Here is a 91,268-nt window from a genome sequence, read left to right on the forward strand (position 1 = left end):
TCTATTAAGAGATTGTTTTAATTCTATTTCAACATTTCCTTTTAACACCTTGTTGCGGTATTTAGTTCCCCAAATTATATGGTAATTAAGATTATATACAGATGTTCTACCATACGTTAATCTATTATTGCCTTTCATAACAGCAATTATAGCACAATTAAACCACACTATGTGTACCAAAATCAAAAATAATAGTCAATTCATCACGTCCTTAAAAGAACGTGTTTCCTTGACTTAACACAAAAAAGTGAGCATTAAATGCTTAACGCGCAATTTTTTTCCGCCGCAAATACATTAAATATAAACCATATCCAATCAAGCCAAAAGCAACTGGTCCAATTAGTTCTAAAAATAAATCCAAATAATCTTGACTGGCAACAGCTGAATAGGCAGTTGAAACGATCCCTAAAAGCAAAAGTGTGTCAACCACAATCACAGCTAATGTTATTTTAATTTTGCCATGGAAAAATTCAAAAGGCTTTTTAATCGTAGTATTTGCTTTGAAAAAGGCAAAAGCTGTCACCAAAAATAAGTACGGCAGCGTTGATGAAAGATTATCCATTAGCGTTAAAATATCATAAAAAGCCTTAGCTGAACGATTCCCTAACGAAGTCATTGCAATCAAGCCGCAAACAATCAAAGCTTGCCACCACATAGCATTGGCCGGCATTCCAAAACGATTAAGTTTAGGTAGCGACTTGGGCCATAATTCCTTAGGCGTTCCCAAAATAAAAGATTTGATTGGCATATAGACAATCACAAAAAATGAGCCTAAATAGCTTAACAACATCGTTAATGAACCAAAACGGGCAAACATCAAGCTCAATGTTTTAGCTGAAGCATATGATAAACCAAATTCTTGTCCCAAACTGTAACCAAGATTACTCATTAGAACATAAGTCGTATTGCCCAAATTGACTCCTGAACGCTGAAATACTTCATGCCAATTAGCTGAAGCTCCCCACAAAAAGATGATCAAAGCATAAGCGATACTGATCAAAGCTGCTCCTAATCCCAAAGCAATTGGAAAATTCTTTTTAGCATCTTTCATTTTATCTGAAACGCCGCCTAAAGCTTCAATCCCCGCGTAGGCATAAACCGCAAAAATCAAAAATGAAATCATCTGACTAGTTGATTGATAGCTGGTCCGCGGTGACTTAAGAAAAGTTTTGGGAAACTTCACCGGTTCAGCCAGCTGAAATCCGTTTTTGATTAGCAAAAGAAAGCTTGCCAGAACAAAGAAAATTGTCAACACTGCCGCGGCAATCCCGCCCACTGCTGCTAAATGAGCAACTTTGCCTAATCCACGAGTTGCAATAGCAGTTACGACAACAAAAAAGGCCATGCTGATCAAACCAATCGTTGCCGTTGAATTTAAACTACCGAGCTGCCATTTCCCGGTCTGATCTGAACCGCTAATTGTCGTTGACAGCATGATCCAGATTTTTGAAACCGTTGAAACAATCAAGATTATCCACGAAGCAATCCAAGTAAAACCGCCGATAAATGCCCATTTCAAACCAACTGATTCAACTAGCCAAGAAAAAACGCCCCCAGGTTGATTATGCAAAGCCGCACCAAATTCTGAAAACATGAGTGTTGATGGAACAAAGAATAAAAGAGCTGCCAAAATATACCAGATAATCCCGGCATAACCCATTGTGTAATATGCAATTGAAGTATTATCAAAAGCAAAAGTCGATGTAAAAATCATCAACATGACGCTGAATAAAGTCAGCTGCTGTTTGTCACTAGTCATAGCCTGCTCCTCACAATCATTAAAAATTTATTAGAGTTTACTTTCTAAGATTATCATTTTTGTTTAACATGTCAATTCGATAAAAAAATTCGACTATTTTTATCAGCTTGCAACTTGAATTTGTTGCTAAACTGTGAACTTCTTGAAATTATTTAGAAATTGTCGAACTAAGCATTGCCGTTGACTAACTTCTCTGCTTTAATCTTAACTAAGAACAATTTGTTAGCATTTTTTGAGGGAGGAAATTCAATGCTTGCTTATCAGTTTTTAAACCAGGTGCCGCAAAAGAAGAAGCGGCAAACTGGATTGACAATGGTCCTTGATAAAGGATTAGGTTTGAATCAGACAACTGATTTGATTCAAACTGCTGGCCAATATATCGACTTTGTCAAATTCGGTTGGGGAACGTCAGCAACAATCGAACGTGATTTAATCAAAGAAAAAATCCAAAAGTATATCACTGCTGGTATTAGGCCTTATCCAGGCGGAACATTACTGGAAGTGGCTTTGCTGAACAATAAATTAGCGGAGTTCTTGGCTGAAACTAAGAATTTGGGTTTTAAAGCCATTGAAGTCAGCGATGGTTCAACTGAGATTCCAACAAAAACACGCCAAGCCGTCATCCAACAAGCTAAAGCAAACGACTTTTTTGTGATTTCTGAAGTCGGCAAAAAGAATCCCCAGTTGGATCATCAATTGAGCATTCAAACCCGCTTGACTGAGATCAAAGCCGATCTAGCTGCTGGATCAGATCTGGTAATCATTGAAGCACGTGAAGCCGGTAAAAATATTGGAATCTATGACGCCGATGGCAATGTCATTGAAGAAGAACTTGACCAATTGGCTACTGCTGGAATCAACAATCTAATTTTTGAAGCACCATTAAAAAAACAACAAGTCGATTTAATTCTCAAATTTGGTCCGCAAGTCAATTTGGGCAATATCGCAACTGCTGATGCAATTTCACTAGAGACTTTGCGAACTGGTTTGCGTGGCGATACTGTTGGAAAGATTAAGCAATGAAAAAATTTCTGATCATTCGACATGGCAAAACAACTTGGAATCAACAAAAAAGATTACAAGGTTCCGGCAGTAACAGTCCTTTGTTGTTGACTAGTGAAATCAAAGAAGATTATCAAGCTTTAGGCTACTACTTAAAGTTATTTAAGGTTTCAGCTATCTACTCCAGTCCGATCGAACGAGCTAAAAAAACTGCCGAATTAGCAACCAAGACTTATGTGGGCGCCGTCACTGCTCCAATTAAACTGTTACCGGAATTAGTCGAGCTTTCTTTTGGCAGCTGGGAAGGAAAAGCTAAAGATGAGCTGATCACCAAATACCCAGCAGCTTTTAAGAAGCTTTCTTTACGAAAAAATGATGCATTTCTAGAAAAAATTGGCGTTGAAAACTTTGACCATGCTCGACAGCGCTTTTGCCGCGGGCTACAAAAAATTAATCACTTGACCGAGGATGGTCAAACCGTTCTAATCGTTTCACATGGTGCAATCAGTCAGTTAGGTATCAAACAGCTGACTGGTAATGAGCAGCTTGGGGGACTGGCTAATTTATCAGTGTCAGTCATTTGTTTTAAAAACCAGCATTACTGGATTGAAAAATATAATGAGACCGGCTTTTTAAAACATCCCGTGATTCAGCAGCAAAATACTTCAATTTCATAAACTAATACCCTCCAAATTAGAAAGAATTTCCAGTTTGGAGGGTATTTAAATTTTAGCTTGCCGTAATTTTATAATCTGCGTCCTGATTTCAAAATATTATTGGAATCCCAACTTTGATTTTCTTTCACCATTCAGTGGTAGCTTCACTTTACGATACGACCCATTTGTTCTTTAATTCACCGATCACTTGTTCTGATAAAATCGTGCCACTCAATAAAATGGCAGACTAAAAGTTTTGTCGAGCGCTGGTTAAAAGTAAACTTTTCCATTTTTGCTGGCAACTATCAATTTAAACTGTTAATTTTAAAATGTTAGTATTTCAGTTTCAAAGCTTTGAGGATGCAAGTCGATAACTCTCACACCTCTGGGTAATTGGCCATATGTATTATAGCCAGTTATATTGCCATATATTAATTTTACCCCTCGATAATCAGCCACAAAATTATTATCATGATCGTGTCCAGCAAAAATTCCTTTGACATTCTTTTTTCTTTGTAAGCTGTAAAACAAGCCAGAATTAGTTACCGGTGAACAAACTTCTTCATTCTTTGAGCCTTGAAGAATATTTTGAGCTGCTAATTTATACTCTGGAAACGGAATGTGTAAAAACCCTAGATCAACATTCTCTGAGGTTCTTTTATATGGTAAATGATTAAACCATTCAACTTGTTCCGGCTCAATAGTAGCATACTGTTCAAATTTAGGCCACTTTGAATAAGCACCGCTGTCCCAGAAATATAAAACGTTCGTTAAAGACTCATTGCAAAAAATCTCCAAAGTATAACATTCCCGATCTTCAAAAATAAACGAATTATGCTTGTCGGCCGGATTTTTCAATTCATTTTCTAAGCTTCTGACATAACTGCGATTAAAGTTTCCTTCAGAATCATGGTTGCCATATGTAATTGCAACCGGAATATCAGATTGATTAAACAACGAATATAATTCTTTAAGCGATTCTTCTGAATGATCAACATCCTTACTCCATATCAAATCACCCGTGACAATTAACAAATCAAAACGCTGATTATCTAATATATTTTTAATTTCATTTAACGTTTTTAAACTGGCTTCATTTAAAGGGAATCCTCCAAGATGAATGTCTGTTAATTGACAAATTCTAAAATCTTGCTGTTCTGACATATTGAGGCGCATAATTACCCTCCTTCTTACAAAAAATATTGACTTTCTAAGTACGTATTATATCCTTGATCGACTGCAGCAACTTTATGAGCATCAGATCCAAATACTAAAGGAATATTTAATTGTTGTGCCTTCTGAAGCCATTTAAAAGTCGGTGTTGGCTCAGTTTGAGTTGGTCTAAAAAGCCCTGCCATATTACAATCAAGAAATTCACTTTTTTGAGATATTTCTTTTATAATATTTTTTAATAAATTTTCAACTTCAATATCTTCCCACAAGGTCTGAGCAGGAAAGGTATTCCTCCATTTACGATACAACATAATATGCCCATAACGTAAAGGCTTATATTCAGTTTCCCATTCAACAGCTTTTTTGACGGTCTTCAAGTATGCTTTAGCAACTCCGAGCGGGGACCCATATTCTTTTAAAATACCACTTTTAAAATCTAACGGACTTTCATCGACTGCCCTTAACCCAAATCTAGTTGGTAAAAAATGAACCGAAAGAATAGCATCGTCTATTTGTTGTCCATAAAGTTTTAATTGCTCAGCTGTCCAATCCTCAAACGATTCAATAAAATCAAACTCAAATCCAATAAGTATCTGGATACGATCTGCATATTTTATTTTTATTTCTTTCATTTTTTTTAAATAATTTGGAAGATCCTTCAGAGACATTGCAGCAGTATAAATGGCATGTTGGGCACCAGTCACACGATCATAGAATTTAGGTGGCATTGGAAAATGCTCTGTAATAGAATACGTTTTAAATCCATTATCAATTGCCTTTTCAATATATTCTTCTTCAGCTTCTCCAGACCCATGTGGACAAAATTCACTGTGGTTATGCCCACTCCAGTTCCTTCGATCAATCAAATTCAGGTCTTCAGTTCCTAGCAATTTACTCTCCTACCTTTTGAATATCCTCTTTATTCAAGTAAAGGACTTTTTCCTCACCAATTCTAAAAGAAGCTCCCTTATTTAAAAATTCAACTTTTAATTTTATGCCTTTATTTGCAACAATGTCGTATAATATCCGGTCACCTAAAATTGATTTGCCTTGAATTGTCCCTTTAATTGTAATAAAATCATTGGCCGGTTTTTGCAAAAGAAAAACTTCTGGCCGGATTATATAATAAACATTTGACTCATCAAAATCATCATTGGATTTATCAAAATCACTGATTCCCAAATCATTAATTTGTAGACTACTTAATAAATTGTGATTACCAATAAACTGTGCGATAAAAACATTGTGCGGGTTTTTATAAATATCAACCGGTGTCCCTTGTTGTTGTACTTTTCCACTATTCATAACAATAATGTCATCAGAAATAGCCATTGCCTCTGTTTGATCATGAGTTACAAATATCATAGTAATTCCTAATTTTTGCTGATAAAGTCGAATTTGATTTCTTAATTCTACTCTAATTTTTGCATCAAGAGCACTTAATGGCTCGTCAAGTAGTAACAATTTGGGTTTTAAAACCATTGCTCTAGCAATCGCAACTCTTTGCTTTTGTCCCCCAGAAAGATTATCAGGATATTCATCTTTTTTTTCTGATAAACTAACTGTCCTTAAAATTTCATCAACTTTTTCTTGAATAACATTTTTGCTTTCTTTTTGAACACGCAACCCATAGGCAATATTATCAAAAACTGTTAGATTCGGAAATAAAGCATATGATTGAAAAACCATGCCTATGTTTCTTTGATTTGCAGGAAGCGACTGAATTTCTTTATCATCTAATAAGATTTCACCGGAAACATCTCGATTTAATCCGGCTATGGCACGTAGAACTGTTGTCTTTCCACTTCCGCTGGGTCCTAGTAATGTCGTCAAGGTATTTTCCCGTATTTTAAAACTCATATTATCAATAATATCTTTACCAGATAACTTGATGCCTAAACCTTTCACTTGTAAAAAAACTGAACCCATTGCTTAGTTGCTCTCCTTCCTAGACTGCCTATTTTTAGTGCTTTCATGGTAAACTATATTGATCATAACTAGCGAAATTAATGCCAAGAAAACAAAATAAATTGTTGTCAAAACACTACTTGCCTGCCCATTACTTTGCATTAAGCGATACATATAAATTTTTAGGGTTTCAAAATCTCCACCCAATAATAAATTGGTAATTACATATTCTCCGAAAGCACTTGTAAAAGTTAACAACATCGAAATCAAAATTCCTGATTTAATGTTTGGCACAATTACTTTAATAAATGCATTTAGAGGTTTATCGCCTAAAATTAATGCTTGTTCAAACATCCCCCGGAAGTCTCTGGCAATAAATGCATTATCCAAAGTTTGATATGTCAAGGGCAGTGTCAAGAGCGAAATGGCTAAAATAAGAATTAGCAATTTAGAAATCGGAACATTAGAATATAACTGTATCAAACCAGTAACCAAAATTATTCCTGGAATTGTAAAAGGTAAAATTGTAATAAATCTTAGTTTTACCTTGATTTTGGTATCATACACATTCGCATAAAAAACAATTGGCAAAAAACATGCCATTGCTATTATAGTAGTCAATATACCCAAGAAAATTGAACGAATTAAGGCAGAAAGAAAATCAGTATTTGAAATAAGTTGTCCATACCACTTCAGAGTAAACCCTTCGGGTAAAATTGTTTTTACCCAAGAAGTTGAAAAGGAATAGAGAACCGTTGCTATAATTGGTAAAATTAAATATACCAATATCACTCCCATAATCAAGCGAGATAAAACTCTCTCTTTTTTAGTAACCGTAGTATCAACCCCTTTTGTCAGTTCTGGTAAATTTATTTCCCATCCAAACAAGTAACGTCATAAAAATTGCAAATAAAGTGGCGAAGGTACAAGCCAAAGGAACATTCGCAATTATTTCACCGTTAATTAACGAACCAATTAATGTTGGGATCGAAACAACATTATCACCAACCAAAGCATATGCTGTTTCGTATGTTCCCATAGCATTTGCAAATAATAGGGTAAATACTTCAACAATATTTGGTAAGATAGTTGGAAAAATCACATTGCTTAAAAAGAATATCTTTTTCGCGCCAAGTGTTTGAGAAGCCTCTTGCCATTCAGGATTTATTTCATTGAGAACAGGGAAAAGAAACATTATACCCAAAGGAATTTCAAAAAATGTATAGGCAAAAATCATTCCAGTTAATGAGTAAATGTTTAAATGGTTCTCTATACTCAAAGCCTTGGTAATTGCATGTAATACTCCAGCATTACCAAATAAAATGATCAAAGAAAATGCTAAAGGTACTCCTGCAAAACTTGAGGACATGTTAAAAATAGAGATCAAAACATTCTTGGTTGTATTTTTTAGTTTTGTTAGTGACCAAGCTCCTACGATTGAGATAACTAATGAGGCAAGACTTGTCACAAAAGATATCCATAAACTATTAAAAATAGCTTCTCGATAATAATGACTACTAAAAGCTTGTTCATAATTTTCTACAGTGAAAGCTCCATTGGTTGATTGGAAACTTGAGATTATCATCATAATAATCGGTAAAACAAGCACTAGTAATACTAGTATTATAAATGGTAAAAATATTTTCAATTTACTAGACATTAATTATTTTGCTCCCAAAACATCATTTTTCCATTCTTGTCCTAGCTTAAGAGTTGCTTTATTCCATGTGTTATTATTTTTTACATGGAATATTTTTTTGTAATCACTAGATGGCAGTAATTTATTTTTAACTGATTTTGGTAATTTAACATTTGTTCTTATTGGCCGAGCATACCCTTTTGCAAGATTAATCTGTCCCTTATCAGAAAGGATGTACGACCTAGCCAATTTGGCAGCATATGGATGTGCAGCATTTTTATTGATAACTTCTGCATACCCACTACGAATTGTACCGTCAGTTGGAACAGTAATCTTATAACGTTTTGAATTAATTTGATCAGCATAATTTAGAGCATTGAAGTCCCACATAACGGCAACTTGAATTTCACCTTTTTGTAAATTTTGAATTGTAGTATCAACTGTTGAAAGACGATTCTCTTTTTGTAACTTTGCAAAGAAATTCAAACCAGGAGTCAAATTTTTTTCGCTGCCTCCTTTTGCATACGCTGCTGCCAAAACAGCATACTGGGCTTGCGCCTCTGTAGACGGATCACCAACTGCAACTTTATATTTGCCGGAAGCTAACTGACTCCAAGATTTTGGAGCATCTGAAGCTTTAACATTTTTAGTATCTGTAATGAAAACAATTGATCCCGTATACCCAGCAGCATAGTATCCTTTTTTATCTTTTGCCCATTTTGGTATATCTTTCCAATACTTTGTTTTGTATGCTGTCAAGAGCTTCTGCTTTACCGCTGTAGGTGCAATATTTAAACCAATATCACCAATATCAGGGGCACTTGATGATTTACCTGCTGATTTAAATTTTTGAAGTTCTTGAGCACTAGACATATCCGTATCAGTATGGTTAAGTCCATACTTTGTTTTTAAGTCTTTCCAGGTCTCAATCCAATTTGCCCATGTATTCGGCATTCCAACCGAAACAACCTTTCCTTCTTTTTTTGCCTGTTTAACAATTGTATTCCAATTATTTGATGATGAACTGCTCGAACTACTTGAGCATCCACCTAAAGATAAAGCGATTACTGCAACCGCAGCAAAAACTAACAAAAAACTTGTCTTACGAATTTTCATCAAGCTCTTCCTCCTCCTCTTAATAAATCTAATATTAAACTAATAATTTATTGTCCTTGTAAGTTTTAAGTAATGGTTTCGTAAAACTTTTTTATGAATTTTGAGTAAAAAAAAAGAATTTCAAAATCTGAAACTCTTTACTTTAAACTCAATAATCTAACTGATATTCATTTTTAATTATCAAACGTTATCAAAAATACAGCTTAATTTTTAACTCTTATAGTCTAAAAGAAAAATAGCCAACTTTCACAAATTGCTATTTACTTTGAAAAGTTTCTAATAAAGTTGCAAAAATTATTGCTAATTAAATTTCAGAACCTTTTTAATCATCTATGTTTTAACTTTAGCCTAATTTCATGTCTTGATATTGTCCCTTATTGATCGTTTCAATATTTTAATTCTCAAGTCTGATTTAAAATACGATCAGGAATCTGCCTGAGCATTCTCTATAGCTGATAACAACCAACTTAACCCCCAAAAAGCTAAACAAAAGCTCCAAGAAAATATCGTTATAAATAAAATCGGTAAAAACCATTTTCCAATTGTGTAACTGACGACTAATTTATTTTCACCGATTTTTTGACTTAAAATTGGCGTTCCAATTTTTGTTAAACGATACTGTTGGTGCTTTTTTGCTAATGTTTTACCATTAAAGACTAACTTAGTCCCTGCATATTTAACAACTGGAACATTAATGAAGCTTTTTTTATTAGCATACCAAGTTATAACCAGTTTATTATGAATTATAGTTTTCACAAATCTTTTGCTAGGATAAATAATATATTGAGCATATTTTCGATAAGTTTTTTTAACATTTTTTTGATATTCAGGTAAATAATCCGGCGTTTTTTTCTGAACTAATTTTAAAAGAGCATTCAAATTAGTTGAATAAAACGAATCATGAATTGCTTGATCATTTTTGGAATTAAAAACTAAGGTATTAAGTTTTTTAATTGGATGCTGACAATCATTCCAATGTTTATACTCATTAGTTAATAACCCTGTTGTTTGAAAAAAAGCCGCCAAAGTAATTATTAAAACCAGCTTACAAACTTGTCGATATTTTGGTGTTGGTGCTTGAGAAAGAAAACTACCAACTAATACACAAGTAAAAATTGTCACCATGACGAAAAAGCGAAACGGAAATTGAAAAATTTCTAACATTTGGATTTTATACTTGGTGACTAAATACCAAGGAAAGACACTTGAAGAAATTATCAAAAATGTCCAAAACTCAATAATACAAATTTTAATAAATGGATTAGCTGAGTGCCATTTTTTAATCGTTACAAATAATAAAACAATAATAGCTACTAACAGCGAAACAGAGAAAAACAGCCAATAGCTGCCAATTTCAGTAATGGAGTATGCATACATACGGTGATTAGTAAAAGGCAGGATCAAGTTGTTGGAATGAAATATAGCTAGTAAAGCAGTCCAGACATTCAAAGTCAATAAAAAAAATAAAAAAATTGCCGCAGCAACTTTAATCAGGTCCTTTTTAAGTGTTGTTGATGTCAATAAACCATAGGTAAAAAATGGCAGATAAGCTATAACTAAAATTACGGCACTTAAAACATGAACTTGCAACAAGATGGCGACACTAATTGCAAGTTTAATAACACTAAGTTCGTGATTAGCTGCATATCTAAAAGCAGGAATTAAAGCAAAAGGCGAGATAGCTGCACCCCAACTGGTCAAGTTTTGACGAATTGTCCAATCTAAAATGGCAAACGTTGTTAAATAAAGACAAGATATCAAAACCGCCAAGCGGATTCTAACATGTGACACTCGTAATAAAGCGTACATTGAAAAACTGGCAATCAAATTTAAAACAAGACGTGAAATTATTTGATAGTTATACCATGTCTTTGAAAAAAGCACTAACAATCCTTGGAAATAAGCAAAAAAGGGACCATATAAGGCATTGACAATCCGACCAGATTGTTGAAAACCATAAGTCGAAATAAAATAATTAAAATTACCAGTTTTAATTTGCATTGCTGTATCATAAAAGCGATTATAGTGAAAAAGAAAATCCGGTCCTAAAATTACACCACCACTAAAATATTGAGGAAGTACTAACAGGATAGGAAAAGTAATTAAACAGCCAATTATTAATAATTGTCGTTGAAAGTGTCTCATAACTGATCCTCTTTTATTATTATTAAATAACGTAACCTTGTGATATTTTAAATAGCTAGCTTAGAGTTAGCAAGTATTATTTCAGAAATTTAAATGTATCTTTATACTATTTCCCATATGTTTGCAATTAGTTGATGTAAGCTAATAAAAAGTTGTTAATAAATTAAAAAAGCGAAAGCCCCATAAAAAAACTTAATTATTCACAAGTAACCATCCCATAATTCTTATTTCAAATTACTTGATGACCGATACACAAATAGGAAATTTAGAATTCAACCAGCAATCATTATCTATCGTTAATTTAAGTGCAAACAAATTCCCCTAACTCGCTAAAAATGTTTAAGTTAGAGGAATCTTTTTTACTTATAATTTAATCATGCTTTTCAACAAATCTAGCATTTAACAAATATGATGCTCCAAAGACAAGCAAGCCAACAATTAACGCCGAAACGGTAACATCACTGAGCCAGTGAGCACCAATCCGAACACGACTAATAGCAGTTAGGATACCCATTGCTAGTCCAAAGATCGTCATCTTTTTTTGCAAGCTAATATTTTGACGATCAACAAAAAATGTTAAGTACAAAAATAACCATCCCGACATAGTATGACCCGACGGAAAAGAATTATGACCATTATTGCCATTGGGTAGAAACCATTCAGTAAATTTGCCATGTTGATCACCAATTACTCCAACTTCATACGGACGAAACCGTCCCCACAATGTCTTCAAATCGTCAACTGTTGTCGTAGCAATCATAACTACTAAAATGCCAACTAAAGAAACTTTAAAAAGATAATCAATTTGTTCATTATCTTTTTTCATGATCCATTCATAGCTTAAATAAGAAAATATAATCATTAAAGTAATAGCTAAAGTCCAACGTAATGTTTCGGGATAGTTAGCAGTTGCTCCAGAATTGCTAGCTTGCCCCATTGGAGCACCTTTTTTAATGTTTTCAATCATTGAAAAAGTGTAATATAGCATATTTTGTAACGTACTTAACACCTGGTTAAAAGCAAAAGCTAACAAACCTCCAGAAACCAACCACTTTATTTTAGTTTCTGAATTTCTTTTCCAAAAACACCAAGCAAGTGTCTCAACACACATAAAAGTGACAATTTGTGCCCCTGTAACAGCATAATTTTGAAAAATATTACCAAAAATTGAATTCTGATTAGCAATTAAACGACTAATTGTCTCATCAGCAAAGGTTGCCACTAACAAACAAATAATCCCGATCCAAAAGAAATAAGATGCAATTTTAACTTGTACATCATTTTTCAATTTTATTCCCCCTAACGCCTCTAAACTAACATTTTTATATTTTCGTTTAGTAACAATTCTGTAAAATAGCTGTATATATTTTTAAAAATGTAGCATAATTTGCAAAAGTTGCCTAAAAACTTCCAAAAAAAAACCTTTCATACGAATTATATGAAAGGTTCTAAGATACTAATTTATTAAAAACTTATTTCAAAGCTTATTCATAAAATATAAAGAGTTTTATTGAAGCTAAGCGAGTACATCAAGCAAATTCTTCAAAATAGTTATAAAGATTTACTAAAGCAAAAATTTTCTTGGAATATTCCTGCTTAAATTGGCTTATTTTGATAAATAACTTTTATTCTAACCGATTCTTTTCAATAAACCTTTAATGGCAATTTCAATAGTTTTGCTAAAGCAATTAATTCAGAGATATGATCCCCGTAAACTAAAGCGAAATGTGATTCATAGCCATTCAAAATAAAATTATCGATGAAGTTGTTAACTGGTAAATCAAGCTGAACTTTTGCTGACACGCCATTGAACTGCGCCGGTGTATCTAAAACGTTACCTCGAACGATAATAAATTCATACCCAAAGCTCGGATTAAAATGTACTCTAAAAATAGAAACTTCACCAGGTTTTAAAACAAATTGTGGACTGACAGGTATTTTACGATTTGGATGGACACTGGACTTAACCCCATATTTAGGATTTGCTAATGAAAAAGCCCCATAGTCATGCCACATTGTTATTGTATTGTCTTTTTGATCCATACTTGATAGATCACCTAAAAAAACTGGCTGTGAATTATTGGTTGTTTGTTGCAAAATGAACATGGACAATGCACCATGGATATCACACTCCATTGCAGTCGGCAGCAATTGATCACTTAATTGTGACCAAACTGCTCCCGGTGCACAATGATATTTGTCAAAGAAATCAGGCCAGCAACGTGAAGCTAGTGCTTGCCAACCATCCCTTTTTGCCCACTTCTTCATTAACGCAACATATTTAACATATTTAATTGTTTCCTTGGCTTGCGGATCTAAGTCATCAAATTTACTAAGTGCATAAGCCAATTCAGCTTGATATGCTTCCAAAGGTAATTTCTCAGCTGCTTCAAAAGCACGATCAATATCGTAATGCCTTAAGGTGACACCAAATGTTCTTTTAAGTAATCCTGCGTTTGCATCTGAAAAGAAAAATCCAGGTGGAAATGTCCCAACGACTCCAATTTTTAAACTTGCTAATGCTGATTTCAAAGTGCACGCTTTAATAAATCGACTGATCACTTCTTTTACATGCTGCTCATCGGGATTGCCATAAACTTGTTGAAAATCATGATCATGTGTTTTTAGATAATTAGCTGAACTAATAATGCCAGTTAAAGCATTCAATTTCAATCTTTCGCCGATGCTTGGTTCCCGCGGTGCTAATAATAAAATGGGAACTTCGGGATAATACTGATGAACTGTTTGGATAAATTCTGCATCCGTAAAAGTTGTATTATGAAAAATAATCCCGGTAAAATTTTGAGCCTGATTGGCATTTAAAAATTCTTTTAAAGTAGGAATATCACCTATCGATTTTGATGGAATTATAATTTGCTTACTTAGTTTCAATAAAAAATTTTTTACGTTTTCAAAAATTTCTTCTGCTTTCTGATAATCAAATTTATCACGAACAACTGGTATATATAAAATTTTGCTCATAATTATTCCTCCAATTTTTTAATTGCCAGATTTTTGCCGATGAGACCAACAAAAGCATTTTTTTCAACCATTCTTTTATTTTCAGCGTGTGTTAACAGCCACTTATTTTTTTGAAACAGTAATTCATCACTTGAATGCGGTACATTTAAAGGTGTATTAGTACCTGCTGTTAAGATAACTAAACATTTAAAACCACTTTTCCAAACACAGCATGGAGCAAAATGCATTGTACTATTGTAAAGCTCGATTGCCGTTCCCTTGGGGACAAAAAATGCTTTTGCTTGATTTGTATTAATTCTTTTTTCCCTTAATTGCCCTCGGTGACTTAAAAATAATACTAAATCTGAAGCTGCCAAATTAATTTCAGAACAGTTATGAAATTCGAAAGCATTAATTTGATAGCTATTTCCATTACAATATCCAATTTCAATTTTTTGTTCACCATAAAAATTACGGGCAATTACATCCCTTTTGCTTAATGACAAAAGGTGAGGATCATTGCGGATGTAAACATTATTACGTTCAGGAATCACTGTTTGCTGCAAATCTACCAGTAATTCTTCTTGATAGGGTAACGTAATTTTTTGACCATAACTTGCAAATTCTTCATCATCAATTGATTTGATTTGGATGTCTGGATTAATTCGATTTAACCGTTCTAAAGTAGCTGTCATTTATTCACCTTCTTTTTTGGTGTTGTCCCAAGCACTTTTAAAAATCTTCAAGCCTAAATCCGTATAAGGATTATTAAAACTATTTTCATAGACTGCTAAGCCGCAGGTCACGATATCTGCACCAAAGAGAGCTGCTTTTTCAATTTGCTGGGAATTTCTAACAGCCGCAACAATTATTTCGGTCTTAAAATCATATTTTCGATAAATATCAACAATGTCCTTTATATATTTAACTCCGTCATCGCCATGATCTTCTTTCCAGCCAATAAAAGGTGATACATACTTTGCTCCCAGCTTACCAGCCATAATTGCTTGAGCTGCCGAAAAGACCAACGTCATATTCGTTTGAATGCCTTCTTTTTCTAGCTGACGTCCCGCAACTATTCCAACTGTATTCGTTGGGATCTTAATTACAAAATTTGCTGATAAACTGCTAATTCTTCTTGCCATTTCAACCATACTTTGAACATCAGCTAAATGTGGATTGATTTCAACCGATACAGGAAAGTTTGGCTTATCTTTAACGTAGTCTGCAATCCCTTCAATACAACTTTCAAAGGTCTTTCCACTATTTTTAATATGCTTAGGATTAGTAGTAACACCATCAAAGCCGTAAAGTTCATAAGCTTTTTTAATTTCATCGAGTTTGGCACTATCTAAAAAGTATTTCATTAATAATTTCTTCCTTTCTAAATTAGCTGTTTTGTTGCTTATTTCTCCTGTTTGACAAATCAATAACTATATTTCTATAAAGTTTTTCTGTTAATGGATAAAATTTTCGTAAAATGATAATCGTCAAAATTGCAAGCGTTGCTGAGTAAAAGAACATCAATCCTCTAATCCCCATAATTGCTCGGGCGGTCTGTTCTTGATTTGGGACATATCCAACCCAAGTTAAGATAATACCTGGAATAAAACCAGCCAAAGCTTGCGAAAGTTTTCTAAAGAAAGTAAAGAACGAATATACAACTCCTTCTGAGCGTACCCCGGTTTTCCATTCTCCATATTCAACACAATCAGAAATCAAGGCCCAATTCAAAGCACTAGTAAATCCATCTCCAAGATAGGCAATGCTTGTAAAAAACACTAATGAAAAAGTATCATTTGCAAAAAAGTAGCCTAAAAGATCTGCAATTGCCCAGATAGCACATCCTAAAATGTACACATTTTTTTTGCCAAATTTGCGAGTCAGCATTGGTGTCAACGCAACTGAAACAAAGACCATTCCAATACTGAAGAACCCGAGTAATGAATTAGCAGTCATATTTTTTAAAACATATTTACAATAATAAACTTGAACTGCCAGTTTTAAGTTAAACGCTGAAAAAGTAAACAAGTTGATAATACTAACAACAATCAACGGTTTGTTGTGAAATAGTGATCGATAAGCCTCTTTAATTGCTTCTTTGCTTTCTTTTTTTCGAACAGGCACCGGATAATTTTCTTGAATATTTGCATACGAATACCATTGACATAGAACACCTAAGATCGCAAAGATCACAACCGCTACCGTATAACCCAAATTCTTATTTGGTAACATCTCAACAATTGGCATAAATGCAATTGTAGCAATCATTAAGCCAAAATTAGAACCTGCTTGCCTAAATGATGCTAACTCAGATCTTTCCTGACTATTACGTGTCATCGTCGGTATCATCGAACCAAAAGGAATATTTGAAATACTATAGCAAGTTCCAAATATCATATAAGCCACATAAGCCCAAATCAAGCGACCAGTTACTGTAAAATTAGGTACTGTAAAGTTTGCGATCAACAACAACGCTAATGGAATTGCTGCCCATAAAATAAAGGGTCTGAACTTACCACGTTTACTAATCTTTGTACGATTATCAATCCAAGTACCAACACTAATATCCATAAAAGCATCCCAAATCTTAGCAACTAAAAAAACTGAACCAGCTGCTGCACTTGGTAATTTAGCTTGATCTGTTAAAAAGTTGAGCAGATACAACTGCCCCATATCAAACAAAAAATTATTACCAACATCTCCGATTCCATAAGCAATTTTGCTTTTTAGCGGAACCATCCTTTTTACTAAATCAGAATTAATATTCTTACTAGCACTATCTTCCATCAAATCAACTCCATCCAAATTAATAGGCTATAATTTTTTGATTAGCAAATTCAAAAAGAGCTAAGTCACTCATTTCTCGACCATAGCCAGACTTTTTAACGCCACCAAACGGAATTTCTGGATAACCATTTGAAGGCTGATTAATAAAAACCTGACCACTTTCTAGCTGATCCGCAATTACCGAAGCTTCCTCCTTGGGAGCATAAATTGCACTAGCCAAACCATATTTTGAATTGTTTGCTTCCTTAATTGCTTCTTTTTGATTTTCGACAATTTTTATTTGTCCGACTGGTCCAAAAAATTCTTGATCATACATCGGATTAGTTGGCAAAATATTGGTTAATAAAACAGGTGTAAAAAAGTTACCTTTTTCTTTGGCTGCTTTACCACCAGCAAGTAAAACTTTTGCTCCATGAGCAATTGCTGTATCCAGTTGATTTTGCAGTCGTGCCACCACTTTAGCTGATGCCAGCGGAGCCAATGTCGTTTTTTGATCAAATGGATCGCCAATTTTTTTGGCACTAAACTCGGCCATTAGCTGTTCAATAAATTCAGCCGCAATCTCACGATGAACAATATATCTTTTAGCTGAGGTGCAGACTTGACCGGAATTTCTTAAACGTGAGACAGCTGCATCTTTAGCAGCCTGCCTTATGTCAGCTCCAGGTAGTACAATGAATGGATCATTTCCACCAAGCTCAAGTGTTGTTTTAACGATCGCTTTACCTGCAATTGCTGCTACTTCACTACCAGCTTTGATTGATCCTGTTAAAGCAACTCCTTGAAATGCTTGTTGTTTAATTAAATCAGCAACTTGCTGATTTGATAAAAGCAAGCATTTAAAACCACCACTTAGATACCCATCAGCTTGAGTGATTGCTCTTTCTAAAGCAAATGAGCAACCTGCAACAATTGGCGCCGGTTTTAAAATTACTGCGTTACCTAGTAAAAAATTTGGAGCAAAGACTCTCATTACCTGGGTAAAAGGAAAATTCCATGGTTCAATTGCTAGAATGGTTCCCAAAGCTTGCTGTTTAAGAACCGCCGGTCGTTTGTTTTGTTGATAAGTATATGGACGCGGTTCAAGAATTTTAGGACCATTGTTTGCATAATATTCAGCAATTCTTGCTGTTGCAGCAACCTCTTGCAAGCTTTCTTGATATAGTTTCCCCATATTTTCGGTAATACTTTTGGCTAATTCTTTTTGATTAGCCAAAATTTCAGCTGCGATATTTCTTAAAATATCTGCTCTTTTTTCAAACGGAATTTCACGATTGATTTGATAAAAATCTTGTGCATAATTCAAAGCTGCTTTTATTTCTGCTTGACTGCTTAAATCAAAAACCCGTTCCGTTTGACCTGTATAAGGATTAACTATTTGATATTCACTCATAATGAATCCCCCTATCCTTCTTTAATTTGATGATATTTTTTTGATATATAGGCAAACAAATCAGCATAATCTGAATTTTTTCGATAAAAAACCGGTATTTGACCTAAAGGTGCTGCTACTTTAAAGCTCCCGCCTTCAAATTCTCTTTGGCTCCATAAATGAATCCATTGATCTTGAGGTAAATAAACCTCTTTTGTTTGTTGTTTTTCTTGATAAACAGGCGCAATTAGTAAATCTTGACCCAGCATATATTCATACTGTTTTTCAAATGCTTGCTGATCAGCTGGATAATTAATGAACAATGGTCTTTGCATTGGAATACCATTTTGACTATTTTCTTGATATAAATGCTGACGATAAGGTGTCAAATCTTTGAAAATCGAGGTACACCGAGCAAAAAAATCCATCGCTTTTTCATCATCATAAACTTGAAAATTTTCTTTAGGGCGGTTACTTTCATGAGTTCTCATTGCTGAAGTAAAAACACTTAATTCGCTCCAACGCAAAAACAGTTCTTTGGTTCGTCGATTGCCATATAAGCTGGTATAACCGCCAATATCACTATTAACAGCACCGACCCCTGACATGGCAAGTGATTGTGCGGCGGTAACCGTCGAAATTAACCCATCATCAATACTCCAGTTAACCGACTGATCACCTGACCAAATCAATGGACAATATTGGGCACTTCCAGCTGTCCCTGAGCGCATAAAAAATAAAATTTCTCCTAGTTTACCGGCCTCTTTGATAGCCTCATAATTACATTTAGCCCAAAGAAGTGGCCACTTATTATGTGCCTCTTTAGGATCAGATTGATCAAACAAACTGGCATCTGATGGTAAATATTCGCCAAAATCTGCCATCCAGCCAGAACAACCCTTTTCAATCAAATTTTTAATAATTACTGACTTAAACCATTCAAAAGCTTTGGGATTAGTCAAATCTACTGTGGCACATTCAAATTCACCAAAATCTATTAGGTAGATTTCCTTCGTTGCAGTTTTCACAAAATAATCTGGTGAAGCTGTTTGATATAACTTACCATCTACTGCCAGATAGGGATTGATATAGGCTAAAAATTTGATTTTTTGAGCTTCTAATTGCTGATTTTGCTTGTTTAAATTTGGATAAAGCATTGGATTTTCTTGCCAGTTCCAAAAAACTCGTTTACCAAAACTCGTTTGCCTGACACCGGGCCAATCTTGACACCAAACTCCTGAAATTTGAACATGATGTGATTTTAATTTTTTAATTATCTTTTGAATTCGGCTAATGCCACCTTGAAGCCCAATAATTGCTCCTTGGTTGATCCATTCGGGCATTGATGGTTGTCTTCCAAGCAAAGCGTTTAGATTTTGAATTAATTTAAGATATGACGAAGCTGTTTGAAAATAAAAAATTGGATTTTCATCCCAGACTTCAATTTCATGATATCTTTTAGCCGTAAAATCTAACTTGGCATAAGCAAATGAAGTTAAATAGCAATAATATAGCTGAGATGAAATAAATGATGCTTGAGGAAAATTAGTTGTATAATAATCGCCACCGCTATCACTAGCTTGATCTGCTAAAAAAGTCGTCATCGTCTTTTTATTACGACCAACGCCTGGTTCAGATGTCCAAATTGGGAAACAATTTTCTCTTAAATTTAAATAGGAAAATTGCTCGCCTCCACCATAAATCTTTTCAGTTGGATTAGCATTCAATCTCAACCAACAACGATTCCAATGTTTACTAGTCGGTTTAATTTCTAGTTTAAGTCGCTTTGTTTCAGAACTTTCAGTTAAAATAACCTCAGCATATTTTTGAGAATCAATTCCTAACGTCAAGTTAATTAAACTTGCAGAGATATTTTTTATTGCAAGCAACTTTAAAGGAAAACGACTTTCTAATTTATTCTTAATTGAAAAATTGCCATTTTGCATTTTTATTTGATCCTTACCTTTTCCTAAAAAAACAAAGGCTTTAGCTGAAATATCGTCAAAAATTACCCGACCATTATATTGGATTTGATCGTCTTTGAATACTAACATCTTTATGTCTTACCTCTTTTCAAATGAAAGTTAAAACGATACTTCTAACAATGAAAGCTGAAATACTTAATAACATTTAACAGTTTCACAAATAAATTTGAACAAGTTGTGAATTTCAAACGAATTTATAATTAATCTTTTTACCCTAAATTAGAATAATTGTGCTTATTTAATGATGGATTTTCAATTAAGTTCCGTAACCCCTAAATCACTAGAAAATAATTCACATACTTTTTCACTGGCTTAGTTCCAGCTCATTGCTAAAAAAATTGATTAAGAAATTTTCATGTAGTTTCTCATGTTTACTAACTAGCTATTAAGTCTCACATAATAAAGGATCCTTTCATCAAAGCTGTTAATTTAAGACCACTCTAATTTTTAACTCTTTATTATTGATCATTCACTAGTACTTTAAAGTTTAATTATGACTAGCCTAATAACAAGTTTATGTCATATAATTGAACATGTAATTTTTTTAATTTGCAGCTGAGTCTATTAACCTGCATTTAATCTTTTTCTAGGGAGTTTTTTTATGGAATCAAAGCAAGAATTAAATCGTTCTCTGTCATCACGTCAAATGCAGATGATTGCACTAGGCGGGGCAATTGGGGTCGGCTTGTTTATGGGATCTGCCTCAACAATCAAGTGGACTGGGCCATCTGTTTTACTCGATTATGCTTTAGCTGGCCTAATACTCTATATCGTAATGAGAGCTTTAGGTGAAATGCTTTACCTTGATCCGGCAACTGGATCATTTGCTAAATTTGCCAGTGAATATATCGGACCTTTAGCTGGCTACCTAACTGCTTGGAGCAATATCTTTGAATACATAGTTGTAGGAACTAGCGAGGTTATTGCTGTTGGACAATATCTAAACTATTGGTGGCCGAATCTGCCGGGCTGGGTTTCTGGTATTGTAATTATTGTTACCTTATGTATTGCTAATCTGGTTTCAGTCAAGGCATATGGTGAACTTGAATTCTGGTTTGCCCTGTTCAAAGTCCTAACAATTGTTTTTATGCTGATCCTAGGAGCTTTGATCATCTTATTTGGCTTTGGCAATCATGGTCAGCCAATCGGGTTTAGCAATCTTTGGTCGCACGGTGGCTTCTTCACCGGTGGAATCAAAGGGTTCGGTTTTGCCTTGTCGATTGTGATTGGTGCCTACCAAGGGATCGAAGTTTTGGGGATTACCGTGGGCGAAGCTGAAAATCCACGACCTAAAATTATCAAATCCTTCAAATCGATTGTTTCACGGATCTTGTTATTTTATATCGGATCGATTTTCGTAATTGTCACCATCTATCCTTGGAACAAACTTGACCAAGTTGGTTCACCATTTGTTGAAACTTTTGCTCGTGTTGGCATTACAACAGCTGCTAGCATTATTAACTTTGTTTTAGTTACAGCTGCTATGTCTGGTTGTAATTCCGGAATTTTCAGTTCAAGCCGAATGTTGTATACGCTTGGTTTAAAGCAAGAAGTTAGCCATAAGTACACCTTACTTTCCAAACGTGGTGTGCCAGTTTTATCAGTTTTGACGATTTCAATCGGCATCTTACTAGGGTCAATGCTAAATGTAATTTTGCCGTTGTTTATCAAAGACAGTTCCAACATTTTTGTGATCGTTTTTAGTTCAAGTGTCCTGCCGGGGATGATTCCCTGGTTTGTAATTTTGATCAGTCATTTAAAGTTTCGCAAAATCAAACAAAGTCAGCTGGCCGATCATCCTTTTAAACTAGCCCTGTCACCGTGGTCGAATTATTTTGCCTTGATTGGTTTAGTTACAACGATTATTTTTATGCTGATCAATCCAGAAACTCGGATCTCTGTAATTGTTGGTTTTATTTTCTTAGCTATTATGACTGGCATTTTTTATGCTACCCGGCCAGATAAAAAGGTCATTTAATTGGCAGTTAAAATGATTATTCTCAGGTTTTCAGTTGACAGCTGTAATCAAAATCATTAATCTAGAAGTGTTAACAAAGGGAGTGTTGTGTTCATGGGTAAATTAGTTGCAAAACAAATGTGTTGTCATCTTTTTCAAACCAATAATTTATTCGTGGACAAGGAGTCTTGGCGGAAAGTAGTTAGCTGAGTTAAATTTTTAGCATCCCCTTCAGTCGCGAAAACTGGAGGGGATTTTATTTAATTCGGCAGGAATTTAACAGGGGGGACTAGTTTTGAAGAGAAAATATTTTGCTTTGGGGATTGTCTTAGCTGCGGCATTGACGTTAGCAGCTTGTGGCAAAAAATCAACCACCACTGGTAACAAACAAGTATTGACAGTAGCAACTAATGCTGAAATGGCGACTTTAAGTACGACTAAGTATAGCGATACAACCAGTTTAGAAGCCTTGGAAAATACTTTCGAGGGTCTATATCGTTTTAATGCTAAAAATAAGCCAGTTTTGGCTGGCGCAGCAAGCGTCAATGTCAGTCAGGACAAGAAAACTTATACTTTTAATTTACGCAAAAATGCAAAATGGTCGAACGGTGATCCAGTAACTGCTCACGACTATGTTTTTGCTTGGCGGAAAATGGTCGACCCAAAATCAGCTTCGCCTAACTCCCAGCGTTTCCAACCGATCAAAAATGGGACACAAATCGCTGCTGGCAAGTTACCGGTCAAAGATTTAGGCGTTAAAGCTTTGGGTAAGTATAAACTGCAAGTAACTTTGGAGTCTCCAATCAGCTATTTCAGTGAATTAATGACCGGAGCACCATTTTACCCGCAAGACGAAAAAGTCGTCAACAAATATGGCAGCAGCTATGGAACCTCAGCTAGCAAAACTGTTTATAACGGACCGTTTGTAGTTAAAAATTGGAACGGAACTAATTTGAAATGGAGTTATGTTAAAAACTCAAATTATTGGGATAAAAAATCCGTTTCTCTCAATAAAGTCAATGTGCAAGTCGTTAAAGACGCCTCAACCGCAGCCAATTTGTACAAAACTAACAAACTCGATTACGCGATGCTGACAACTGATTATATTCAACAATATAAAAACACTGCCGGTTATCATACCAAAACAATTCCTTTAATCGGCTATATGTCCTTTAACACCCATCGCAAAACGACTGCTAACGTTCATTTTCGTAAAGCAATCGCTCAAGCCTTCAATAAAGAATTGTTGGTCAAAAAAGTTCTTCATGCTGGCTCAACCTTAAATGGAATTGTTCCAAAGGGCTTTGCCTATAATTCTAAAACTGGCAGTGATTATCGTACTGATGCTGGAAATATGCTGACCTATAATTTAAAAGCTGCTCGCAAGCAGTGGGCGATTGCCAAACAAGAATTAGGCCAAAAGAAAATCACGATTCAATTACTGACCTCAGATACGACTGATTCCAAACAAATCGGAGAATACCTGCAAAGTCAATTGGAGACCCATTTGCCGGGCTTGAGTGTCAATATTCGTTCGATTCCATTAAAATCCAGATTAGCAGCAACTTCAGCTTATGACTTTGATATCGTTTATGGAACTTGGCAGCCCGATTATGCTGACCCGGTCAACTTCATCAGTGATGGTGGACAATACCATTTAGATGATGATTATCAAAATACTAATTTCCGTAACTTGTTGAATCAAGCAGCCACAACTTATGCGACGAATGTCAATCAACGGTGGGCTACTTTGATTAAGGCTGAGAAACAATTACTGCAAAAAGATGCCTTTACTGCTCCAGTTTATCAGGGCGCGATGTCTTATTTGTTAAAAGCTAAGGTCAAAGGCTTGCAGATTTCACCATACGGAACCGTGCTGTTCTATCGAAATGTCAAAATTAAATAAAGCTAAGGGTTGAAAGTACCCTCAAGAACACGGCTCGTGTTGTCCATAAACTCTTTTAGATTTAAATTTTCGATATTGCCTAGTAATCAATTTAGATTGCTAGGCAATACTTGTATACAGAAAGAAAATAGTTCATTAACGCGATTTTTAACCCAATCATTTTTAATACTTTGCTTGCTATGCTGCTGACAAATCGAAGTCTTAAAAGAAGTTTTGGGGTTGCTGCAACATTATAGGTATTAACAAGTGAGTTTATAAAATTCCAAAAATCCATGCATTACTGGATAAGAAACAGGACTCGCTTCAACCCTGACCTATCAGGTTACAAGCGAATCCTCGTTTTTTATTTTTTAAGTTAAGTTATTTGCACCGCAATCCCGCTGATTGGATGCTCTAAACTATCGAACCTGGTATGAATCATGAACAAGCTCCCGAAAGTTGCTTGTTTTCAAGTCCATTTTTTTCTAGTTTAACTATCTTTCCAAGGCATATAATCTAACTTTGATCGACCCTTATTTTGCGGTAATTACAGTTTGCGTCCCGGATTTAAGATATTATTTGGATCCAGAGCTGCTTTGATTTGCTGCTGCAATTTGGCAGTGGCTTCACCTAACTGTGGAACTACCCACTTATTCTTGAGTTGGCCGATGCCATGTTCCGAAGAAATTGTACCGCCAAGAGAAATTACATATTCAAAAATCTGATCAATGGCTGCTTGGACATCAGCCGGGACACCTTGAGAATCTTTGGGAATCGCAATATTGGGATGAAAGTTTCCATCACCAGCATGACCACCCAAAAATGCTTTAACTTTCGTTGTAAATTCCAATTTTTCAACAAAGGCTGCTAAATCAGGCAATTTGGACAATGGCACGGCAACATCTTCGACTACCAAACGACCATATGCGGCTTCAGCTTTATAATAGTCTTGCCGAATTTTAATAATTTTCTTTGCGTAATCTGCATCATCGGTGACCGAGATCTGCAGAGCACCGGCTTCCTTCAAGAGCTTTTTGGAAGCCGCAACTGAACCAGCTGCAGCTGAATCTAATTGGAAAATCAACAAAGCTGAAGCACCATCACCCGCCAAATTAGTCCCTTCAAGCCGATCAAGAGCCTCGATCGAGGTATCATTCAAAGCTTCCATCATTGACGGATATAACCCACTGCCAGAAAGTTTTTGCACACCGACACTTAACTGCTTCATATCCTCAAAAGTTGCTAGGCCAGTAACCGGATTGCCAAATGGAAGTGGCATGAGACGAACAGTGGCTTCAACGATAATTCCTAAGGTGCCTTCTGAGCCAACAAATAAATCAGTTAGATCGTAGCCGGTATTATTTTTAAAAGTTGGCCCACCAAGTTTGACTAAAGTTCCATCTGCCAGGACAACTTTTAACCCATAAACGGATTGCTTAGTTGTCCCATATTTCAAAGAACTCATCCCACCTGCATTAGTCGCAATATTGCCGCCCACTGAACTGATCGGTTTTGAACCAGGATCAGGTGCAAAGAAGTAACCTGATTTTCGAACGGCCTGATCTAAATCACCGTTCATCACTCCCGGTTCGACAATCGCAATCTGGTCAGGAATACTGATCTTTAAAATATGATTCATCGGTGAAAGATCCAGTACTAAGCCGCCATCTAGCCCAGCTGAGCTATTAACGATCGACGTTGCGGCTGCTCTGGCTGTTACCGGCAGCCGCTGACTGTTAGCAAATTTCATAACTGCTTGGACATCAGCAATACTTTGAGCTTTAATCGCTGCTAAGGGTTGGTTGCCATTATTTAATTCTTGGGTGAATTTATTGATTCCATATTCTTTTAAGCGATCTGAATCCGTAATCAGTTCGCCAGTAGGTAAGTTTAGTTTTGAAAAATCTGTTGTCACAATACCGCCATCCTTCTTATATGAGAATAAAATTAAATACCAGTTAAAGCAAAAATGGCACAAAAAGGGCCTTTTGTCAATAAGCAAAAGGCCAAAAGCTTTAAATTAGTTAGCTTTGTTTGTCTAAAATCACGCATGAGCATGAGCAATCTTAGCTCCCGCCGCTGCTGCAATTGCTGCAACGATATCATCTAAAAAAGTGTTGACACTGCCATCAGCTGGTCGATCTAATTCTTTAATGATCCCATGCTTTTCTTTATCTAAATAACCAAAATTGGTGCTGGCAATCTTGCCGTAGATTCCCGAAATTCCTTCTTCGGCTAATAATTCATCAACTCCAAACACGCCACTATCATTTGCGATAATGCTTTGTAATGGTTCCGGCAATTCTTGTTGATTAGCCAACTGATCCAAAGCTAGACCGACCATTGCGTTATTCAAAACTTCACGTTTGTGCAACACATCCAGCACAGCTTCATGCGCTTCAGCTAAAGTAATATCAGGAACATAGGCTTGCTGGATCTGATAAGTGATTTCAGCAATGTCTTTGATTGAGACATTTTTAGACTTGAAGTAATTGATTACAAAATCAAATGATGCTTTATCTGGATATTTAAATTTTGGATCGTTCAAAATGATCTCCTCCCTTTTTTAAAGCTAATGTCATTTATTTTATGACGTCGATCTTAGCAATGCAACAATTTAAGCTCAATTATTAAAAAAGGTTAAAAAATAAAGCTGCCAGCATATTTACATTTAAACCTGCCAGCAGTTAGTTTACATCCAGAAATTAAAAATCACGCCATTGTCCTCGAAGTAAAAATCTTTGGATCAACATAATCAGTTTCACCGACTGGAATATGCATCACCGTCTTTTGCGGAGCTAATAACATCCGATTTTCAACACCAATTAGATTTTCATCAAATGAGATCAAGTTATAACCACAGGCATCAGCAACAAGATGATCATGCAAGGCTGTGCAATCAATATGATAAGCAGTTGATTCAGCCGTTGCACATAAAATACCATAAATCATCTCAGTCGTTGCGAAATGAATATGTCCGGAAAAAATCCCGCGAACATTGGCACTGGTTGCTAACTGCAGCAATACTTGGTCATTTTGCAAAACACTAAAACGCATCTTAGCTAAACTGGCACCTGCCACTGGATGATGCAAAAAAATCAATGATGGCCGCTCTTTATCCTCCTGCAATTTTAACTCCAACCATTTTAATTCAGCAGCCGGCAAGTAGCCTTGCTCGATATTTTGAAAATTACTGTCTAAAAAGTAGTAGTCAAAATCTTTAGTCCGCTGGCGATAATAAAACTGACTTTTTGGAGCCAGACCGCAATAGCCAAGATAAAAAGCTCCCGCACGATCATGATTGCCCAGCAAAACATTGATGTCCGTTCCCAGATCCTCTTCTTTTTTGTACAAGAACTCATGCAACCGCTCATAATCCTCTGCCATGCCTTCATGGATCAAATCGCCAGTTAAAACGATCATTTCCGGTTTTTGCGGCAAGCGCTCCAAATCAGCAAAAACCATTTCAAGTTTTTTGAAGGGATCGATCTGCTGGTTGAAAGGAAAGATACCATTTTTGGGAGCTAAATGTAAATCTGAAATTTGAACTATATGATTGATTTTCACGACTTATCTTTCCAAACATTTTTTAACATCAAACTAAATTAAAGTACTTTATTCTTGGTCCGTATTTTTTTGATAAATGATTTTTCAATTTTCAGATAAATCATTCTTTACGATAATTTTAATAAGGATATGTTTCGTTTTCATTAGCTTTTAGTAAATAATTTGTAAAAAACTGGATTTTAATTATCTCAAAGCTGATTTTAACTATCTTGGTATCAATAATACAATTCGTATGCGGCAATACGACAACATAAAAAAGGCTTCATAAATTCGAAGCCCTTTTCCTAGTTATCTTTGACAACTTATTGAACAAGTCGAATTTTTATTTTTTCTGAGATCTTTAACAGAACGCAGCATTTTTAAAATTGGTTGCGCATCCCTAGCAATCCCTGTTGTATTAAGTTCGAAAGCTTTAAACTTTCTTCCTGGACAAATAATAAACGTTCCTGGACATGTTTCATTTGATTCTTCATCAAATGAAGCAAACATTTTTGCTAAAATGTGATTGTTATCTGCAAGTAAAGGATAATTAACTTGGTCAATTCTTTCTGAAGATGCCACCCATTTTTTATGATCTGATACTGAATTATCAGAAACTGCATAAATTTCGGCATCTTCTTTTTGAAAATCAGCATATAAACTCTGCAAATCACTTAATTCCCTTTCGCTAACTGCCTGAATTCCTTTATCACCGTTGGGTTTAACCTTATTGATTTAACATCCTACTAAAACAGACTATTTTGACAGTTGGTTTGAAATGTAGGGTTTAACCTTATTGATTTAACATCCTACTAAAACAATTGGAGATGATGACTGGAATGAAGATGAGGGTTTAACCTTATTGATTTAACATCCTACTAAAACTAATTTTGTATCTTTTACATCAGCTTTGAAGGGTTTAACCTTATTGATTTAACATCCTACTAAAACCGTAGTCGTTGTTTGCACTGATAACTTTTTGGGTTTAACCTTATTGATTTAACATCCTACTAAAACATAAGAGTAGTAATCCTTTTTATTGTTATAGGGTTTAACCTTATTGATTTAACATCCTACTAAAACCAACAGGTGTACATGCGCAAAGTGGTCTGTGGGTTTAACCTTATTGATTTAACATCCTACTAAAACCTTTCTTTAACTGTGCTACTCAACATGAATGGGTTTAACCTTATTGATTTAACATCCTACTAAAACTCATTCATACTTGCAATTTCTTCTGCACGTGGGTTTAACCTTATTGATTTAACATCCTACTAAAACTTTTAACACCGTGACTTATTGCAACATTTAGGGTTTAACCTTATTGATTTAACATCCTACTAAAACCGATTTTTTATAACCAAATTATAATTTTTAGGCATGCCAATCAACAAAATCCTCGTCAATGTAATAAAAATCACTGTTTTCATAAAACTTCTTCTGGTTCATATCTGTGAATTCTATTAGAAGGGTTGGAATCCCAGTAACTTTTATTAATGAAAACAAGTCTTGAATCTGTTGTCGATTGAGATAATGAGCGACATTAGTCAATCCCACGACTGACTTGATTTCACACTCCAAATGAATCTTAATGACTGATTCCATTATAGCATACGGGCTTTTCATCCATTCTGAATTAAAGTGAATTTTGCAATATTTAAACAACTTTTTTAAATCCCAATCATACGTAACTTCAAGGGGTAAATCAATCATGAATAAGCACTGCTGGATCAATGTGTAAAGTTGATTATTCATGTCTGTAATCGATCTCCTTTGATCATCAGTCAGAACAGTGACTAACCGTTTTAGTAAAGCTAAATTGTACCTGTCATCTAAGTCCTTTTGAATCCCTACATCGCCAACCCAGTCAATTGCGTGGTCCATTTCAAGTGTTTCATAATCATCTGAATAACATTTAAGAATATCTGAGCCAGTTTGAATGCCATAAATTAAATCATGATAAACGGTCGGACTATTTGTCGTAATAACCGTTGGTTTTGCGTTCGATACATCAATTTCTTGGTGGGCAGCATACGATATTCTCATAGAATAATTGTCCTTTCAGATGAATTACGAACATCCTTCTTTGGCTTTCCACAGGTAAAATGCATATCATTATACTGTTTTTCAGTCATAATCAACGATTGTATAATTCCAGCTGGTGGCGCAATTGCAGCAATTCGCCGTTCCATAAAGTCAGCTGACTTTTTATTAACGCAAACTCTTACATAAACCGAAAACTGAATCATCAAAAAGCCTTCATTGATTAGTGCCTTCCGAAAGCGTCGATAATTTCGTCTCTGATCACTTGTTTCAACTGGAAGATCAAACATTACCATTAATCGCATTATTCGATACCTCATTTTTAAATGTCACCTCAATCTGAATTTTGTCAATATCACCGCTCAAATACTTCAAGCAATTTCTAACGTGGTCGGTGATAATATTTCTAAACAGCATTTGTTTACCATTGAATGTCAATTCCAAATTAAGAAGATCAACCAGTCCAAATTTGATGTCCGGTGTTAGTTCTTTAAAGTTCCGGTTCGCCAACCAATAATCAATCACTGGTCGAAAAGGTTCCATTAAATCAGAACCCAGGTTAAATTGATTATCATTACTGTGATGATGTATTCCCAAGTAAGTTAGATAACCATTGACAACAATTTCTCGATTCACGTTAGAGAGAAGAATTGCATAGCCATAGTTTAATGCTGCATTCACTGGAGAAAAATCATGACGGTTGAATTTATTATCAAACAACAACGGAAAGTATTTCCGCGCAACGACAGCTTCCCGATTAGTAATATCATTGACCTCCAATTTATCCAACTCTGTAATCAAATCATCATTTGCGAGGCCATATATTTCCAACACCTTAATTTGATTCATGATTTTACTAGCAACAATCTTCGTCCAAAGAAGCTCTTTCCGCTTTTCATCCCAATTAAATTGTTTTTTTACCAAATCCACATCACGATTACTTGGGTAATATCCAACTGTTTCACAAACCGGTTCTGATGAATTATCAGTAAAGATAACTTTCACTTGGTTTTGAGCTAATTCACTAATTAATGCCGTTGTAATCACAGCTTGTGTGGTCGAAATTAATACCAAGTCAATATCATCAATCGGGATCTGATTGATCCCGTCCATCGTCTGAACAATCATCGCTCTGGATGAATATGACATCTTCGCATGTTGTGAAATTATAACTGATCGCCATCCCATAAAAAACACCCCTTGTCTGAATTTAAAAAATAAGTTATGATTAATTTGTTGGGTAGCTCCCAACGTTTAACCTTATTGATTTAACATCCTAAGTTAAAATCAAGCAATGTGCGTAGCACGGAGTTTATACTTTTGACCTACTTTAATAGCAGGCATACATAAACAAAAGGAATCATTTTCGAAAAATGATTCCTTTTGTGGTTACAAATCTTTCAAAGAAATACGACGTTCGAAAAGACCAGTTGGTGATTGATATACAATTAATGCATCTCCACTCAGTTTAGTTCCATTCTTTCCCTGAATTTGTCCAAATGGTGTCGAAATGCCAATTTCTTTTAGCTTTCCAGAAGATGGATTAGCATGTAATCCCTTCAAGATCTCGTTTAAAATCTCACGTTTACCACTATGGATCTTTTTATTGCCCTCATATTGGTTATGGTTCGGTAGTCTATGAAACTGTTCTGCACCATTTCTTAAGCCCACTCGAAACGAATTTTTATCATACAGACTAAAATACTTATCGACCTTCGACAAAATTTCATCATAAACAGCATCATAATCCGTACTTTCTCTCTTTTCATCCAATTTTGCACGACCAGCAAGCGTCTTCACTGATTTATCTGAAAGCACCAACTGCTTAGCATTGTACTGATATGTCGAGCTTCCAAGCATAAACTTTTTATCACCCTCAATAACCAATTGCCGATACATAACTCTCCCTAAAACAATGTCAAAGTTCTCGACTATTCGAATAATTTCACCAGTTTTGCGATTTTTCTTTTCCTTAGTAAATTTAGGTGTCAAAACCATCTTCAGTTCGTTCATATAAGATTCATGTCCCTTTGAAGCAGCATTTGTCAATCTTCTAAGTGCTCTGGTTGGTACTCCGACAACGCGGTAAATATCATTCTTTTTGCCGTGAATCCTAGTAATCGCCATGTAGGCATCGGTACTCCCACTATACCCACCATAATCATCTACATTTTTCCCAGCTTTGATAGGAATCAATTTTCTTTTCTTTGCCTCGGAAGCACGATAGATTGTCCGATTAAACATTGCTCCTCGTTGTGTATACACTTCCTGTGAGACAAGCATAAACTTGAAATGATAAACACGTCGCAGTTCTTTCAACGAAGTATTCCGATCCCAGATAACTTCACCAGTTTCGATATCAGAAATTCGTTGCTGATTTTCGTCGGCTAAATCATGCAAAAAATTAAAGTTACGCATCGTCACTTTGTTTTCACTAAACTTCTTGAAGTCACCATAAACGAAGTATGGACGCAACTTGATATAACGATGATAAAGATACCGGCCTAGGAATGCTGTTAAATAAGCATCAAATGCGTGATGGTAATCATTAATTTCCCGATTTTTAATAAAACCAAACTCATCTCTCATCTGATGATTCATTTTGGCTGGGATTTCAATAATTTTTGTATTAACATTCCGATACTTTTCACCAAGAATATTAGCAACTAATTTAATAACTTGACTTGTTTCAACAAGTTGACGATGGATAAAACCATGCATTGTGTACTTATTAATCGTATCTGGATCTGTCTGTAAATTTTTCAATTTTCGTTTACTAATCAATTGATTTTCTGCAAGTTGATCCCAAAAGCTACGCATTTTTGAACCAAACAGCTTAATTGGTACATTGTCGGACTTACCATTATTGACGGCTTTGTGAACCAAAACCCGGTTATCTAGTGAATCGTCTTTAATAAACGCTTGTGGCAAAATATGGTCAATGTCATAGTTGCTGATTTCATCGATGTTAATGGGATCACCTGTATACATATCCTTGCCAAGTTGAGTGAAGTACAGATACAACCTATCTGTTAGTCCACGTTTACCCTTGGAAACCTTATCCAATTCTGAAATTAGTTCAGGATTCATGGCCTTAACCAGACGCTTAGCCGTTTCCTTAAACATCTTCTCAAGTTGCCGCTGACGTGATATGGTTCGTCGTGGATTGCGATCTTCTGACCGAGTAAATTCAATAGAGATGAACTTTGGCGGCACACCACCCACTGCTCTTTGAATATCATCTACCACTTTGACAACTTGTCGAATTGCTTTTTTATTCTGAGGTGATGTGTAGGCATCTGCAAGCACATCTTCGACATTAGTTGATCTCACTTGTGTGGCATTGGCCTCATAAATTTGTTTAGCAAAGCCTTCGTCAGTTTGGATCTGCATGAAATTCTTATTTGTATTCCAAAGGACATCGATAATTCGCTCACCATCAGAATTGACAATCTCAGTCAGCAGTTTTTTGGAAAGTCTGCCCCATCCGGTGTATCGCTGAGTTACAATGGATTCTTTTTGCTTAGTAGTCAACCATTCAATTTCATCGAGCTTTTCTTGGAGAATCTTACGGTCTTCAAATACCGTTGACCACTCAACAATTTTTTCAAAATCATCTTGAAGATCTGGATCGTCAACTTTTTGTCCAAAAAGCTTTGTAAAATCATTGTAAGTTCCCAGATTGTTATTAAATCGATTTGAATCAGACAATCCAGAAATTTGAGGCAGAACTGGTAAAGAAAGATGGACTTTAAGATAATTTTGAAGTTTCTTCACTGTAATATTTTTATACCGCTCAAATAGATCACGATAAATATCCTGCTTTAAGGCAACGCTGATTCGTTTATCATTCACTTTCAACATATTTAATTCATTAAGGACCTTGAACTTCTCATACAACAGACTTTGATCCGGTAAGACATCTTCACCGATCAAATAGGAATCTTTGGTTGTCATTCGTTTGATAAATCTATTGGCTGATTCCTTTCGATCTATCTTATTTTCGAAGTTCCACGGGGTAATTTGTCCGCCTTTCTTTCGCACCATCCAGGCAAATGTGTTTTGTCCAGATTTATTTTGATCCTCAACGGTAATCAAGGGTCCTACATAATATGGAATCCTAAAGGCCACCAATTCATCAATCTTATACTTTGCTTTGAATCGGTCACGTTTATTTGGGTTCTTCTCAGCAAGCCACGGGTAATACTTGCTTTGGTTCTCAATAATCTCATCTAGTTCACGTTGATGAAGCTGATGCGGGATTACACCATTTTGCGACGTCCTCTGCTTAGGCATGAAGGTTTCGGCATCAATCAAATCTTGAATTTGGTGTGACTCGTCAGAATTGTCTAGGTTTTTCTTGACATCAGCATAAAATGTTGCCTGATCGATAACTTTTTTTTCACCATCACCTACATAATCGGCATAGGCTTTCTTTAAAGCCGACTTCTTTTTACTATTCGTAATATTGTTCATCAATTTTTTATAAAGCTTTAAGTGTGCTTTATGATCAGCATATTTTTGAATCATCGATTGCGACAGCATCATCCCATTGGGAACAATCTGATTTAAAGTGACCTGTGAATACAAGTTCTGAATGATTACAGCGATACTCTGCTGATTGTCATCCATTAGTGGTAAAATTTTTTGCAACTCATCATCAATATCTTCATCGTCAAACTTGATTTTCCATAGCTTTGGATCATCTACTTTAGCTCGAACAATTACATCTATTTTAGCTTTATAACCTAAGATTGCTTTCGTAATTTCGGTAGCAATACTCCGATGAATTTTATCAAATGTCTTATCTTTAATTTCAGCAGGAATTAATTTAGCAGTCTGACGCTGTTTATCCAACTTACGAGCTGAGGTGTCCAGCAACAACTTTCCAACTTGATTAGCTTTAGTAATATCAATTGTAAACGGCCATTCCGAATCGATATTGGAATAAAGATCATTTAATTTAACAAACTGATCTTTAAATCCTATATTTGATGACTTAAAGGAATCAACTGGCGTGGAATTTAAAAAGTTGCCGCGGTATTTGATGATGTGGTGCATCGCTAGATAGATCATCCTAATATCAAACTTCTTGTCCTCACTCATTAATGCATTGCGCAGATGGTAAATAGTCGGATAAGCTTCATGATACTTCTGATCTGTCAAATCAGAGAATAGCATTGATTCCTTAAATGGCTTCCGAGAATCTTTGGGCGACAGATTGGATTCCTTCATCCTAGCAAAAAAATTTGGATCAATTGGCGTGATGTACTGATCAAAAATACCTTCCAATAACTTCAATCGCCACTTTCTGCGGTTTAATCGTCGCCGCGTTGTTCGAAAACTTCTACGTTCTGCAGCAGACTGTCCTTCTTGGAATAATCGAGTTCCAATCGCCATCTTTCCTTTTACCCGCCTGATTTTCCCCTGATCATCCATTACTACCCAACCAATTGATGATGTCCCGATATCGAGACCAATGCTGTAATCTTTTACTTTCATGAAATGACGCCCTCCAATATGTTAGTCAATATTCATTAAAATACTGCTATATTAATAATAGCTTACCAAAAGAATTACTGAAACCTTTTTTCGTTAAAATTTTATGTCAATATCAAATTTTGCTTAATTTTTCCAATGCCTAATCGGAAAATGATCAACTGGTATTTCGATATTTACAACCCAACCAATTCTTTTAAAACTTTCATTTTATTCTGCCTCCAATAAAACAAAACTTTTTAAATTTCTCAAAACACAATCAATGACTTAAAAAAATCAAAATAAGAATATCATTTTTTAAATTTCCAGATCCTTAATGTCCTGTTTCAAATTTGTGAGACTAATTTGTCCAGGAGCTGATACTTGACCAACAGCTCCAAAAGTAACCGCCGATCCAAATATCTGACCTGAAATCCGACTAATCTTACCAATATCTCCCATTGACATTGTAATTAAAGGAATTTCCAGGGCTTTATGAGCAATGTATGTTGCTTCCAATAAATTTAAAACATCTTCAACATTTTGTGGCATTACCGCAATTTTAGCGATATCCGCACCGCTTGCTGCCATTAAATGAAGTCTGCTTATCATTTCGAACTTTGCTGGTGTTTTTTTAAAATTGTGATTGCTCATGATCACATGAATTCCTTTCGCATGAGCCAAATTTAAAAGTTTGCTGATCTCAGATTTATCATGGAACAGTTCGACGTCTATTAGATCTGACAACTCATTTGTGACAACATAACTGCATATTTTAAAATAATCGGTATCTGAAAGCTCTTGATTTCCACCTTCATTTTTAGTTCGGAAAGTAATTAATAAAACGATGTTACCTAAAATCTTCCGTAAATCACTGGCTAACTTTTTCAACTTATCTTTGGCAAATAAATCTTCAAAGAAATCGATTCGCCATTCGACAAGATCCGGCCGATTTTCAACTATTTTTCTTGCTTGGTTAATGATTTCTGTGGCATTTTTTCCTGTTATCGGGACAGCAATTTTGGGTGTTCCCTCACCAATCGTAATATCTCTAATTTTTAATTTCTTCATAAAATCAACCTCCAATTAAGCCCTTTTAAAATTAGCTCCACGCATCTTCAACTTTCTAATAGCTTTGATTGTTTTTCCTGCTTGCCATTGTCAGCATTAAAAGCCAAATAAATATAGTTCAAACTCAATTTAGCAAAAGCATTGTTGACGACGCCGAATGTCTAAGTATGTCCTTATGTATTTATTATAGATAGTATTATAGTATATACTTAGCCAAAAAAAAGAAACGAGGTATTCTAAGATGAACAAAATCGAAAATAGATCTGATGGTTCAATTGTTTATCAGCCGGTTAAACAGCAAAATATTTTTGATAATCCTGACTGGCTGAAATATGATTACCAAAAAGACTTGATGATGGATCCTGAAGTACAACCACTTGATCCAGTTGGAAAGGAACAGCTAGAAGAATAAGACTTCTAGCACAAAAAAATTTTGTTGCTAAAAGTGCCCTACATCCCATTTATCTTATTACCAAAGCTAATTACTATCTTTCACCTTCCGCTACTAAATTTAAAACTTTTTCAGAACAATATTGTCAAAAAAACTTTTTGACAATCTAACACAAATTATTTATATGTCTTTCAATTTACTAATACAAACTAGCTAATAAAGACGATCAGCCTAAATTTTTAGGTTGATCGTCTTTATTAGCTTTAACCTTTCAACATTTTTTTACCCAACTACATTTTCTGGCTTGCCATTCAAGAAGGCTTGCACGTTATTAACCGCAATCTGCATGCATCTTTGCCGAGCAGCAGTCGGTGCCCAGGCAATATGTGGCGTCAAATAAGCATTCTTGGCCGTTAAGAGCGGATTATCAGCTTTAATTGGTTCTTCTGAGACTACATCGGCTCCTAAAGCATAAATTTTGCCAGCATTCAGTCCATCAGCGACTGCTTGCTCATCCAAAAGACCACCGCGTGCAGTATTCAGCAAAATTACCCCAGGTTTCATTTTTTCAATGGCGGATTTGTTGATCATCCCCGCCGTCTCGGCTGTCTGCGGCACATGCAGGCTGATAATATCGGCTTGCACGTACAATTCATCCAATGACACTTGTTTAAGCCAGGGTTCGGTGAATTTTTTGGGACGATGATTATAAAAAATAACCTTCATCCCAAAAGCATGTGCCAACTTCGCTGTAGCTTGAGCGATATTGCCAAAACCGATCATGCCAAAGGTTTTACCGGTCAGTGAAATCAGCGGTTTTTTCCAAAAAGTAAAACTATCTGTATCCGTCCATTCTCCTTGACTAACAGCTGTTGCGTGCATCCCAACCAAATTGGTAATTTCCAGCAATAGTGCGAGCGTATGCTGAGCTACCTCATGAGTACTATAACTTGGCACGTTAGTAACAATAATTCCTTTTTCTTTAGCAACGGCCGTATCAACCACATTATAGCCGGTTGCCAGTACTCCGATGTATTTAATATTTGGCGCACTTTCGATGACCTGTCGATCAAGTAAAGTCTTATTGGTCAAAACCAGTTCGGCATCCCCGATCCGCTCGAGAATCAACTGGTCATCTTCTTCAGTCAGATCATAAGTCTTAAAATCACCTAGCTGTTCAAACCCAGCCCAGCTCAAATCACCCGGGTTTAAGCCATATCCATCTAAGTCAACGATTCTCATCAAATTCCCTCCAGTTTTAAATTAGCCTTCTTTCAACTAACCGCAGTCAATTAAAATTGCTATTTGACAGTTTAAAAATAGTATAAAACAAAAAGCCAGGACAACAAACTGGCTTGGCTTTCAAAAAAATTAATTTAGACACTCTTAACTTCAGATTCCAATCAATCAGTTACGCCGTTGAATATAGCGGTTAGCACGCCCCAATAATTCAGCTACCCCAAAATTGATTGCTAAAATTAGAACTAGCCACAAAAACGTAGTCCAAACTGACTGCTGCTTGACCATTAAAAATGGATATGGTCCCCGAATTACTCCAAGAATATTTAAAGTTATTGTAACCAAGCCATACAAAATCGTAGGCAGCATAACTTCTCCGGCGGCTTTCAGGCTCAAAACAAAGTGATCATTGAACAAAATAAATGAGCTGATGGCTAATAGCGGCGTCAGTAAATGATTAAAAATCATCGGTCCAGTCAGTAGCATTGCTTGATACCCCTTCAGTCCGCCCATCATTGGTCCCAAGACTAAAACTACGATTAAAAAAGTCAACGTTAGACAACAAGTTGCTAAGTAACTTAATTTGCTCAGCAGCTGCTCACTGAAAAGATGATCATGCCAAAATGAAACGACCCAAGCTGCTAGGCTTAAGAGACTAACGATTAGATTCAGCAGATTGCTGTCAATCGTATACATCAAGAAAGCACCATTTCCCTGTGAACTAATACTAAGTCCAATTCCAATTGATCCAGAAATTGCCATTAAAAATGTAAATCCAATTCGCCATGCCGCTTTTTTTGTCATGCTGTCACTTTCCTATTCTAATTTTTGCCAAAAATTTTGATGGGCGTGCTCTTAAGCAATACTGGAAATTATTAGTAAAAGATTCCGCTGAAATAGACTATCAGCATTACTCCAAACAGATCAATTTTCAAACCAAGAATTAGGCTGTTAATCGCTTGCTGAACATGTCTGATGAACTAAAAAAGCTCATAATTATTACCAACAGTCACTAATGTCATTCATCATCAAAATACTGAATCTCTAATAATAGATACCTGAGCCTAATCGGACACTAGGTAAACATCAGGCTGAAATCATTAACAGTTTCAAGGTAATGTTTTCAGTTGGACCTATCGAAGGAATCAATTGCAAAATCCAAGCACTTAAAAAGATCTATTACAGATTAAAAAATATGGACCATTTTTATGCCAGAACTCTTTTAATTGTAAATAAGCCCCCTATTCAGAGGTCTTCATGGCTCACCAATCTAATTTGATGAAGATCCTTATATTATGCCTCCGTCTTTAACGGCTCTGCATGGGAAGTCCTGTATGCAGAGCTTTCTTTTTCTTTTTTATTGTAGCATGTATTTTTGAAGCTTTATACTATTAAACACGCAGATAACGTACTAACGCTTCTATATAAGCGTCTTCATGCCGAGCTACAAATACTTATTTTTTTAATCGAATTAAATACATTATGTACATACAAATTCCGAATCCAATCCCTTCAAAAATTGCAGTACAAATATTATTTATAGAACTGATCGATGTCCAAAAATTTTCATTTTGGGTGACCGTATCAATTAATGCATTAAGAATATGCATTGTTACTCCAAAATAAATTCCTAATCCTATGCCTTTTCTGCGATACTTTTTCTTTTTTTCTAGATATTCACTTTTGTCGACCTCTACAGTATCTAATTTTTTCTTTCTCAAAAAATGAATAATTGAAAAAAGCGCTAAAAATGATACTGATAGATTTCCTGCAATGAGGAAGACTGCAGCAGTTCTTGAATTGCTGACATATAATAATGCTGCAGCAAAGCCTGAAATTAACAAATACCACCAAGTAATTATAAAAGCAATATTTCCGAATTGATCTAATTGTTCTTTTTTGTATTCATCCAGCAAACCCTCGATGCCATAAAAAAACTTTATCATTTTGCTTGTTATTTTTTTATTCAATCTTTATTCCTCCCAAAAAAGTGTGTTTAAGTCACTGTCTAAAGCTTTAGCGATTTTGATACATAACGCTAGTGATGGGTTATACTTGTTATTCTCTATTAAGGTTATTGTTTGCCTTGTTACACCAGCTCTACGAGATAGTTCCATTTGGGAAAATCCTTTTTTCTTCCTTATGTCAACATGAACAGACCCTGATGAGGGCACTGAGAAAACGTCTAAAAAAAAACGGTTCCGTTCGTAAGATAGATAACGGAAATAAGGACGGGGGAAAAGCAGTAAAGTAACTTACAAATTTCCAGGACAATTCTTTAAAATTATTGAGTAAAGTATCTTGAATCAATAGCTAAGTTCAGGCACCTTTTTATTTGAAATAAGCATAAACAACCCCTAACAGCTACCTTATAGATATTAAGGGCTATTGTTTCAACGTTTTCAAGAGGTTATTTGCATGGAAATGACCTCCAATAAGAATAGTTGTGCTTTGTATCTACATAGGATATACTTAAACCAAAATAATAATTTAGGAGAGGAAAATATGGAAATTATTAAAGAACAAACACGCTTAGCAAAGTGGGGAAACTCTAAAGCAGCTAGAATTCCTAGCCGGATTATTAAACAATTGAAATTAGATGATAACCAAGATATGACAATAACCATTGAAAATGGATCAATTGTTTTAACACCAATAAGAAAAAAGCCAACCAATATTCACGAACTATTTAAGGACTGGCAAGACGACGGGAAACGTGATCACGAACTTGACTGGGGAAAGTCAGAAGGTAATGAACTTCAATGGTAAGTCAAGGCAAAATATTTTATGTTAACTTTAATCCAAGCCGTGGTCATGAACAGATCAATAGTCGGCCAGCCATTGCTCTAAGCAATGATCTAGTCTGTCAGACAAGTAACATGACAATTGTGGCTCCAATTAGCAGTACTGAACGTAATTTCCCGATGTACCATCGACTAACTAGTAGCCAGACAATTCATGGAAAAGTATTGTTAGATCAAACTATAGCCTTAGATTTGCAGGCAAGACATGTCACTGACGAAGTTATTGTTGATCATGTATCGCGTGAAGAATTAGAAGAAATAATCACTTTGTACAAACTATTGTTTAGTATTGATGATGAATAAAAGAAGTCGTCTTTTGAATATAAAAATGAATTCCCATCAAACACATGCATCCCGCTTTTGGCAACGTTTTGGTAAAGGCGGCGTTAGCAACAGACTTTAAATCAGGCCTTGATCGATCGTGTTCGACTGTTAACCAACCAGACAGCCATGATTATCGATATTGCTTCGACTCACTCAGACACTTATGGCAACACTAACTACAACGCGCATTATGGTACTGAAGGATATCATCCATTACTGACAACTGATCAAGATGGTAACTTACTGAAAGCTGTCTTGCGTCCCGGGAATTCCTACACCAGCAAGGATGTAAAAGCTTTTTTAGCACCGCTATTAAAGCATTATCAAACCTCTGACATTCTGGTTCGCGGCGATAGTGGATTCGCCACGCCAGAAGTTTACGATGTCTGTGAAGCCGCCGATGTGTTTTACATTATTCGACTCAAACGCAATCGAAAACTGCAGCATCTAGCTGAAAAGTTCGTCAAGATCAGTGATCAAACCCAGTGGCGAGAAACCGAGACTCACTACTACTCTGAAATCTATCAATCAGCATCGTGGTTTAAGCCGCGGCAAATCTATATTAAATCAAGAAGCGGTGAACTGCTCTTTTCACATGAATTTATCATCATAAATCTGACTAATTTAACGGCTGAAGCAGTCTTCAAACTGTATCACAAACGCGGTCGAATGGAGAATTACATCAAAGAAGCTAAAGCAGGTTTCTTTTTCGATAAGACTGATAGTTCAACGTTTAATATCAACGCTGCCCGGATAATGGTTAGTGTACTGGCTTATAATATTGTCAACGTATCCAGGCTATTGAATAACCGGCAAAATAAAAAAAATCTGTACAGCCAAGGGATAAGTGTACCCAAAAGTTCAAAGCAATTCTGAGTTAGTTGGAAGATCTTACTAGCTAGAACTTATAAACATCGTATTTCAATAAAAGATAAAGACATACCCGTCATTTTCGAAAAAACACGAAAACTGACGGGCTTTTTGTGAACTATGAATAGTTCAAGTGTATTGTAGACTCACGCATATGAATAATTTTATTTGCAATAGGTACCCGTTGTTGTTCTCCACCTAAAAGTTGTGCTGGGAAATTGTCAATTCGTTTTTCCAAACCAACTTTCTTTAGCACTGTAACAGGATTCAATGACTGATCAACAATGTCAAGTGCCAACTCAACATTTTCTTTAGCTGTTAAATTAGCAACTAAATTGTAGAATTGAAAAACAAAGCCAATATCATTTCGATGATAATTGGTTCTTTGATACTCACTGAATATCAAAATATCGTTTATAAAGATGCTTTACTTGAATATAAGCCACAACATAGTTTATTCTCCTAAAAAACCGTTCTCTTTTACAACAAATTTATTTGAAATTTCAAAAAGTTATTCTTTAATCACTTCTTGCAGCAACTCATTGGCTAAAGAAATACCGTGCTTACTTAAACAATTGATTAAAACAACCGCCGATGCGCTATTATTGATATCAATTACCATAATTGATAATTGTGTTCCTGTCTGCCCGACTTTTAGCCAAAGTCCTTCTTTTTCTCTAACCATTCCCATTAATGAAAATGATTCTGATTTTTCTTGAAAAGAAGGTTCCATAAATAATTTATTTGAAAATTTCAACATATCTATTATGTTGGATTTAAGCCCTCCAGCAGCCTTACCAACATTATTTTCACAGTCATCCCATTGCCAATTACCATAATTTTTATTGCGAAAATATCCTGGCAATAAATTTTCCATTCCAAAGTTGGTCTCAGTTAATTCTAATTTATTCTTCAAAAATAAATTCATACAATTTTCATAGCTATCAGCTTCTAATCTTGAAATGATAAGGCCCAAAACAGCATAGCCAAAATTGGAATATATATACCTATGTCTAGTAGTAACCTTTTTGTGAATCAAGATATTTTCAACACAATTAGAGCACATATTGCTCTCGTAAGGATTATATTGACGAGTTCCTTTATGCTTAATAATCTTATTTCAAAGGGTTTAAATAACCGTAGCCCGACCGATGCATCAATAAGTCACTGATGGTTGGGTAATCTTTTTCAGGTAAATTAGAAATAATCTCATTTATTTTAGTTTGACTTGTCACAACTTCTTTCTGGAACAATTTAATAAAATAAAAAGCTGTAAAAACTTTCGTTAATGAACCAATTTCATAATTTGGTAGCTTTCCTGCGTTTAAACAAGTTCTATTTCCATAGATCTGCCATGATAACCCTTTACGGTAAAAAAACCCTACTGATAATGTACTTGTCGGATGTGCAGCAATGATGCTTTCTGTTTTCACTGATATACGCACTTTACCTAGATTTCCTTTTTTTATTTAATATAATATTCATAATTCGAGCTGAATTTTCTTGATTAACGATGTCTATATGGGCACCTGGTAATTCATAAGATGAACCATGATTTACATAGTTTTCCCAGCAATGATTTTTATCAAAGCTTTCTTCTTGGGCATTAAAAAATAGAGTCATGGTTCAGCTACCTTTTCATTCGTTTTATAAAGATCATGGGCAATTGAAAAACTTCTTATTAAATTCAAATATTTAAAATAGTAATCTGGAACTAACTTGTCACTATAAAAATTGGGAATAAGAAATTTGAGATAGGCCGGCGTGAACTTTTTAACTATTTCAAATGATTTACTGTGAGCAGAATAATAATCAACCATTGTCCTCCATAATCCATCTTGGGATAGAGAAATGCTAGGTAGCTTTTAATAATAAAACATGAAATTCAAATTCCTTAGCAGGAGCAATCGGCCAGAGATTGTCTATTGTGAAATTCATTAACTGCTGTTTAGCTTTGAATGACAATCGATTTTTAACAACAACTAAATAAATCAAGTCGCTAGCTACTTCCTGGAACGTATGAGCCGTGTAAATATATGCCACTCAAATTATTTTTCAATATTTGAGAATAACCCGGTTTTAATAATCTTAGTAAGCTTTCAGTTCTTATCATTATTTTTCCTGGACATCGGTCATAATTTAGACAGTTCTAATGAAAATCGACAATTCCTAGTATATCACGACGAAAGTTGGCATTCTTTAATTCATACTAAAAACAAGGATCCGTTTAACCCCTGAGCTATCAGGTTACAAACGAATCCTTGTTTTTTTTACCTTTTTAAGTGCTGAAAAAAATCAGACAAGTACTTAATTCTAGTTTCCTGGATAATTGCTATCCGGAACATTTTCATCAAAAGTTACGATTCCCTTTTTTACAAAGGTTGTCATTGTCAACCATAATAAGAAGAGGCAGACAATAATGAAAATCGACAAGACACCGATTGATGTCAAAATCTGACCGCTACCTAAACCTGAGTTCAAAGCTTCACGGAAACCAAGAACTGAATAGGTCATTGGCAAATATGGGTTAATGGCTTGGAAGAAGCCGTTCATCCCATTGGTGATCTGAATTGGGAATGATCCACCACAGGCACCCAACTGGATAACCAGCAAGATCATGGCTACGAAGCGACCCGGATTATTACCCAACATCGACATGAACATAATCAGAAACATTGCGGAATATGAGAAGAACAATGCATTCACAACCATCTCAATTGGATGAATTGGAACCAAACCACAAACCATCATAAGAAGTGTCTCAATCAAAGCATTGCCGGTCGCAACTAACGCTCCAACAGACACTTTGCTTAAGAACCATTCGGTACCAGTTCCAGCTGCAGACATCCGCCGAATTGGATAAACCAAGTTGAAGACCAATGAACCAACAAACAAAGCTACTGACAACATGTATGGTGCTAAAGCATAACCATAATTTTGCACTGTACTGTAATTGCTGTGTTTCAAATTTGAAGGAGCAGCAAACATATTAGCTGTTTTATTCGATGTCTGAACATTATTGACTTGTTTAGCACCCTTCTTCAATGCAACTGCCAAAGCTTTATTGCCACTTGCAAGCTCATCAGCACCCTGAGACAGCTGACTTGAATTGTCATTCAACTGTTTAGTTCCACTCGCTAACTGATTGACACCGGAAGTCAAAGTTGGCACATCGTCGTTCAAGGTGCTCAAACCACTAGCCAACTGAGAAGCACCACTATTCAAAGTTGAACTATTGTTGGTAAGAGTCTGCGTGCCAGAAGCTAATTCACTAACACCAGAGACCAACGTTGGTACTTTACTATTCAAAGTCCCTAATCCACTGGAAAGCTGTGAAGCACCGGAAGTTGCTGAAGAAACTCCAGCTGTATATGTCTCAGTTCCACTTGTTAACTGTGTTGACCCGTTAAGTAACTGATTAATTCCACTTACTAACGTTGGTGTTGACGAATTTAAAGTCCCTACTCCAGAATTAATATTTTGTGCGCCCGTATTCAATGCAGAAATTTGTGACTTCAAATTATCCCAACTACTTAACAGGTTAGTTAACTTAACTTTATTAGCAGCGTAAACCGTTTTAGCTCCAGAAATAGAATTGAGCTGTTCAATTTGATCATCTGTAATTTTCGAAGCCGATTTGGTTAATACTAACAAGTCTGATTTATTATTAAGTACTCCATTTACTAACTCAATCTGTGTTTTTATTGTGCTAACATCGCTATCTGTCAAAGAAGTATTTTGTAATTTTGATTGCAAGCTTAGAATTGAATTGTAATCTTTCATTTGGGTTTCCATTACTTTAACCTGGGCACCAATAACTTGAGCCAAAACTGTTGGCCCTTTTGCTTGACTAATGTCTCCATTCTTGATTTCACCTAAAATAGCATTTATTGACGCTCCTAAGGAACTGTCACTACTTATAGTGACAGAACCTGACATCAGCCCTGAAATAAATGATGATGGGTTACTACTAATAGCCGTTAACTCTTGTTGAGCTTTACTAACACTCAACGTTTCCCCGTTTATAGTAGGTAAAACAGTCGCCATCAGGGTATTTAACTGAGTCTTTATTGTACTAATATTGTCAAGTATTGTAAGAATATCATTTAACTGAGATTGTAATTTTGTTAAAGAAGTGCTATCCGTCTGGTTCAACAATTGCTTTAAACTTTCATTATCATTTAAATTTTTAGCAGACGATACTAATTGTGACAAATTACTAGTATCTGTTTGTTCCAATTCATTCCCAATATTCATCAGATTATTCAACATTGTTTTGTTATCGTCAGTTAGTAAACCATCCACACTACTATTTAACGTAGATATACCTTCACTCAGTTGCTCTGTACCATTTTTTAGTTCAGCTATTTTATCTGGCATATCTTTAGTTTGGGAACTAAGCTCTGATAATCCACTATTTATCTTTGTATTAGCACTATTTAGACTATTCGAATTACTGCTTAAGTTTTCTAATCCAGAAACCAAACTATTCGAACCCGTAGCTAGTTGACTGACACCACTTGCCAAAGTACCAGTACTGCTATTTAAAGTTTGAGTACCAGAATTAACTTTAGCAACTCCAGCGGTATATTCCTTAATACCTGAACTTAGAGCAGTTGCACCAGTTGTCAGCTTAAGCACACCTGAGCTTAATGGAACGACACCCGTTTGTAGCTCAATTACTCCATCATTGACTTTGGCAACCCCGGCCGTATAGGTATTGATCCCATCAGACAAGGTGTTTGACCCGGTCTTCAGTTTATGAGCCCCAGTAGCTGCTGTATTAAAGCCCTTGCCAACCTTTTTGATCATTGCGAACATTGTCTTTGCATAGGCCTTTGAAACTGATTTACGAACTTGGGCATTTAACTGTTTAACACCCTCTTCACTGATAACTTTTCCAATATAGTTCAGTGAATCATTCGTCTTGTATTTCAACTGCATTTTTTTGGGATTTTTATCCAAGACCGTGGTTGCATTCTTAGAAAAATTCTTAGGAATTGTCACAACCATATAGTATTTTTTATGACTGATTCCATATTTTGCTTTCGAAGCTGACACAAAATGCCACTCCAAATCATGATTCTTTTTCAATTTCTTAATTAAGTCATGACCAACCTGCATCTTCTTACCGTTATATTTGACTGGCTGATCTTCATTAACGACCGCCACCGGTAATGATCCCGAATTTCCGTAAGGATCCCAAACTGACTTCAAGAAGAAAACCGAGTACAAAAAAGGAATAATCATAATCGCACAAATCGTTGCAATCAGCAGCTTGTGTTCCCCCATGTGTTTGAACTCGCTTTTAATCATTTTCAATTGTTCTCACCTCAGCCTCTCACTTCGTTTAGTTTCATTATCTACTTTAATAATCCATAATATACACTAAATATCTATGAAAGACAACAAAATCGACATCAAATATCCACGAAAAATTTGTTTTTTTCAAATTTCCTTCAAATTTAACCAGCTTTTTCTGAAAATAACAAAGAAAATCAGCTAGCAAACTTTAAGTTCATTTGCTAGCTGATTTTCATTTAGTTATTCAGTTTTCTGGAAAAATTCCATAAAAGATGATCTCTTACCTGGTACCGATCGTTTCCAAAAATCAAATTCTTATTTTCTGCAAATAACCACCATTAAGCAAAATCTAGGTTAGCTTGCGTAACATCAAGGCCAGCTGCTGTAGCTGCTTAATTTTTATTTTGACGTTCTTATTTAAAATAAATTACTAAAAAAATTTTTAATTGCTCGACCCATGATTACAAAGATGTTAGCTTTTTGAATTTTTTGACTATTAACAGCCTTAACCTGCAAGCTGGAAGCACCATCTAAGTATTGAAGCTTTTGACCTTTGACTGTCAGGTTTAAAGTACCGATTTGCTTATTTTTAGCAATTGGTGCAGCTAAGCCATTCTTTTGATAAAGTTTTTTATTGCCAGTTAATTTAGCTTTCAAATTGCTGCTGGAAAGTCCGCGCTTGAGCCAAATTTCTGAAGACTGACCCGTAATTGCTTTAGCCGTTAATTCTTTACCATGATAAACTGGCAAACTATTTGCTCCCTTATAACTCTGATTAGCTTTGATCTTCGTGTAAGTGAAGTTGTTGTAAACATATGACATTAATTTCTGCGTCTGAACAAATCTTGAGGTATCCTCCTGATTCTTATGTTGAGCACCCAAAACGACGGTAATGATCCGATGACCATCTTTATGAACTGTCCCGGTAAAGTCAGCACCAGCCGAATCAGAAGTCCCTGTTTTCAAACCATCAACTGGTAATTCGGTATAAGCCTTGGCCAAACCTTTTAGCATCCAGTTCCAATTCTCCATTTCAGTTTCTGTTGTTCCATTATTAAATTTCATCCGAGCAATTTTAGTTGTCTGCAAAACCTCTGGATAAGCTTTTAACAATTTTTGTGCAACTAAAGCCATTTCAGCAGCAGAAAGTTTATTTTCAGCTGAATCCGCAACCCCTGGATACTTTGCACTGCCAACTTGACCATTTGGCAAACCAGAAACTGTATTGATCTCAGCATCTTTAATCCCCCAGCTCTTCAATAAAGCTCGCATTTGATCAACAAACGTTTTTTGTGAACCAGCAACTGCATTTGCCAAAGCCATCACCGCACCGTTGGCCGAATAAATCAGACTAGCTTGATACAACTGACGAACCGTATACTTATGATTCTTCAATAAGGGCACATTTGATAACGAAGTATCTTGACTGACTTTATAGGAAGCTGAATCAACTGAAATTTTTTGATTCCAGCTGAGCTTGCCTTTTTTAATTGCTTGCAAAACCAAATAAATTGAAATCAATTTGGTCATTGAAGCAATTGGTAATGATTGATTGGCATTTTTACTGTAGAGCACCTGACCGGTTTTAGCATCAATGGCAATCGCACCCTTAACATCAAGGCTCAAATTGCTGGTAGATGTATCATTGATGGTAGTTGCTTTAGCCGAACTGACAGCTCCACCAGTTGCTCCAATAGCTGCAAACGTCATAACTGCGGTAACTAAACTGATCAAAAACTTCTTAGTTTTCTTAAACATTTTTCGGGTCCCTTCACTCTGATAAAATTTAACGATCTATTCTAGAATAACCAAAAAAGATTAGTCTGACAACGACTAATCTGCAATTTTTTTTCTTTTCTGATCATCCTTTTTTGGTTGATCAATTGGCAACTCGATCACAAACTTAGTCCAGTTTTCATCGGATTCCGCATGGATCTTACCGTTGTGCAGTTCAACAATGCTTTGAGCAATTGCTAAGCCTAAGCCACTGCCGCCAGTTGCCTTTGAGCGTGATCTTTCTACTCGATAAAAACGATCAAATAATTTATTTAATGAACCCTTTGGAATTGGTGTACCATTATTGGCAACAGTGATCTCAATCGCAGTGGCTGACATTTTACGAGCCTGCAGAACCAGCTTGGTCGCTCCCTGCCCATATTTAAAAGCATTGGTGATCAAATTATTGAATACGCGAACCATTTTTTGAGAATCAGCTTCCATTTTCAAGTCATCATTGGAAAACTCCGTGGTGATTTCCAGCTGGTTTTTCTTAGCCTCTAATTCAAACATCACTGCCAATTGATCCAACAGTTGTTTCAAATCAATCTTCGACAAATTCAACGGCGTAGTTGGTTGGCGAACCTTGGTGTATTCAAACAAATCATCAGCTAGGGTCTTCATTTGCCGGGCTTTCTCAAAAGCCGTATGGGTGTACTTCAGTAACTCTGCTTGTGAATGATACTGGCGATCTTCAATCAAGCCTAAATAACCGATAATTGAAGTCAACGGCGTACGAATATCATGGCTGACATTGGTGATCAACTCATCTTTGGAACGTTCAATCTGGCGTTCTTCTTCCATTGAGTTCAGTGCACTATCGACTAAGGCATTGATACTAGTAATTACTCGCTGCATATTTCCCGGCAACTGAAAAGGTATCCGATGGTTTAGATGTCCATCCGCAATATAATGCAACTCAGCAATCACATGCTGGAGCTGCATTTGCCGATAGCGCCGGATCAACCGCCAATAAACGACGAAAACATCAATAATTGACATTATACAAATAAACAGCCAGCCCCAACTCCAAAAACGGATATTATTTGGCCCAAACGATAGCGACATTTTAATTTGAAAAATTCCATTTGCCAACCCTGGATTAGATTCAATCATCTGATCTAACAAAACATACACGGACAAATTCAGCAGCAGCAATAAAATAATTGTTACTACCCCTTCGCCAAAAAGTTCGCTTTTTTCGCGGGCTGTTAGTTTCAATTGTCCATCATCCCCAGCCATTAACGTGTTTCAACTTTATAACCAACACCCCAGACAGTTTGGATCACTTTCTCACCATTAGTAGCTGCTTCGATTTTATCCCGCAGATGACTGACATGCACCATGACCGTCTTAGCTGAAACCACCGATTCCTGCTGCCAAACCCGTTCAAAGATTTCATCAGCCGAAAAAACTCGGTTGGGATGGCTGGACAAAAGATATAAGATGCCAAACTCCAAGGCTGTCAACTGAATCGATTTACCCTCAGTTGTTTTGACTTCATGTGAATCTTTATTAATCACCAGCGGACCGATCTCTAACATATCCGGAACATCATTTTTGACATCATGTTGCGAACGCCGCAATAAAGATTTGATCCGCGCCATAACTTCCAATGGATTAAATGGCTTCGTCACATAGTCATCTGCCCCTTGGATCAACCCTTGAATCTTATCTAAATCACCAGTCTTTGCGGAAAGCAGCAAAACCGGGATTTGTGAATCTTTGCGTACCTGTTTTAAGACCTCAATTCCATCCATCTCCGGCATCATGATATCCAGAATCATTAAAGCAATTTCGGGATGAGTGTTTAACTTTGTTATCGCCTCTTTGCCATTATAAGCCTTAACTATTTCATAACCTTCATTTTTGATATAAATACTAAGCAATTCAACAATATCTTTATCATCATCTACAACTAATATTTTCATAAGCTTACTCCTTAAAAAGTTAATGTAGTTCTTTAAACTCCCATGCCTTGTTTTATTTGTACTATCCAAAGCACCGTGCATCAAATCTTTCTCAACTGCACTTTATAACACTATTGTAACAAACTACACCATTATCGTATCTAAAGAATTATTTAAAATCAAGGGATTTAATATTTATCTCTAATTAATTCTTTAAAAATTCAATTGTTAAAGTTACCAAGAAAAACTTGACACCTATTAGCCCGCACTGATTTAGTATAAAGCTCCAAAGGCCCATACCATAATAGAATAGCAACGAAAGCCACTTCAAAAGCGGTGACAGAACTACAAAAGCAACTTATTTGTCATCCTGTAACTTGCCAAAGTTATGACAGGTAGTTTCCTTATTTATGGTGTTTATCGATATAACTGCGCAGTGCGATTAAAAGCGTGCCAAATTGTAACATCAATGAGGATGTCTGGAAGATACTGATTGACTTAAAATATTTACGAAGCTTATTCCATGTTTCCATGGCATCTTGCAAAGAAAGAAACGGCCATTGTCCTTAAACTTCTTGCTTAATCCGTTAGATTAAGCAAGAAATCCATTAATAGACGTGTATTTTACCTTGCCAAACTACCCAGTCTTTGTAAATTTTGCGGGACATTTTCCTTGATCAATGAATTGGGACTGCTGCCAGGCTCACCATTTGGAATTGGCAAGCCTAAGTGCTGATAATAAGCTTGCCACTCCGGCAAAACTGTCTGCCGCGGTCCAAAACTCATTGGCTGCTCGTGAAAAATTGCCGCCGGCTTAAAAGCCTCACAAATAAACTCTGAACAATAGCATCCTGGCTGATTTTTAATAAAGCTGTGATTATATGGCTGACCTAATAAAGCCTCCGCCCTGGCAGTTGCTTGCTCAAAATCTATTTTGGTATCAATCAAGCGGTAAACATCGATCACTCGGTTTGGCTGATCAGCTAAAAAATCTGCCAGCGATTGACGAATGCAGCCACGTTTTTGATCTGCATGTAAAACAAAATAATTGCGATTTTGCTGTTTTATTAAGGCAACGTGCGTATAATTAGTCTGACTTAAATCATCTTTCGTACTCGCAGCGATCAAGCGAGAAAGTTTCTCCGTTGAAGCTTGGATAAATAAAAGATCACCAGTTTTTAATTCAAGCACCTGCATCCCTCCAAGTTAAGTTTCAGTTGTCCAAACACTTTACGCGAATTTTGCTACTTAACTTAATAGCCATTTTCAATTCACAGGAAGTTTAATGATTCACATTTTTTGAAAAATTCCTGCTGGGAAACAATCAAAAGTCTAAATTGTAATAAACATCAGCTTTGCCTTTTTCAATACCCGTCATCAATTGCTGACTCCATGGATATTAGATTTAAATGTTAGGCAGCAGATCATTCGATTCAACCAACTTCTTCGCCGAGTTTATTCCTAACTGGATAATCTTCCCCAAGCTGCTCCTTGTTTTCGCTTTTAAAATGCGTTAAGATGCTTTTAATATACTTGGAGGTGCTACTTTATGTTTTCATATCAAGTCGACAACCAAATTGTTTTGGCGTTGCCGCGGCCCGAAATCGACAGTCCAGCATTATTCGCCTTGATCATTGCCAGTCGCAAAAAACTAATTACCTGGTTGCCTTGGGTTTTGAAAATTAAATCAGTTGAAGATGAACAGAATTTTTTAAAATCCGTTTGTCAACATTTTGGTACAGGAAAATCACTCAATACAGTTATCTACTATGAAAATCAGCCAGCTGGAATGATCAGTTTTAATCAATTTAGAAAAATTGATCAAAGTGCCGACATTGGCTATTGGCTGGGAACCAAATTTACCCATAAAGGCATCATGCAACGTTCTGTCAAAGCCATGTGCCAATTAGGATTTGCTGATTATCAGCTTAACAAAATTGTGATCAACGCAGCCATTGAAAACCAATCGAGCAATCGTGTGGCTCAGAGCTGTGGCTTTCATTTTGACGGTGTTTTGCGCGCCAATGAGTATCTAATTGATGGACGTTTCCATGATGAAAATCATTGGTCACTGCTAAAAGCAGAATGGGAACAACGCAGATAGGCGGTCAACTCAGATTTTAGCTGGCGGTAAACCATTTCTAATGCCGCCGGTTGGATCAGGTACATCACCCTGATAACGCGGCATTAAGTGAATATGGCAGTGCATAATTGTTTGGCCCCCATATTTACCAATATTAACACCCAAATTGTAACCATCTGGCGAGAACTTTTGATCGATCAAAGCCTTGCCGCGATGTAAAAGTTCATTGATTGCCAAGAGCTCCGCTTCATTTAAATCGAAGAAGGTTAATTTGTGAGCTTTAGGAATTACCAACAAATGCCCTGGATTGACCGGATGGATATCCCAAAAAGCTGCTGCCAACTCATTTTCCATAACTATTTTTAATTGATTACGTTGACAAAAAATACACTCTGAATCAGTCATCTAGCTCACTCTTTTCATTTTCAATTCACTTCCAGTTTAAAGCAATTCAAACATTTGTCTAGCTAAAATAAGCTTTTACCTTACCAGAGATGCACAACCGGCCCAATCATATAAAGTCCAAATGCCATTACGATAAAGCAACAAACCGTGACCACCCATTTATACCAACCATGCATCCGATATTCCGGCGGCAAAGCCTTGGCTTCCAGTAACAGCAAAAAGCCAAGGACAATCGGCAACAGCAGCGCATTGATGACTTCAACTGTCACTGAAAGCGCTACTAAGTTAAAATTGATCAGCACCAAGCCGGCACCAATGACATGAGCTAAAATATAAATCAAATAGAAGCCATAATTACTGCGATTCAGTTTCTCATTCAAACTATGCGGCCAATTTAAAACTTCAGTTATTCCCCAAGTTCCAGCCAAAGCTACCACCAAAGCGGCTACTAAAGCTCCACCGAGCAAGCTTAAACTAAGCAGCATGCGAGCATTGAAACTGCCTAAAAAAGGAGCCAGTACTTTAGCTAAATCTTCAACGCTTTGCAAACCGTTAACTGCGTGATAACGGCTGGTTGCGGCAGCAAAAACGACGACAAATAAGATCATAATTCCTTGAGTAATAAACGTTCCAACTGCTGTGTCATGCTGTTCCTGCTTCAAATTAGCAATCGTTAATTTCTTATCAACGATCGCTCCTTGTTGATAAAAGATCATCCAAGGCATCACAACCGCGCCAACATTAGCGGCAACCAAGTAAAGATAAGAAGGATCACGATACGGAACGGTGATCAAGCCGTGACCGATTGCTGTTAAGCTTGGGTGGATCATTAACAAAGCAATTATAAAAAATAATTCTCCTAAACCAAGTCCGATCCCGATTTTTTCAACTCGGCGATAACTGCCGCAAAAAGCGATGGCGATCAATAAAGCCGTCGCTAGCGGAACTGTCAACCACTTAGAAATTCCCCATAACTCACCAACTCCAGCAATTCCGGCAAATTCTGTTAATAAAGCTCCAATTGCTGAAATCGCCAAAGTTCCAGCTGACAAGATCGCCCAACCACGGCCAAAGTTTTCCCGAATCAGTTCACCGTGTCCTTTGCCCGTCACTAAGCCCAAACGAACTGTCATTTCCTGTGCCATAAACAGGATTGGAATCAATAGCAGCTGCGGTAAAATCATCGTATATTTCCATTGTGCTCCTGACTGGGCAGCAGTCATCAAACAACCAGCATCAGTATCCGCCAGCATGACGATCAAGCCTGGTCCAAAAACTTTAAAAAGATGTCTTTTGTTTGTAATATTTAAATTATTTAAGGCTAACACGTAAAATTACTCCCTTTATCAGATTCTGATTAGATTTGCCTAATTGAGAACCTTTTTCAATTAGCCTTATATTAGCACGACTGGTTAGAAAGGTCTAATTGCCAAAAATATGTCTACCTTGAAAATTTAATTAAATTATCCGCCAGTCAAAAAAATAGACCACCAAATGGCCGACTCACTTGAGTAAAAAAAGGACCCCAACAATTAAGTTAGAGTCCATATATATTGTGGATTGATTAGGTCCACCAAGAGGGAAAAACCTCAACATAACTTAAATCTGGTTAAATGATAATACGTTTAGCAATATATTTTAGAAGTTACTAAAATATAAATTTTGATACCATCAACGCTTAACAGTAATATATTTCTTATGGAAAAATATACTTTTTAAAAACACCAAGATTTATCATTTACTCAATATTCAATAAAAGTCCGGTTTCTTGTCATAAGAAATTTGCACTGGTTTTTGATTTTTCTGACTTTGAATAGCAGCATCTGCTGTAACAGCAGCAATATAACCATCCCATGAGCTTGGCCCATGTAAAGGCATTTCTCTTGCAACTCTATTAATGAAGTCCTTAATTTCTAACTTGTAAGCCAGATCAAAGCGTTTTGTCCAATCCTTATCGATATGACGACTAATATTTTGATTATACCTTGTTTCGATAGAAGGCATATCTGGAAGTTGTACTATCCCTTTTTCACCAATGATTTGACACATAACATCGTATCCATACTGTGAATTTTGAGATAGATAGGTATTAACTATAGCACCTTTTTTAAATTTAATAGTAACTATTTGTGGATCGTAAAGTTGCTCATTAATGTTCAAACTATTTTGACGAGCAAATTGTACCTGGATTGACTGATACCGATCTTCAAAAAGCCAATGCAAAATATCAATTTCATGGATAAAAGCATCATTAATCATATTTTCCGTTTTAAAATAACTTGTAGCTGGATGAGTGGTGAAATGTCGACAATATCCCATTAAGGGTTCCCCAATATTACCACTTGTCATTTCGGTTTTCATTTCTTGATAAAATGGATCATATCTTCTCATAAAACCGACTTGAATCAAACGTTTGTTACCACTAATTTCAGCAGCAATTATTTTTTTACAATCTTTTGCATTATCAACAAGTGGCTTTTCTGTAAAAACATATTTATTATGATGAATAGCCTTTAAAATTGGTTCAAGATGGGCATCATTTCGACTGCAAATCATTACTGCATCAATATTCTCATTAATTAGTTCATCAATTGAATAACAAATCTTAGATTCAATTTTTGTATCCTCTATTAGTTTCTGAGCAGCTGTCAAGTATAAATCATAAATAGCAACTATTTTTGCATTTTTTATATTTTTTTTTATATTTATTACATGGGTTCTCGCAATTGCTCCACATCCAATCAATCCTAATTTAACAACCATGTTTATTTCCTCCAAATTTTATTAAAAATCCAGATGGTACTAAAGACCAACTGGACTCGATATTTCTATATTTAATTAAAGTTCTTTCTGCTTAATATATTTTGCGAAAAGAGTCTCATCAAAATATTTTCTTGCTTTTAATGCCATTGCTAATGGATTAGCTTTAGCTGGATCTTGTTCAGCTTCAACAATAATCCATCCATGATAATTGCTCTTTACTAGCAAATCAAACACTGGTCTAAAATCAATATCTCCATCCCCAGGAACCGTAAACATTCCATTTAAAAATGATTGTTGAAAACTACAGCCTTTCCGCCGACACACTGCTTCTTGTTCTCTTCTAACATCCTTAAAATGAACATGGACAACCCGCTTAATATGTTCCCTTAGCAAAGACATACAATCGCCATCAGAAACATAAATATGACCTGTATCAAATAATAAGCCCACAAGTTTGGGATTAGTATGATACATTAAACGATCAGTTTCTTTTTTGGTTTGAACTCCCGTACCCAAATGATGATGATATGCAACTTTCAAGCCATACTTTTGTGCAATTTTTCCATACTTATCAAGTCCCTTGCATAAAACGGACCACTCTTCATTTGTAAAATATGGTTTATCTTTAAAAATATTTTTATCATCCAAGCGTTGAATAGTGTATGTTTGTTCAGAAACAACTGCTATTTCTGCATTAACTTTTTGTAAAAAAAGACAATGTTTTTCAAAATCCTCACAAGCTTTTTCAATCCCATCACGAATTAAATAACTACTGAACCACTGACCAGCAATTTTTAAATTCCGCAATTTTAATTCATAGTTTAGTTCACTGGAACTCGGGAAAAAAGCCCCAACTTCCGTACCTTGAAATTTTGCAACAACAATATCACTTAATAATTGTTGTAAATTATTATTTCTTCCAATTGATGGAATGTCATCATTACGCCAGCCAATCGGTGCTATTCCATATTTAATATCTTCAAAAATATCAGATACCAAAATTATTTACCCTCTTTCACAAATTATTAATTGAGCTTAAGAATTTCTTAATTCTTCTTGCAACTTTTTTAAAGAATGATAACAAAGCAAATGATCATCTTCAGAAAGCATTCCTGAACATACGATACTTCCTACTAGACCCACTCCCTTAACTCTGATAGGGAAACCACCTCCATGAATTGCAAAATCACTTGGCTTAACGGCGTTATGTCTATAATACTCATTCTCGTCCATTTTATATTCATTACTGATATAGTAAGAAGAATGATTATGTCTTTCTACAACATTTCTTTTTCTTCTAATCCAGAATTCCGCATCATAAATTGTTTCCGATCCTGCAAAATAAAAAATATGTTGATTAAATAGCTTAACTGAAATACCAATTTTTTTCGCATTTTCGCCGGCTAATTCATGTGCAATATTTCCTAATCTCCAAGCATCATCTTTGTTAAATTGTGTTAGTTCCGCATCAGTTTCTTGATTTAAAATCTCATCTAAAGTCAACATTTTAATATCTCCTTTTAATCAAAATTCTTCTTTAAAATTTTTAATGTCTTTTTATAAAAGTCTATATCTTCTTTTAAATAGTCATTTTCTTTCATCGGAGTAAATGGGTTTGGCCCAGCGGCACTGATCTCCATGATAATTGGTCCAACATAATTTATTTTCTTTAAGGCTACAAATTGAGCGGCAAAATCAGTATGCCCATTGCCGACTGCTTGACGATTTGAATCTGCAACATGATAAACTCCTAATTTTTCTCCAGCTAAGTCTATAGCTGAAGCTGGGTTTTCCTCTTCAATATTCATATGATAAGCATCTAATAAGAGCTTTAAATTTTCATTATTGACTTCACTAATTAGCTTTAATCCTTCTTTAGCCGTTAATACTTGATAATTCTCATATCTATTTAAAACTTCATAAACCACTTCCAAGTTATTATCTTGTGCTTTATTCAAAATAATTTTTACTGAATCTACAAGCAATTTCCAATGCTCTTGCAGATTTTTGTCCCAATTTATTTTTCCAACTTGGCCATGCAGGCAAAACCTTGGAACTTCAAGCTTTGTTGCCCAATCGACTAGTTTTAGATAATATTCAATTGCCTGTTGTCGTTCTTTTGCATCAGAACTAGAAATATCTAAATCTTCTGGAGTAATTGAGAGCGCTTTTAAATTATACTTTTGCAAAACGCTTTTAATTTTTTTCGGATCTTCCTTAATATTTCCTTGAACCTCAACACCATCAACTCCAATTTCAGAAGCCAATCTGCATTTTTCTTCAAAATCAATCGAACCGAAAGTCCATAAACATAATCCATATTCTGTCATATTAATTCCTCCTAAATTTTTTGAGCTTGCTCACAACTTTTAAGCCTTTGAATGCTGACCATTAAATTTATTAGCGTGTAAATTTAATGTTAGTAATTAAATTGTCAACTTCCTCAGGATCACTAAATGACTGATTTTCCAAACAATTAAATCGATCAATTAATAAATGACTAACTAAATACAACTTTAACTTTTTTTTGGCTATCTCTTCATCAGTCATTCCTTGAACGTTTAGTACCGAACTGTTCAAGACAGATAACGAAAATTTTTCAGCATCAATAGATATTGCATTACTTATCGAAACATTATTCTTGGTTTCAGCAATATGCTTTACCGATTTATGCCCAGCTAATTCTTCTGGAGTTTTTAAGAAACTTGCTAAAAAACTTCCCAATAAATAAACAACTCCTATTGCGATTAAAGCTCCGCCTGAACCAAAAGGACCAATAAAAATACTAACAATCAAGGGACCTACAAAGTTACTCATTCCTGAACCAAGATTCAAAGCAGAAATGGCAGCTCCCTTTTTATCTGGAGCAAGATTTGGTATCAATGCACTTAAAGGACCGAAAGCTGATAATCCAATAGCATATAAACATAGTGAAAGGAAAAGCAGAGGTATACTATGACCAAACATCTTAGGCATTAAATACATTCCAAAAGTTCCCACTCCACACAATGTTCCAGCAAAATAAGTAACAGTTTTACGCCAACCAATTTTGTCACCAATATATCCAAAAACATAGTTTGCAAAAATGTTAACAATATTAATAGATCCCCAAACTGTCAACCATTCACTAGTTGAAAAACCAAACTGCTTTAAATATAATGGCATTACGATTACATATCCAAACTTCCCAATATCATTAATTGTTTTAACAATAACTGATAATCCTAGGCGAGGACGTTTAAACATAATTAAAATTCCATCAGTAAAATCTTTCATTGGCGGTTGCTGACTTTTTGGTAAAGTAACATGATCATGATTTAAAATCAATGAGCAGAAAGCCCCAATTAGCACAAAAGCCAATCCCAAGTATAAGACACCGACTCTGCCTACAATTGGGAATAGTGCACTTGATAAGTAAGGACCAATGATTGTCATACCTCCACCAAAGAAGATCCAAAACCAAGCAGTCGCTCTTGCCAAAACTTCTTTTTTTACGCTATAATTAATCCAAACTAGAAATGAATATGCAAATAATGGATATGCTAACGCTCGAATTGCATAACATAAAAGTATTAAAATATAACTTTTCATCGGTAGAGCAATTAACAATAATGGTATACTCCCAACAAAATACAAAATCGTACCTAACCACATTAATTTCCTGATGCCCCAAATTTGGGTACCTATTCCAGTAAACCAAGAAACTAGGGCTACAACAACACCATATATCGTGAAGACTAAACTAACTTGAGCTGCACCAAATCCAACTCCTGAAAGATACGACGAAAACCAGCTGCTTTCAATAGTCGCACCCAAAATAAAAACTAACAAGCCGATAAACGCCCAAATTAATTTTGATGGCAAACCAATACGATCAAAAATATCTTCTTTTTCATTTGAAATTTGCATTTCATCACCCCTCATTGAATACGTTTACATAAGTTCGCTTTAATAAAGTCCCACTCTTCATAGGACTCTAACTTTTTATAGTTCTCCGTTTAGAAATTGGGCTTTCCCATAACCAAAGCTCCAGCCTTCGTCGCCATTAATTGTAATGTTCACCATCAGATCATTCGGCGCAACTAGTTTCTTCGCTGCTAATTTTTCAGCTAATTGCTGATAAAATTTCTCGACGTCTTCTTTTTTCCTAGGCCGACTCGTTAGGGAAACCACTACAACTTTTTCTGAGCGTTCAATATCTAACCCGGTATCTAAAATATTCATTTCAAATGGTTCATGCTGAGTAACAATCTGGTAGCGATCACGTTCTGGAACCTTGAACTCCTCAATGACGACTTCCTGTGTAATATCCATTATTTCCTTGATTTCTTCAACTGATCTTCCCTTTTGTAAATCAAATCTTACCAATGGCATAGTGTCTCCTCCTCAAAATTTTTTAAAAATCTGCTGCTTTCCCTAAAACATGAAACTGTTTCATTTTCTCGAGAACCAACTGTTTGATTGCTTGATTTCCAGACGCAATCACCGGCACTGGCTCATGTCCAACATTTTTATCATTTATCCGCTGGCGAACTTCATTCAGCCAGGCATAATTCACTTCAGTATTGATATTAATTTTGGCTGTTCCCATCTGAATTGCTATTTGAATTTGATCATCAGGAATTCCTGAGGCTCCATGCAAGACCAATGGTAAATCTGTAGTTTGGGCGATTTGCGCCATTTTTTCAAAGTTCAAGTTTGGTTTGCCTACATAATCCCCATGAACTGATCCTAGCGCGGCTGCCAAAATATCAATCCCTGTTTCCTTCATTTTTAAAGCATCTTCAACACTAGCATACTTGATCCCACTGATTAAGCCATCCTCATTACCACCAATGGCTCCAACTTCTGCTTCAACCGAAACTCCATTTTGATGTGCCATTTCAACAACCTGCTTTGTTAGAAACGTATTTTCTTCGATTGGTAACTTTGAGCCATCAAACATTACTGAAGTATAGCCAGCTTTAATGGCTGCTTGAACACTTTCAAGGCTTAGACCATGATCTAGATGTAATGCAACTGGGACCGTAATTTTCAGCTCATCGATCATAAAATGAACCACATCGGAAACATATTGAAAACCGCCAAGATTTCTAATTAAGCGATCTGAAGTAGCAATCACAATTGGCGTTTTAGTTGCTTGCGCGACTTGCAAATAAGTTGTGATCCAATTCAGGCCATTAATATTGAAATGTCCAATTGCATAGTGCTGTTCTTTTGCATCCTTAACTAGCTTAAAAGCTGGCACTAACGACATATTTTCACCTCCTTTCTAGTATTTAAACGCACCCTGCAAATGTTGCTGAGTATCTTCATATGATTGATTGACCTTTTGATTGATCGAAACCTCAGGATCACCAACATGCCACCAAGTTTTGCCATAACCATGAGTCATCGTTTTTGGCAAAACTTTAACTTCAATCAAAGTTGACTGTGTTTGTTTCTTAGCATCATCCACGGCTGCTAGTAAACCCTGCACGGTGTTCACCCGATAGGCCTTAGCTCCATATCCTTCAGCTACCTTAGCGTAATCAATATTTAGAATTTGATTATCTGCTGTAGTGAATTCTGTCAAGAAGCTGTCATCACCATGTGACATTTGCAAATTATTGATTGAATGAAAGCCAGAATTATCAAACAGGATAACATTGATTTTTTTATTGTATTGTAAAGCCGTGACCAGTTCTGAATGAAGCATCAGGAAGCTGCCATCGCCAACTAACGCATAACTTTCAACGTCTGGTTTAGCCAGTTTAACTCCTAAGCCGGCTGCAACTTCATATCCCATCATCGAATAGCCATATTCCATGTGATAGGTGTCTGCCTTTTTGGGATTCCAGATTCGATGAACATCTCCTGGCAATGATCCAGCCGCCGCAATCATGATTGATTCAGGATCAAGATGCTCATTTAACGCAATCAAAGCTGCCGTTTGCGTTAAGCGTGTGCCTAAAGTCTGTGAATATTGTTCAATTTTTTCTTGGCTATAGTGACCAGCAATTTCCGGCTTAAAATCGTGATCATCATAACTAATATTGGCTAACCGATCTCTTTCCTGATTCCATCTTTGCTTAATCGCTGGCAAATCAGTGAATCCCGTCTGATACCCAGCTAACTCTTTGGTATTAGTTAATGCGGTAAAGGTATCGCGAATATCTGCAATTACTGGCAAAGCATCAAATTTAATTGCCTGCATGCGACTGAGGTTAATATTAATTACTTTAGTTTTTTCTGGATCGATTGCTGTTTTCGATGAGGTCGTAAAGTCGGTATAGCGACTTCCCGCTCCAATTATTAAATCCGCTGTCTCCATTACTTGGTTGGCTGCTGACGTACCAAGAATGCCCGCACCACCCAAATTATTTGCAAAATCATAAATAATAGTTGACTTCCCGGTAGCGGTTTCAATGATTGGAACATTATATTTGTTTGAAAAAGCTTTAATTGCATCTCCACCGTCACTGAATTTTGCCCCACCACCAAGCAGAATCACTGGTTTTTGGCTCTGCTTGATCAAAGCTGTTGCAGCCGACAATTCGTATTCACTCGGTTGCTGACGCTTAACAACATAAACACGCCGGCGGAAAAATGATACTGGATAATCAAAAGCTTCTGCTTCAGTATCTTGTGGTAAGCAAATTGTAACTGGACCTGTTGTCGCTGGATTAGTCAGAACTTCAAAGCCCTTCAATAAAGCACTCATCAGTTGTTCTGGGCGCTGAATTCGATCCCAGTATCTTGAGACTGGTTTTAAGGCATCATTTGTCGTAGTAGCTGCACTATCTTCAATCTCTAATTGTTGAAGAACTGGATCAGGCTGACGCGAAGCAAACGTATCTGCTGGCAAAATCAGGACTGGAATATTATTAACATACGCATTACCGGCAGCTGTTACAAAATTAGCGGAACCCGGACCTGCAGAAGCAGTAACTGCGAAAATCTTCCTTCTTAATTTTTCTCGAGCAAAAGCAATCGCTGCACTCGTCATCCCTTGCTCGTTATGTCCTTGATAGACTTTCAAATGACCAGGTTCATTATACAAAGCTTCGCCTAATCCTAAGACATTGCCATGACCAAAGATTCCAAAGACACCCTCAACAAACGGTGTAACTTCACCATCAACATCGAGATACTGTTGATTCAAAAACTTCACTAATGCTTGCGCAGTGGTCAAACGAATTGTTTCCATTTCGGTCATTTTTCTTCAGCCCCTTTCATTTCTTTGGCGGTTGCTAAGAAGCTCTTAATTTCTAAAATCGTCGGCATTGCCTCAGATGAGCTTAATTTACTGATTACAATTGAAGCAGCTGCACTGCCATATTTAAGTGCGGTATTAATGCCCAAATCATTGATGTAAGCGTATAAAAAGCCGGCTGCAAATGAATCACCAGCGCCAAAAGTTTTCAAAACCTTAGTTTGATATGGATAGCCACGATAAACCTTGCCAGTCCGTTCATAAGCAAATGAACCCTTTGATCCCACTTTGATAACTAAGAGCTGCGGTGCGTATTTAAATAGTTCAGCTACAGTTTCTTCATTGGTATTGCCACGGTGATTTTCCAAAACATCATATTCATCTCTCGTCCCAATAATCACATCTGCCTGTTTAGCCACAATTTGATAATAAATTGAAGTTTCCTCATCATTGATCCAGTTATAAGGACGATAATCTAACTCAAAAACAACCTCAATCTGATTTTTCTTGGCTAATGCTAATGCTTTTAAAATAGCTTCTCGTGACGGGCTTTGGGCGAGCCCAGTTCCAGAAATTACCAGCAGTTTAGCTTGCTTGATATAATCCTCACTAACTTCTGCTGGATCTAGATAAAGATCAGCAACTTGATCACGATACATCAAAATACTGCAGTTTTCTGGACTGATTATCTCAGTAAATGTCAAGCCCATTTTATGACCTGCTTGATCAAAAACAACGTTGCTAGTATCAATTCCGACTTTGTTCAGATAACTTTTGACATAATTTCCATGCTGGTCTTTTGAAACTTTGCCAATAAAGCCAACTTTGGAACCAAGTTTTGCTGAACCAATTGCAATATTGGCTGGGGAGCCACCAACAAATTTAGCAAATGTTTTGGTTTCTTCCATCGGACGATTATATTCAACTGAATTCAAATCAAGGGCTGCGCGACCAATTGCAATCAAATCAAATTTCTTATTCATTTTTTTCCTCCTCACTTGTCTGTTTTATTTACGGTCAATGATCCACGCAAAGTCTGGATCATTATGAAATTTCCATGTTCTTACCGGACCAGCCATAATATTTAAATAGTAACTTTCGTAACCATCAGGAACTGCTACTGGATGATAGCCTTTAGGTACAACGACAATATCATTGTTCTTCACCGTCATCGTTTCATCCAAGCTTTGGTCATCGGTATATACTCTTTGAAATACGAAACCATTTTTAGGATTCATTTCATGATAATAAATCTCTTCGAGAAACGATTCCTGGGGCAAGTTATCATGATCATGTCGGTGCGGTGGAAAACTCGACCAATTAGCTGACTCAGTATAAACTTCCACCAGCAACAACTTATCCGCAAATGGTAAATCATCAGGTAAAATATTTTGCACCATACGTTTATTATTGTACTTACCCCGATGTTCAATTTGATGAATATCACCTTTGATCAATCGGGTTGGAAACTTCTTCTCCGTTGGTGAATAGGCAATTAAAATCTTCAATGCGGTTGCAGCTTTGATCTTAAATTGGCTACCAACGCCAGCATAAACGGAATCAGTTGGAATCTTATCGAAAACTGACTGACGTTGACCAATATCTGCATAAGTTTGCTGATCAACTATTACACTGGCTTTACCTGTTAAAATGACAATTCCAGCTTCTTGCTTATTTAAAATTTCACCATACTCTGCGCCTTGAGCAAATTCCAAAACTTTGACAGCTGTGTAACACATTGGAGAGTTGGTTTTATCAACCGCCTGAATTTGAGTCACACCTCGAACAATTTCTTTATCTTGAGGATGAAATAATAATTTCATTTTTAAGCCTCCATTGTAAATTTGTAAGCAGTTACTTAACGGTTTTAGAGTAATACACTTTTAACCACAAGTCAACCACAAATTTACAATAAAATAATTAAAAAACGTCACAAAGTGTCCAAAAAAATTGTTATTTTAAAAAAAAAATACTATTTGTCAAAACATATCCAAAAAATGCTCAAAAATGATATAATAAATTAACCAAATAATTCGTATAATTTAACAAAGGAATGATTAAGCATGCTTAAAGAAGAAAGAATTAAGGCTATGAACACATACATCACCAAAAATAAAACAGCTACTATGCAGGAACTAGCTGATAATTTTCATATCTCGGCTAACACTCTGCGTCGTGACTTAAATGAGCTTTTAAAAAAAGGGGACAAATTTAAAAAAATATATGGCGGAGTAATTTTGAATGAAAATTATACTAATTCATTAATAGATTACCGTCAAAGGGAGCACACAACTTCTATTGATAAAATTGCAATTGGGAAAAAGGCTGCTACTTTGATTGAAAATGGTGATTTAATTTTTTTTGATTCAGGAACTACCACCGATGCAATTGCTCCATTCCTTCCAAAAAATATTAGTTTCACTCTAATAACTAATAGTCTTCAATTAATCGAAGCAGCATCACCATTAGAAAATATCAAAATAATAGTAGTAGGTAGCCAGTTTAATCGCAAAACCCGTTCATTCACAGGAATTGACAGTAAATTATTTGAAAGCTATAACCTTAACAAGTCATTTATGTCGGCTACAGGAATTTCTTTAAACAATGGTGTGACAAATTCAGAATTTAATGAATTCAGAATTAAGTCTTCAATCATTAAAAAATCGATTGCTAACTCTAACCAGCAAAATTTTTTGTTGATAGACCACACTAAATTTGATAAAACAGCCTTAATGACTTATGCACAAATAAAAAATTTTTATGGGATAATAACTAATAACACTGTTCCGCAAAAGTATTCTAATTATTTTAAACAAAACGATATACGTGTTTTCATTGCGTAAATACTACATGCGATGAGAATATAGATTACGTGCTTAACTTAAATATAAACTATTCATCTCAGATGTACGGGTCACTGACATACTGCTTCATAAACTTCATGAGCAGGTCATGGCTCACAGTGTCAAAATAAGCCTTTAGATCCATAATGATAACCTTGATCGTAAAGCTCAGTGACTCGCTTAATGGCATCTTGGGCACTCCGGTTAGGTCGGAAGCCAAAACTGTTCTCCGAGAAAACTTGTTCAAAGACTGGGGTTAAGACCTGGGCTACCGCCTGTTGAACAATTCGGTCGAGGACTGTCGGAATGCCTAATTTCCGCATTGACCCATCCGGTTTAGGAATTTCCACCCGTCTGACCGGTTTGTTCTGTCAGATGCATATCGCTTCTGTGCCAGAACGTGCAGTTCAGACCTCCCCGGGTAAGAACGCTAACTTTCGTGCCACGTAGCCGCCGGCTTTACTGCTATCTGTCTCGAGTAGTATGAGACTTTAGGAGACTTTAGGATGTTACGCAACCTTATCTTCAGATAACAGTCTTGTAGCCAGTTCTTGTTCATCGGCTCAGCACTTTGCCTTAGACTTCCTTCAGATTCCGTCTCACGGTGGACACCCTTGTCCTCAGCTCGTAGTTCCTACTACTAAGGCCTACAGTGGACTTTCACCACCTAGTTAGCACCCATGCCGGGCGCACGTAAAAAAATGAACTCCAACAGTTAAGTTGGAGTTCATCAGTGATGTGGAGTGACTAAATCCACTAAAAATGGTGTATAACCATCAATATTTCTAAGATAATGATATCATCAATTAATTATCTAGTACAGTATGTTATACTAAGTTTGGCTACAGTATGGGTTTGACCACCTGAATTAAACTGCTAGTCAAATGGTGTCAAAATGACCATCATTATTTCGGCTACTTTAGTTATTCGTTTTTTATCATTTAATTGATCTTCAGAATTAACTATAAGTAGCATTAAAACACTAGGATCATTCCTAGTGCTTTTTTAATTGCCTTAAACTGCAGATTAAGCAACTATCTTTTTAGTTGTAATCAAAGGGGTGCGGACATAATCCTGGACCAAAAATAAACACAGGAGGAATATCCACATGTTTTCCCATGAATAGTGTGTCAAAGCTATTCAATTATTTTTAAAATATGATTGTCCCTATGTCGCTACTATTCGTAAATTAGGTTACCCCGCCCCTGGGCGCACTCCGCAAATGGTACAAAGAAGACTTAATATCTAAAGAATTACATCAAAAACATCGAAAAAAATCAAAGCACTTAGACGTATCTGTTACGGATTTAAAAATATGGACCACTTTTATGCCAGAATTTTTTTAATTGCAAAATAAAAAAGCCCTCTATTCAGAGAACTTCATAGCTCCACCAATCCGATTTGACGGAGACACACTTTAATTTTACAAAAAAACTTCAAATTAATCATCCAAGCCTTAACTTGTTTGCTTAATTTGAAGTCTAATTCGGTTAAATCAAATCATTTTAGCCGTAAATTAATTAATTCTTTCTTGGCGTATAGACCAAATGCTCATTGATGAATGCATTGAAACCTAACTGGCTTAACTCACGACCATAGCCTGAGTTCTTAACACCACCAAATGGCAGCTCTGGCAATGAGGCCCAACCAGAGTTAATCCAGCTCATCCCGGTCTCAATCTTAGCAGCAACTTCTTTAGCATGTTGATGATTGCTGCTGAAAATAGTATTGCCTAAGCCATAACTCGAATCATTAGCAATTTGAATTGCTTCTTCTTCAGAATCAGCTTTGTAAACTGAAATAACTGGCCCAAACATTTCCTGATTGAAGATTGGATTATCTTTTTTAATATCGGTCAAGATCATCGGTGCAAAGAATTGTCCATCTGAATCAATTGCTTCTTTTTGATAATAAACTTTAGCTCCATGGTCAATAGCCTCTTTAACCTGTCTTGCTAATTTTTCTTTTGCTGATTTTGAAGACATTGGTGCTAAGGTCGTCGAACGATCTAATGGATCACCCATTTTGACTTGTGAAACAGCTTCTTTCATCATTTCCAGAAATTTGTCATAGATATCTGCCATGACGATGAAGCGCTTGGATGAAGTACATACTTGGCCTGCATTGTAGAGGCGAGCCTGCGGTGCAACTTCTTTCAGCTCGTTCCAGTCGGCATCGCTTAAAATAATGAAAGCATCATTGCCACCAAGTTCCATCGTGCTCTTCTTCAAAGCTTTCCCAGCTTCAGCGGCAACTGAGGCCCCGCCTCTTTCTGAACCAGTCAAACAAACGCCAACAACTCGCGGATCAGCAATTGCCTTGCCAACTTGATCATAGCTGATGAACAAATTAGTCAAGCTGCCTTTTGGGGCTCCAGCTTCAGCAACAACGTCAGCGAAAGCTTGGGCAGATGCTGGGCAAATTGAAGCATCTTTTAAAATCATCGGGTTGCCGACCATAAAGTTTGGTGCAAAAACGCGCGCAATTTGGTAAAAAGGAAAGTTCCAAGGCTCAACGGCAACTAAAACACCGGTAGCTTGTTTTAAATAGTAGGCTTCACCTGTATCAGTTTCCAATGGCTGCGGTTTGAGGAAATCTTCTGCTTTATCAGCATAGTAATCACAAATATCCGCACAAAGATCAACTTCGCCCTCAGCTTCGCCAATCAGTTTCCCCATATCACGGGTCATGATCTCTGCATATTCAGTTCTTCTTTGTCTTAATAAATCCGCCACCTTATGCAAAATAACTTTGCGATCAGTCAATGGTTCGTGACGCCATTTTTTATATAAAGCATGGGCTGCTGTCAGAGTTTCTTCTAGTTCTTCGTCAGTCGCATTAGCAAATTCTTTTTCGACTTGATTTGTATATGGATTAGTTGTCTTATAAGCCATAAATTAAAAAAGCCCCCTTCTAAATTATCTTAATTATACTTTAAGATCCGATCTTTGTTGACAAAAATGCTCAACCATTAAGTAAATTGGTACGTAGCAATTATAAAATCAATTTTTCGTGATAGCAAGTTTTTTATTTCAAAGAAAAAACCATTAAATCATATTTAGTCAAAACATGATTTAATGGCCTTTTTCTTAAATTATTTTAAAAATAACTGAAAAGCTTTCCGTTGATCGTTTGGATCCTGGTGCATATAGACAATTCCAGCATATTCAAAACCTGCTTTAAGAACTAAATGCTGCATCCGCTGATTTTTTTCATGAGTGTCGATCCTAACTTCTCGAAATCCTAAACGATAGGCTTCGCTTATTAAATTACTGAAAAAATAATCCCCCAAATGCTGCCCACTAACTGTTGGATTAATGGTGATCCGATGAATCGTTGCATACTGTCCCAAATTTCCTTGCCAATTACCAGCATAAATCTGTTGGTAATTTGGATCTGATCGTTGGAAAAGTGTGGCTGTTCCAACAATTTGCCCATTCTTGATTAGCAGATATCCATATTCTTGATTGATGTCTTGCAAAATGTCTTCTTTTTGTGGATAATTTCCTTGCCATTGTGGAATTCCTTCTTGTGCTAAAACTTTTTTTCCACTTTGAATTAAAGAATAGATTGTATTTAAATCTTCTTTCTTTGCCTGTCGAATATAAATAGCCATCTCTACCTCCTTGTTACAAACTTGCTTGACCTCACAAGCCTTACAGCTTTCTTTAAAACCATACCATAACTTTTTGCTTTTTTAGTAAGATTTCTGTAAAAGTGTCAAAAAAACTGTTGAAAAAGATTTCAAAAGTCTACATTTACAAAATAAACCCTAAGCGTCAGCTCAAACATAATAACCATGGAGTTAACTTTTGCAGAAGTTACTTTCATCTGAATAGTATATTTTCACTGTTATCACTTCTCGTCTTATAGCTTTGTAAACAGGTCTGAAGAAGAGAAAGCCTTTCGATCAGCCAATCTTGTTTTGTAAATTAAGACTACCACAGCAACTTCCTTTAAAGTTTTGCCTAACTTATGGTTAAAGATCATTGGCATTAAATTTAATCCAGAACTATCTAGACAAATGCTCACTTTCCAAGTCGGCGGATAACTATTTTTTGGTCTGCCACTTGATCAATAAAAGCTTGGTCATGATCGATCAAAATCATAGTTGGCTTTTTGGTCAATATTAAAGTTTGTAATTGTTGTCTGGTAAAAGTATCCAAATAGTTAAGTGGTTCATCCCACAAATAAAAATTTGCCGCTTCACATAGCGAACGGGCTAATGACACTTTTCGATTTTGCCCGCGACTAAGATTTTCTAAACGGTTATTAAAAGTTGCTCGCTCAACTCCCAATTTATGCAGTGTATTCAAAAGCTGCGAATAATCAACCCGTGACTTGCGCGCATAGTCAGTTAACGATCCAGTCAAGTTTTCAAATTGCTGTGGCAAATAAGAAAACCTTAAAGAATTTTTCGTCACAATTGTTCCCTGAGCAATCAGCTCTTTGCAGCCTAAAATAACTTTGAGCAGGGTTGTTTTACCGCTGCCATTCAAACCAATGAAGGCAACTTGCTGTTTTTTTTGCAAATCCAGTGTAATTGGTTGATTCAAAATTTGGCCGCCTCGTTTAACTTGCAACTTCTCCAACTGCAAAACGTGTTGTTGATAAGGAGCTTGATAATTAAGCATTAATGACTCGACTTTCTCAGTACTCTTTAACAAAGACTGTTTTTCTTCAATTTTTGCAGCAACTTTTTTTAAATTGCTGTTTGACCTTTTCATAACTTTAGCCGCTCGATGACCTAAAAAACCTCGATCGATATCAGCATGTTCTTCTTGTTGATGAGATTTTTTACGTTTTTCCTTTTCCGCTTGCTCAGACCATTTACGGATTTCATTAGCATTTTGCTGCAAATGTTTAATTTGTCGATTAAGTTGCTGTTTTTCAAGCTTTTCAGTTTGATTTTGTTTGGCAAATTCCTGCTGCCATGTTGTATAATTACCATGAAATAATTGAATTTTATTCCGATCAATTGCCAGAATATGGTCAACTGACTGATCAATAAAATTTTGATCATGGCTCGTTAAAATAAAGCCTTGTTTGGTTTTCAAATACTGACTGACCAATTGTCTTCCCCAACTGTCGAGGTGATTGGTTGGCTCATCAATTAGCTGAAAAGCCGTTCGATCAACAAAAATTGCTGCCAGCAAGCTCTTAGTTTGTTGACCTGGGCTTAAGTTTTTAAAAGCCATTGTTAAAACCGCTGATGGCAATTGCAATTTTTTCAATTCAATCTCTAATCTCCAAAATTCGCTATCGTCCAACTTAGTTAATTGTTGCAAAACTTCTTTGACTGAACGTTGCGGAGTGGCAACTGCTTGTGGGAAATAATCAAATTTTAAATTAGTTTGAATCGTTCCTTGATACACAAGTCTTCCAAGCAACAAGCGCAAGAAAGTTGTTTTACCGCGGCCATTTCTGCCAATTAAGCCTAATTTCCAATGCTCATCAATGTTCAAATTACAAACATTAAAAATATTCTTTTCCATATTATCATATTTAAACGTTAAATTTTTAACTCTAATTGTTCCCATAAAAAATTCCCCTCGCTTAAAAATTGCCTTTGGGGATTTACACTGAAATAAACTTTCAACAGCTCAGTTTCTGTCAAAAGACATTTTTATTCAATTTATCAGCTATCACAATAGATGACCTTGATTGATTAGCTTAAAATCGTCAGACTGATCCCCATTTTAGTGAAAATGACAATAGCTTGTTAACGATTTTAAAGCTTCAATCCCGACCACTCCTTTATTTGCGCTTTTACTTTACTAGTAAATTTATTAGCTGTCAAGCCGGAATAACTGACTAATTTATGAATCAATATTATCATTAATGTATAAGCGCTTAATTTCAACGCTAAATAATCAGCTTTAATTTAACTTAAACTACTTAAGGAGGGATCTGTATGGTTAATTTTTACCTGCAAGAAAAAGCACCCGTCTCCGTTTTGCCAACTAACAAGCGCCCTAAATTCTTTTCTTTTGGCATCCCAACTTACACCAATCTTGGCGATCAAGCTGTTTCTTTAGCTCAGCGCCACTATATTGAAAATGAATTTCCTAAATTCCAATTTATTGAAATTCTTGAAGAAGATACTGATGAAGCAATTACTGCCGTCAAAAAAATTTTGCAGCCCGCTGATGTAATTTCATTTGTCGGTGGCGGCAATATGGGAAATGTCTACCTTGATCATGAAATCGCCCGCCGGAAGGTCTTTGCAGCATTCCCTGATAATTTGACAATTTCTTTCCCGCAGTCAATTAATTTTGAAAATACGCCGGCCGGACAAGCTGAACTGAAGAAAAGCCAGGCTGCATATGCCAAAAATTCCAATTTGTTTTTACTGGCTCGGGATGCGCAAAGCTATCATCGCATGCAGACAGCTTTTGATAATCATGTTTTATTTACTCCTGACATGGTTCTTTACATTCAAGCTCGGGATCTTGATCACTCGCGTTCAGGTGCATTGTTTGTTTTCCGCCATGATAGCGAGAAAGTCATCTCAGAAGATTTGATCAATTCCTTGAAGGAAATTTTAAGTAATGGTCGTCCCCTAAAGCGAACCGATACTGTCTTAGATACTGTCAAACGTATTACCCCCAGCAATCGTCGTGAATTGATCGTTAAAGAATTGGAATGGTTTTCAAGACAGGAAATTATTATTACTGACCGTTGGCATGCTATGATTTTTTCAGTTTTGACTGGAACACCTTGTCTTTTATTTGGCAATAGCTATGGAAAAGGCAAACATGCTTACTTTGATTGGCTTGAACATATTGAATGGGTAACTTATACTGATGAGGACGATCCGCAAAGATTGAAAAAACTGATCAACAGTTTAATTCAACGCCCTGCTCATGAATATGACGTTCGCAAAGATTTTCGCCAACTTGATCATCTTTTGCAGCTTCATGCGCAGCGCTTTTCATTATTAAAACGATAATCTTAACAAAGTTAAATCTCTAAATCTAGTCAATTATCGATCTTTCACACCATCATCCGTGAAAAGTTGCGGTAAATTAAGCATTTTGTTTTTGTTGCATGAGCATCTTCATTTTGCCAACCCCATAATCTTGTAGCCATCCTGGCATTTCCTGACTGATTTTCTTTGTCAATTCCAGTCAGCTTATGGACTATGATCTTGGCTGACTCCTGCTAAGCTAGTTATCTCCAACAAAAGCGGTGAACAAACCGAATTTTCGGATTTATTCACCGCTTTTGTTAATATACTTTCGAACCATTCTTACATTTATCACTAAATAGCACTGAAAAATTTTAGTGACACAGGCCAAAATATCCAAGGTTTTAATACTACTTTATCAGAACTGTTCAGTATTTACGTTGTCTTTAAAATGTTTCCCTTTACCATTGGTTTTTTTTGCCAGGAAAACTAGTCAGCAGCTAAAGCGTCAATTGGATTTAAAGAAGCCGCATGTCGGGCTGGTAACCAGGAGGCAATTAAGGAAATTACTACTGAAATCAAAAAGACACTAAGGACATTTTTAAAATCTATCTGAATAAAACTAAAGCGAGTAATTTTAGAAAGCAGCGCATTTCCTCCTAAACTGAATACAAAAGTAATTACCGTCGCGGCAATCGAACTGAAAACACCAATAATTAAGGACTCACTAATAAATAACCGACGAATATCTCCCTTACTTTCTCCAAGTGCCCGTAAAATACCAATCTCTTTTGTTCTCTCCGCAACTGACATATACATTGTGACAATAATCATTAGCGCGGAAACAATCAACGAAATACTTGCAATTGCAGCTAAAATATTAGTGATCAAGTTGATATACGTTTGCACTGTCTTAATTAAACTAGAGACCGAAGTAGCTGAGTAGACCCGGTGCCCATTCATTTTCAATTTATTTATCTTTTGAGTAGCAGTCTTGACATTCGCCATTTTATTGACTTTGACTGAAAGTGTTGTTGCTGATGGAGAAATATTTTTGCTATTCATTGCTTTGATTAAAGTACTTGTTGCTACTTCGTTACTAGCACTTCGACTATTATTCGTTAATCCTGATACACGCGCGCTAAACTTTACAGTTACCGGTTTATTAGCTTTGTTTACCCCTTGATATGTTAAAGTAACTGTTTTACCAATCAAGTCTTTCCCATGATTTTTGAGTTTATTGGCAATTGTTTTTCGGTCTAATACTACTTCGCCAGAGTTAGGGGCTTGACCATTCTTAACACTTCCTTTAGAAGAAGCGCTGGTCCAATTATTTAAAGTGCTGGCAGTAGCTTTTTTTCCATGATAAGAAACTGTTACATTACCGACTGTCAAATATTTCTCAACTTTTGTCACATCTTTAATATTTTTCAAGCGATCTATTTCATTCTTCGTGAAACCCTTTTGACTGCTGCTGGCAACTAATGACTGCTGAGCATTATTAGTACCTCCTGAACTCCCCGCATGTCTAGTTACAACCACTGCTGTTGGGTTTACCATTTCTGTGATCTGCTTATTAACATATTTCTTTACCCCTGTCCCTAGTCCATTAAAAAGCATAACCGCACACAATCCAATTGCCGTTCCAGTGATAATTAAAGCATTTTTGGTCTTTTGAAACTTAAAGTGTTTATACGCCGTTGCAATACTTGATAAGAAAGATAATTTTTTCGATTGTAAATATGGTTTTTGCTGATCAATCTGATAAGAATCTCTTAAAGAATGATCTGAAACAATTTTTCCGTCTTCTAAACGCACGATTCGTGTGCTGGCATCTGCAACGTGCTGCGAATGCGTTACTGCAATTACTAATCTTCCTTCGGCTGCAATGCTATCTAAGGTTTTCAACACTTCTTCTGTATTTTGTGAATCAAGTGCTCCAGTAGGTTCATCAGCAATAATTATTTTAGGATCACTAGCAAGTGCCCGTGCAATCGCTACTCTTTGCTTTTGACCTCCAGAAATTTGATTAGGATATTTCTGAGCATGTTCTTGCAAACCTACACGCTTAAGGAGAGCCCAAGCACGTTCCTCTTTTTTTTGTGCGGATAAAGTAGTCATTTCAAGTGATAATTTAACATTTTCAATAACCGTTAAATGACTAATCAAATTATATGACTGATAAATGTACCCAACTGTATGTCTCCGATATGCATCTAAATTACTTTCTTGCCGATGATCCAGCAACTTATTGTCAACAATTACTTTACCCTTAAATTGCCGATCCAATCCGCCAATAATATTCATTAAAGTTGATTTTCCACCACCAGATTCCCCTAGAATAGAGACAAATTCTCCTAAGTTAAATTCTAGATTGATTCCTTTTAATACTGGAAAAACAGTCTTACCTAAATAGTAACTTTTGAAAATATTTTCTAATTTCAGATATGCCATCAATCCTCATTCCTTTCATGTTAACTAAAAGTTAAATATATCCTAACAATATTTAACTATGTGTCAAAAGTCTACAACCTCTTCCAAAAAAAGTCAACAAAAATTAAAAAGTTAAATAGGATATTTAACTTTTTAAGAATGAGTGCTAAAATTGAGTAATAAGGAATGGAGGTAATCAAAATAAAACGCGAAGATCGAAAAGCTCTTAACCGTCAAAAAATTATAGATGCTGCTTGCAAATTAATCATTAAACATGGATTTAAGAACACCAGTGTCCATGATATTAGTCGTTTATCTGGAATTTCATACGTTACAATGTATAAATACTTTAATGACAAACAATCTTTATTTAAGTTAGTAGCAAAAAATCTTATTGATCAACAATTATCAGTATTCAAGAAAATTCTAACCGACGAAGATGTTGATTTTTTGACTCGTTTAGAACGTTTAACAACTTATCAAAATTTATCACCTGAGCTTCATTCAGAATTGAAAAAAACTTTAAAACAATTTCCTGAAATCAAAGAATACTTTAATCAACAACTTCTAATAGTCTGGAAGCTTATCATTAAAGCTGGACGTAATTCTGGATTCATTCAAACATCTGTTTCAGATAAAGTTATTTTCCAACTTTTTACAGCATTATGGGAATATCTAGACCAAATTTCTAATGCTGAAATAAAACAATTTTTGCCAGGTTTAGGACAGTTGTTATTATTTGGTTTGAAAGGTAATCAACTAAAAAAATAAGAATTTTAAAAAGCTCATTTAAGTCTCTTTTCATTATTTGTTGACAATTAATTATGCAATTATTTAAACAATATTCAAAAAGCAAACTAAACTAACCCACAAAAGTTAGATCTTTGCAGGTTGGTTTGGTTTGCTTTTGTTTTGAGCTTTTTTATTTATACCTAGCACTGATTAACAAATATCATAATTGAGTTAAATCTTATTATTTGCCAGTTAACCCAGCCATAATCTGTCTTTCAATTAATTTAAGATCACTTTCTTTATTTGTTGCTGGAATGAGTAGCATTTTTTCTTGAACGATAAAGACCAGTAATGGTCCTATAAAAATTCTCATAATTTGAAATGAAGTCAAATCTGATCTTATTTCTGGAAATCTTTTCTTTAAATTATTTAAATTTTCAGTAACACTTTTTTTACCAATAAGAACGCCTTTGTAGTATGGCCTTAAATCGTGACCATCGAGTATCTCCCGAAAGACAATTTTAATAAAATCTAAGTTAGCCTCTACAAAATCAAGACGATCGTTGATTCCAAAATAAATTAATTCTTCTAAGGAATCAAAATTTTTAAATTGTGAAAAAAATTTGTCACGAATTTCTGTCAAAATTGGCACCAATAACTTTGCCAACAAATCTTCTTTGGAACTGAAATATTTATAGATAGTGCCTTCGCTCACACCAGCATTTTCAGCTATTTGGGCCGTTGTCGTCCCATGAAGACCATTTCTAGCAAACAGCTCCAGTGCAGCCTTAAGAACTTTCTTTTTTCCTGGCGGCATTTCTTCTTTCATTATTTGTCGTTTATATATTGATAAACTATCATTCATCTAATGAATTCACCTCTAAAATGTTATTATACTTTCCGATAGCGTTTTAATCCAATTACATTGAGCCAAACTAAAACCACCAAAAAGATTATAAGTGCCGCGATATCACCCATTAATCTATTAAGACCATCACCATACATTATTATTTTAGTTAAAGCATTTCCCGTATATGTCAAGGGAAGTATTTTACCAATATATTGAACCCAGTCTGCCATTGAATCAAGTGGAATAATTCCGGAAAAGAAAATTTGTGGAACAACAACTAGCGGAATAAACTGCATCATCTGAAATTCTGAATCTGCTAGAGTTGACATTAAAATTCCAAAAGCTAAGGCAACCATTGCTAATAAAACACAGATCAAAATAATATTCAGCAAACTGCCAACAACTTCAATTTTCAAGAGCCAAACTGTTGCCAACACAATAATTGTTGTCTGAACAATTGAAACCATTCCATAACTTATTAAATAACCAAAAACAATTTCACTTCTCTTAACCGGTGTTGCTAATAATCTGTCTAATGTTCCACTGGTTCTCTCTCTTAACAAAGCCATCCCAGAAATCAAAAAGACGAAGAAAAACACAAAAAAGCCCATTAAAATTGGAACTATTTTATTAAAAAAATTTGTGTCACTATTTCCATAATTATAATGGTTACTAATTTTGGTTTGTTTGGTAGTTGATGTTGAAGATACCTTTGCTGCTGTTAGATTAAACTTACTATTTAGTATTTGTAATTTTTGAATTGTCTTAGCTAGGAACGTCATTTTTTGTTTTGTTAAGGCAATCTTTAAAGCCTGTTTCGCTAAGGTTGTTTTTGAAGCATCAGTATTAGCATAAGTGACTTGATAAGTACTTGCTTTTTTCTGATAAATAATCATTGCATCAGCCTTATTTGCTTGGACTTTCTTTTTAGCCGTGTTCGAATTTGAATACTTGTTAACAGTAATTCCACTAGTTTTATTAAGATTCTTGCAAACTGCTTGAGGAACATCAACAGTTGCAATGCTGACTTTCGTATTGGAACTAGCTGAGAACATAATATTCATCAACCACATAACCAAAATTGGAGCTAGAAACATTAAAGCCAGCGAACGTTTATCCCGTATCAATTCCGCTAAAATCCTTTTCACAATTGCCAGTACCCTCATTTTATTTGCTCCTCTCTAGCCTCTGCTTTTAAAAAAACAGCTTCGATTGAATCAACCTTATACTGATTTTCCAAATTTTTAGGGCGATCATCCGCAATGATGTTGCCATGCAGTAATAAGGCAACCCGATCTGTTAATTCTGCTTCTGACATAACATGAGTTGTTATCAAAATGCTTTTCCCAGCATTTTTTAATACTTTTAATTCCTTCCAGATTTTTTTTCTAAGAGCCGGATCAATCCCAACAGTTGGTTCATCAAGAATTAAGAGTTTTGGATTTCCTAACATTGCAATTGCCAACGATAATCTTCGCTTCATTCCTCCAGAATATCCTGAAACTCGACGATCTAAACTATCAGTTAACTCAACAATTTGAGCAACATGAGTTATTTCCTCATCCAAATTTTTCTTAGAAATTCCCTTCATTTTCCCAAAAAATTCTAAATTTGAACGCGCGGATAAAACTTCATATAGCGCATCTGATTGTGCCATGTATCCAATTTGACTTAGAATTTTGCGATTCGGCATTTTAGTCGCCAAAACTAATGCATTCCCACCATCAGCTTTTTCCATCCCAAGCATTGTTTTAATAATTGTCGATTTTCCTGCTCCAGATGGCCCAATGAGTCCAAGAATTTCTCCTTTATTTAAGGTTAAATTAATTTCTTGCAAGACAACTCGCTTATCAAACTCTTTTTTTAGTTGTTTTAAATCAACTACACATTCCATATTAAGGCCTTCTTTCTCGGTGAGTAATTGTTTACTCACCAAAAGTATAGTAAGTGACTATTCACTTGTCAAGAGCAAACAAAAAATATCTTTATAAGCATTAACAAATTTAAAAAAGCAAAAACTTCTAGACTCAATCTAAAATTAAGTCTAGAAGTTTACCCTTTAGTTAATCATTTAAATTGTAACGCAATTTCATTTGTTCTGAACCGCTAATCACCATTTTCCCTAGCAACTCCGTCTGACGTTTCATTGCCTCAGCTGCTAACTGATTATTGGCAGTTGCCAGATAAGCTTGAACATTCGCAGCAGATTTTAAACCAGCATCAGTTTGATTTTGAATCCTTCGATAAGCACTCATCGCTTCTAAAGTATAACTGTTACGCATATCGACATAAAAATCATAGTCGGTATCACCCAATAAAGCTGTCGTACAGCTCAACCAATACATCTGATTCAAATTAAAGGTTCCATCGGCATCTTTATAACTGGCCGGTGTATCAAAAACGTTAGCGTAAAATGGTACGACAGTATTGAAAGTATTGGCGCCGAAAGCCAGCCAATGAATCCCCGCAATTTCTGATGGAACATTATTTCTAATTTGCAAAATATGAACATCATGATTCCGATTAATGCCAATTGGTCGGAACAGTTTCTTTTCAGCCTCTGTTCCAGTGCCATAAACGTCATACTTAGTATTTTCATAATGCGAACTTAAAACAAATTTGACATCTTCAATTGAAATTTTCCGGTTGGCATGACAGATAAACGGCAAGTCTTGGTCTTGCGGATTCTGTTCACTTTCAGGATTAAAGTACTTCTGACCAAACCAAGCCCGTGGGTTATTGTAAACTGTGTCTTTGATCGTTGAGCTGCCAAAAATATGCCGCAAATTAACTTGGTCAAAATCTGGATTCAGCTGATATTTGGCAATCATTTGCTCTAAATCTGCTGAGCAAAGAGTATCTGCAGCTGCAAAATCAAAAATATCAATGTTCATTCGATTTGGTGCAATAACATAGGCATCGTCTGGGATCAGTTTGGCTGCCCAATGATGACCGCCAATTGTTTCCAGCCACCAAATTTCATCTTTGTCGGAAAAAGCAATCCCATTTGGCTCGTAGGTCCCGTACTGCTCCAAAAGTTGACCTAAACGCAGCACGCCTTCTTTAGCACTATGAATATAAGGCAAGACCAAGGTAACTAAATCTTCTTCGCCAATCCCTCCCATTGCATAAGGATCAGCACCTAAAACCCGTGAATTAGTTGTAATTGTTTCCGTAGCTGACATGGCCACATTTTCACTATTGATCCCGGCTGCCGGCCAAATTCCATTAGTCAGAATTGAGTTAGGAATCGAGGTATAACGCAATGGATCATCAGGTAAATCAATTTTGACCTTACTAATGACCGATTGATAGTGTCGCGGTTGCTCAGCTGGGTTAACCACAACAAAGCGCTCTGGGTCGAGTGCTTCATGCCCATCATCATTTCTAGAAATAATCGTTGATCCATCGATTGAGGCTTTCTTACCAACTAAAATTGTGGTACATGAACCCTTGATTCTTTTCTCCACTTGTTTAACACTCCTTAAATATAATAATAAATTCATTATACGCTACTTAATAATTAATGTATAAAAAAACGGGAAATAAGTAAGCTAATAATGTTTTAAAAATATTATAGTAAAAAATGACAGTATTTCCAGCATAAGCCTTGTGAGTTTTCAAATTAATCCTGATACTAAAAAATGAAGCTACAATTTCATCTCCCAAATAAAGGGTTTATACTTTCTGATATTGGTGAGACATAAAATCCAGTATCAGTTTTTTATTTTATACATTAAAGGACATGGCATCTTGTGATACGATTTAAGTGTCTAAACCCCATCGAAAGAAGGAAAAACCATATTCTATCGCGTGCTTATTCGAAATAAAAGACTCAAATATCAAATTCTTGAAAGTTGAAGGCCTTAAAACTGTTAGCTCCGGCGTTGTTTATCATTTCAAGGCGATTCATGCTCGCCTTAGCTACCAGCTTTTTCGTTGACTTCACTATGGTTTCGCATCACTGATTAAAAATGGTACTACTTTGACAAAGCTCCGTTTGCCGACACTCAATGGACCATTTTTATGCCAGAATTCTTTTAATTGTAAACTAAAGAAGTTCCCTATTCAGAGAACTTCATGGCTCCACCAATACGATTTGACGGAGGCCCCTAAAAAATATCGATCACGTACACCAGCGCAAAATGCGAGTGGACAAATAGTCCAGCCAAAACGCCCCCAAAGGTATCCGTAAACTCAATAATCATGTTAATTTTGCTAATCATCCAAGCAGATCAATTTGTTTTGAAAAATATTTTTAAAAAATAAGCAGCTGCGGTTGATGGATCAATTTTTGCGGTTCATCACCTAAAATTGTGATTTGCTGGTCATTGATCTCATCAGGTAATAAATACAAAGTAATTTGACCAGCCTGAGGAAGTTCACTTTGCAAAATACTGATCAATTTATTTTTCGTATCCATGCGGCGGATCTGTCTTTCATACAAACTGTACTGCTTCATAAAAAAGCCTAGTTCGACTAATCTTTTACGATATTTGGTAGCTTGGCGACGCTGATCTTTGGTATAGCGCGGTAAATCAAAACAGACTAAAAGGACCATTTCAAATCCCTCCCGCTACAAAAACAGGAATTTTCAAAGGACTGGCACTATCCTTTTCAAGACAGGCCAAATATGAATTGACCATAACAGAAACAGCATCAGTAACTGAATAAACTTTTTCATCGATCACACAACGAGTAAAAAAAATCTGAAATAATAATTTTTTCCCTTCGTCATCTAAAACATCAGCTTTTTTGCCTTGAAAATTCTCATACACCAGCAGATCAACAAAGGGACGAAAAGGTTCAATCAAATCATCTGATAAATTAAAGGGATTTTCGGTCGATTCATGATGAATCCCCCAACTTGGCTCCAAGCCATGAATGACCAGCTCTCTTCTAATGACTGCTCTTAACAGCGCATAACCATAATTTAAACATGAGTTGACAAAATCACTGTAACGTTCCCTCTTGAAATCGGCTCCAAAAAGAAAGAGAAAATATCGGCGAGCAGCATAAGCTTCCCGATTGGTAACATCACCATCTTCAACTTGCTTACCGATCAGTTGAAGTAGCTTGCTTTCATCAACTTTTTTGGCCACTTGAATCAAACAGTCAGCTTGATTGTTTATTTTACCGATAACAATCTTGCGCCAAATTCTTTTCTTGGCCTTGCTTGAAACAGCTAACTGAGATTTTAACTTTTTCATTCGCTGATTTTGACCGTAGATATTTGAAAACAGTGCTAATGGAGAATGCTTTTCATCACAAAATAACAGCAAAATATTTTCTTTAACACAAGTATCAATCAATTTTTTTGAAAAGAAACTATTGGGATGTTCAAAAATTAAAATGCTAACATCATCAAACGGGATATATTTTCTTCCTTTTTGACTAAATCATAGAATCTGAAACTATTTTCTTTGGTAGAGACAAAATATCGATTCTTAACATAAATCACATTTTTCAAAAAAATCACCTCACAAATTTTATAATCAAGTTATTCTAAAAATAAAAGTTTTCATCCTCCTTTTCCAGAGGCCTATTTTATCTAAATATTTAATTTAAAATAGCGAAAAGGTATGCGTTCCCGTCCCCTTTTATTGGGGATCTTTTTTTATCCTAAACGAGTTAGGACTGCAGAAAAATTGGGACACCCAAAAACCCTCCTTTAAAGACCGTTGGATTGAAATGATATAGGATAACTGCCAGCACCGCAATTGCTCTTAAACCATCAAATCCAGGAATATACCTTTTTTTGGTTGAAATCATCTTTTCACCTTTTATCCCGAGAACTTTTTCACTGCTTGCTTACACCTTTCTGTTAATAGCGCACCAATTATAACATGATCAATCCAGCGTCATGATGCAATAACCGCGAACTTTAATTAGTTCTTAAAATTACTTTTACATATGATTTTGATTTCATATGATGTATAATTCATATGATACTAAAATCAACTAAAGGATGCTTTTTCAATGAATTACTGGATTCTATTACTGACTTTTCTGGCTGTTAATTTAGACTTTTTCTTGATCTTGTTATTTTTATTAACTAAATATCGAACTGGATCAGTTATACTCGGCTATAGTCTGGGAAATTTCATTTTGTTATCTCTCAGCTACTTTCTGAGCAAACTGTTAACAAATTTCTTGCCACTGTGGCTGCTAGGCTGTTTTGGAGGCTTGCCAATTTATTTAGCATTGCGAACGGATGATGATAATAATGAAATTCATGAGCAAAAGTCACCAATCCTCACTACCTTAGTAACTTATCTGTCAGTCTGCTCCAGCTGTAACTTAGCAATTTTTTTGCCGGTCTTAGTTGGCAAATCTTTTAGCGAATTTATGTCAGCCTTGCTTTTGATTTGTCTGTTGGCCGGACTGGTGGTTATTTTGATTAAATTAATTGCTAAATCCTCGTTTGTAACCCGACTCATTCAACGATTTGGGGAAAACTTAATGAAAGTCTGCTATATTGTAGTTGGCTGCTACGTCTTTTGGGATAGTGGTTTAATCAGTCATTTACTAGCTTTTCTTTAATTGGGAGGTCAAAAATGTCAGCCAAAAAAACAATTGCTGTTTGGGCAATAGAACAAGATCAATTAGCAGAAGCTGAACAGATTTTCAAATTGCTCAGTAATTCCGTTCGCTTAAAAATGCTCAAATTATTGGAAAAAAAATCTTTAAATGTCAGTCAGCTGGCAAATTCTTTGCAATTAGAACAATCGGCGGTTTCTCATCAATTAGCAATTTTGCGCCAGCATCAACTAGTCGTGGCTCAACGTCAAGGCAAAGCCAATTTTTACCATTTAGACGACCCTCATATCATCGACATTATTGATGAAGGTTTAGCTCATGCCGACCATGTTATCCGCGGCAAGTTTCATGGGCAATAAGAGTAAACAGGAGATTAAAAATGCCAACTACTAATTTAAAGCGCTGTTCTTGGGCACAAAATGGTGATGCTCTGCTGCAACAGTATCATGATGATGAATGGGGACGTCCTTGTTATGATGATCGAAAATTATTTGAATTGCTCTCCTTAGAAATTATGCAAGCTGGCCTTAGCTGGCAAACAGTCCTCAATAAACGAGCTACATTCCAGCAGGTCTTCGTTAATTTTGATTTTTACCAAGTTCAACATTTTTCGACCAAACTGCCCGAAATGATGAAAAATCCCCATCTGATCCGCAATCGCTTGAAACTTCAGGCAATCGTTCAAAATGCTCAAACAGTCGTTGCTCTGGCGCAGAAAAATCACTCGTTAACTGACTATTTTTGGAGCTTTGTTGCCGGTCAGCCAATCAAGCATCATTTAACCAACAGTCAAAAGTTGCCAACAATTGATCCTTTAGCTAAGCAAATTAGCCAACAAATGAAAAGGGATGGTTTTAAATTTGTTGGCCCTGTAATTATCTACTCTTTTATGCAAGCTGCCGGACTCGTCAATGACCATGAGATCAGCTGTTATTTATTTGATAAATTTTAAAGCGGAAAAATTAATTGAACAGCTAAAATATGTTATGATTTTTAACGAGGAATTGAAATAAATTAAGCAACAAAAATTCACTTAAAACTACCTCAACGATCAACTTGAAAACACAAAGGAAGTATTAATCAATGAAAAAGACAAACGTTTTATATCAACATGGAACTTTAGCGCTACTAGTCCCAGGACTGCTAGCTGGGACAATTACTTTAAAAAAATTAATGGAACATGGTGACACTGGAATTGGGACCGGGGAAGGTTTAAACGGGGAAGTTGTTATTGTTGATGGCAAACCTTATCAATTTGATAGTTTTGGTCATGCTAACTTACTTAAGGAAGATTTTACCCTTCCGTTTGCCAATTCACATTTTGCAAATTATCAAAAGATTGGTCAATTAACAGTTGCCGACTCAGCTAAATTTGCTGCCGCTGGCTTGAACGATCGCCCAAATAGCAATACTTTTTTCTCAATCTTAGCTAAGGGGACTTTCAGTTACATAAAAACACGGGCTGTTGTCAAATCTGAACGACCATTTGATACTTTAGCCCAAACAGCTAAAAAGCAAAGTATCTTTGAAGCTCATGATGTAAAAGGGACCTTATTAAGCTATTATTCACCAGAACTATTTCACGGAGCTGCAGTTGCTGGCTACCACAATCATTTTATCGCTGATGACCTTTCAATCGGTGGGCACGTTCTTGATTTCCAGATCGAGCAAGCTGAATTATTCAAGCAAGTCTTTGATACACTTGAACAGCATCTGCCCGTTGATAATCAAGAATTTATAGCACATGATTTTGATTTAGATGGTGATTTAGGAGAAGTTATCTCTAAAGCTGAGTAATGTGTGCTGTGCAAAATGTTAATTCATCTCAGTGTTAAAGACCCTATAAGTTAATTCATCCCATAACTAAAAAACCAGTAATCAGTAACCTGCTGACTACTGGTTTTTTAATTCTTAAAATGATGACGCAAATCAACAATTGCTTGCTGATGATCATAAATAGCAGCGGCGGCGGTGCCAAATGACTGTGCCGTTAATAAATACAAGCAATCCGTCAAAGCCAATTGCGAAGTCATCGAAATAAAAGCTTGCGACTGAAAATGAAGATTGCCTGAAATCGAGTAAAAGCAAATCGTTCCGAGATGGACTAGGGGCGATTCTGGATCACTAGTGATTACAATCGCTGGTACTTGATTTTGGTGAAGAACTTTAGCCAGTAACAGGATATCCTGGTTATTGCCAGTATGTGAAATCAAAATGGCACAATCCTTGGATGTCAGCCGCGAAGCCTGCAAAAGAGCTAAATGATACTCACTACTATACAAAACAGTTAGTGGTACACGTAAAAACTTATGATAGGCATCTTCAGCAACAATATTGGATCCGCCAAGTCCAAAAAAAGCTAATCTTTGGGCTGAACAAATTAATTTGACAGCTTTAGTCAAATCTGCTTCATTGAGCAAAGCAAAAGTTTCTTTTAAAGTGGTCACATTTGCAGCTAAAACTTTTCCGGCCACCTTTAATGAACTGTCAGCTGGCATTACTTGTTCATTGGCTGTTTCATTTTGCGTCAGCTGATGAAGCAGCGCCCACTTCAATTGTGAAAAATTTTTAAATCCTAAGCTGCGAGCAAACCGTGAAACTGTTGCTAACGAGACTTGGCAACTTTGAGCAATTTCAGCTAATGTAATAGATGCTGGCAACTCTTCTTTCAATAAGTAGGCAGCAATTTTTTGGCTGCTGCCGCCAAGCTGCGGATAAATTTGCTTAATCCGTTGGGTAATTTTAGCTTCCATATCTTTTATTTTCCTTTGCATTATGTTTCTAAGGCTATTATAATATAAATGAAAATAATTGTCATTCACAATCATTAGAAAATGACGTTTTTTTTCACTGAGTTTTGAAAGCAGGGATTAATTATGGACGCATTTATGGGAATCGATCTTGGTACTACGAGCATTAAAGGCCTGCTATATGATGCTGCCGGACAATGCCGTGCTCAGATCAGTCAAAAATGTTCTTTGCGGCAAACTGCTGCTGGAGCTGCGACTGAAGATCCGCAAGAAATTTTAAGTTCAACCAAAACAGTCTTACAAAAGCTCTTACAAAAAGCTGACGAAATGCATTTAAAACCCATTAGTTTGAGCTTTTCCAGCGCCAATCAAAGCTTGTTGGCCCTCAATGATCAATTCCAACCACTAACGGATTTATTGACTTGGGCCGAGACACGACCAGCTCAAGTTACCGCTGCTTTAAAAACTGATCCGCAAGTTCAAAACTTATATCAACGAACTGGTACGCCACTGCACCCCATGTCACTGCTAAGCAAAATCTGCTGGTTACGTCAGGATCATTCACATCTCTTTCAGCAGACCAAATATTTTTGCGGAATCAAAGAATTCGTCATCTACCAGTTATTTGCTGCTTGGCAAATGGATATTTCGACCGCAAGCTGTACTGGACTGTTTGATGTTCGCCGCCAATGCTGGGAACCAACAGCACTTAAACTTGCCGGCATTACTGAGCAACAACTACCGCCAATTGTTGATAGTCGATTAGTTTTTCACAGCCAGCCAACTAGCTGGACTCAAACAGTCAATTGGAATCCGGCCATTTCAATTATTCAAGGCCCTTTTGATGGTGCTGCTGCTAATCTCGGCGTTGGCGCAAATCAGAGTTTCGATTTAGCTCTAACAATTGGGACCTCAGCTGCCATTCGAACCATCAGTAAACGCCCAGTCTTTGACCCAAAACAAAGCTTATTCTGCTATGAAGTTACCAAAAATCAATGGCTGCTAGGTGGGCCGGTCAATAATGGTGGAATTGTTTTGCAGTGGCTGCTGGAAAAATTTTTTTCAGTTGAAGCAGCGGCTGCTAAACAAGATGGTCGAGATCCGATTGAACAATTATTAAACATTATCCAAACTGCTCCCGCTGGATCAAACGGGCTGCTGTTTTTTCCTTATTTGACAGGTGAGCGAGCTCCGCTTTGGAATCCAGCAGCTCGGGGGTGCTTTTATGGTTTAAATCCAGCTCATGCAAAAAATGATTTGGCTCGAGCAGTTATCGAAGGGATCGGTTACAATTTGCGACTCGTTTTACAGACCATCAGCCAGTTAAATGGCCGGCCACAAAGAATCATTGCCGCCGGCGGTTTTGCTCGTTCAGAATTTTGGTGCCAGCTGCTCGCTGATATCTTTAATCTTCCGCTAGTTGTCCCACGTCAGATTGAAGCTTCCTGCTTGGGAGCAATCATCTTAGGCTTGCAAGCATTAAACATTCAGCTTGATTTGAATCCATTGAAGGGTAAAGTCCGTTCTTATCAACCTAATCCCCAAAATGTTCAAATATATCAAGAACTATTTGCAATTTATACTGATTTGCTGCCAGCGTTAGATCAAAATTTTGCTGCACTGTCAGCGTTTCAGTTAAAACATCAAACACCAAGAAAGGATTGATAACTTTATGGAACTTGGAATGATTGGCTTAGGAAAAATGGGCAAAAATTTAGTTCAAAACATGCAGGATCAAGGAATCAAAGTCACGGCCTTCGATCTTGCTCCAGCAGCTCGCAACGTTGCTAAAGCAGAGGGCATCACGATTGTTTCCAGCTTAAAAAGTTTAATTGCTAGCTTAACACCACCGCGCTTGATTTGGTCAATGCTGCCAGCCGGCGAGCCAACCAACAGCACTTTCAAACAGTTAGAGGATCTGCTAGTTGCCGGTGACATTGTGATCGATGGTGGCAACTCTTACTACCAAGATTCTATTAAGCATGCCGCTCAATTAGCAACTAAAAAGATCCATTTCCTTGATGTCGGTACTTCGGGCGGGATGGCCGGAGCACGAAAAAATGGCAATTTCATGATCGGCGGCGAAGCTAAAATCTTTCAGCAAGTTGAACCGCTTTTTCAAAAAATTTCCGCTCCTAAAGGCTATCTGTATACTGGTCTGGCTGGATCCGGCCACTATCTGAAAATGATCCACAATGGGATTGAATACGGGATGATGCAGGCGATTGGCGAGGGCTTTGAAATCTTGCAAAAATCTCCTTTCGACTATAATTATGAAGCTGTCGCCCGGGTCTGGGACCATGGTTCGGTCATTCGCGGTTGGTTAATGGAACTAGCAGAACAGGAATTCGCCCATGATTCCAAATTAAATCACCTCAAAGGCACCATGCATTCTTCTGGCGAAGGTGCCTGGACTGCTGAGGAAGCCATCAAGTTGCATGTTCCAGCTCCAGTTATCAGTAATGCTTTGATGATGCGTTACCGTTCAGAAGAAAAAGATACACTGAACGGAAAAGTAGTTGCAGCCTTACGAAATGGTTTTGGTGGCCATCCCGTCGAAAAAAGTTAATTACCCATTAATAAACTTTAGGTTACAAAAATTGGACCGCCAAATTAGCCTTAAAAAATCTAATTTGGCGGTCCAGTTTAATATTCTTTTTTAACGTCGAGGAAGTTTACTTCTAATTGCTTAAATGCTGCTCAAATTTTATTTGAAAATCATTCAGTTCTTGATAGATTCGTTTAACATCAGCTTGTGTCCCACGCATCTCATAGAAATCAATCACTGGGATTTTAAATTGGGCCGCATACTGTTTAGCTGTTAAACCAAACTGAGCATTGAAATTACGGTTACCGCTGCCGATCACGCCATAGCACCAGCGATAATTATCGTTATCTGCTAACGTTTCCCGCATTTCATTAGTCATAATCTCCTGATTGCCGTTATTGATTCCATTGCCCCCACCTAAATATGTCGGAACTAACACCGTAAATGGCTGCTGCATTTCAATAAACTGATTATCACCGCCAATTTCCGTTATTTCAACTAGCCGAGCTGTCGGATCAGCCTGTCGCACTTTTTGAGCATACGCAACCAACTTTTGCGCAAATGCACGGGTATTACCAGAAATACTGATAAACAAAATCTTGATTGGCGTTAAATTTTTTTCCATCAATAAAACCGGCCCTTTCTATTTGGAAGCTGTCCGAAACCAGCCACGAGTGCTGAAAAAAGCATACATATCGTTTAAAAAAAAGACACTATAACTAAAAATCAAAGCAAAGTTGCCGTCCCCTTGCAACATTGTTTGCGTCCAAAGGGCAATCGTAAACAGCGAACTGATTGTCCAAATGAAATATTGTTCCCGCTTGCGGTTAAGTTCCAATAAGGAGCCGGTAATCGCCATTGCTAAATTTAAACTATCCAAAAAAACGCGCGGATCATTTGTTAAACTAAACAAATAGTAAATTACCAGCCAAGCGCCAGCAAAAAACAACAAGTAATACAGCCATTCAATCGCATTGTTGAATTTTTCAGCCTGAATGTTATTGTTCCACTTTGGATCTAAAATACAAAAAAGATCTAAAAATAGCAAATAGCCAATTTGTTCACAAGCAGTCGCATAATTGCCTGCCGCAAACCCAACCGAGGCAATACAAATCGCGCTTAAAGCACCAGCCCAACCCTGAATTCCAGAACGATTGGAAATTCCAATCACGCAAGCAACCGATAAATTACCACCTATAAAAGAAACAACTGATTGAATTGGAGCCGTACTAAATGACTGAACTAGGGAAATAATCTGCAAGATTAAATTAAAAAACAGCAAACCATAACTGAACTTGCCCCAGCCGCGACATTGTTGGATCAGCCAGCCAAAATAATCGCGCCGAAAAACGTTCTTCGAATATTCCGGCAAGTTACTTAACACATCTACATAACGAGAAAACACATTCAGGACCCTTTCCGCATAAAAAATTTCTTTCAATGGACAATTATACTTGGTTTCCAACTAGAAAAACAGGCTTGCTTTTTTACATATATTGTGTTTATGGCTTTAATTATACACAATATATAGAAAAAGCAAAGCACTCTTGTAAAACTCAACAGGCTTTGCTTCTTATTAATTGTCTAAAATAAAGTTCCCTAATACTTGAAAATACTCAACCGGGTTGTCCAACATACAACAGTGGCCCGCACCAGAAATTAAGTGAAACTCGCTTTGTGAAATTTTTAAATTCATACGACGAGCTTCAACTAAATCCATCGTATCATTTTCACCAAAAATCAAACAAGTTGGATTGCTAATCTGATCAATCCGATCAGCCAGATCCCATCCCTTTAACTTACCTTTAACTACAAATTCATTATCACCTTGAAAGTAATTATATGTGAACTACTCGTTACTAAAGTAACGAGCTTCTAGGAACACCGCTGACTTGTTTAAACACTCAAAGAGTGCTAAATAGAGGTTACGGCTATTTACTAAGGGCTGTTCCAGCCCAGCTAGTACTTAAGTTAAGCACTTAGAATATTTTTAGCTGCATTTATATCTCTATCATGGTGAATTCCACAGCTAGGACAAGTCCATTGTCGAACATTTAGAGTATGCTTGCCATCATCAAATCCACAGCTACTACAGATTTGAGACGTTTTTCT

Annotated in this window: 82 protein-coding genes, 4 pseudogenes and 1 CRISPR repeat array; of the genes and pseudogenes, 19 read left to right on the plus strand and 67 right to left on the minus strand. The window is 36.1% G+C overall.

From position 1 onward, the window contains the following. Together KH893_RS07005 and yjeM are read right to left on the minus strand one after the other, a co-directional pair. Nucleotides 1-138, minus strand: a 138-nt coding sequence (locus KH893_RS07005; protein WP_281165514.1) for a transposase, incomplete at its 3' end; no start/stop codon positions are given. A 124-nt stretch (nt 139-262) separates the two neighbouring features. Further along, nucleotides 263-1,759 carry a glutamate/gamma-aminobutyrate family transporter YjeM gene (yjeM, locus tag KH893_RS07010; protein WP_281165439.1) on the minus strand — a complete coding sequence of 499 codons (1,497 nt, stop codon included), beginning with the start codon at nt 1,757-1,759 and terminating at the stop codon, nt 263-265. Between the two features lie 249 nt (nt 1,760-2,008). Between yjeM and comA the strand changes: the two genes are divergently transcribed. Both comA and KH893_RS07020 read left to right on the plus strand, forming a co-directional pair. Further along, nucleotides 2,009-2,782 carry a phosphosulfolactate synthase gene (comA, locus tag KH893_RS07015; protein WP_281165440.1) on the plus strand — a complete coding sequence of 258 codons (774 nt, stop codon included), beginning with the start codon at nt 2,009-2,011 and terminating at the stop codon, nt 2,780-2,782. Beyond that, nucleotides 2,779-3,438 carry a histidine phosphatase family protein gene (locus tag KH893_RS07020; RefSeq protein ID WP_281165441.1) on the plus strand — a complete coding sequence of 220 codons (660 nt, stop codon included), beginning with the start codon at nt 2,779-2,781 and terminating at the stop codon, nt 3,436-3,438. The genes comA and KH893_RS07020 overlap by 4 nt, the downstream gene beginning before the upstream one ends. A 303-nt stretch (nt 3,439-3,741) precedes the next feature. Here KH893_RS07020 and KH893_RS07025 read toward each other — a convergent pair whose 3' ends face one another. The 14 genes from KH893_RS07025 to KH893_RS07090 form a co-directional block, all read right to left on the minus strand. Next, nucleotides 3,742-4,593 carry a metallophosphoesterase family protein gene (locus KH893_RS07025; RefSeq protein WP_281165442.1) on the minus strand — a complete coding sequence of 284 codons (852 nt, stop codon included), beginning with the start codon at nt 4,591-4,593 and terminating at the stop codon, nt 3,742-3,744. A 14-nt stretch (nt 4,594-4,607) separates the two neighbouring features. After that, nucleotides 4,608-5,480, minus strand: coding sequence for a histidinol-phosphatase HisJ (hisJ, locus tag KH893_RS07030; protein WP_281165443.1), 873 nt, complete (start codon nt 5,478-5,480; stop codon nt 4,608-4,610). 1 nt (nt 5,481) lies between these two features. Continuing rightward, a complete protein-coding gene (locus tag KH893_RS07035; protein ID WP_281165444.1) occupies nt 5,482-6,519 on the minus strand; it encodes an ABC transporter ATP-binding protein in 1,038 nt (345 codons plus the stop codon). A gap of 3 nt (nt 6,520-6,522) precedes the next feature. After that, a complete protein-coding gene (locus KH893_RS07040) occupies nt 6,523-7,386 on the minus strand; it encodes an ABC transporter permease (protein ID WP_281165445.1) in 864 nt (287 codons plus the stop codon). Next, nucleotides 7,340-8,158: an ABC transporter permease gene (locus KH893_RS07045; protein ID WP_281165446.1), complete on the minus strand. Its 819-nt coding sequence runs from the start codon at nt 8,156-8,158 to the stop codon at nt 7,340-7,342. Before KH893_RS07045 ends, KH893_RS07040 begins: the two co-directional genes overlap by 47 nt. A gap of 3 nt (nt 8,159-8,161) precedes the next feature. After that, nucleotides 8,162-9,253 (minus strand): ABC transporter substrate-binding protein, encoded by a 1,092-nt coding sequence (locus KH893_RS07050; protein ID WP_281165447.1) that lies wholly within the window; start codon nt 9,251-9,253, stop codon nt 8,162-8,164. A 423-nt stretch (nt 9,254-9,676) separates the two neighbouring features. Then, nucleotides 9,677-11,398 carry a hypothetical protein gene (locus KH893_RS07055; protein WP_281165448.1) on the minus strand — a complete coding sequence of 574 codons (1,722 nt, stop codon included), beginning with the start codon at nt 11,396-11,398 and terminating at the stop codon, nt 9,677-9,679. Between the two features lie 370 nt (nt 11,399-11,768). Next, nucleotides 11,769-12,686, minus strand: coding sequence for a phosphatase PAP2 family protein (locus tag KH893_RS07060; RefSeq protein WP_281165449.1), 918 nt, complete (start codon nt 12,684-12,686; stop codon nt 11,769-11,771). A 356-nt stretch (nt 12,687-13,042) separates the two neighbouring features. Next, the gene (locus tag KH893_RS07065; protein ID WP_281165450.1) at nt 13,043-14,380 is read right to left on the minus strand and encodes a hypothetical protein; all 1,338 of its coding nucleotides are present in this window, start codon (nt 14,378-14,380) and stop codon (nt 13,043-13,045) included. Nucleotides 14,381-14,382: 2 nt separating this feature from the next. Then, entirely contained in the window at nt 14,383-15,054 is a 672-nt protein-coding gene (locus KH893_RS07070) for a DUF4867 family protein (RefSeq protein WP_281165451.1), read from the minus strand. Then, nucleotides 15,055-15,726: a transaldolase family protein gene (locus tag KH893_RS07075; RefSeq protein WP_281165452.1), complete on the minus strand. Its 672-nt coding sequence runs from the start codon at nt 15,724-15,726 to the stop codon at nt 15,055-15,057. A gap of 22 nt (nt 15,727-15,748) precedes the next feature. Next, nucleotides 15,749-17,149 carry a glycoside-pentoside-hexuronide (GPH):cation symporter gene (locus KH893_RS07080; RefSeq protein ID WP_281165453.1) on the minus strand — a complete coding sequence of 467 codons (1,401 nt, stop codon included), beginning with the start codon at nt 17,147-17,149 and terminating at the stop codon, nt 15,749-15,751. A 19-nt stretch (nt 17,150-17,168) separates the two neighbouring features. Beyond that, on the minus strand, nt 17,169-18,542 hold the full coding sequence (locus KH893_RS07085) for an aldehyde dehydrogenase family protein (protein ID WP_281165454.1): 1,374 nt from the start codon (nt 18,540-18,542) through the stop codon (nt 17,169-17,171). Nucleotides 18,543-18,553: 11 nt separating this feature from the next. Beyond that, nucleotides 18,554-20,575, minus strand: a complete 2,022-nt coding sequence (locus KH893_RS07090; RefSeq protein WP_281165455.1) for an alpha-glucosidase — start codon at nt 20,573-20,575, stop codon at nt 18,554-18,556. 532 nt (nt 20,576-21,107) lie between these two features. On the opposite strand from KH893_RS07090, the gene KH893_RS07095 reads away from it, so the two are divergent. Both KH893_RS07095 and KH893_RS07100 read left to right on the plus strand, forming a co-directional pair. Then, on the plus strand, nt 21,108-22,484 hold the full coding sequence (locus tag KH893_RS07095) for an amino acid permease (protein WP_281165456.1): 1,377 nt from the start codon (nt 21,108-21,110) through the stop codon (nt 22,482-22,484). Between the two features lie 274 nt (nt 22,485-22,758). After that, nucleotides 22,759-24,369, plus strand: a complete 1,611-nt coding sequence (locus tag KH893_RS07100; RefSeq protein ID WP_281165457.1) for a peptide ABC transporter substrate-binding protein — start codon at nt 22,759-22,761, stop codon at nt 24,367-24,369. A gap of 526 nt (nt 24,370-24,895) precedes the next feature. Here KH893_RS07100 and KH893_RS07105 read toward each other — a convergent pair. The 9 genes from KH893_RS07105 to aroD form a co-directional block, all read right to left on the minus strand. Beyond that, nucleotides 24,896-26,263 carry an FAD-binding oxidoreductase gene (locus KH893_RS07105; RefSeq protein WP_281165458.1) on the minus strand — a complete coding sequence of 456 codons (1,368 nt, stop codon included), beginning with the start codon at nt 26,261-26,263 and terminating at the stop codon, nt 24,896-24,898. 129 nt (nt 26,264-26,392) lie between these two features. After that, a complete protein-coding gene (locus tag KH893_RS07110) occupies nt 26,393-26,896 on the minus strand; it encodes a phosphatidylglycerophosphatase A family protein (RefSeq protein ID WP_281165459.1) in 504 nt (167 codons plus the stop codon). Nucleotides 26,897-27,060: 164 nt separating this feature from the next. Next, a complete protein-coding gene (locus tag KH893_RS07115; protein WP_281165460.1) occupies nt 27,061-27,915 on the minus strand; it encodes a metallophosphoesterase family protein in 855 nt (284 codons plus the stop codon). Nucleotides 27,916-28,203: 288 nt separating this feature from the next. Further along, nucleotides 28,204-28,596, minus strand: a complete 393-nt coding sequence (locus KH893_RS07120; protein ID WP_281165515.1) for a redoxin domain-containing protein — start codon at nt 28,594-28,596, stop codon at nt 28,204-28,206. Between the two features lie 15 nt (nt 28,597-28,611). Further along, nucleotides 28,612-29,241: direct repeats of the CRISPR family, unit length 36 nt; unit sequence GGGTTTAACCTTATTGATTTAACATCCTACTAAAAC. 27 nt (nt 29,242-29,268) lie between these two features. Then, complete coding sequence (csn2, locus tag KH893_RS07125) at nt 29,269-29,940, minus strand: type II-A CRISPR-associated protein Csn2 (protein WP_281165461.1); 672 nt, start codon at nt 29,938-29,940, stop codon at nt 29,269-29,271. After that, nucleotides 29,937-30,242, minus strand: coding sequence for a CRISPR-associated endonuclease Cas2 (gene cas2, locus KH893_RS07130; RefSeq protein WP_281165462.1), 306 nt, complete (start codon nt 30,240-30,242; stop codon nt 29,937-29,939). The genes csn2 and cas2 (KH893_RS07130) overlap by 4 nt, the downstream gene beginning before the upstream one ends. Beyond that, the gene (gene cas1 / locus KH893_RS07135) at nt 30,220-31,125 is read right to left on the minus strand and encodes a type II CRISPR-associated endonuclease Cas1 (protein WP_281165463.1); all 906 of its coding nucleotides are present in this window, start codon (nt 31,123-31,125) and stop codon (nt 30,220-30,222) included. Before cas1 (KH893_RS07135) ends, cas2 (KH893_RS07130) begins: the two co-directional genes overlap by 23 nt. 201 nt (nt 31,126-31,326) lie before the next feature. Then, nucleotides 31,327-35,439 carry a type II CRISPR RNA-guided endonuclease Cas9 gene (gene cas9, locus KH893_RS07140; protein WP_281165464.1) on the minus strand — a complete coding sequence of 1,371 codons (4,113 nt, stop codon included), beginning with the start codon at nt 35,437-35,439 and terminating at the stop codon, nt 31,327-31,329. A gap of 294 nt (nt 35,440-35,733) precedes the next feature. After that, on the minus strand, nt 35,734-36,486 hold the full coding sequence (gene aroD / locus KH893_RS07145; protein ID WP_281165465.1) for a type I 3-dehydroquinate dehydratase: 753 nt from the start codon (nt 36,484-36,486) through the stop codon (nt 35,734-35,736). 241 nt (nt 36,487-36,727) lie between these two features. Between aroD and KH893_RS07150 the strand changes: the two genes are divergently transcribed. Further along, the gene (locus KH893_RS07150) at nt 36,728-36,898 is read left to right on the plus strand and encodes a hypothetical protein (RefSeq protein ID WP_281165466.1); all 171 of its coding nucleotides are present in this window, start codon (nt 36,728-36,730) and stop codon (nt 36,896-36,898) included. Nucleotides 36,899-37,159: 261 nt separating this feature from the next. On the opposite strand, the gene KH893_RS07155 is transcribed toward KH893_RS07150, so the two are convergent. Together KH893_RS07155 and KH893_RS07160 are read right to left on the minus strand one after the other, a co-directional pair. Then, nucleotides 37,160-38,119 carry a D-2-hydroxyacid dehydrogenase gene (locus tag KH893_RS07155; protein ID WP_281165467.1) on the minus strand — a complete coding sequence of 320 codons (960 nt, stop codon included), beginning with the start codon at nt 38,117-38,119 and terminating at the stop codon, nt 37,160-37,162. A gap of 165 nt (nt 38,120-38,284) precedes the next feature. Beyond that, nucleotides 38,285-38,920: a hypothetical protein gene (locus KH893_RS07160; protein ID WP_281165468.1), complete on the minus strand. Its 636-nt coding sequence runs from the start codon at nt 38,918-38,920 to the stop codon at nt 38,285-38,287. A 250-nt stretch (nt 38,921-39,170) separates the two neighbouring features. Here KH893_RS07160 and KH893_RS13195 point away from each other — a divergent pair, with 250 nt between their 5' ends. After that, nucleotides 39,171-39,395 (plus strand): transposase, encoded by a 225-nt coding sequence (locus tag KH893_RS13195; protein ID WP_427860068.1) that lies wholly within the window; start codon nt 39,171-39,173, stop codon nt 39,393-39,395. Nucleotides 39,396-39,570: 175 nt separating this feature from the next. On the opposite strand, the gene KH893_RS07165 is transcribed toward KH893_RS13195, so the two are convergent. Both KH893_RS07165 and KH893_RS07170 read right to left on the minus strand, forming a co-directional pair. Next, nucleotides 39,571-40,086 carry a DUF3278 domain-containing protein gene (locus KH893_RS07165; protein WP_281165469.1) on the minus strand — a complete coding sequence of 172 codons (516 nt, stop codon included), beginning with the start codon at nt 40,084-40,086 and terminating at the stop codon, nt 39,571-39,573. A gap of 3 nt (nt 40,087-40,089) precedes the next feature. Next, nucleotides 40,090-40,290, minus strand: coding sequence for a helix-turn-helix transcriptional regulator (locus tag KH893_RS07170; RefSeq protein WP_281165470.1), 201 nt, complete (start codon nt 40,288-40,290; stop codon nt 40,090-40,092). 331 nt (nt 40,291-40,621) lie between these two features. Here KH893_RS07170 and KH893_RS07175 point away from each other — a divergent pair, with 331 nt between their 5' ends. The 3 genes and pseudogenes from KH893_RS07175 to KH893_RS07185 all read left to right on the plus strand — a co-directional run. After that, the gene (locus KH893_RS07175; RefSeq protein ID WP_281165471.1) at nt 40,622-40,885 is read left to right on the plus strand and encodes an AbrB/MazE/SpoVT family DNA-binding domain-containing protein; all 264 of its coding nucleotides are present in this window, start codon (nt 40,622-40,624) and stop codon (nt 40,883-40,885) included. Next, a complete protein-coding gene (locus KH893_RS07180) occupies nt 40,879-41,223 on the plus strand; it encodes a type II toxin-antitoxin system PemK/MazF family toxin (RefSeq protein WP_281165472.1) in 345 nt (114 codons plus the stop codon). Before KH893_RS07175 ends, KH893_RS07180 begins: the two co-directional genes overlap by 7 nt. 102 nt (nt 41,224-41,325) lie before the next feature. After that, nucleotides 41,326-42,120: pseudogene (locus KH893_RS07185) on the plus strand (IS1380 family transposase); the annotation flags it as partial. A gap of 118 nt (nt 42,121-42,238) precedes the next feature. Here KH893_RS07185 and KH893_RS07190 read toward each other — a convergent pair. From KH893_RS07190 to KH893_RS07235, 10 genes and pseudogenes are all read right to left on the minus strand, one after another. Further along, nucleotides 42,239-42,526: pseudogene (locus tag KH893_RS07190) on the minus strand (ATP-binding cassette domain-containing protein); the annotation flags it as partial. A gap of 99 nt (nt 42,527-42,625) precedes the next feature. Continuing rightward, complete coding sequence (locus tag KH893_RS07195) at nt 42,626-43,090, minus strand: serine hydrolase domain-containing protein (protein WP_281165474.1); 465 nt, start codon at nt 43,088-43,090, stop codon at nt 42,626-42,628. Between the two features lie 139 nt (nt 43,091-43,229). After that, entirely contained in the window at nt 43,230-43,547 is a 318-nt protein-coding gene (locus tag KH893_RS13065; RefSeq protein ID WP_281165475.1) for a serine hydrolase, read from the minus strand. Between the two features lie 421 nt (nt 43,548-43,968). Beyond that, a complete protein-coding gene (locus KH893_RS07205) occupies nt 43,969-44,157 on the minus strand; it encodes a hypothetical protein (RefSeq protein WP_281165476.1) in 189 nt (62 codons plus the stop codon). Between the two features lie 270 nt (nt 44,158-44,427). Next, the gene (locus KH893_RS07210; RefSeq protein WP_281165517.1) at nt 44,428-47,430 is read right to left on the minus strand and encodes a YhgE/Pip domain-containing protein; all 3,003 of its coding nucleotides are present in this window, start codon (nt 47,428-47,430) and stop codon (nt 44,428-44,430) included. 405 nt (nt 47,431-47,835) lie between these two features. Next, entirely contained in the window at nt 47,836-49,176 is a 1,341-nt protein-coding gene (locus KH893_RS07215) for a serine hydrolase (protein WP_281165477.1), read from the minus strand. A 75-nt stretch (nt 49,177-49,251) separates the two neighbouring features. Further along, complete coding sequence (locus KH893_RS07220; protein WP_281165478.1) at nt 49,252-50,436, minus strand: sensor histidine kinase; 1,185 nt, start codon at nt 50,434-50,436, stop codon at nt 49,252-49,254. Further along, nucleotides 50,436-51,125, minus strand: a complete 690-nt coding sequence (gene croR, locus KH893_RS07225) for a response regulator transcription factor CroR (RefSeq protein ID WP_281165479.1) — start codon at nt 51,123-51,125, stop codon at nt 50,436-50,438. The genes KH893_RS07220 and croR overlap by 1 nt, the downstream gene beginning before the upstream one ends. Nucleotides 51,126-51,508: 383 nt before the next feature. Beyond that, the gene (locus KH893_RS07230) at nt 51,509-51,637 is read right to left on the minus strand and encodes a putative holin-like toxin (protein WP_427860070.1); all 129 of its coding nucleotides are present in this window, start codon (nt 51,635-51,637) and stop codon (nt 51,509-51,511) included. Between the two features lie 91 nt (nt 51,638-51,728). Continuing rightward, nucleotides 51,729-52,295 carry a YiiX/YebB-like N1pC/P60 family cysteine hydrolase gene (locus KH893_RS07235; RefSeq protein WP_427860052.1) on the minus strand — a complete coding sequence of 189 codons (567 nt, stop codon included), beginning with the start codon at nt 52,293-52,295 and terminating at the stop codon, nt 51,729-51,731. 358 nt (nt 52,296-52,653) lie between these two features. Between KH893_RS07235 and KH893_RS07240 the strand changes: the two genes are divergently transcribed. Next, entirely contained in the window at nt 52,654-53,208 is a 555-nt protein-coding gene (locus KH893_RS07240; RefSeq protein WP_281165481.1) for a GNAT family N-acetyltransferase, read from the plus strand. A gap of 9 nt (nt 53,209-53,217) precedes the next feature. Here KH893_RS07240 and KH893_RS07245 read toward each other — a convergent pair whose 3' ends face one another. The 12 genes from KH893_RS07245 to iolB form a co-directional block, all read right to left on the minus strand. Beyond that, entirely contained in the window at nt 53,218-53,592 is a 375-nt protein-coding gene (locus KH893_RS07245; RefSeq protein WP_281165482.1) for an HIT family protein, read from the minus strand. Nucleotides 53,593-53,672: 80 nt separating this feature from the next. Next, complete coding sequence (locus KH893_RS07250; protein ID WP_281165483.1) at nt 53,673-54,920, minus strand: NRAMP family divalent metal transporter; 1,248 nt, start codon at nt 54,918-54,920, stop codon at nt 53,673-53,675. A 421-nt stretch (nt 54,921-55,341) separates the two neighbouring features. Then, nucleotides 55,342-56,355 (minus strand): Gfo/Idh/MocA family protein, encoded by a 1,014-nt coding sequence (locus KH893_RS07255; protein WP_281165484.1) that lies wholly within the window; start codon nt 56,353-56,355, stop codon nt 55,342-55,344. Nucleotides 56,356-56,430: 75 nt separating this feature from the next. Then, nucleotides 56,431-57,354, minus strand: coding sequence for a myo-inosose-2 dehydratase (gene iolE, locus KH893_RS07260; protein ID WP_281165485.1), 924 nt, complete (start codon nt 57,352-57,354; stop codon nt 56,431-56,433). A 36-nt stretch (nt 57,355-57,390) separates the two neighbouring features. Then, nucleotides 57,391-57,861, minus strand: coding sequence for a heme-degrading domain-containing protein (locus KH893_RS07265; protein WP_281165486.1), 471 nt, complete (start codon nt 57,859-57,861; stop codon nt 57,391-57,393). Between the two features lie 14 nt (nt 57,862-57,875). Next, the gene (locus KH893_RS07270; RefSeq protein WP_281165487.1) at nt 57,876-58,685 is read right to left on the minus strand and encodes a sugar phosphate isomerase/epimerase family protein; all 810 of its coding nucleotides are present in this window, start codon (nt 58,683-58,685) and stop codon (nt 57,876-57,878) included. A 70-nt stretch (nt 58,686-58,755) separates the two neighbouring features. Beyond that, the gene (locus KH893_RS07275) at nt 58,756-60,264 is read right to left on the minus strand and encodes an MFS transporter (RefSeq protein WP_281165488.1); all 1,509 of its coding nucleotides are present in this window, start codon (nt 60,262-60,264) and stop codon (nt 58,756-58,758) included. Between the two features lie 75 nt (nt 60,265-60,339). Continuing rightward, nucleotides 60,340-60,729 carry a tautomerase family protein gene (locus KH893_RS07280; RefSeq protein WP_281165489.1) on the minus strand — a complete coding sequence of 130 codons (390 nt, stop codon included), beginning with the start codon at nt 60,727-60,729 and terminating at the stop codon, nt 60,340-60,342. Between the two features lie 22 nt (nt 60,730-60,751). Beyond that, nucleotides 60,752-61,612: a class II fructose-bisphosphate aldolase gene (locus tag KH893_RS07285; protein WP_281165490.1), complete on the minus strand. Its 861-nt coding sequence runs from the start codon at nt 61,610-61,612 to the stop codon at nt 60,752-60,754. Between the two features lie 15 nt (nt 61,613-61,627). Continuing rightward, nucleotides 61,628-63,544, minus strand: a complete 1,917-nt coding sequence (gene iolD / locus KH893_RS07290; RefSeq protein WP_281165518.1) for a 3D-(3,5/4)-trihydroxycyclohexane-1,2-dione acylhydrolase (decyclizing) — start codon at nt 63,542-63,544, stop codon at nt 61,628-61,630. 5 nt (nt 63,545-63,549) lie between these two features. Beyond that, nucleotides 63,550-64,533 (minus strand): 5-dehydro-2-deoxygluconokinase, encoded by a 984-nt coding sequence (iolC, locus tag KH893_RS07295; RefSeq protein WP_281165491.1) that lies wholly within the window; start codon nt 64,531-64,533, stop codon nt 63,550-63,552. A gap of 24 nt (nt 64,534-64,557) precedes the next feature. Continuing rightward, nucleotides 64,558-65,373 carry a 5-deoxy-glucuronate isomerase gene (iolB, locus tag KH893_RS07300; protein ID WP_281165492.1) on the minus strand — a complete coding sequence of 272 codons (816 nt, stop codon included), beginning with the start codon at nt 65,371-65,373 and terminating at the stop codon, nt 64,558-64,560. Nucleotides 65,374-65,613: 240 nt separating this feature from the next. Between iolB and KH893_RS07305 the strand changes: the two genes are divergently transcribed. Then, nucleotides 65,614-66,393, plus strand: a complete 780-nt coding sequence (locus tag KH893_RS07305; protein ID WP_281165493.1) for a DeoR/GlpR family DNA-binding transcription regulator — start codon at nt 65,614-65,616, stop codon at nt 66,391-66,393. Between the two features lie 64 nt (nt 66,394-66,457). On the opposite strand, the pseudogene KH893_RS07310 reads toward KH893_RS07305, so the two are convergent. From KH893_RS07310 to abc-f, 4 genes and pseudogenes are all read right to left on the minus strand, one after another. Next, nucleotides 66,458-66,755 (minus strand): annotated as a pseudogene (locus KH893_RS07310) (reverse transcriptase domain-containing protein); the annotation flags it as partial. A gap of 1,158 nt (nt 66,756-67,913) precedes the next feature. Then, the gene (locus KH893_RS07320) at nt 67,914-69,287 is read right to left on the minus strand and encodes an NAD-dependent succinate-semialdehyde dehydrogenase (protein ID WP_281165494.1); all 1,374 of its coding nucleotides are present in this window, start codon (nt 69,285-69,287) and stop codon (nt 67,914-67,916) included. Nucleotides 69,288-69,487: 200 nt separating this feature from the next. Continuing rightward, entirely contained in the window at nt 69,488-70,009 is a 522-nt protein-coding gene (locus tag KH893_RS07325) for a GNAT family N-acetyltransferase (protein WP_281165495.1), read from the minus strand. Nucleotides 70,010-70,421: 412 nt separating this feature from the next. Then, on the minus strand, nt 70,422-71,933 hold the full coding sequence (gene abc-f / locus KH893_RS07330; protein WP_281165496.1) for a ribosomal protection-like ABC-F family protein: 1,512 nt from the start codon (nt 71,931-71,933) through the stop codon (nt 70,422-70,424). Between the two features lie 374 nt (nt 71,934-72,307). Between abc-f and KH893_RS07335 the strand changes: the two genes are divergently transcribed. Further along, nucleotides 72,308-73,345: a polysaccharide pyruvyl transferase family protein gene (locus KH893_RS07335; RefSeq protein ID WP_281165497.1), complete on the plus strand. Its 1,038-nt coding sequence runs from the start codon at nt 72,308-72,310 to the stop codon at nt 73,343-73,345. Nucleotides 73,346-73,792: 447 nt separating this feature from the next. Here KH893_RS07335 and KH893_RS07340 read toward each other — a convergent pair whose 3' ends face one another. Further along, a complete protein-coding gene (locus tag KH893_RS07340; RefSeq protein ID WP_281165498.1) occupies nt 73,793-75,757 on the minus strand; it encodes an ABC transporter ATP-binding protein/permease in 1,965 nt (654 codons plus the stop codon). A gap of 165 nt (nt 75,758-75,922) precedes the next feature. Here KH893_RS07340 and KH893_RS07345 point away from each other — a divergent pair, with 165 nt between their 5' ends. Beyond that, nucleotides 75,923-76,507: a TetR/AcrR family transcriptional regulator gene (locus tag KH893_RS07345; protein WP_281165499.1), complete on the plus strand. Its 585-nt coding sequence runs from the start codon at nt 75,923-75,925 to the stop codon at nt 76,505-76,507. A 202-nt stretch (nt 76,508-76,709) separates the two neighbouring features. Here KH893_RS07345 and KH893_RS07350 read toward each other — a convergent pair whose 3' ends face one another. The 7 genes and pseudogenes from KH893_RS07350 to KH893_RS07380 form a co-directional block, all read right to left on the minus strand. Further along, nucleotides 76,710-77,333 (minus strand): TetR/AcrR family transcriptional regulator, encoded by a 624-nt coding sequence (locus tag KH893_RS07350; RefSeq protein WP_281165500.1) that lies wholly within the window; start codon nt 77,331-77,333, stop codon nt 76,710-76,712. Between the two features lie 26 nt (nt 77,334-77,359). Then, on the minus strand, nt 77,360-78,484 hold the full coding sequence (locus KH893_RS07355; RefSeq protein WP_281165501.1) for an ABC transporter permease: 1,125 nt from the start codon (nt 78,482-78,484) through the stop codon (nt 77,360-77,362). After that, nucleotides 78,481-79,212 (minus strand): ABC transporter ATP-binding protein, encoded by a 732-nt coding sequence (locus KH893_RS07360; RefSeq protein WP_281165502.1) that lies wholly within the window; start codon nt 79,210-79,212, stop codon nt 78,481-78,483. The genes KH893_RS07355 and KH893_RS07360 overlap by 4 nt, the downstream gene beginning before the upstream one ends. Before the next feature lie 169 nt (nt 79,213-79,381). Next, a complete protein-coding gene (locus KH893_RS07365; protein ID WP_281165503.1) occupies nt 79,382-80,788 on the minus strand; it encodes a C69 family dipeptidase in 1,407 nt (468 codons plus the stop codon). 788 nt (nt 80,789-81,576) lie between these two features. Beyond that, the gene (gene cas2, locus KH893_RS07370; RefSeq protein WP_281165504.1) at nt 81,577-81,879 is read right to left on the minus strand and encodes a CRISPR-associated endonuclease Cas2; all 303 of its coding nucleotides are present in this window, start codon (nt 81,877-81,879) and stop codon (nt 81,577-81,579) included. A gap of 1 nt (nt 81,880) precedes the next feature. After that, the gene (cas1, locus tag KH893_RS07375) at nt 81,881-82,693 is read right to left on the minus strand and encodes a type II CRISPR-associated endonuclease Cas1 (RefSeq protein ID WP_345803728.1); all 813 of its coding nucleotides are present in this window, start codon (nt 82,691-82,693) and stop codon (nt 81,881-81,883) included. Between the two features lie 265 nt (nt 82,694-82,958). Further along, a pseudogene (locus tag KH893_RS07380) lies at nt 82,959-83,090 on the minus strand (acyltransferase family protein); the annotation flags it as partial. A 207-nt stretch (nt 83,091-83,297) separates the two neighbouring features. Between KH893_RS07380 and KH893_RS07385 the strand changes: the two are divergent. The 4 genes from KH893_RS07385 to budA all read left to right on the plus strand — a co-directional run bounded on the left by KH893_RS07385 (nt 83,298) and on the right by budA (nt 85,655). Next, nucleotides 83,298-83,861, plus strand: coding sequence for a cadmium resistance transporter (locus KH893_RS07385; protein WP_281165505.1), 564 nt, complete (start codon nt 83,298-83,300; stop codon nt 83,859-83,861). A 14-nt stretch (nt 83,862-83,875) separates the two neighbouring features. Continuing rightward, a complete protein-coding gene (locus KH893_RS07390) occupies nt 83,876-84,217 on the plus strand; it encodes an ArsR/SmtB family transcription factor (RefSeq protein WP_281165506.1) in 342 nt (113 codons plus the stop codon). Between the two features lie 20 nt (nt 84,218-84,237). Then, nucleotides 84,238-84,810, plus strand: coding sequence for a DNA-3-methyladenine glycosylase I (locus tag KH893_RS07395; RefSeq protein ID WP_281165507.1), 573 nt, complete (start codon nt 84,238-84,240; stop codon nt 84,808-84,810). 131 nt (nt 84,811-84,941) lie between these two features. Next, nucleotides 84,942-85,655 (plus strand): acetolactate decarboxylase, encoded by a 714-nt coding sequence (gene budA / locus KH893_RS07400; protein WP_281165508.1) that lies wholly within the window; start codon nt 84,942-84,944, stop codon nt 85,653-85,655. Between the two features lie 107 nt (nt 85,656-85,762). On the opposite strand, the gene KH893_RS07405 is transcribed toward budA, so the two are convergent. Further along, nucleotides 85,763-86,611: a MurR/RpiR family transcriptional regulator gene (locus tag KH893_RS07405; RefSeq protein WP_281165509.1), complete on the minus strand. Its 849-nt coding sequence runs from the start codon at nt 86,609-86,611 to the stop codon at nt 85,763-85,765. A 123-nt stretch (nt 86,612-86,734) separates the two neighbouring features. Here KH893_RS07405 and KH893_RS07410 point away from each other — a divergent pair, with 123 nt between their 5' ends. Together KH893_RS07410 and gnd are read left to right on the plus strand one after the other, a co-directional pair. Continuing rightward, nucleotides 86,735-88,273, plus strand: a complete 1,539-nt coding sequence (locus tag KH893_RS07410; protein WP_281165510.1) for a gluconokinase — start codon at nt 86,735-86,737, stop codon at nt 88,271-88,273. A 7-nt stretch (nt 88,274-88,280) separates the two neighbouring features. Continuing rightward, nucleotides 88,281-89,177 carry a phosphogluconate dehydrogenase (NAD(+)-dependent, decarboxylating) gene (gene gnd, locus KH893_RS07415; protein WP_281165511.1) on the plus strand — a complete coding sequence of 299 codons (897 nt, stop codon included), beginning with the start codon at nt 88,281-88,283 and terminating at the stop codon, nt 89,175-89,177. A 112-nt stretch (nt 89,178-89,289) separates the two neighbouring features. On the opposite strand, the gene KH893_RS07420 is transcribed toward gnd, so the two are convergent. The 3 genes from KH893_RS07420 to KH893_RS07430 all read right to left on the minus strand — a co-directional run. Then, complete coding sequence (locus KH893_RS07420) at nt 89,290-89,781, minus strand: class Ib ribonucleoside-diphosphate reductase assembly flavoprotein NrdI (RefSeq protein ID WP_281165512.1); 492 nt, start codon at nt 89,779-89,781, stop codon at nt 89,290-89,292. Between the two features lie 18 nt (nt 89,782-89,799). Beyond that, entirely contained in the window at nt 89,800-90,561 is a 762-nt protein-coding gene (pnuC, locus tag KH893_RS07425; RefSeq protein WP_281165513.1) for a nicotinamide riboside transporter PnuC, read from the minus strand. A 566-nt stretch (nt 90,562-91,127) separates the two neighbouring features. After that, nucleotides 91,128-91,268: zinc ribbon domain-containing protein (locus KH893_RS07430; RefSeq protein WP_281165519.1), on the minus strand; the 141-nt coding region annotated here is incomplete at its 5' end.

It is taken from the genome of Liquorilactobacillus sicerae (genome assembly GCF_029916425.1).
Lineage (GTDB): Bacteria > Bacillota > Bacilli > Lactobacillales > Lactobacillaceae > Liquorilactobacillus > Liquorilactobacillus sicerae.

What these genes read in the sequence shown, in the direction of transcription:
- yjeM (WP_281165439.1), bottom strand. Translation starts at nt 1,759, where the DNA reads ATGACTAGTGACAAACAGCAGCTGACTTTATTCAGCGTCATGTTGATG.
- comA (WP_281165440.1), top strand. Translation starts at nt 2,009, where the DNA reads ATGCTTGCTTATCAGTTTTTAAACCAGGTGCCGCAAAAGAAGAAGCGG.
- KH893_RS07020 (WP_281165441.1), top strand. Translation starts at nt 2,779, where the DNA reads ATGAAAAAATTTCTGATCATTCGACATGGCAAAACAACTTGGAATCAA.
- KH893_RS07025 (WP_281165442.1), bottom strand. Translation starts at nt 4,593, where the DNA reads ATGCGCCTCAATATGTCAGAACAGCAAGATTTTAGAATTTGTCAATTA.
- KH893_RS07035 (WP_281165444.1), bottom strand. Translation starts at nt 6,519, where the DNA reads ATGGGTTCAGTTTTTTTACAAGTGAAAGGTTTAGGCATCAAGTTATCT.
- KH893_RS07045 (WP_281165446.1), bottom strand. Translation starts at nt 8,158, where the DNA reads ATGTCTAGTAAATTGAAAATATTTTTACCATTTATAATACTAGTATTA.
- KH893_RS07050 (WP_281165447.1), bottom strand. Translation starts at nt 9,253, where the DNA reads ATGAAAATTCGTAAGACAAGTTTTTTGTTAGTTTTTGCTGCGGTTGCA.
- KH893_RS07055 (WP_281165448.1), bottom strand. Translation starts at nt 11,398, where the DNA reads ATGAGACACTTTCAACGACAATTATTAATAATTGGCTGTTTAATTACT.
- KH893_RS07065 (WP_281165450.1), bottom strand. Translation starts at nt 14,380, where the DNA reads ATGAGCAAAATTTTATATATACCAGTTGTTCGTGATAAATTTGATTAT.
- KH893_RS07070 (WP_281165451.1), bottom strand. Translation starts at nt 15,054, where the DNA reads ATGACAGCTACTTTAGAACGGTTAAATCGAATTAATCCAGACATCCAA.
- KH893_RS07075 (WP_281165452.1), bottom strand. Translation starts at nt 15,726, where the DNA reads ATGAAATACTTTTTAGATAGTGCCAAACTCGATGAAATTAAAAAAGCT.
- KH893_RS07080 (WP_281165453.1), bottom strand. Translation starts at nt 17,149, where the DNA reads ATGGAAGATAGTGCTAGTAAGAATATTAATTCTGATTTAGTAAAAAGG.
- KH893_RS07085 (WP_281165454.1), bottom strand. Translation starts at nt 18,542, where the DNA reads ATGAGTGAATATCAAATAGTTAATCCTTATACAGGTCAAACGGAACGG.
- KH893_RS07090 (WP_281165455.1), bottom strand. Translation starts at nt 20,575, where the DNA reads ATGTTAGTATTCAAAGACGATCAAATCCAATATAATGGTCGGGTAATT.
- KH893_RS07095 (WP_281165456.1), top strand. Translation starts at nt 21,108, where the DNA reads ATGGAATCAAAGCAAGAATTAAATCGTTCTCTGTCATCACGTCAAATG.
- csn2 (WP_281165461.1), bottom strand. Translation starts at nt 29,940, where the DNA reads ATGAGAATATCGTATGCTGCCCACCAAGAAATTGATGTATCGAACGCA.
- cas2 (WP_281165462.1), bottom strand. Translation starts at nt 30,242, where the DNA reads ATGCGATTAATGGTAATGTTTGATCTTCCAGTTGAAACAAGTGATCAG.
- cas1 (WP_281165463.1), bottom strand. Translation starts at nt 31,125, where the DNA reads ATGGGATGGCGATCAGTTATAATTTCACAACATGCGAAGATGTCATAT.
- cas9 (WP_281165464.1), bottom strand. Translation starts at nt 35,439, where the DNA reads ATGAAAGTAAAAGATTACAGCATTGGTCTCGATATCGGGACATCATCA.
- aroD (WP_281165465.1), bottom strand. Translation starts at nt 36,486, where the DNA reads ATGAAGAAATTAAAAATTAGAGATATTACGATTGGTGAGGGAACACCC.
- KH893_RS07150 (WP_281165466.1), top strand. Translation starts at nt 36,728, where the DNA reads ATGAACAAAATCGAAAATAGATCTGATGGTTCAATTGTTTATCAGCCG.
- KH893_RS07155 (WP_281165467.1), bottom strand. Translation starts at nt 38,119, where the DNA reads ATGAGAATCGTTGACTTAGATGGATATGGCTTAAACCCGGGTGATTTG.
- KH893_RS07160 (WP_281165468.1), bottom strand. Translation starts at nt 38,920, where the DNA reads ATGACAAAAAAAGCGGCATGGCGAATTGGATTTACATTTTTAATGGCA.
- KH893_RS07175 (WP_281165471.1), top strand. Translation starts at nt 40,622, where the DNA reads ATGGAAATTATTAAAGAACAAACACGCTTAGCAAAGTGGGGAAACTCT.
- KH893_RS07180 (WP_281165472.1), top strand. Translation starts at nt 40,879, where the DNA reads ATGGTAAGTCAAGGCAAAATATTTTATGTTAACTTTAATCCAAGCCGT.
- KH893_RS07210 (WP_281165517.1), bottom strand. Translation starts at nt 47,430, where the DNA reads ATGATTAAAAGCGAGTTCAAACACATGGGGGAACACAAGCTGCTGATT.
- KH893_RS07215 (WP_281165477.1), bottom strand. Translation starts at nt 49,176, where the DNA reads ATGTTTAAGAAAACTAAGAAGTTTTTGATCAGTTTAGTTACCGCAGTT.
- KH893_RS07220 (WP_281165478.1), bottom strand. Translation starts at nt 50,436, where the DNA reads ATGGCTGGGGATGATGGACAATTGAAACTAACAGCCCGCGAAAAAAGC.
- croR (WP_281165479.1), bottom strand. Translation starts at nt 51,125, where the DNA reads ATGAAAATATTAGTTGTAGATGATGATAAAGATATTGTTGAATTGCTT.
- KH893_RS07230 (WP_427860070.1), bottom strand. Translation starts at nt 51,637, where the DNA reads ATGGAAACATGGAATAAGCTTCGTAAATATTTTAAGTCAATCAGTATC.
- KH893_RS07240 (WP_281165481.1), top strand. Translation starts at nt 52,654, where the DNA reads ATGTTTTCATATCAAGTCGACAACCAAATTGTTTTGGCGTTGCCGCGG.
- KH893_RS07245 (WP_281165482.1), bottom strand. Translation starts at nt 53,592, where the DNA reads ATGACTGATTCAGAGTGTATTTTTTGTCAACGTAATCAATTAAAAATA.
- KH893_RS07255 (WP_281165484.1), bottom strand. Translation starts at nt 56,355, where the DNA reads ATGGTTGTTAAATTAGGATTGATTGGATGTGGAGCAATTGCGAGAACC.
- KH893_RS07265 (WP_281165486.1), bottom strand. Translation starts at nt 57,861, where the DNA reads ATGTTGACTTTAGATGAGATTTTAAATCAAGAAACTGATGCGGAACTA.
- KH893_RS07270 (WP_281165487.1), bottom strand. Translation starts at nt 58,685, where the DNA reads ATGACAGAATATGGATTATGTTTATGGACTTTCGGTTCGATTGATTTT.
- KH893_RS07275 (WP_281165488.1), bottom strand. Translation starts at nt 60,264, where the DNA reads ATGCAAATTTCAAATGAAAAAGAAGATATTTTTGATCGTATTGGTTTG.
- KH893_RS07280 (WP_281165489.1), bottom strand. Translation starts at nt 60,729, where the DNA reads ATGCCATTGGTAAGATTTGATTTACAAAAGGGAAGATCAGTTGAAGAA.
- KH893_RS07285 (WP_281165490.1), bottom strand. Translation starts at nt 61,612, where the DNA reads ATGTCGTTAGTGCCAGCTTTTAAGCTAGTTAAGGATGCAAAAGAACAG.
- iolD (WP_281165518.1), bottom strand. Translation starts at nt 63,544, where the DNA reads ATGGAAACAATTCGTTTGACCACTGCGCAAGCATTAGTGAAGTTTTTG.
- iolC (WP_281165491.1), bottom strand. Translation starts at nt 64,533, where the DNA reads ATGAATAAGAAATTTGATTTGATTGCAATTGGTCGCGCAGCCCTTGAT.
- iolB (WP_281165492.1), bottom strand. Translation starts at nt 65,373, where the DNA reads ATGAAATTATTATTTCATCCTCAAGATAAAGAAATTGTTCGAGGTGTG.
- KH893_RS07305 (WP_281165493.1), top strand. Translation starts at nt 65,614, where the DNA reads ATGCTTAAAGAAGAAAGAATTAAGGCTATGAACACATACATCACCAAA.
- KH893_RS07320 (WP_281165494.1), bottom strand. Translation starts at nt 69,287, where the DNA reads ATGGCTTATAAGACAACTAATCCATATACAAATCAAGTCGAAAAAGAA.
- KH893_RS07325 (WP_281165495.1), bottom strand. Translation starts at nt 70,009, where the DNA reads ATGGCTATTTATATTCGACAGGCAAAGAAAGAAGATTTAAATACAATC.
- abc-f (WP_281165496.1), bottom strand. Translation starts at nt 71,933, where the DNA reads ATGGGAACAATTAGAGTTAAAAATTTAACGTTTAAATATGATAATATG.
- KH893_RS07335 (WP_281165497.1), top strand. Translation starts at nt 72,308, where the DNA reads ATGGTTAATTTTTACCTGCAAGAAAAAGCACCCGTCTCCGTTTTGCCA.
- KH893_RS07340 (WP_281165498.1), bottom strand. Translation starts at nt 75,757, where the DNA reads ATGGCATATCTGAAATTAGAAAATATTTTCAAAAGTTACTATTTAGGT.
- KH893_RS07345 (WP_281165499.1), top strand. Translation starts at nt 75,923, where the DNA reads ATGGAGGTAATCAAAATAAAACGCGAAGATCGAAAAGCTCTTAACCGT.
- KH893_RS07350 (WP_281165500.1), bottom strand. Translation starts at nt 77,333, where the DNA reads ATGAATGATAGTTTATCAATATATAAACGACAAATAATGAAAGAAGAA.
- KH893_RS07355 (WP_281165501.1), bottom strand. Translation starts at nt 78,484, where the DNA reads ATGAGGGTACTGGCAATTGTGAAAAGGATTTTAGCGGAATTGATACGG.
- KH893_RS07360 (WP_281165502.1), bottom strand. Translation starts at nt 79,212, where the DNA reads ATGGAATGTGTAGTTGATTTAAAACAACTAAAAAAAGAGTTTGATAAG.
- cas2 (WP_281165504.1), bottom strand. Translation starts at nt 81,879, where the DNA reads ATGGTCCTTTTAGTCTGTTTTGATTTACCGCGCTATACCAAAGATCAG.
- KH893_RS07385 (WP_281165505.1), top strand. Translation starts at nt 83,298, where the DNA reads ATGAATTACTGGATTCTATTACTGACTTTTCTGGCTGTTAATTTAGAC.
- KH893_RS07390 (WP_281165506.1), top strand. Translation starts at nt 83,876, where the DNA reads ATGTCAGCCAAAAAAACAATTGCTGTTTGGGCAATAGAACAAGATCAA.
- KH893_RS07395 (WP_281165507.1), top strand. Translation starts at nt 84,238, where the DNA reads ATGCCAACTACTAATTTAAAGCGCTGTTCTTGGGCACAAAATGGTGAT.
- budA (WP_281165508.1), top strand. Translation starts at nt 84,942, where the DNA reads ATGAAAAAGACAAACGTTTTATATCAACATGGAACTTTAGCGCTACTA.
- KH893_RS07405 (WP_281165509.1), bottom strand. Translation starts at nt 86,611, where the DNA reads ATGGAAGCTAAAATTACCCAACGGATTAAGCAAATTTATCCGCAGCTT.
- KH893_RS07410 (WP_281165510.1), top strand. Translation starts at nt 86,735, where the DNA reads ATGGACGCATTTATGGGAATCGATCTTGGTACTACGAGCATTAAAGGC.
- gnd (WP_281165511.1), top strand. Translation starts at nt 88,281, where the DNA reads ATGGAACTTGGAATGATTGGCTTAGGAAAAATGGGCAAAAATTTAGTT.
- KH893_RS07420 (WP_281165512.1), bottom strand. Translation starts at nt 89,781, where the DNA reads ATGGAAAAAAATTTAACGCCAATCAAGATTTTGTTTATCAGTATTTCT.